Annotated in this window: 97 protein-coding genes and 3 pseudogenes (1 of these 100 cut by a window edge); 71 read left to right on the top strand and 29 right to left on the bottom strand. The window is 70.1% G+C overall.

Annotated elements, in window-relative coordinates:
• Window positions 1–686: the 5' portion of a class I SAM-dependent methyltransferase gene (locus F3T56_RS15195; protein ID WP_172638957.1), read on the bottom strand. 175 nt of this gene lie to the left of the window's left edge; the window shows 686 of its 861 coding nt (coding positions 1–686); it begins with the start codon at window positions 684–686; its stop codon lies beyond the left edge, outside the window.
• Window positions 687–887: 201 nt separating this feature from the next.
• Here F3T56_RS15195 and proS point away from each other — a divergent pair, with 201 nt between their 5' ends.
• The 18 genes from proS to F3T56_RS15105 all read left to right on the top strand — a co-directional run bounded on the left by proS (window position 888) and on the right by F3T56_RS15105 (window position 15767).
• Complete coding sequence (gene proS / locus F3T56_RS15190; RefSeq protein WP_149825720.1) at window positions 888–2303, top strand: proline--tRNA ligase; 1416 nt, start codon at window positions 888–890, stop codon at window positions 2301–2303.
• A 260-nt stretch (window positions 2304–2563) separates the two neighbouring features.
• A complete protein-coding gene (locus F3T56_RS15185; RefSeq protein ID WP_149825719.1) occupies window positions 2564–3160 on the top strand; it encodes a hypothetical protein in 597 nt (198 codons plus the stop codon).
• A gap of 399 nt (window positions 3161–3559) precedes the next feature.
• On the top strand, window positions 3560–3979 hold the full coding sequence (gene rpsP / locus F3T56_RS15180; RefSeq protein ID WP_149825718.1) for a 30S ribosomal protein S16: 420 nt from the start codon (window positions 3560–3562) through the stop codon (window positions 3977–3979).
• A 2-nt stretch (window positions 3980–3981) separates the two neighbouring features.
• The gene (locus tag F3T56_RS15175) at window positions 3982–4221 is read left to right on the top strand and encodes an RNA-binding protein (protein WP_033526925.1); all 240 of its coding nucleotides are present in this window, start codon (window positions 3982–3984) and stop codon (window positions 4219–4221) included.
• Window positions 4222–4306: 85 nt separating this feature from the next.
• Entirely contained in the window at window positions 4307–4849 is a 543-nt protein-coding gene (gene rimM, locus F3T56_RS15170; protein WP_149825717.1) for a ribosome maturation factor RimM, read from the top strand.
• Between the two features lie 3 nt (window positions 4850–4852).
• Window positions 4853–5686 (top strand): tRNA (guanosine(37)-N1)-methyltransferase TrmD, encoded by an 834-nt coding sequence (trmD, locus tag F3T56_RS15165; RefSeq protein WP_149825716.1) that lies wholly within the window; start codon window positions 4853–4855, stop codon window positions 5684–5686.
• A gap of 134 nt (window positions 5687–5820) precedes the next feature.
• Window positions 5821–6171: a 50S ribosomal protein L19 gene (gene rplS, locus F3T56_RS15160; protein ID WP_013000407.1), complete on the top strand. Its 351-nt coding sequence runs from the start codon at window positions 5821–5823 to the stop codon at window positions 6169–6171.
• Window positions 6172–6217: 46 nt separating this feature from the next.
• The gene (gene lepB, locus F3T56_RS15155) at window positions 6218–6964 is read left to right on the top strand and encodes a signal peptidase I (protein ID WP_149825715.1); all 747 of its coding nucleotides are present in this window, start codon (window positions 6218–6220) and stop codon (window positions 6962–6964) included.
• Window positions 6957–8084: a signal peptidase I gene (gene lepB / locus F3T56_RS15150; RefSeq protein ID WP_149825714.1), complete on the top strand. Its 1128-nt coding sequence runs from the start codon at window positions 6957–6959 to the stop codon at window positions 8082–8084. Before lepB (F3T56_RS15155) ends, lepB (F3T56_RS15150) begins: the two co-directional genes overlap by 8 nt.
• Window positions 8041–8952: a signal peptidase I gene (gene lepB / locus F3T56_RS15145; RefSeq protein ID WP_149825713.1), complete on the top strand. Its 912-nt coding sequence runs from the start codon at window positions 8041–8043 to the stop codon at window positions 8950–8952. Before lepB (F3T56_RS15150) ends, lepB (F3T56_RS15145) begins: the two co-directional genes overlap by 44 nt.
• 81 nt (window positions 8953–9033) lie before the next feature.
• The gene (gene lepB / locus F3T56_RS15140; protein ID WP_149825712.1) at window positions 9034–9774 is read left to right on the top strand and encodes a signal peptidase I; all 741 of its coding nucleotides are present in this window, start codon (window positions 9034–9036) and stop codon (window positions 9772–9774) included.
• A complete protein-coding gene (locus F3T56_RS15135; RefSeq protein ID WP_149825711.1) occupies window positions 9764–10297 on the top strand; it encodes an NUDIX hydrolase in 534 nt (177 codons plus the stop codon). The genes lepB (F3T56_RS15140) and F3T56_RS15135 overlap by 11 nt, the downstream gene beginning before the upstream one ends.
• Before the next feature lie 56 nt (window positions 10298–10353).
• On the top strand, window positions 10354–10662 hold the full coding sequence (locus F3T56_RS15130; protein ID WP_005311352.1) for a DUF2469 domain-containing protein: 309 nt from the start codon (window positions 10354–10356) through the stop codon (window positions 10660–10662).
• A gap of 118 nt (window positions 10663–10780) precedes the next feature.
• A complete protein-coding gene (locus F3T56_RS15125) occupies window positions 10781–11146 on the top strand; it encodes a YraN family protein (RefSeq protein ID WP_149825710.1) in 366 nt (121 codons plus the stop codon).
• A complete protein-coding gene (locus F3T56_RS15120) occupies window positions 11146–12768 on the top strand; it encodes a YifB family Mg chelatase-like AAA ATPase (protein WP_149825709.1) in 1623 nt (540 codons plus the stop codon). Before F3T56_RS15125 ends, F3T56_RS15120 begins: the two co-directional genes overlap by 1 nt.
• A 34-nt stretch (window positions 12769–12802) precedes the next feature.
• Window positions 12803–13963: a DNA-processing protein DprA gene (gene dprA / locus F3T56_RS15115; protein WP_149825708.1), complete on the top strand. Its 1161-nt coding sequence runs from the start codon at window positions 12803–12805 to the stop codon at window positions 13961–13963.
• A gap of 272 nt (window positions 13964–14235) precedes the next feature.
• Complete coding sequence (gene whiG, locus F3T56_RS15110; RefSeq protein WP_149825707.1) at window positions 14236–15072, top strand: RNA polymerase sigma factor WhiG; 837 nt, start codon at window positions 14236–14238, stop codon at window positions 15070–15072.
• Window positions 15073–15209: 137 nt separating this feature from the next.
• On the top strand, window positions 15210–15767 hold the full coding sequence (locus F3T56_RS15105) for a TetR/AcrR family transcriptional regulator (RefSeq protein WP_149825734.1): 558 nt from the start codon (window positions 15210–15212) through the stop codon (window positions 15765–15767).
• A 157-nt stretch (window positions 15768–15924) separates the two neighbouring features.
• Here F3T56_RS15105 and F3T56_RS15100 read toward each other — a convergent pair whose 3' ends face one another.
• Complete coding sequence (locus F3T56_RS15100; RefSeq protein ID WP_149825706.1) at window positions 15925–16500, bottom strand: M23 family metallopeptidase; 576 nt, start codon at window positions 16498–16500, stop codon at window positions 15925–15927.
• Between the two features lie 273 nt (window positions 16501–16773).
• On the opposite strand from F3T56_RS15100, the gene rpsB reads away from it, so the two are divergent.
• From rpsB to F3T56_RS15045, 12 genes and pseudogenes are all read left to right on the top strand, one after another.
• On the top strand, window positions 16774–17682 hold the full coding sequence (rpsB, locus tag F3T56_RS15095) for a 30S ribosomal protein S2 (protein ID WP_149825705.1): 909 nt from the start codon (window positions 16774–16776) through the stop codon (window positions 17680–17682).
• 159 nt (window positions 17683–17841) lie between these two features.
• Window positions 17842–18678 carry a translation elongation factor Ts gene (gene tsf, locus F3T56_RS15090; protein ID WP_149825704.1) on the top strand — a complete coding sequence of 279 codons (837 nt, stop codon included), beginning with the start codon at window positions 17842–17844 and terminating at the stop codon, window positions 18676–18678.
• A 196-nt stretch (window positions 18679–18874) separates the two neighbouring features.
• Complete coding sequence (gene pyrH / locus F3T56_RS15085; protein ID WP_149825703.1) at window positions 18875–19633, top strand: UMP kinase; 759 nt, start codon at window positions 18875–18877, stop codon at window positions 19631–19633.
• Window positions 19634–19790: 157 nt separating this feature from the next.
• Complete coding sequence (gene frr / locus F3T56_RS15080; RefSeq protein ID WP_149825702.1) at window positions 19791–20348, top strand: ribosome recycling factor; 558 nt, start codon at window positions 19791–19793, stop codon at window positions 20346–20348.
• Window positions 20348–21475, top strand: coding sequence for a phosphatidate cytidylyltransferase (locus F3T56_RS15075; protein WP_149825701.1), 1128 nt, complete (start codon window positions 20348–20350; stop codon window positions 21473–21475). The genes frr and F3T56_RS15075 overlap by 1 nt, the downstream gene beginning before the upstream one ends.
• 141 nt (window positions 21476–21616) lie before the next feature.
• Window positions 21617–22066, top strand: a complete 450-nt coding sequence (locus F3T56_RS15070) for an SRPBCC family protein (protein WP_149825700.1) — start codon at window positions 21617–21619, stop codon at window positions 22064–22066.
• Window positions 22067–22101: 35 nt separating this feature from the next.
• Window positions 22102–22278, top strand: coding sequence for a hypothetical protein (locus F3T56_RS46165; protein ID WP_172638956.1), 177 nt, complete (start codon window positions 22102–22104; stop codon window positions 22276–22278).
• Between the two features lie 51 nt (window positions 22279–22329).
• Window positions 22330–23436: a dual-specificity RNA methyltransferase RlmN gene (gene rlmN, locus F3T56_RS15065; protein WP_149825699.1), complete on the top strand. Its 1107-nt coding sequence runs from the start codon at window positions 22330–22332 to the stop codon at window positions 23434–23436.
• Window positions 23437–23697: 261 nt separating this feature from the next.
• Entirely contained in the window at window positions 23698–24780 is a 1083-nt protein-coding gene (locus tag F3T56_RS15060) for a thiamine ABC transporter substrate-binding protein (RefSeq protein WP_149825698.1), read from the top strand.
• Between the two features lie 17 nt (window positions 24781–24797).
• A complete protein-coding gene (locus F3T56_RS15055) occupies window positions 24798–26438 on the top strand; it encodes an ABC transporter permease (protein ID WP_172638955.1) in 1641 nt (546 codons plus the stop codon).
• On the top strand, window positions 26439–27485 hold the full coding sequence (locus F3T56_RS15050; RefSeq protein WP_172638954.1) for an ABC transporter ATP-binding protein: 1047 nt from the start codon (window positions 26439–26441) through the stop codon (window positions 27483–27485).
• A gap of 23 nt (window positions 27486–27508) precedes the next feature.
• Window positions 27509–28016: pseudogene (locus F3T56_RS15045) on the top strand (maleylpyruvate isomerase N-terminal domain-containing protein); the annotation flags it as partial.
• Window positions 28017–28145: 129 nt separating this feature from the next.
• Here the strand turns inward: F3T56_RS15045 and F3T56_RS15040 are convergent.
• The 7 genes from F3T56_RS15040 to F3T56_RS15010 all read right to left on the bottom strand — a co-directional run bounded on the left by F3T56_RS15040 (window position 28146) and on the right by F3T56_RS15010 (window position 34878).
• On the bottom strand, window positions 28146–28835 hold the full coding sequence (locus tag F3T56_RS15040) for an LAETG motif-containing sortase-dependent surface protein (RefSeq protein ID WP_172638953.1): 690 nt from the start codon (window positions 28833–28835) through the stop codon (window positions 28146–28148).
• A gap of 149 nt (window positions 28836–28984) precedes the next feature.
• Window positions 28985–30109 (bottom strand): LOG family protein, encoded by a 1125-nt coding sequence (locus F3T56_RS15035; RefSeq protein ID WP_149825697.1) that lies wholly within the window; start codon window positions 30107–30109, stop codon window positions 28985–28987.
• 35 nt (window positions 30110–30144) lie between these two features.
• A complete protein-coding gene (locus tag F3T56_RS15030) occupies window positions 30145–30570 on the bottom strand; it encodes a VOC family protein (RefSeq protein WP_149825696.1) in 426 nt (141 codons plus the stop codon).
• 137 nt (window positions 30571–30707) lie between these two features.
• Window positions 30708–31985, bottom strand: coding sequence for a hypothetical protein (locus F3T56_RS15025; RefSeq protein WP_149825695.1), 1278 nt, complete (start codon window positions 31983–31985; stop codon window positions 30708–30710).
• A complete protein-coding gene (locus tag F3T56_RS15020) occupies window positions 31967–32728 on the bottom strand; it encodes an ABC transporter ATP-binding protein (protein ID WP_149825694.1) in 762 nt (253 codons plus the stop codon). Before F3T56_RS15020 ends, F3T56_RS15025 begins: the two co-directional genes overlap by 19 nt.
• A gap of 250 nt (window positions 32729–32978) precedes the next feature.
• A complete protein-coding gene (locus tag F3T56_RS15015; RefSeq protein ID WP_149825693.1) occupies window positions 32979–34343 on the bottom strand; it encodes an aspartate aminotransferase family protein in 1365 nt (454 codons plus the stop codon).
• Between the two features lie 19 nt (window positions 34344–34362).
• The gene (locus tag F3T56_RS15010; protein WP_172638952.1) at window positions 34363–34878 is read right to left on the bottom strand and encodes an Lrp/AsnC family transcriptional regulator; all 516 of its coding nucleotides are present in this window, start codon (window positions 34876–34878) and stop codon (window positions 34363–34365) included.
• 173 nt (window positions 34879–35051) lie between these two features.
• Between F3T56_RS15010 and F3T56_RS15005 the strand changes: the two genes are divergently transcribed.
• Both F3T56_RS15005 and ppk2 read left to right on the top strand, forming a co-directional pair.
• Window positions 35052–36491, top strand: a complete 1440-nt coding sequence (locus tag F3T56_RS15005; protein ID WP_149825691.1) for a gamma-aminobutyraldehyde dehydrogenase — start codon at window positions 35052–35054, stop codon at window positions 36489–36491.
• An 84-nt stretch (window positions 36492–36575) separates the two neighbouring features.
• Window positions 36576–37399, top strand: a pseudogene (gene ppk2, locus F3T56_RS15000) (polyphosphate kinase 2).
• Between the two features lie 17 nt (window positions 37400–37416).
• Here ppk2 and F3T56_RS14995 read toward each other — a convergent pair.
• The 5 genes from F3T56_RS14995 to F3T56_RS14975 form a co-directional block, all read right to left on the bottom strand.
• On the bottom strand, window positions 37417–38337 hold the full coding sequence (locus F3T56_RS14995) for a universal stress protein (RefSeq protein WP_149825690.1): 921 nt from the start codon (window positions 38335–38337) through the stop codon (window positions 37417–37419).
• 5 nt (window positions 38338–38342) lie between these two features.
• The gene (adhP, locus tag F3T56_RS14990; RefSeq protein ID WP_149825689.1) at window positions 38343–39365 is read right to left on the bottom strand and encodes an alcohol dehydrogenase AdhP; all 1023 of its coding nucleotides are present in this window, start codon (window positions 39363–39365) and stop codon (window positions 38343–38345) included.
• A 46-nt stretch (window positions 39366–39411) separates the two neighbouring features.
• On the bottom strand, window positions 39412–40314 hold the full coding sequence (locus F3T56_RS14985; RefSeq protein WP_246203625.1) for a universal stress protein: 903 nt from the start codon (window positions 40312–40314) through the stop codon (window positions 39412–39414).
• A gap of 137 nt (window positions 40315–40451) precedes the next feature.
• Window positions 40452–41087 (bottom strand): DoxX family membrane protein, encoded by a 636-nt coding sequence (locus tag F3T56_RS14980; protein WP_149825688.1) that lies wholly within the window; start codon window positions 41085–41087, stop codon window positions 40452–40454.
• Between the two features lie 241 nt (window positions 41088–41328).
• Window positions 41329–41988: a YceI family protein gene (locus F3T56_RS14975; protein WP_149825687.1), complete on the bottom strand. Its 660-nt coding sequence runs from the start codon at window positions 41986–41988 to the stop codon at window positions 41329–41331.
• A 226-nt stretch (window positions 41989–42214) separates the two neighbouring features.
• Here F3T56_RS14975 and F3T56_RS14970 point away from each other — a divergent pair, with 226 nt between their 5' ends.
• The gene (locus F3T56_RS14970; protein ID WP_149825686.1) at window positions 42215–42748 is read left to right on the top strand and encodes a hypothetical protein; all 534 of its coding nucleotides are present in this window, start codon (window positions 42215–42217) and stop codon (window positions 42746–42748) included.
• A gap of 236 nt (window positions 42749–42984) precedes the next feature.
• Window positions 42985–44676, top strand: a complete 1692-nt coding sequence (locus tag F3T56_RS14965; protein WP_149825685.1) for an RNA polymerase sigma factor — start codon at window positions 42985–42987, stop codon at window positions 44674–44676.
• Between the two features lie 87 nt (window positions 44677–44763).
• On the opposite strand, the gene F3T56_RS14960 is transcribed toward F3T56_RS14965, so the two are convergent.
• Window positions 44764–45456 carry a glycerophosphodiester phosphodiesterase gene (locus tag F3T56_RS14960; RefSeq protein ID WP_149825684.1) on the bottom strand — a complete coding sequence of 231 codons (693 nt, stop codon included), beginning with the start codon at window positions 45454–45456 and terminating at the stop codon, window positions 44764–44766.
• 41 nt (window positions 45457–45497) lie between these two features.
• Window positions 45498–46666: pseudogene (locus F3T56_RS14955) on the bottom strand (adenosine deaminase).
• Window positions 46667–46789: 123 nt separating this feature from the next.
• On the opposite strand from F3T56_RS14955, the gene F3T56_RS49275 reads away from it, so the two are divergent.
• Window positions 46790–47752, top strand: a complete 963-nt coding sequence (locus F3T56_RS49275; protein WP_281291839.1) for a DUF4190 domain-containing protein — start codon at window positions 46790–46792, stop codon at window positions 47750–47752.
• On the opposite strand, the gene F3T56_RS14945 is transcribed toward F3T56_RS49275, so the two are convergent.
• On the bottom strand, window positions 47749–48315 hold the full coding sequence (locus F3T56_RS14945) for a riboflavin biosynthesis intermediates N-glycosidase (RefSeq protein ID WP_172638951.1): 567 nt from the start codon (window positions 48313–48315) through the stop codon (window positions 47749–47751). The two genes, F3T56_RS49275 and F3T56_RS14945, sit on opposite strands and share 4 nt — an antisense overlap.
• A 167-nt stretch (window positions 48316–48482) precedes the next feature.
• Here F3T56_RS14945 and F3T56_RS14940 point away from each other — a divergent pair, with 167 nt between their 5' ends.
• The 7 genes from F3T56_RS14940 (at window position 48483) to F3T56_RS46160 (ending at window position 56373) form a co-directional block, all read left to right on the top strand.
• Window positions 48483–49997, top strand: a complete 1515-nt coding sequence (locus tag F3T56_RS14940; protein ID WP_149825681.1) for a gamma-aminobutyraldehyde dehydrogenase — start codon at window positions 48483–48485, stop codon at window positions 49995–49997.
• A 100-nt stretch (window positions 49998–50097) separates the two neighbouring features.
• Window positions 50098–51342, top strand: coding sequence for a polyamine ABC transporter substrate-binding protein (locus F3T56_RS14935; protein WP_149825680.1), 1245 nt, complete (start codon window positions 50098–50100; stop codon window positions 51340–51342).
• Window positions 51343–51350: 8 nt separating this feature from the next.
• Complete coding sequence (locus F3T56_RS14930) at window positions 51351–52502, top strand: ABC transporter ATP-binding protein (RefSeq protein WP_149825679.1); 1152 nt, start codon at window positions 51351–51353, stop codon at window positions 52500–52502.
• A complete protein-coding gene (locus tag F3T56_RS14925; RefSeq protein ID WP_149825678.1) occupies window positions 52502–53437 on the top strand; it encodes an ABC transporter permease in 936 nt (311 codons plus the stop codon). The genes F3T56_RS14930 and F3T56_RS14925 overlap by 1 nt, the downstream gene beginning before the upstream one ends.
• Window positions 53438–54238, top strand: coding sequence for an ABC transporter permease (locus F3T56_RS14920; protein WP_149825677.1), 801 nt, complete (start codon window positions 53438–53440; stop codon window positions 54236–54238). It abuts the gene before it with no gap.
• Window positions 54239–54297: 59 nt separating this feature from the next.
• Window positions 54298–55716, top strand: a complete 1419-nt coding sequence (locus F3T56_RS14915; protein ID WP_149825676.1) for an NAD(P)/FAD-dependent oxidoreductase — start codon at window positions 54298–54300, stop codon at window positions 55714–55716.
• 513 nt (window positions 55717–56229) lie between these two features.
• A complete protein-coding gene (locus F3T56_RS46160) occupies window positions 56230–56373 on the top strand; it encodes a hypothetical protein (protein WP_172638950.1) in 144 nt (47 codons plus the stop codon).
• Between the two features lie 23 nt (window positions 56374–56396).
• Here F3T56_RS46160 and F3T56_RS14905 read toward each other — a convergent pair whose 3' ends face one another.
• Both F3T56_RS14905 and gabT read right to left on the bottom strand, forming a co-directional pair.
• Window positions 56397–57068 (bottom strand): phosphatase PAP2 family protein, encoded by a 672-nt coding sequence (locus F3T56_RS14905; protein ID WP_149825674.1) that lies wholly within the window; start codon window positions 57066–57068, stop codon window positions 56397–56399.
• Window positions 57069–57479: 411 nt separating this feature from the next.
• The gene (gene gabT, locus F3T56_RS14900; protein WP_149825673.1) at window positions 57480–58814 is read right to left on the bottom strand and encodes a 4-aminobutyrate--2-oxoglutarate transaminase; all 1335 of its coding nucleotides are present in this window, start codon (window positions 58812–58814) and stop codon (window positions 57480–57482) included.
• A 302-nt stretch (window positions 58815–59116) separates the two neighbouring features.
• Between gabT and F3T56_RS14895 the strand changes: the two genes are divergently transcribed.
• The 3 genes from F3T56_RS14895 to F3T56_RS14885 all read left to right on the top strand — a co-directional run bounded on the left by F3T56_RS14895 (window position 59117) and on the right by F3T56_RS14885 (window position 65019).
• Window positions 59117–61246 (top strand): ATP-binding protein, encoded by a 2130-nt coding sequence (locus tag F3T56_RS14895; protein ID WP_149825672.1) that lies wholly within the window; start codon window positions 59117–59119, stop codon window positions 61244–61246.
• 167 nt (window positions 61247–61413) lie between these two features.
• A complete protein-coding gene (locus F3T56_RS14890) occupies window positions 61414–63120 on the top strand; it encodes a PucR family transcriptional regulator (protein WP_149825671.1) in 1707 nt (568 codons plus the stop codon).
• 447 nt (window positions 63121–63567) lie between these two features.
• Window positions 63568–65019: an aldehyde dehydrogenase family protein gene (locus tag F3T56_RS14885; RefSeq protein ID WP_149825670.1), complete on the top strand. Its 1452-nt coding sequence runs from the start codon at window positions 63568–63570 to the stop codon at window positions 65017–65019.
• A gap of 137 nt (window positions 65020–65156) precedes the next feature.
• Here F3T56_RS14885 and F3T56_RS14880 read toward each other — a convergent pair whose 3' ends face one another.
• Entirely contained in the window at window positions 65157–68027 is a 2871-nt protein-coding gene (locus F3T56_RS14880) for a glycoside hydrolase family 3 C-terminal domain-containing protein (RefSeq protein ID WP_149825669.1), read from the bottom strand.
• A gap of 377 nt (window positions 68028–68404) precedes the next feature.
• Between F3T56_RS14880 and F3T56_RS14870 the strand changes: the two genes are divergently transcribed.
• The 7 genes from F3T56_RS14870 (at window position 68405) to F3T56_RS14840 (ending at window position 79617) form a co-directional block, all read left to right on the top strand.
• Window positions 68405–70084 carry an extracellular solute-binding protein gene (locus F3T56_RS14870; protein WP_149825668.1) on the top strand — a complete coding sequence of 560 codons (1680 nt, stop codon included), beginning with the start codon at window positions 68405–68407 and terminating at the stop codon, window positions 70082–70084.
• A 26-nt stretch (window positions 70085–70110) separates the two neighbouring features.
• Window positions 70111–71175 carry an ABC transporter permease gene (locus F3T56_RS14865; RefSeq protein ID WP_149825667.1) on the top strand — a complete coding sequence of 355 codons (1065 nt, stop codon included), beginning with the start codon at window positions 70111–70113 and terminating at the stop codon, window positions 71173–71175.
• Window positions 71172–72134: a carbohydrate ABC transporter permease gene (locus tag F3T56_RS14860; protein WP_149825666.1), complete on the top strand. Its 963-nt coding sequence runs from the start codon at window positions 71172–71174 to the stop codon at window positions 72132–72134. The genes F3T56_RS14865 and F3T56_RS14860 overlap by 4 nt, the downstream gene beginning before the upstream one ends.
• Before the next feature lie 253 nt (window positions 72135–72387).
• Window positions 72388–74655, top strand: a complete 2268-nt coding sequence (locus F3T56_RS14855) for a sialidase family protein (protein WP_149825665.1) — start codon at window positions 72388–72390, stop codon at window positions 74653–74655.
• Window positions 74655–76646: a beta-galactosidase gene (locus tag F3T56_RS14850; protein ID WP_149825664.1), complete on the top strand. Its 1992-nt coding sequence runs from the start codon at window positions 74655–74657 to the stop codon at window positions 76644–76646. Before F3T56_RS14855 ends, F3T56_RS14850 begins: the two co-directional genes overlap by 1 nt.
• Window positions 76643–78850, top strand: a complete 2208-nt coding sequence (locus F3T56_RS14845; protein WP_149825663.1) for a glycosyl hydrolase family 95 catalytic domain-containing protein — start codon at window positions 76643–76645, stop codon at window positions 78848–78850. The genes F3T56_RS14850 and F3T56_RS14845 overlap by 4 nt, the downstream gene beginning before the upstream one ends.
• A gap of 38 nt (window positions 78851–78888) precedes the next feature.
• On the top strand, window positions 78889–79617 hold the full coding sequence (locus F3T56_RS14840) for a glycoside hydrolase family 12 protein (RefSeq protein ID WP_149825662.1): 729 nt from the start codon (window positions 78889–78891) through the stop codon (window positions 79615–79617).
• A gap of 57 nt (window positions 79618–79674) precedes the next feature.
• Here F3T56_RS14840 and F3T56_RS14835 read toward each other — a convergent pair whose 3' ends face one another.
• Window positions 79675–81813, bottom strand: a complete 2139-nt coding sequence (locus F3T56_RS14835; protein WP_425473573.1) for an alpha-galactosidase — start codon at window positions 81811–81813, stop codon at window positions 79675–79677.
• Window positions 81814–81949: 136 nt separating this feature from the next.
• On the opposite strand from F3T56_RS14835, the gene F3T56_RS14830 reads away from it, so the two are divergent.
• The 5 genes from F3T56_RS14830 (at window position 81950) to F3T56_RS14810 (ending at window position 88702) form a co-directional block, all read left to right on the top strand.
• Window positions 81950–82987 carry a LacI family DNA-binding transcriptional regulator gene (locus tag F3T56_RS14830; protein ID WP_172638948.1) on the top strand — a complete coding sequence of 346 codons (1038 nt, stop codon included), beginning with the start codon at window positions 81950–81952 and terminating at the stop codon, window positions 82985–82987.
• A 66-nt stretch (window positions 82988–83053) separates the two neighbouring features.
• Window positions 83054–84379 (top strand): ABC transporter substrate-binding protein, encoded by a 1326-nt coding sequence (locus F3T56_RS14825; protein WP_149825660.1) that lies wholly within the window; start codon window positions 83054–83056, stop codon window positions 84377–84379.
• 2 nt (window positions 84380–84381) lie between these two features.
• Window positions 84382–85314, top strand: coding sequence for a carbohydrate ABC transporter permease (locus F3T56_RS14820; RefSeq protein ID WP_149825659.1), 933 nt, complete (start codon window positions 84382–84384; stop codon window positions 85312–85314).
• Between the two features lie 8 nt (window positions 85315–85322).
• A complete protein-coding gene (locus F3T56_RS14815; protein WP_172638958.1) occupies window positions 85323–86138 on the top strand; it encodes a carbohydrate ABC transporter permease in 816 nt (271 codons plus the stop codon).
• A 98-nt stretch (window positions 86139–86236) separates the two neighbouring features.
• The gene (locus F3T56_RS14810; protein ID WP_149825657.1) at window positions 86237–88702 is read left to right on the top strand and encodes a CBM35 domain-containing protein; all 2466 of its coding nucleotides are present in this window, start codon (window positions 86237–86239) and stop codon (window positions 88700–88702) included.
• A 64-nt stretch (window positions 88703–88766) separates the two neighbouring features.
• On the opposite strand, the gene F3T56_RS14805 is transcribed toward F3T56_RS14810, so the two are convergent.
• From F3T56_RS14805 to F3T56_RS14790, 4 genes are all read right to left on the bottom strand, one after another.
• Complete coding sequence (locus F3T56_RS14805; protein ID WP_149825656.1) at window positions 88767–89963, bottom strand: sulfotransferase family protein; 1197 nt, start codon at window positions 89961–89963, stop codon at window positions 88767–88769.
• Between the two features lie 143 nt (window positions 89964–90106).
• On the bottom strand, window positions 90107–91291 hold the full coding sequence (locus tag F3T56_RS14800) for an AI-2E family transporter (protein WP_246203624.1): 1185 nt from the start codon (window positions 91289–91291) through the stop codon (window positions 90107–90109).
• A 263-nt stretch (window positions 91292–91554) separates the two neighbouring features.
• Window positions 91555–93606, bottom strand: coding sequence for a glycoside hydrolase family 31 protein (locus tag F3T56_RS14795; protein ID WP_149825655.1), 2052 nt, complete (start codon window positions 93604–93606; stop codon window positions 91555–91557).
• A gap of 143 nt (window positions 93607–93749) precedes the next feature.
• Complete coding sequence (locus F3T56_RS14790) at window positions 93750–94763, bottom strand: LacI family DNA-binding transcriptional regulator (protein ID WP_149825654.1); 1014 nt, start codon at window positions 94761–94763, stop codon at window positions 93750–93752.
• Window positions 94764–95121: 358 nt separating this feature from the next.
• On the opposite strand from F3T56_RS14790, the gene F3T56_RS14780 reads away from it, so the two are divergent.
• Window positions 95122–95931 carry a GH12 family glycosyl hydrolase domain-containing protein gene (locus tag F3T56_RS14780; protein WP_149825652.1) on the top strand — a complete coding sequence of 270 codons (810 nt, stop codon included), beginning with the start codon at window positions 95122–95124 and terminating at the stop codon, window positions 95929–95931.
• A gap of 161 nt (window positions 95932–96092) precedes the next feature.
• A complete protein-coding gene (locus tag F3T56_RS14775; RefSeq protein WP_149825651.1) occupies window positions 96093–98033 on the top strand; it encodes an acyl-CoA dehydrogenase family protein in 1941 nt (646 codons plus the stop codon).
• An 81-nt stretch (window positions 98034–98114) separates the two neighbouring features.
• Here the strand turns inward: F3T56_RS14775 and F3T56_RS14770 are convergent, their stop codons facing one another.
• Window positions 98115–98576 (bottom strand): lamin tail domain-containing protein, encoded by a 462-nt coding sequence (locus tag F3T56_RS14770; RefSeq protein ID WP_149825650.1) that lies wholly within the window; start codon window positions 98574–98576, stop codon window positions 98115–98117.
• 233 nt (window positions 98577–98809) lie between these two features.
• Between F3T56_RS14770 and dxr the strand changes: the two genes are divergently transcribed.
• The 8 genes from dxr to F3T56_RS14725 all read left to right on the top strand — a co-directional run bounded on the left by dxr (window position 98810) and on the right by F3T56_RS14725 (window position 107865).
• Window positions 98810–100087 carry a 1-deoxy-D-xylulose-5-phosphate reductoisomerase gene (gene dxr, locus F3T56_RS14765; RefSeq protein ID WP_149825649.1) on the top strand — a complete coding sequence of 426 codons (1278 nt, stop codon included), beginning with the start codon at window positions 98810–98812 and terminating at the stop codon, window positions 100085–100087.
• Window positions 100084–101388 (top strand): M50 family metallopeptidase, encoded by a 1305-nt coding sequence (locus tag F3T56_RS14760; RefSeq protein WP_149825648.1) that lies wholly within the window; start codon window positions 100084–100086, stop codon window positions 101386–101388. Before dxr ends, F3T56_RS14760 begins: the two co-directional genes overlap by 4 nt.
• Before the next feature lie 224 nt (window positions 101389–101612).
• Window positions 101613–102770, top strand: a complete 1158-nt coding sequence (gene ispG / locus F3T56_RS14755) for a flavodoxin-dependent (E)-4-hydroxy-3-methylbut-2-enyl-diphosphate synthase (RefSeq protein WP_149825647.1) — start codon at window positions 101613–101615, stop codon at window positions 102768–102770.
• A 298-nt stretch (window positions 102771–103068) separates the two neighbouring features.
• Window positions 103069–103923 (top strand): GNAT family N-acetyltransferase, encoded by an 855-nt coding sequence (locus tag F3T56_RS14745; RefSeq protein WP_149825645.1) that lies wholly within the window; start codon window positions 103069–103071, stop codon window positions 103921–103923.
• 108 nt (window positions 103924–104031) lie between these two features.
• Window positions 104032–104604, top strand: coding sequence for a GNAT family N-acetyltransferase (locus F3T56_RS14740; RefSeq protein WP_149825644.1), 573 nt, complete (start codon window positions 104032–104034; stop codon window positions 104602–104604).
• Between the two features lie 72 nt (window positions 104605–104676).
• Complete coding sequence (locus tag F3T56_RS14735) at window positions 104677–106383, top strand: proline--tRNA ligase (RefSeq protein ID WP_149825643.1); 1707 nt, start codon at window positions 104677–104679, stop codon at window positions 106381–106383.
• Window positions 106384–106522: 139 nt separating this feature from the next.
• A complete protein-coding gene (locus F3T56_RS46155) occupies window positions 106523–106852 on the top strand; it encodes a hypothetical protein (protein WP_172638947.1) in 330 nt (109 codons plus the stop codon).
• Window positions 106852–107865: an FAD:protein FMN transferase gene (locus F3T56_RS14725; RefSeq protein ID WP_149825642.1), complete on the top strand. Its 1014-nt coding sequence runs from the start codon at window positions 106852–106854 to the stop codon at window positions 107863–107865. Before F3T56_RS46155 ends, F3T56_RS14725 begins: the two co-directional genes overlap by 1 nt.
• 60 nt (window positions 107866–107925) lie before the next feature.
• Here F3T56_RS14725 and F3T56_RS14720 read toward each other — a convergent pair whose 3' ends face one another.
• The 3 genes from F3T56_RS14720 to F3T56_RS14710 are packed head-to-tail and all read right to left on the bottom strand — an operon-like array spanning window position 107926 to window position 109862.
• The gene (locus F3T56_RS14720) at window positions 107926–108864 is read right to left on the bottom strand and encodes an aminoglycoside phosphotransferase family protein (protein ID WP_149825641.1); all 939 of its coding nucleotides are present in this window, start codon (window positions 108862–108864) and stop codon (window positions 107926–107928) included.
• Between the two features lie 27 nt (window positions 108865–108891).
• On the bottom strand, window positions 108892–109347 hold the full coding sequence (locus F3T56_RS14715) for a ferritin-like domain-containing protein (RefSeq protein WP_149825640.1): 456 nt from the start codon (window positions 109345–109347) through the stop codon (window positions 108892–108894).
• A complete protein-coding gene (locus F3T56_RS14710) occupies window positions 109344–109862 on the bottom strand; it encodes a hypothetical protein (protein ID WP_246203623.1) in 519 nt (172 codons plus the stop codon). Before F3T56_RS14710 ends, F3T56_RS14715 begins: the two co-directional genes overlap by 4 nt.
• 211 nt (window positions 109863–110073) lie before the next feature.
• Between F3T56_RS14710 and rimP the strand changes: the two genes are divergently transcribed.
• The 4 genes from rimP to infB all read left to right on the top strand — a co-directional run bounded on the left by rimP (window position 110074) and on the right by infB (window position 115225).
• Window positions 110074–110586, top strand: a complete 513-nt coding sequence (rimP, locus tag F3T56_RS14705; protein WP_149825639.1) for a ribosome maturation factor RimP — start codon at window positions 110074–110076, stop codon at window positions 110584–110586.
• 2 nt (window positions 110587–110588) lie between these two features.
• A complete protein-coding gene (nusA, locus tag F3T56_RS14700; protein ID WP_149825638.1) occupies window positions 110589–111575 on the top strand; it encodes a transcription termination factor NusA in 987 nt (328 codons plus the stop codon).
• Window positions 111576–111700: 125 nt separating this feature from the next.
• Window positions 111701–111979 (top strand): YlxR family protein, encoded by a 279-nt coding sequence (locus F3T56_RS14695; protein WP_149825637.1) that lies wholly within the window; start codon window positions 111701–111703, stop codon window positions 111977–111979.
• Window positions 111980–112126: 147 nt separating this feature from the next.
• Window positions 112127–115225 (top strand): translation initiation factor IF-2, encoded by a 3099-nt coding sequence (gene infB, locus F3T56_RS14690; RefSeq protein WP_149825636.1) that lies wholly within the window; start codon window positions 112127–112129, stop codon window positions 115223–115225.
• Window positions 115226–115343: the final 118 nt, after the last annotated feature.

Raw genomic sequence — 115343 nt, 5'->3', positions numbered from 1 at the left:
ACGTCGGCGTATCCGAAGGGGCAGGCCACGCGTCCGGAGCCGTCCGGCCGCAGACCGGCCCGCTGGGCGACCTCTTCGAGGTCGTCCCGCAGGGCGGGGCGCCAACTCCCCGTACTGCGCAGGGGATCGGTGAGTTTCGCCGCCACGCGGAGCACGGCGGACGTGGCGCAGCGTTCCGGTGGACCCCAGCCGGCGAGGACCACGGGGGTGCCGCGTTCCGCGAGCGGGGTCGCGGTGGCGAGCAGGTCGCCCAGGCCTTCGGAGTCCCCGGCCAGGCAGCCGATCGGCTCGAAGGCGGTCACCAGGTTGTACCGCGGGTCGCCGGGGGCGGCGGCCGCGTCCTCTGGGGTGCCGTCGACGACCCGGGCGTCGGCCCGCGCGCGTGTACCCCATCCTTCCGGCAGCAGACGCTCCCGAGCGAGCGTCATCCGTTCGGGTGAGGACGTGTCCACTCCGGTGACCGAGGCGCCCCGCGACGCCGCCATCAGCAGCGCCAGCCCCGATCCGCAGCCGAGGCCGAGCAGCCGTGTACCGGCGCCCACGTCGAGCCGCCGGTAGACCGCCTCGTAGAGCGGAACCAGCATCCGTTCCTGAATCTCGGCCCAGTCACGCGCGCGTGTGCACTGGTCCACGCGAGGTGTCGCTCCCGCGCGAGGCAGTCGCTGCCGCACGAGCGTAGGTGTCATATGAAAGCGCCCCAATCCGCCGAGAGTTGCCGCTGTGCCCGTTGTCTGGGCCCCCGTGGCAGTGCGCTCGCACTCCCCCCGTATGTCAGGTAACTCCGCGCCCGGCGCGCCGTCCAGAGGTCTCGGACACCGGCTTGTGAGCTGTCTGTGCGCAGGCAAAAGAATTCACATTCCCGCAACGTGGCCCCGTAGCATCGCGCCATGGCAAAAGCACCCGTTCTCACGCCCCGGGCGGACGACTTCCCGCGCTGGTACCAGGACCTGATCACCAAGGCCGAACTGGCCGACAACGGGCCGGTGCGCGGCACCATGGTCATCCGACCGTACGGGTACGGGATCTGGGAGCGGATGCAGCAGGAGATGGACGCCCGGATCAAGGAGACGGGCACGCAGAACGCGTACTTCCCCCTCCTGATCCCGCAGTCGTACCTGACCAGGGAGGCCGAGCACGTCGAGGGCTTCGCGCCCGAGCTGGCGGTCGTGACGCACGGCGGCGGCAAGGACCTCGAAGAGCCCGCGGTGGTCCGGCCCACCTCCGAGATGATCATCAACGACTACTTCTCGAAGTGGATCCAGAGCTACCGCGACCTGCCGCTGCTGATCAACCAGTGGGCGAACGTGGTCCGTTGGGAGCTGCGGCCCCGTCTCTTCCTCCGCACGAGCGAGTTCCTGTGGCAGGAGGGCCACACGGCGCACGCGACGTACGAGGAGGCGCGCGACTTCGCCGCGCACATCCATCGGAAGGTCTACGAGGACTTCATGGTGAACGTCCTCGCGATGGACGTCGTCCCCGGCCGCAAGACGGTCAAGGAGCGCTTCGCGGGCGCCATCAACACCCTCACCCTCGAAGGCATGATGGGCGACGGCAAGGCCCTCCAGATGGCCACCAGCCATGAACTGGGCCAGAACTTCGCCAAGGCCTTCCACACCCAGTACCTGTCCAAGGAAGGCAGGCAGGAGCTCGTCTGGCAGACCTCCTGGGGCTCCACGACGCGCATGATCGGCGCGCTGGTGATGATGCACGGCGACGACAACGGTCTGCGCGTCCCGCCCCGGCTGGCGCACGTCCAGGCCGTCGTCCTCGCGATCAAGGGTGACGACGCGGTTCTGGCCAAGGTCCGCGAGCTCGGCGACCGGCTCAAGGCCGCGGGCGTACGCGTCCGGGTGGACGACCGCACGGACATCCCGTTCGGCCGCCGAGCCGTCGACTGGGAACTCAAGGGCGTCCCCGTACGCATCGAGGTCGGCCCCCGTGACCTGGAGAACGGCACCGCGATGCTCGCCCGCCGTATCCCCGGCGGCAAGGAGCCGGTGGACCTGGACTCCCTCGTCGAGTTGCTGCCGACGATCCTCGAAGAGGACCAGGCGCTGCTCCTGACGCAGTCGCGCGAGCGCCGCGAGTCCCGTACGACGGAGGTGTCGACGATCGACGAGGCGATCGAGGCCGCCACGGCCGACGGCTGGGCGCGAATCCCCTGGTCCACCCTCGGCGAGGATGGCGAGACCAAGCTCGGGGAGCACGCGGTGACCGTACGGTGTCTGGTCGCCGAGGACGGGTCGGTGCCCGACTCCTATGACGCACCCGGTAACGTCGCTGTCGTGGCGCGCGCTTACTAGAGCGATCCGTTCCGTCGGGAGAGCGACCGAAACGCCCCTTGCGCATCTGACGACCACAGGTGCCCCGACGCGCGGACCCCGTCTACGCGTCGGGGCGTACGTGTTACTACGTACCGCCTTGGGAGGAGCTGTGAGGCTTCTCCGCAGATCAGCGCACCCGCCCTCGTCAGGACGCACTAGCGGCAACTGACGGGTACGTGCAAATTATTTGGGATGGCCCGGAATCGGAACACAGGGGCACTCCGGCTCGTTGTCATTACGTGAGCACGACACAGACACCACCTGTTCTCGCCGCAGAACTGGCGCAGGCGTGGGCCGACATTCAGCGGTACCACCCCGAGCTGCCGGATCTTGCCGCTCCCGAGTCCCTGATCGGGGAGTCGTCGTCCGCCTGCGGGCACGAACTCTCCTTCGAGCGACTGCTCCATGAAGCAGTCCACGGCATCGCCGCCGCTCGCGGAGTCCGCGACACCTCCCGGGCCGGCCGCTACCACAACCGCAGATTCCTCGCGATCGCCGAGGAACTGGGCCTCGACCACCCCGAGGAACCGCACCCCAGCAGCGGCTTCTCGCTGGTCACGCTCAACCCCGAGGCGAAGCGTCGCTACCGCCCGACCATCGACAGACTGCAGCGCGCGCTCAAGGCCCACACGGCCGCGACCTCCGCGGACACGGCCCGCAGTTTCCGGGGCCCGGCCGCCCGCCACGGCTCCTCCGGCGGCGGCGTCCGCGTCAAGGCCGTCTGCGACTGCGGCCGCAACGTCCGGGTCGTGCCGTCCGTACTCGCCCAGGCCCCCATCGTCTGCGGCGGCTGCGGAAAGCCGTTCCGGATCCCGGAGGTCGTGGGCGCGGCCTGACCCTGGGCCGAGCTGAGAAGACGGCTGCTCGTGGCAGCCGTACGTCAGCGAGCCGTATGGGTACGCAGTGCAGGGTGGGTTCGGCGGCACCCGGCGCCGGGCTTGGCCGGGCCGCGGGTTTCGCTTATCGGCGCTGACAGGGTGCCGCTGCGCCCACCCGTGCCGCCCCAGCGGCACGACTGCCCGCAGTTGGGGCGGGCGGGCGTTTCGGCGTGCCCGCGTGCACCCTCGCGGCAAGCGTGACCCGCAGGGTGTGGCAGAATGGCTAGCTGTACTCGACAGCCGCACAGGACCCCTCTCTCCTCCGGCTGACGCGTCCATCGGGCACTCGGGTACCGCAACCCCACGCGGCTTTTCTCGCCGTGCCCAACCACGTCAAATCCAGGAGAACCCACTCCCGTGGCAGTCAAGATCAAGCTGAAGCGTCTGGGCAAGATCCGTTCGCCTCACTACCGCATCGTCGTCGCCGACTCCCGTACCCGTCGTGACGGCCGTGCGATCGAGGAGATCGGCAAGTACCACCCGACGTACAACCCGTCGGTCATCGAGGTCGACGCGGACCGTGTCGCGTACTGGCTGGGTGTCGGCGCGCAGCCGACCGAGCCCGTGCTCGCCATCCTGAAGAAGACCGGCGACTGGCAGAAGTTCAAGGGCGAGGCCGCCCCGGCGCCGCTCCTTGTCGCCGAGCCGAAGTCCACGCGTCCGTCCTTCGAGGCTCTCGGCGGCGACGACGAGGGCAAGGGTGAGGCGATCACCCAGAAGAAGAAGGCCGAGAAGAAGGACGAGGCTGCCGCTGAGTCCGAGTCGACCGAGGCCTGAGCATGCTCGAGGAGGCTCTCGAGCACCTCGTCAAGGGCATCGTCGACTACCCCGACGACGTACAGGTCGCCTCGCGCAACCTGCGTCGCGGGCGCGTCCTCGAGGTCCGGGTCCACCCCGACGACCTCGGTAAGGTGATCGGCCGCAACGGCCGTACCGCCCGCGCCCTGCGCACCGTCGTGGGCGCCATCGGTGGCCGCGGTGTCCGTGTCGACCTCGTCGACGTGGACCACGTCCGCTGACGCCAATCGCAGCACCGGCTCGGGCCGGGGAGGGCCTCTGGGCCGTCCCCGGCCCGTAGTCGTTACGACAGGAGAACTTCGAAAAGTGCAGCTCGTAGTCGCACGGATCGGCCGCGCCCACGGCATCAAGGGCGAGGTCAGCGTCGAGGTCCGCACCGACGAGCCCGAACTGCGGCTCGGGCCCGGCGCAGTGCTCATCACGGATCCCGCCTCGGCAGGCCCGCTCACCATCGAAACCGGCAGGGTGCACAGCGGTCGGCTGCTGCTGCGCTTCGAAGGGGTCAAGGACCGCAACGCCGCCGAAGCCCTCCGCAACACCCTCCTGATCGCCGAGATCGACCCGGACGAACTGCCCGAGGAGGAGGACGAGTACTACGACCACCAGCTGATCGACCTGGACGTCGTCACCGCTGATGGCGTGGAAGTCGGCCGTATCACCGAGATCTCGCACCTGCCCTCCCAGGACCTCTTCATCGTCGAGCGGCCCGACGGGAGCGAGGTGATGATCCCGTTCGTCCAGGAGATCGTCACCGAGATCGACCTGGAGGAGCAGAGGGCAGTCATCGCTCCGCCGCCGGGCCTGATCGACGACCGTGTGGAGATCGCCTCCAACAGGGAAGAGCTGTAAGAGATGCGCCTCGACGTCGTCACGATCTTCCCCGAGTACCTCGAACCCCTGAACGTCTCCCTCGTCGGCAAGGCACGCGCGCGTGGACAGCTGAATGTGCACGTGCATGATCTGCGCTCCTGGACGTACGACCGGCACCACACGGTCGACGACACGCCGTACGGCGGTGGCCCGGGCATGGTCATGAAGACCGAGCCCTGGGGCGACGCCCTGGACTCCGTCCTCGCCGACGGCTATGAGACGGACGCCCGCCGGCCCACCCTGATCGTCCCCACGCCCAGCGGCCGTCCGTTCACGCAGGAACTCGCCGTCGAACTCTCCGAGCGGCCCTGGCTGGTCTTCACACCGGCGCGCTACGAGGGCATCGACCGCCGGGTGATCGACGAGTACGCCGCCCGGATGCCCGTCTACGAGGTGTCCATCGGCGACTACGTGCTCGCGGGCGGAGAGGCGGCCGTCCTCGTCGTCACGGAAGCCGTGGCGCGGCTGCTGCCCGGTGTCCTCGGCAACGCCGAGTCCCACCGCGACGACTCCTTCGCATCCGGCGCCATGGCCAACCTCCTGGAGGGCCCCGTCTACACGAAGCCGCCCGAGTGGCGTGGCCGTGACATCCCGGAGGTGCTGCTCAGCGGCCACCACGGCAAGATCGCGCGCTGGCGCCGGGACGAGGCCCTGAAGCGTACGACCGCCAACCGGCCCGACCTCATTGAGCGTTGCGACCCCAAGGCCTTCGACAAGAAGGACCGCGAGATGCTCTCCATCCTGGGCTGGGCCCCGGAACCGGAAGGGGAGCCGTACGGCCGATTTTGGCGACGACTGGACGGCGTGGAAGAATAGACCGCTGTTGTGCGTCGTCCGGCGTGCGCCCCTGCCACAGGGGGACACGACGCCCGCCCCGACCCGGACAGCATCCTCTCGAAACACCTAGCTCCCGCCTATGACCTGTGGCATGGGCGAAGAAAGCAGACGAAATGTCTCACCTGCTCGACTCCGTCGACTCCGCGTCGCTGCGCAGCGACATCCCGGCCTTCCGCCCGGGTGACACCGTCAACGTCCACGTCCGCGTCATCGAGGGCAACCGCTCCCGTGTGCAGCAGTTCAAGGGCGTTGTGATCCGCCGCCAGGGCGCCGGTGTCCGCGAGACCTTCACGGTCCGCAAGGTCTCGTTCTCCGTCGGCGTCGAGCGCACCTTCCCGGTGCACACCCCGATCGTCGAGAAGATCGAGCTCGTCACCCGCGGCGACGTCCGTCGCGCCAAGCTGTACTACCTGCGCGAGCTGCGCGGCAAGGCGGCGAAGATCAAGGAGAAGCGCGACAACTGAGCGCGCGCTCAGGTGTTCTAGCGGGGCCGGATACGATCTGGCCCCGATGGACACCGAAGCACAGCAGCACATGGAGCGCGACCGCTCCTCCCGCCCTTCTGAGGCCGAGCAGGCATCATCCTCGGCTCGCTCCGAGGAGATCTCGGACACAGAGCGGCCGGAGGGACGGTCGCGTTTCGTGTTGCTGGGCAGAACCGCCGACCGGGTCCCCGGTGGTCATTACACCCTGACCGTGTTGATCTGCCTGCTTTTTCTGGCGCTCTTCAGCAACTTCGTGATGCAGCCGTTCCAGATTCCCAGCAGTTCCATGGAGAACTCATTGAGGATCGGGGACCGAGTTCTCGTAAATAAGTTGGCGTACCGTTTCGGTTCTGAGCCGCAGCGGGGTGACGTCGTCGTGTTCGACGGCACCGGCTACTTCGGGAACGCCGACTACATCAAGCGCGTTGTCGGTGTGGGGGGAGACCGGGTGGTCTGCTGCGACCAGGAGGGGAGGCTTGAGGTGAACGGCCGGTCGGTCGACGAGTCGTCGTTTCTGTACCCGGAGGACAGCCCGTCGAACGTGCCTTTCGACGTGGTCGTGCCCCAAGGGCGCCTGTTCGTCCTCGGCGACCACCGCAGCGACTCCAGCGACTCCCGCGACCACTTGGGATCCCCCGGTGGCGGCATGGTCCCCCTCGACTCCGTGATCGGCCGGGCCGACTGGATCGCCTGGCCCGCCGACCACTGGACCCGGCTGGACCGCCCCGACGCCTACGCGCGCGTGCCCGCCGTCGGCGGTGCGCATGGGTAACCGTGGCAAACCCCGCGGGGCGCCCAGCTCTCCCGCTGACACTCTGCTGCCCACCGGCACCCGACGGGCCGGTGGCGCGGCCCGGCCGAGCCGGGTGGAGCGGCGCAAGCTCGCCCGCAAGATCAAGCGGCGGCGCCGCCGTTCGGCGGTCAAGGAGATCCCGCTCCTGGTCGGTGTCGCCGTCCTCATCGCGCTCGTCCTGAAGACCTTCCTCGTCCAGGCGTTCGTGATCCCGTCGGGTTCCATGGAGCAGACGATCCAGATCGGTGACCGCGTCCTGGTCGACAAGCTCACCCCCTGGTTCGGCTCCAAGCCGACCCGTGGGGACGTCGTCGTCTTCAAGGACCCCGGCGGCTGGCTGGAGGACGAACAGACGACGACCACGGCGGAAGACCCCATCGTCATCAAGCAGATCAAGGAAGGTCTGCAGTTCATCGGTCTGCTCCCGTCGGACGACGAGAAGGACCTGATCAAGCGGGTCGTCGCGGTCGGCGGCGACACCGTCAAGTGCTGTGACGCCCAGGGCCTCGTCACCGTCAACGGCATGCCGCTGAACGAGTCGGCCTACCTCCACCCCGGCAACAAGCCGTCCATCCAGCCGTTCGAGGTGACCGTGCCCCAGGGCCGCCTCTGGGTCATGGGTGACCACCGGGAGAACTCCGCGGACTCGCGCGCCCACCAGAACGACACGTCGAGCACGGCCCAGTACGGGGGCACGGTCTCCGAGGAGTCCGTCGTCGGCAGGGCCGTGGTGATCGCCTGGCCGGTCGGCCACTGGGGGCAGCTGGAGGAACCGGACACGTTCGCCGCCGTGCCGAGCGGCACGACCACGGCCCTCGGCGCTTCGCATAGGGTGGCCTCCGCGGATCGAAACGGATTGATCCCCCTCCCGACCCCTGCGGAACTCCCGCTCGTTATGGGAGTGGTGGGCCTGCACCGGTTGTGGCGTGGGCGGCGGTACGGCGTGAGGAGTGGATGTGGGGGATTTGGCGGTCGGCGCACGATCCGGACACGGTGGTTCAGAAGAACGGCCGGAGCGGCCCGACGAGGCGGGTTCCCCGGCCACAGAGGACGCCGTGAACGCTGCGAACTCAGAGGGATCCGTATCCGCCGGGAGTGACTCCCCGGCCGGAGCGGGCAGCGAGGGCGGTCGGCACGACCCCGAGGCCTCGGCCGACGACGGCGACCAGGAACACAGGCCCAAGAAGAAGCAGCGTTCCTTCTGGAAGGAACTGCCGATCCTGATCGGTATCGCGCTGGTGCTCGCGCTGCTGATCAAGACGTTCCTGGTGCAGGCGTTCTCCATCCCGTCGGACTCGATGCAGAACACGCTGCAGCAGGGCGACCGGGTCCTGGTCGACAAGCTCACCCCGTGGTTCGGCTCCGAGCCGGAGCGCGGCGAGGTCGTCGTCTTCAATGACCCGGCCGGCTGGCTGGACGGTGAGCCCACCCTGGAGCCCAACCCCGTGCAGCGCGTCCTCGGCTGGATCGGTCTGATGCCGTCCGCGGACGAGAAGGACCTCATCAAGCGCGTCGTCGGCGTCGCCGGCGACACCGTGGAGTGCAAGGGCACGGGCCCGCTCGAGGTCAACGGCAAGGCGCTCAACGAGGAGTCGTACGTGTACCCGGGCAACACTCCGTGCACGGTCGACGACACCGGCGGCCAGTTCAAGGTGACGGTACCCGAGGGCAAAATCTGGGTCATGGGTGACCACCGGCAGAACTCGCTGGACTCCCGCTACCACCAGAACGACAAGAACGACGGCATGGTCCCCGTGGGCAAGGTCGTGGGCCGCGCCATCGTGGTGGCCTGGCCGCCCACCCGCTGGTCCACGCTGCCGGTTCCCGACACCTTCGACCAGAACCTGAGCGCCGCCGCCCCCGGCGCGCTCGGCCTCGCGGGCGCGGTTCCGCTGGTGCTGTGGCGCCGGCGCCGCCTTCTCGTCGCGGAGGGCCCGAGGGTTTCTGGCACGGGTACCGCCGGGTAGGGTGCCGTCCCAGATCGCCGATCTTCCGGCGGCCCGCACCGGGCCCGGACGGTCGAATCTCCGACCTGGGGGAGCATTGGGATGAGCGGGACGACACGTCGTACCGACGAGGGCCACGGACGGCTCGGCAGCACGCTGTCGGGCATCGCCGTGGCCCTCGGCTGTGTGCTCTTCCTGGGCGGCTTCCTGTGGGGCGCGATCGTCTACCAGCCCTACACCGTGCCGACCGACTCCATGGCCCCCACCATCACCTCCGGGGACCGCATCCTCGCCGAGCGGATCGACGGCGGTGACATCAAGCGCGGTGACGTCGTGGTCTTCCGGGAGGAGACCTGGGGCAACGCGCCCATGGTCAAGCGGGTCGTCGCGGTCGGCGGCGACACGATCGCCTGCTGCACCGACGGCAAGCTCACCGTCAATGACGAGAAGATCGACGAGGCCTATCTGCCGGAGGGCGAGGACGCCGAGCTGAGCGGCATCCCGGAGATCACCGTCCCCAAGGGTCGGCTGTTCCTTCTCGGCGATGAGCGCAGCGGCTCCCTGGACTCCACCGCCCACCTCGCGGAGGCCGGTCAGGGCACGGTGCCACGCGGCAATGTGGACGCCCGCGTGGACGCCGTCGTCTGGCCCATGGACGGCATGCTGGCCCGCCCCACGGGCTTCGAGAAGCTCGGCGCGCTCTCCTCTCCCGGCCCGCTGCGGCTGATCACCGTCGCGCTCGTCGTGGGCATGGTGCTCGTCCTGGGCGGCGCCGCCTACGGACCCGTCGCCAAGCGGCTCGGCGGCCGCCCCAAGCAGTCGGAGCCGGCCCGTGTCGCCTGAGCCCGAGCCGCCGTACGAGGACACCTATGAGGGCGGTCTGCGCAAGGTGGCCCGGGTGGTCCTGCTGGATCCGCAGGACCGCATCCTGCTGTTGCACGGGCACGAACCGGACGATCCGGCGGACGACTGGTGGTTCACCCCCGGCGGTGGTGTGGAGGGCACGGAGACCCGTGAGGAGGCCGCGCTGCGCGAGGTCGCCGAGGAGACCGGAATCACGGACGTCGAGCTGGGCCTGGTCCTCTGGCGGCGGACGTGTTCCTTCCCCTTCGCCGGCCGGCGCTGGGACCAGGACGAGTGGTACTACCTGGCCCGTACCGCCGATACGCACCAGCCGGTGCCGGGCGCGGCCCGCCTGACGGACCTGGAACGACGCAGCGTCGCCGGAGCACGCTGGTGGACGTGCGGGGAACTGGCCCGGACGCATGAGACGGTGTACCCGACCAGACTCGCCGAACTGCTGCGCACACTGCTCGACGAAGGTCCCCCGGCCAAGCCCGTGGTCCTTGACACCGAAATTGTCTAAAGGCTTGCGGGGCTGGCGCACAATGGGGGGATCGCACGGCTGAAGGGGAACATGCCATGAGCGCCGAGGACCTCGAGAAGTACGAGACCGAGATGGAGCTGAAGCTCTACCGGGAGTACCGCGATGTCGTCGGTCTGTTCAAATACGTGATCGAGACCGAGCGGCGCTTCTACCTGACCAACGACTACGAGATGCAGGTGCACTCGGTACAGGGCGAGGTGTTCTTCGAGGTGTCCATGGCGGACGCCTGGGTGTGGGACATGTATCGGCCGGCCCGGTTCGTGAAGCAGGTACGGGTACTCACGTTCAAGGACGTGAACATCGAGGAGCTGAACAAGAGCGATCTGGAGCTGCCGGGCAGCTGAGGCTGTGGTGGATGTCATCCGTGTGGGTGGCGAAGTTATCCACAATTGCCCCTCTGTCCACCAAGATCCAATAGCGGGCTGAGTTGCCCTCAGTGTTGGCGCCGGAGGTGGTGCCGACATGAGCAACGCAAGAGGTGCACTCGGCAAGTACGGCGAGGAGCTGGCCGCACGGCGGCTGGCCGACGCCGGGATGACGGTCCTGGAGCGCAACTGGCGCTGCGGCAGGACCGGTGAGATCGACATCGTGGCCCGGGACGGGGACGCGCTGGTCGTCTGCGAGGTCAAGACCCGCAGGGCCGGCCCGTTCGAACACCCGATGGCGGCTGTGACGACCACAAAGGTCGAACGCCTGCGCGGTCTCGCCGAACGCTGGCTCCAGGAACACGGAGGGGCCCCGCCGGGCGGCGTCCGCATCGACGTGGTCGGAGTCCTCCTGCCCACCCGCGGCGCGCCCGTCGTCGAGCACGTACGGGGGGTGGCCTGATGGGATTCGCCCGTACGTGCTCCGTGGCCCTCGTCGGCGTGGAAGGCGTCGTCGTCGAGGTCCAGGCCGACCTGGAACCAGGCGTCGCGGCGTTCACACTGGTGGGGCTGCCGGACAAGAGCCTGACGGAGAGCAGGGACCGGGTCAGGGCGGCGGTGGTCAATTCCGGTGCCGAGTGGCCACAGAAGAAGCTGACGGTGGGACTGAGCCCCGCCTCGGTGCCCAAGGCGGGCAGCGGGTTCGATCTCGCGGTCGCCTGCGCGGTCCTGGGCGCCTCCGAGCGCATCGACCCACGGGTGCTCTCGGACATCGTGATGATCGGCGAGTTGGGACTCGACGGGCGGGTACGGCCGGTCCGCGGCATCCTGCCCGCGGTGCTGGCCGCCGCCGAGGCGGGGTACGAGCAGGTCGTGGTGCCTGAATGCGCGGCCGCGGAGGCCTCGCTGGTGCCGGGCATCTCGGTGCTGGGCGTGCGCACCCTGCGGCAGCTGATCGCTGTCCTCGCGGACGAACCTGTGCCGGACGAGGAACTCGACGAGGGGCGTCCGGACCCGCTGATGGCCGGACTGCGACTGCCGGGCACGGGAGCGGCCACCGGCATGCACACCGCGGGAGCCGCACAGCAGGACCAGGGGCACGATCTCGCCGATGTCGTCGGCCAGCTCGCGGCCCGGACCGCGGTGGAGGTCGCCGCGGCCGGGGGCCACCACCTCTTCCTGGAGGGGCCGCCGGGTGCGGGCAAGACGATGCTGGCCGAGCGGCTGCCGGCCATCCTGCCGAGGCTGAGCAGGGAGGAGTCGCTGGAGGTCACGGCCGTCCACTCGATCGCCGGCCTGCTCCCGGCGGGGAAACCGCTGGTCGACGTGGCGCCCTACTGCGCCCCTCACCACTCGGCCACCATGCAGGCCCTCGTCGGTGGCGGTCAGGGCGTCGCACGGCCGGGCGCGGTGTCGCTCGCCCATCGAGGGGTGCTCTGCCTCGACGAGACTCCCGAGTTCGGCAGCCATGCGCTCGACGCGCTCCGACAGCCGCTGGAAGCGGGGCATGTCGTGATCGCGCGCAGCGCGGGGGTCGTCCGGTTCCCGGCGAAGTTCCTGATGGTCCTGGCGGCCAACCCGTGCCCATGCGGCCGGTTCTCGCGGACGGACGACCTGTGCGAGTGCCCGCCCGCCTCGATCCGCCGCTATCAGGCGAGGCTCTCCGGGCCGTTGCTGGACCGGGTCGACCTCCGGGTCGAGGTCGACCGTGTCACGCGCTCAGAACTCTCCCAGCGTGATGCGCGGGGAGAGTCCACCGTGACGGTGGCCGACCGCGTGCGAGCCGCCAGGGAGCGGGCGGCGGTACGGCTGGCGGGCATGCCGTGGCGGACGAACAGCGAGGTGCCGGGGCGCGAGCTGCGCAGCCGGTGGCACGCGGCGCCGGGCGCGATGGACGAAGCCGAGCGGAGTCTGGAGCGGGGCGTACTGACCGCACGCGGCCTGGATCGGGTGCTGAGGGTCGCGTGGACCATCGCCGATCTCGTCGGTCACGACCGCCCGGACGCGACCGATGTCAACCTGGCCCTGCAGCTTCGCACTGGTGTTCCGCGGGGCGTGCCGATGGCGATCGGGGCGCTGGTATGAAGTGGGCGTTCAGTCTCCCCGTGGTGGGTGAACGATGACCGGTGAGGGTGTGTCGGACGCCGAGCGGCTCGATCGGGTCTTCCTCGCCCGTGTGCTCGAACCCGGGGACGAACTCGGCGGTCGGTGGCTGCGGGAACTCGGCGTCCAGGAGCTGGTGCGGCGCTGCTCGGGGCACGGGCCACCGCTGCCGGGGGCATCGGAGAAGCGGTGGGCGGGGCTGTGTGCCCGCGCCGGGCGGGCCGACCCGGAGAAGGATCTGGCCCAGGCTCAGGCATCCGGTGCGCGATTCCTCGTTCCCGGGGACGCCGAGTGGCCCGGGCAGCTTGATGATCTGGGGGACGGGCGGCCTGTGGGGCTGTGGGTTCGGGGGAAGGCCAATGTGCGGATGTGGGCCTTGCGGTCCGTGGCCGTCGTGGGGGCGCGGGCCTGCACGGAGTACGGGGCCCATATGGCGGCCACGCTGGCGGCGGGGCTCGCCGAGCGGGGGTGGGTGGTCGTGTCCGGCGGTGCGTACGGCGTGGACGGGGCCGCGCACCGAGGGGTGCTCGGGGTCGGCGGCGCGACCGTGGCCGTCCTGGCCTGCGGGGTGGACCAGTCCTATCCGCGGGGGCACGCCCAGCTGATCGGCAGGATCGCGGAACAGGGGCTCGTGGTGGGGGAGTTGCCGCCGGGGGACCATCCGACGCCGAGCCGGTTCATCCTGCGGAATCGGGTCATCGCCGCGTTGACCAGGGGCACCGTGGTCGTCGAGGCGGCCTACCGCAGCGGTGCGCTGGTCACGGCGCGGGCCGCGCAGCGGTTGGGGCGGTTCACCATGGGGGTGCCCGGGCCCGCGACCTCGGCCCTCTCGGCAGGGGTGCACGAACTTCTGCGGGGCGACGCGGAGCTCGTGTCCGACGCCGCCGAAGTCGTCGAGCTGGTGGGTGACATGGGAGAGCTGGCGCCCGACCGGCACGGGCCTGTGCTCCCGCGTGACCTGCTGGAACCCGCCGCACGGCAGGTGCTCGCCGCGCTACCGGGGCGGGGCACCGCGGCGGTCGACGAGATCGCCCGGGGTGCGGGGACGACCGAGGACGACGCGGTCGGGAGACTGTACGAACTCCGATCACTTGGTTACGTCGAACGACATGGCGACAGCTGGAAGTTGACACGCCAGGCGATGATCTCCGTTTCGTCGGATCGGAGGCGAAGTTGACTGAGCGTGTTCGGCCGTCCGGGGGAATGCCTACGGCCTTGCGGTTTCCAGCAGTTCGTGTGCCGGGCCGATCACACAGTGCGACCGTCGTGACACCGTCGGGCGGCCAGCGGAACGTATCTGCCCACGGGCGATCCCTCGCTCTTCGCGCACTGCGACTCCCCAGTCACGCTACGCTCACGAGGATTCCGACACAGGACAGGCAACTCGACATCAGATCGACAGCTCACTCAGGCACTCCCAGTTCACGGCAGAACGGCACAAGGCGACGAATGCCCCAGCACACCTCCGGGTCTGACCGGGCGGCGGTACCCTCCGCCGCTCGCGGCACCGTGCGCCCGCCCGCCCCCTCGACACTCGACGAGCTGTGGCGGACCTACAAGACGACGGGCGACGAACGGCTGCGCGAGCAGTTGATCCTCCACTACTCACCCCTGGTGAAGTACGTCGCGGGCCGGGTGAGCGTCGGCCTGCCGGCCAATGTCGAGCAGGCGGACTTCGTCTCCTCCGGGGTCTTCGGGCTCATCGACGCGATCGAGAAGTTCGACATCGACCGGGAGATCAAGTTCGAGACGTACGCGATCACCCGGATCCGGGGCGCGATGATCGACGAACTGCGCGCGCTGGACTGGATCCCCCGCTCGGTGCGGCAGAAGGCCCGCAACGTGGAGCGGGCGTACGCGACCCTGGAGTCCCGGCTCAGACGCACTCCCAGCGAGGGCGAGGTCGCCGCCGAGATGGGCATCCAGGTCGACGAACTCCACGCTGTCTTCAGCCAGTTGTCGCTGGCCAATGTGGTGGCGCTGGAGGAGTTGCTGCACGTCGGGGGAGAGGGCGGCGACCGGCTCAGTCTGATGGACACGCTGGAGGACACCGCCGCCGACAACCCGGTCGAGGTGGCCGAGGACCGCGAGCTGCGGCGGTTCCTGGCGCGGGCCATCAACACGCTGCCCGAGCGGGAAAAGACCGTCGTCACGCTGTACTACTACGAGGGGCTGACGCTCGCCGAGATCGGGAACGTGCTGGGGGTGACCGAGAGCCGGGTGAGTCAGATCCACACCAAGTCGGTGCTGCAGTTGCGGGCGAAGCTGGCGAGTTTCGGCCGCTGATCCGGTCTGACCTGGCCGAATGTGGGCCGCCCGGTGGCGCTGGGCGGTGCTTGGTGGGTCCGGTCGGGGGAAGCGTCTCCCGTGAGCGGCGGTCCGTCCGTACAGTGGTTGACGTGCCAAGGATTCGAGCGGCCTCCGTGGCCGAGCACCGGTCGATGCAGCGAGCCGCCCTGCTGGACGCGGCTCGGTCTTTGTTGTCCGAGGGTGGGACGGAGGCGTTGACGTTCCCGGCGCTCGCTGAGTGCACGGGGCTGGCGCGGTCGTCCGTGTACGAGTACTTCCGGTCGCGGGCCGCCGTGGTCGAGGAGCTGTGCGAGGTCGACTTCCCGGTGTGGGCGGCCGAGGTCGAGGCGGCGATGGCGGCGGTCGATCGGGCCGAGGACAAGGTCGAGGCGTACGTCCGTAAGCAGCTGGAGCTGGTCGGGGACCGGCGGCATCGGGCTGTGGTCGCGATCTCGGCGAGTGAGTTGGATGCCGGGGCTCGGGAGAAGATCCGAGCCGCGCATGGTGGGCTCGTCGCGATGATCGTGGAGGCGCTCGGGGGGCTGGGGCATGCGGAGCCTCGGTTGGCGGCGATGTTGTTGCAGGGCGTTGTGGACGCGGCGGTGCGGCGGATCGAGTTGGGGGCCGCCGAGGATCCCTCCGCGATCACCGATGCGGCGGTTTCGATGGCCCTCCGAGGTGTGCGGGGCTGAGCCCCCTTGCTTTGAGGCGCCCGGCGTCTTGGGCTGAGCTCGGGGTGGGTTTCGCTCACCGGCGCCTGCCGGGTGCCGCTGCGCCCACCCTCCCCCACTCTCGGCTTCGCTCGAGCGGGAGGTACCCCCATCGCCCCAGCGGCACGACTGCCCGCAGCTATGACAGCGGCAGTAGACGTGATGGGCCCCGTCTCAGGAGCCACGGGGGCAGTAGTGACAGCGGGTTCAGATAGGCGTCCGCTCTGCGTAGGCCCCAGTGGAGGCAGGCCGTCGGGCAGTGGGAGGGGGAGGCTTCCAGGGTGCCCAGGACATCGCCCGCAGCTACCTCGTCGCCCTTCTTCACGGACGCCCGTACCGGTTCGTAGGTCGTGCGCAGGGGCGGGGCGCCCGTGTTGGTCAGTTCGATCGCGATGACTCCTCGACCTGCCACGCGGCCGGCGAAGGACACGCGGCCGGGGGCGACCGCTCGCACCGGGGAGCCGGCGGGGGCGGACAGGTCGATGCCTCGGTGGCCTCTGGCGTAGGGGGTGGGTGGCGGGTCCCAGGAGTGGACCACTGGGGGGCGGAGGCCCACGGGCCAAGCGCGCCCGAGGGCGGGTACCGGCTCCTCGGCGTTCCGAAGACCCGATCCCGTACCCGCTCCTGCCGCCGGAGTGATCAGGAGCAGCGTCACAAGGCACAGCAGCAGCGCCGACCACATCCACACCAGTCGTTTCGTTCGCTCGTCAGACATGCGGGAAGCGTCCCGCGGATGGCCTGATCGTGGCCGGGATCTGTGGAGTACTCGCCGGTTGTGGATATCGGCGTCACCCGGGGCCTCGTGGGTCCCGTACACTTCTGGTGGCGATCCGGGTCACCGGGTCGACTTCGCACGCCCCGGTACGAGGCCCTTCCGTGGTCCGTATCAGCGCCCCTCGGTCCTTTGTGGCAACGGCGCATCGCGGGCGTCAGGCGCGGGAGCCGTCCGGTTCTCGCGGCACAACCGAGAAATTCAAGGAGAACGGCCATGGCCGTCGTCACGATGCGGGAGCTGCTGGAAAGCGGCGTCCACTTCGGTCACCAGACCCGTCGCTGGAACCCGAAGATGAAGCGCTTCATCTTCACCGAGCGCAACGGCATCTACATCATCGACCTGCTCCAGTCGCTGTCGTACATCGACCGCGCCTACGAGTTCGTCAAGGAGACCGTCGCCCACGGCGGCACGGTCATGTTCGTCGGCACGAAGAAGCAGGCGCAGGAGGCCATCGCCGAGCAGGCCACCCGTGTCGGCATGCCCTACGTCAACCAGCGCTGGCTGGGCGGCATGCTCACCAACTTCTCGACCGTCTACAAGCGTCTGCAGCGCCTCAAGGAGCTTGAGCAGATCGACTTCGAGGACGTCGCCTCGTCGGGTCTGACCAAGAAGGAGCTCCTGGTCCTCTCGCGTGAGAAGGCCAAGCTGGAGAAGACCCTCGGCGGCATCCGCGAGATGCAGAAGGTGCCCAGCGCCGTCTGGATCGTGGACACCAAGAAGGAGCACATCGCGGTCGGCGAGGCCCGGAAGCTCAACATCCCGGTCGTCGCCATCCTCGACACCAACTGCGACCCCGACGAGGTCGACTACAAGATCCCGGGCAACGACGACGCGATCCGCTCCGTCACCCTGCTCACCCGTGTGATCGCCGACGCCGTCGCCGAGGGCCTTATCGCCCGCTCCGGCGTCGCCACCGGCGACAAGGGCGAGAAGGCCGCGGGCGAGCCGCTGGCCGAGTGGGAGCGCGACCTGCTCGAGGGCGAGAAGAAGGCCGAGGAGGCCCCGGCCGCCGCTGAGGCTCCGGCTGCCGCCGAGGCTCCGGCTGAGGCCCCCGCTGAGGCCGCTGCCGAGGCCGAGGCCCCTGCCGCCGAGGCTCCGGCCGCGGACGCCGAGCAGGCCTGACCTTCACGGTCGTACGGCTGTCGACATGACGGCGGGTGGCGCCGACCGCGCCACCCGCCGTTCACCCACAGCCCGTAGATCTTCGGCGGGCGCCCGCCCTACGCGCGGCGGCGGACGCCGACTTCGAGACTTCGAACTCCGAGAAGAGATTCACAGATCATGGCGAACTACACCGCCGCCGACGTCAAGAAGCTCCGCGAGCTCACCGGCGCCGGCATGATGGACTGCAAGAAGGCGCTGGACGAGGCCGAGGGCAACGTCGACAAGGCCGTCGAGGCCCTGCGCATCAAGGGCCAGAAGGGCGTCGCCAAGCGCGAGGGCCGCTCCGCCGAGAACGGCGCCGTGGTCTCCCTCATCGCCGACGACAACACCTCCGGTGTCCTGGTCGAGCTGAAGTGCGAGACGGACTTCGTCGCCAAGGGCGAGAAGTTCCAGGCCGCCGCCGCCGCGATCGCCGAGCACGTCGCCAAGACCTCCCCGGCCGACCTCGACGCCCTGCTCGCCTCCGAGATCGAGGCCGGCAAGACCGTCCAGGCGTACGTCGACGAGGCCAACGCCAACCTCGGCGAGAAGATCGTCCTGGACCGCTTCGCGCAGTTCGCCGACGGCTTCGTCTTCGCCTACATGCACCGCACCATGCCCGACCTGCCCCCGCAGATCGGTGTCCTGGTCGAGCTGGACAAGGCCGACGCCGAGCTCGCCAAGGGTGTCGCGCAGCACATCGCCGCCTTCGCGCCGAAGTACCTCTCCAAGGAGGACGTGCCGGCCGAGGTCGTCGAGTCCGAGCGCCGCGTCGCCGAGGAGACCACCCGCGCCGAGGGCAAGCCCGAGGCCGCCCTGCCGAAGATCGTCGAGGGTCGCCTCAACGGCTTCTTCAAGGACGCCACGCTGCTCGGCCAGCCGTACGCGCTGGACAACAAGAAGTCGGTCCAGAAGGTCCTGGACGAGGCCGGTGTCACCCTGAAGCGCTTCACGCGCATCAAGGTCGGCATCTGAGTCCGTTGCACGACCGGCACCCGGCCCCGATAGGGTCGAGTGCAGTCGTTCGCGTATGCCGCCACGTGCGCGCGTGACGCGTGACGGACGACAGCAGATCTGACGAGGAGGCCATTGCCGAGCATGGGTTGCGAACACCACCCCACCGGCAATGGCCTTCTTCGTATGTGCGACACGTAAATGAGGCGAGATCTCCATGACCACCAAGCCCGAGAAGAGCGACGACGGCAAAGTACGCGGCCGGTATCTGCTGAAGCTGTCCGGAGAGGCGTTCTCCGGGGGCGGTGGCCTCGGCGTCGACCCTGACGTGGTGCACGCCATCGCCCGGGAGATCGCGGCCGTCGTACGCGACGGAGCAGAGATCGCGGTCGTCATCGGCGGCGGCAACTTCTTCCGCGGCGCCGAACTCCAGCAGCGCGGCATGGACCGGGCCCGTTCGGACTACATGGGCATGCTCGGCACGGTCATGAACTGCCTCGCCCTCCAGGACTTCCTGGAGAAGGAGGGCATCGACAGCCGGGTCCAGACCGCCATCACCATGGGCCAGGTCGCCGAGCCGTACATCCCGCTGCGCGCCGTGCGCCACCTCCAGAAGGGCCGCGTGGTTATTTTCGGCGCCGGTATGGGCATGCCGTACTTCTCCACCGACACCACCGCCGCCCAGCGCGCTCTGGAGATCGACGCCGAGGCGCTGCTGATGGGCAAGAACGGCGTGGACGGGGTCTACGACTCCGACCCCAAGACCAACCCGGACGCGGTCAAGTTCGACTCCCTCGGCTACGGCGAGGTCATCACCCGCGAACTCAAGGTCGCCGACGCCACCGCCGTCACCCTCTGCCGCGACAACAAGCTTCCGATCCTCGTGTTCGAGCTTCTCAAGGAGGGCAATATCGCGCGGGCCGTCAAGGGTGAGAAGATCGGCACTCTCGTGGGTGATCAGGGAAGCGGGGCCTGACCGGGTCCTTCCCCCTGCCCGGGGGACGGAGCCTGACCGGGGGATGGACAATGTCCTGCCGGTCGGGAACCGTGCAGGAATAAGACGCGACGCAGCCGGCCGCCGACGTGACCAATGAACAGCAGCCGGGCCTACTCAAGACACGCAGGAGCAAGTGGTGATCGAAGAGACCCTCCTCGAGGCCGAGGAGAAGATGGAGAAGGCCGTCGTGGTCGCCAAGGATGACTTCGCCGCGATCCGCACCGGCCGTGCGCACCCGGCGATGTTCAACAAGATCGTGGCCGACTACTACGGTGCGCTGACACCGATCAACCAGCTGGCCTCGTTCTCGGTGCCGGAGCCCCGCATGGCCGTTGTGACCCCGTTCGACAAGACCGCCCTGCGCAATATCGAGCAGGCGATCCGCGACTCCGACCTGGGCGTCAACCCGAGCAACGACGGCAACATCATCCGGGTGGTGTTCCCCGAGCTCACCGAGGAGCGCCGCCGCGACTACATCAAGGTCGCCAAGACCAAGGGCGAGGACGCCAAGGTCTCGATCCGTTCCGTGCGCCGCAAGGCCAAGGACGCCATCGACAAGCTCGTCAAGGACGGCGAGGTCGGCGAGGACGAGGGCCGCCGTGCGGAGAAGGAGCTCGACGACACCACCGCGAAGTACGTCGCCCAGGTGGACGAGCTGCTCAAGCACAAGGAAGCGGAGCTCCTCGAGGTCTGATGAACGACTCATCCTGGGGCGCGCCGCCACAAGCCGGGTACTGGGCGCCGACCGACCGGGGACCTGTCCAGGGGCATGCCCCGGCAGGTCCGGCATACGATGCGCCTGAGGCTCGGCATCCGATGCAGACTCAGCCCATGCCCATCGTGCCCGACGTACCCGCGCATGGCGGGAACCAGGACGACGACCGGGGGGCCGCTCGGCCGGCCGGCCCCCTGTTCCGCGACGAGACGCCGTCGGCGCATCCCTACGGGGAGATGCCGCAGAAGCCGGAGCCCATGCACGACGCCCCTCAGCCCGCCCCGCAGAAGAAGAGCGCGGGCCGTGATCTGAGCGCCGCCATAGGGGTGGGCGTCGGGCTCGGCGCGGTCATCGTCGCGTCGCTGTTCATCGTCAAGGCCGTCTTCGTCGGCGTCATAGCGGTCGCCGTGGTGGTCGGGCTCTGGGAGCTCACCTCACGGCTGCAGGAGCGCAAGGGCATCAGCGCGCCTCTTGTGCCGCTCGCGGTCGGCGGGGCCGCGATGGTCGTCGCCGGGTATGTGCGCGGGCCGGAGGGCGCCTGGGTGGCCATGGCGCTCACCGCGCTCGCCGTCCTCGTCTGGCGCATGACGGAACCGCCGGAAAACTATCTCAAGGACGTCACCGCGGGGGTCTTCGCGGCCTTCTACGTGCCGTTCCTGGCGACGTTCGTCGCGCTGATGCTCACCGCCGACGACGGACCGCAGCGGGTCCTCGTGTTCCTGGTGCTGACGGTCGTCAGCGACACGGGCGCGTACGCAGTCGGCTGGCGCTTCGGCACGCACAAGCTCGCCCCGCGCATCAGCCCCGGCAAGACCCGCGAGGGCCTGCTCGGCGCGATCGCCTTCGCCATGGTCGCGGGCGCGCTGCTCATGCAGTTCGTCATCGACGACGGCACCTGGTGGCAGGGCCTGCTCCTCGGCCTCGCCGTCGCCGCCAGCGCCACACTCGGTGACCTCGGCGAGTCCATGATCAAGCGGGACCTCGGCATCAAGGACATGGGCACCTTGCTGCCGGGCCACGGCGGCATCATGGACCGGCTGGACTCGTTGCTGCCCACGGCGCCGGTGGTGTGGTTGTTGCTGGTGCTGTTCGTGGGCTCGGGCTGACGGGCTCGTACCACGCGATGTGAGTGAGCCCCCGTCCTTTTCCGGGCGGGGGCTTCTTGCCGTGGACCCGCAAGTGGTCCGGTGGGACGATTCTCGTGGAGGCCCTTACAGGGGGGATCGCCCTGAAAGGGGGCGGGCTTCATGTCCGACATCCGTAAATCGATCGACATCGACTGCCGCCCGGAGGAGGCCTGGGCGTACATCACCGAGTTCTCCCACCTCCCCGAATGGCAGGAGAGCGCGGTCTCGACGGAGCAGCTCGACGCCGAGCCGGTCGGTGTCGGCTCCCGGCTGCGCATCACCCGGCACATCGGCCGCCGGGACATCCCGATGACCATGCAGCTCACCGAGTACGAGCCGCCCCGGGTCTGGGGCCTGCAGGGCATCGACGGGCCCGTCCGCGCCCATGTGCACGGTGAGATCACCCCGCTCGACGACGGCCGTCGCTCCCGCGTGACCATGGAGGTCGGCTTCGAGGGCAGGGGTATCGGCAAGGCCCTCGTCCCCCTCGTCGTCCGCCCCCAGATCCGCAAGGAACTGCCGCGCAACGAGCAGCACCTCAAGGACAGGCTGGAGCACCCCGTCGCGTAGACCGCCTGTTCGGTGAGTCGATAAAGTCCGCGCTCATGGGGCGAGCGCGGGTGGGCGACGACGGCAGATACCACGGCGATCTGCCCTGCCGCTGGTGCGAGGTGCTCATCGACCAGGCGGGACGGCGCAAGCCGCGGCTGTACTGCCGTATGTCCCATCGCTGGAAGAACTACGGTGCGTGGATCGTGGGTGTGGTGGGCGGAATCTTCTGACCTCCTGGCCGGCCCGGGTCACACCAGTGGATCTGCGACACTGGTACGGCCATGCCTAAGCCCGGAGAACTCACGTTCGTCGCCCCCCGCGGAGCCAAGAAGCCGCCGCGGCATCTTGCCGATCTCTCGCCTGCGGAGCGTAAGGAAGCTGTCGCCGCGATCGGTGAGAAGCCGTTTCGTGCCAAGCAGCTCTCGCAGCACTACTTCGCGCGGTACGCGCACGCCCCGGAGCAGTGGACCGACATTCCCGCGGGTGCGCGCACGAAGCTCCAGGAGGCGCTGCTTCCGGAGCTGATGACGGTCGTACGGCATCTGTCGACCGACCAGGAGACCACCCGCAAGACGCTGTGGCGGCTGTTCGACGGGACGCTCGTCGAGTCGGTGCTGATGCGGTACCCGGACCGGGTCACCATGTGCATCAGCTCGCAGGCGGGGTGCGGGATGAACTGCCCGTTCTGTGCGACCGGGCAGGCTGGGCTCGACCGGAATCTGTCCACCGCCGAGATCGTCCACCAGATCGTCGATGGGATGCGGGCACTCCGGGACGGGGAGATTCCCGGTGGGCCCGCGCGGCTTTCCAACATCGTCTTCATGGGGATGGGAGAGCCGCTCGCCAATTACAACCGGGTGGTCGGGGCGATTCGGCGGCTCACCGATCCCGAGCCGGACGGGCTCGGACTCTCGCAGCGTGGGATCACGGTGTCGACGGTCGGGCTCGTGCCGGCCATCCACCGGTTCGCCGACGAGGGGTTCAAGTGCCGGCTCGCGATCTCGCTGCACGCGCCGGACGACGAGCTGCGCGACACCCTCGTACCGGTGAACACGCGGTGGAAGGTGCGCGAGGTGCTGGACGCCGGGTGGGAGTACGCGGCCAAGTCCGGGCGCCGGCTGTCCATCGAGTACGCGCTGATCCGGGACATCAACGACCAGGCGTGGCGCGGTGACCGGCTCGGGCGGCTGCTCAAGGGCAAGCCCGTGCACGTCAATCTCATTCCGCTGAACCCGACCCCCGGCTCGAAGTGGACCGCCTCGCGGCCCGAGGACGAGAAGGCGTTCGTGGAGGCCATCGCCGCCCACGGGGTGCCGGTGACCGTCCGGGACACCCGGGGGCAGGAGATCGACGGGGCGTGCGGCCAGCTTGCGGCCACGGAGAGGTAACCGGGGAGCGGCCGAGAGGTAGTAGGGATTCGGCCACGGGGTACTCTGACCTCGGTACACATCTTCATATTCCGACAGGGGAGCGCCACAGCGCTGAGAGTGCGGCAACCGGGCCGCAGACCCTCTGAACCTCGCCCAGGTCATTCTGGGTAGGAAGTTCGGTCATCACTCAAGCTGTTGCGCCCTGCCCGGGAAACCTCCGCGGAATCGGAGTCCCGGGCAGGGCCGCGTCTCTTCCTGGTCACCCCCAGGAGGAATTCAGTGAGCATCAGGACGTTCGTCGCCGCGGCCGTCGGCCTCGGTCTCGTCACGTTGTCCGCATGCGGTTCGTCGTCCGACGACACCGGGTCGGGCGGTGGCGGATCCAAGACGGTCACGGTCGTCAGCCATGGCTCCTTCGCCTACTCCAAGGACGTCATGAAGGCCTTCGAGAAGGAGTCCGGCTACAAGGTCAAGGTCCTCGAGGGCGGCGACGCGGGCCAGGCCGTCAACCAGGCGATCCTGACCAAGGACAACCCGCAGGGCGACGTCTTCTTCGGCGTCGACAACGCGCTGCTGTCCCGGGCGCTCGACAACGGCCTCTTCCAGCCGTACGAGGCGAAGGGGCTCGACAAGGTCGGCGCCGAATACCAGCTCGACAAGGACGAGCACCGGGTCACGCCCATCGACTCCGGCGACATCTGCGTCAACTACGACAAGGCCTACTTCACCAAGAACAAGATCGAGCCCCCGCAGACCTTCGACGATCTGATCAAGCCCGAGTACAAGGACCTGCTCGTCACCGAGAACGCCTCCACCTCCTCCCCGGGGCTCGGATTCGTCCTCGGTACCGCCGCGAAGTACGGCGACGACGGGTGGGAGAGCTACTGGGAGAAGCTCAAGGCCAACGGGGTGAAGGTCGTCGACGGCTGGGAGCAGGCCTACTACCAGGAGTTCTCCGGGTCCACCGACGGCAAGAAGGCCGGTGGCGACCGGCCGCTCGTCGTCTCGTACGCCTCCTCGCCGCCGGCCGAGGTCATCTACGCCGAGCCGCGCCCGAAGGCCGCGCCCACCGGGGTCGCGACCGGCACCTGCTTCCGGCAGATCGAGTTCGCGGGGCTGCTGAGCAACGCGAAGAACGCCGAGGGCGGCAAGGCATTCATCGACTTCCTGATCTCGAAGGAGTTCCAGGAGGACATGCCGCTCAACATGTTCGTGTACCCGGTGGTCGAGGGGGCGTCCGTGCCCGCCGAGTTCACCGAGTACGGGCCGGCGGCGAAGGATCCCGAGACGATGGCGCCGGAGAAGATCGCCGAGAACCGTGACCAGTGGGTCAAGTCGTGGAACTCGCTCGTACTGAAGTAGCCAAGAGGCCATCTCGCATGGCTTCCACGGGGAGCGCGGCGCGGCTCGGGCTCATGGTCCTGCCCGTCGCGTTCTTCGGGGTGTTCTTCGCCTATCCCGTCGCCGCGATCGTCGAGCGGGGGCTGCACGTCGACGGCGCCTGGCAGTTCGGGCGGATCGGGGAGGTGCTGGGGGATGCCGGGATCCGGCATGTGCTGTGGTTCACCACCTGGCAGGCGCTCGTCTCGACCGCGCTCACGCTGCTGATCGCGCTCCCCGGCGCGTATGTCTTCGCGCGCTTCGATTTCAGGGGCAAGGAGATCCTGCGGGCGGTCGTCACCGTGCCGTTCGTGCTGCCGACCGTGGTCGTCGGTACGGCGTTCCTGGCGCTGGTCGGGCGGGGCGGACTGTTCGACGAGCTGTGGGGCGTACGGCTGGACACGACGGTGTGGGCGATTCTGCTCGCGCATGTCTTCTTCAACTACGCGGTCGTCGTACGGACCGTCGGCGGGCTGTGGGCGCAGCTCGACCCCCGGCAGGAGGAGGCCGCGCGGATGCTCGGGGCGTCCCGATGGCGGGCCTGGCGGACGGTGACGCTGCCCGCGCTCGCGCCCGCCGTGGCCGCCGCCGCGCTGATGGTCTTCCTCTTCACCTTCACCTCGTTCGGTGTGGTGCAGATCCTCGGTGGGCCGACCTTCTCGACGCTCGAAGTGGAGATCTACCGGCAGACCTCGGAGATCTTCGATCTGGCGACGGCGGCCGTGCTGACGCTCGTGCAGTTCGTCGCGGTCGGGCTGATCCTCGCCGTGCACGCCTGGACCGTACGGCGGCGGGAGACCGCGCTGCGGCTGGTGGACGCGTCGCTCACGGCGCGCCGGCCGTGCGGGACGGGGCAGTGGGCGCTGCTGGCCGGGGTTCTTCTTACTGTCGTCGTGCTGATCCTGCTGCCGCTGGGCGTGCTGGTGGAACGGTCGTTTGATGCGTCCGGATCCGTGTTCGGCTACTACGAGGCGCTGACCAGCGACGACAGCGGGATCTTCTTGGTCGCGCCGATCGAGGCGGTCGGCAACTCCCTCACCTACGCCCTCGCGGCGACCGCCATCGCCCTCCTGATCGGTGGTCTCGCCGCGGCGGCCCTGACCCGGCGGGCCGGCCGTCTCGTCCGGGGATTCGACGCGCTGCTCATGCTGCCGCTCGGCGTCTCCGCGGTGACCGTCGGCTTCGGGTTCCTGATCGCGCTGGACGAGCCGCCGCTGGACCTGCGCGGTTCCTGGCTCCTGGTGCCGCTGGCCCAGGCCCTGGTCGGCGTCCCCTTCGTCGTACGGACCATGCTGCCCGTGCTGCGGGCGGTGGACGAGAGGCTGCGGGAGGCGGCGGCCGTGCTGGGGGCGTCGCCGTGGCGGGTGTGGCGCGAGGTCGATCTGCCGATGGTGCGGCGGGCGCTGCTGATCGCGGCCGGGTTCGCCTTCGCGGTGTCGCTCGGGGAGTTCGGGGCGACCGTGTTCATCGCACGGGCCGACAACCCCACGCTGCCGGTGGCCGTGGCGCGGTTGCTCGGGCGGCCGGGGGAGATCAACTACGGCCAGGCGATGGCCCTTTCGACGATTCTCATGGTGGTGTGCGCGGTGGCCCTGCTGGTGCTGGAGCGCCTGCGCACCGATCGCACGGGGGAGTTCTAGATGGTGTCGAGTGTGCTGCTGCGGATCGAGGACGCGACCGTACGATTCCGTGGGCGGCCCGCGCTCGACGCGGTCGATCTGGAGGTCGCCGAGAACGAGATCGTCTGTGTGCTGGGGCCGAGCGGCAGCGGCAAGTCCACGCTGCTGCGGGCGGTCGCCGGGCTCCAACTCCTCGACACCGGGCGGGTGTTGCTCGACGGACGGGACAACACCGCGGTGCCCGCGCACAAGCGGGACGTCGGCCTGATGTTCCAGGACCACCAGCTGTTCCCGCAGCGGGACGTGGGCGGCAACGTCGCCTTCGGGCTGCGGATGCACGGCGCCTCGAAGGCCGAACAGGCCGTGCGGGTGGGGGAGTTGCTGGAGCTGGTCGGGCTGCCGGGGGCGGCGCGCCGGGCCGTCGCGGCGCTCTCCGGCGGCGAGCAGCAGCGGGTCGCGCTGGCCCGGGCCCTCGCCCCGCGCCCCCGGCTGCTCATGCTCGACGAGCCCCTCGGTCAGCTGGACCGCTCGCTGCGGGAACGGCTCGTCGTCGAACTCCGGGAGCTGTTCGGCGAGTTGAGGACGACCGTCCTCGCGGTCACGCACGACCAGGGCGAGGCGTTCGCGCTGGCCGACCGGGTCGTGGTGATGCGCGACGGGCGGATCGCCCAGTCCGGTACGCCACTTGAGGTGTGGCAGCGGCCGGCGGACGAGTTCGTGGCGCGCTTCCTCGGCTTCGACAACGTGGTCGACGCGACCGTGACCGGACAGGCCGCCGACACCCCGTGGGGCAAGGTGCCGGTGCCCGAGGGCGCGCCACAGGGGCCGGGCGCGCTGCTGGTGCGGCCCGCGGGTGTACGGCTGGTCGACGCGGCCGCCGGGCTGCGGTGCACCGTGGCCGCACGCACCTTCCGGGGCACCCATGTCGCCGTACACCTCCAGCCCGAGGGCGCGCCGCGCCTGGAGGCGGCGTGCGCGCTGCGGGAGGCGCCCGCGCCAGGGGACGAGGTCGGGGTGGCCCTCGACGCGGCGGAAATCGTCGTGCTGGGGGGCGGTCCCGCCGCATAAGGTGCGGAATCATGGCCACGCAAATGCAAGAACCCCAGGCTCGGCACGACCGCTACTGCGACGAGATCGAGCTTCAGATACGGCAGTTGAGGGACATCGTGACCTCCGGCGCCGATCTGACCGCCACCGTCCCGACCTGCCCCGACTGGTCACTGGAACACCTCGTACGGCACACCGGCGGCGCCCTGCGCTGGGTCGAACTGAACGTACGGACCCGGGCGAAGGAGGAGGTGCCCGAGGAGGAAGTCCCGCTGTACGAGGGCCCCGAGGCGAAGGGGGACCCGGCCGCGCTGGACGCCTGGCTCGCGGGAGACCGGTGAAATGCTCGTCGCCACGCTGCGCGAGGCGGGGCCGAAGGCGCCGGTGTGGTCGTGGGGCTGGGAGCACACCGCGGGGTTCTGGGCCCGCCGGATGACCCATGAGCTGGTCGTACATCGGGCGGACGCGACGCTCGCCGCCAGGCTGCCGTACGAGGTGGCGCCGGACATCGCAGCGGACGCGATCGACGAGTGGCTGGAGATCGTCGAGTTCGTGCTGGCTGGAGCGGGCGACGTTCGGGTGAGCCGCCGATAGGTGCGTGTGGCCCGCACCTTGGTGCTGGACGAGCAGGTGCCCGTACCCCTCCGCGAGAGGCACGGGCACACGGCCGTACGACGTGGATCAGCGGGTGGAGGCCCCGCGGCGCCGCATGCTGTAGTACACGGCACCCGCGCCGAGCGCGACCAGGGCCGCTGCGAGCCCGGCGATCGGGCCGGTGTGGGAGGTGGCGCCGGTCTCGGCGAGGTTGGAGTCACTCTCGGGGGAGGAGATGTTGTTGTCGTTCCTGCCGGCCGGGGTGGTGCCCTGCGAGGCGGACGGGGAGGGGGACTTCTTGGCCTTCGAAGGCTCCTTGGAGGGCTCGTCCTCCGCGGGCTCCTCCGGGCTTTCCTCGGATGCCGGCGGGGTGTCCGCCTTCTCGCAGGCCTCGGCGGGAGCGGTCAGGATCGGCAGGTCCTCGTCGACGTACCCCTTCGCCTTGATGTGGACGCGGTACTCGGCGTTCGGCTCCCAGTCCTCGTCGAAGGTGATGGTGACACCCTCGGCGGTGGATTTCTTGATCGTCTGGCTGCCGACCATGCGCAGGTCCGCCCCGTTGTTCTCCAGGTAGACGGTGACCTCGGCCTTGATGCCCAGCGGGTCCACGTCGGTCACGCGGATGACCCCCTTGTCGTCGTCGCACTCAGCCACGGCGGAGAAGTCAGTGATGCTGCAGGCCACGGCGCTGCCCGCGACGCCGAGCACAAGTGCGGCGGAGGCGAGAACAACACCGAGGGAGCGCGAAGTTCGCGCGATGCTGGGAGATATGGACACGTTTGCCCTTCACGGGGAGCACAGGGGAGTGGGGGTGACGGAGGTGCCGCCTGAAAGCGGCTTCCCCATGTGCCTCACAGGTTTATAAGCGCGCCATAAGTACTGTCAATCCGAAGAGATGTGCGAGCAGTTGGCTTTTCGCGCAACCCTCACCCCCCGAGCCGCTCCAGGGCCTCCGGAGCCTCTTCGATCCGGTCCACCAGGGCGATCCGGGCCTCCATCGCACGGCCCCGGGCCAGGGACTGGAGGAGGGGCCAGGTCGGGAGCTTTTCCGTCCAGTGGGCGCGGTTCACCAGGACCATGGGCGTGGGTTCGCCGCGGGATTCGTAGTAGTTGGGCGTCGCGTTGTCGAAGATCTCCTGGACGGTGCCGGCGGCGCCGGGCAGGAAGACGATGCCCGTGTTGGAGCGGGCGAGGAGGCCGTCCTCGCGGGTGGCGTTGGCGAAGTACTTGGCGATGTGGGAGGCGAACGGGTTCGGCGGCTCGTGGCCGTAGAACCAGGTGGGGATGCCGACGGAGGTGCCGCCCTTCGGCCAGCGCGTGCGGACCTCGAAGGCCGCGCTCGCCCAGTCGGTGATCGACGGCGTGAACGTCGGTGCCTTGGCAAGGAGTTGGAGAGTGTCGGTGAGCATCTCGTCGTCGTACGGTGCCGCGTACGCCCCCAGGTTGGCCGCCTCCATCGCGCCCGGGCCGCCGCCGGTGGCGACCGTGAGACCCGAGCGGGCCAGGGCGCGGCCGAGGCGGGCGGCGCCCTCGTACGCCTCGGTGCCACGGGCCATCGCGTGGCCACCCATCACGCCCACCACCCGTGCGCCGGTGAGGAGTTCGTCGAGCGCGTCCGAGACCGAGTCGTCATGGACGGCGCGCAGCATCGAGGAGAAGACGTCGCGGTCGGCCTTGGTGCGCTGGAACCAGGCGTACGACAGGGCGTCCGGTGTCGCCTCGTAACCGCCCTCCGCCAGGGACGCGAAGAGCTCGTCGGGCGAGTACACGAGGCCGCGGTACGGGTCGAAGGGCAGGCCGGGGACGGGCGGGAAGACCAGGGCGCCGTCCGCGCGGACCTTCGCCGCGGCGTGCTCCCGCATGGAGCAGCCGAGGAAGACGGCGCCCGCCGTATCCGTGGCGAGCAACTCCCTTGTACGGTCCGTCAGATCGACGGCCTGGACGCGGAATCCGGAGAGCGTGCCGCGCGCCGAGACGGTCGCGTCGAACTCCTCCAGCGTCTCGATCTCCTGGTCACCGTGGTGGGCCGCATGGGCGGGCATTATCTGCACCCGCCCATGCTAGGCACAGCATGTGCGGCCGGTGTTCAGCCCTCGATCGCCGCCGGGTTCATCCATACGACCTCCCAGGTGTGGCCGTCGAGGTCGTCGAAGGCGCGGCCGTACATGAAGTCCGGCATGTCCTGGACCTTGTCCGAGGCGGTGCCGCCGGCGGCGACCGCCTTCTCGACCAGCTCGTCCACCTTCTCGCGGCTCTCCGCGCTCAGCGCGATCATCACCTCGCTGGTGCGCGTGGCGTCCGCGATCTCCTTCTTGGTGAAGGTCGCGTAGAACGGCTTGGTGAGCAGCATCGCGAAGATGGTGTCGCTGATCACGACCGAGGCGGCGTTCTCATCGCTGAACTGGGGGTTGATCGCGTACCCGAGCTCCGTGAAGAACTTCTTCGAGGCGTCGAGGTCGTTCACAGGCAGGTTCACGAAGATCATCTGCTGGTACGGCTGGCTCTGGCTCATGGCGAGGTCTCTCCCGTAGATATTCGGTCCGTCATCGGTGTCGGTCCGTTCGAGGGATAGACCGGGGGCCGTCGCGGAACTCATCGCCCCGCGCCGAATTTTTTCTACGAGTTTTCCGGCGGCCTCCGGACGGGCGGTCACGCGGCCATCGGCAGCGCCGCCAGCTCCGCGACGGTCCAGGTCAGCGGGCCGAAGACGGCGAGCAGGGCGCCCGCGCGGAGCAGGGCCGCCCGGCGGGGCAGGGTGCTGGGCGCCCCCAGTCGCAGCAGCACGGCCGTGGTGTCGGCGTGCGCCCTGCGGGCCTCGACGGCGGCTGTCGCGAGGGTGAGGACGGTGCAGCCGGCCACGACGAGCGCGCCCAGCAGGGTGAGCGGGCCGACCGTGGGACGTGCGCCGGAGGACAGCGACACCATGGCGTACGCCCCCGAGGCCACCGCGCACACCACCCCGAGCGGCCGCCCGATCCGCCGGGCCTCCGCCTGGAGGATCCGCCCGGCGAGCAGCCGCAGCGCGCCCGGCTCCACGGCCTCGAGCAGCCGCCCGCACAGATGGGTGAGCCCGGGTCCGGCGAGGATCAGCCCCAGCGCGGTGAGCAGCCAGCCGGCGAGGACTCCGGCGGGGCTGTCGGCGAAGCCACCGGGGAGGGTGAGGCCGGAGCCGGGGTCGGACTGACCGGCGTACGCCTCGACGGCGAGACCGACGGCGAGGACGGCGATGCCCCAGGGGAGGCCGCCGGGGGCGGGGCGCGGGGCCGGCGCCACGGCGGGGACCTGCGGTTCCTCGGCGGGCGGCTCTTCCCCCTCGTACCTCGTCGCACCGGCCGGTGACGCGGCCCGCCTGCGGATGTCGAAGGTGTCGTACGCCGTGAAGCGCGTCCGGAGTCCGGCGGGCCGGGGGGACCGGGTGTCCTTCGGGCGCAGGACCAGGGCCGTCGTCACGGAGGCGACGACCGGCACCAGGGAGAGGAGGGTGAGGGCGGCCGGCAGGGGCAGCGGCTGTCCGGCGGCGAGGACGTCGGCGGCGGCGCCGTCGAACGGCATGCCGGTCAGGTCGCCGCGCAGATGGAGGAAGAACAGCAGGGCGAGCAGGGAGCCGAGGGTGGTGGACAGGGCCGTCGTCACCGCCGAGACGGCCATCAGCCGGCCGGGGCCGAGGCCGATGGCGGAGAGGCCGGGGCGCGGGCGGGTGCCGGGGTCGGTGCGGGCGACCGTCACCGCGAAGTACACGGTGGCGGCGGCGGGCGCGGCGCACCAGACCAGGCGGAGCGCCGAGCCGGCGGGGGCGTGCGGGTGGGACAGGGCGTGCCCGAGGGCGCACAGCAGCAGAAAGCCCGTGCCGCCGGAGGCCGCGGTGACCAGCAGACGGCGGACCTGGACGACCGGGTGGGCCCGGCGGGCTAGACGGAGAGCGAGCACGCGGCCCGGCCTCCTCCCTCGGCGGCGGCCCGGCCTTCCCCGTCGGCGGCGGAGGGCAGGCGGACGGTCTTCACGCAGCGCCCGTCGAGCAGGGACACCGTGCGGTCGGCGAGGGAGGCGATCTCGGTGTCGTGGGTGGCGAGGACGACCGTGATGTCGTGCGAGCGGGCCGCCGTGGTGAGGGTGCGCAGCACATGGGCGTGTTCCGTGCGGTGCAACGCGGCGGTCGGCTCGTCCGCGAAGAGCACGGTGGGGGTGGCGACCAGCGCGCGGGCGACGACCACGCGCTGGCGCTCGGACTGCAGGAGGGTGTGCGGGCGCTTGCGGGCCGAGGAGCCGATGTCGAGGCGCTCCAGCCACTCCAGGGCGGCGGTCCTGGCGGCCCGGCGGCCGGTGCCGCGCAGCATCAGCGGCAGGGCCGTGTTCTCCCAGACGTTCAGCTCGGGGACGAGGACCGGCTCTGGGTCGATCCAGCCGAAGCGGTCGCGGCGCAGTCGCTCCCGGGTGACGGGGCCCATGGTGTGCACCGGGGTGCTGTTGAACCACACCTCGCCCTGCCGTGGCACCAACTGCCCCGACAGACAGCGCAGGAGCGTGGTTTTGCCGCTGCCGCGCGGGCCGGTGACGGCGAGGATCTCGCCGTCCCGGACGCCCAGCGACACGCCTTGCAGCGCGGGCGAGCCGTCGTGCGCGTAGGTCAGACCACGTGCCCAGAGCACGTCGTTGTCCGGCGGGGCCACCATGGGCGTACACCTCGGTTCGGATCAGGAATTGCCGGGGGGGAGTCCCCCGTCCGGGGGAACGAAGGCAGGGCCGATCGGTTACAGGGCACGCTAGGCAGGCAGGGTGGCGGGGGTCGGACAGCACACGGCCCGGAACGCACCCATCTCACTCGTACGGGTGCATCCCGGGCCGTTTCAAACACCGAGCACGTCAGAGGGGCGCCATGAGAGGGGGCGCCATCAGAGGAGCGCCATCAAACGCCGAGCGCCTTCAGAGGAGCGTCCACGCCTCCGTCAGGGTCGCGCGGAGGATCTGCTCGATCTCGTCGAAGGTCGACTGGTCGGAGATCAGCGGCGGGGCGAGCTGGACGACCGGGTCGCCGCGGTCGTCGGCGCGGCAGTAGAGGCCGTTCTCGAACAGCTTCTTCGACAGGAAGCCGTAGAGGATCCGCTCGGTCTCGTCGGCGTCGAAGCTCTCCTTCGTGGCCTTGTCCTTGACCAGCTCGATTCCGTAGAAGTAGCCGTTGCCGCGGACGTCGCCGACGATCGGCAGGTCGTACAGCTTCTCCAGGGTCGCGCGGAACGCGGCCTCGTTGTCGAGGACGTGCTGGTTGAGGCCCTCGCGCTCGAACAAGTCAAGATTGGCTAGGCCGACGGCCGCGGAGACCGGGTGGCCGCCGAAGGTGTAGCCGTGCAGGAAGGTGTTGTCGCCCTTGTAGAAGGGCTCGGCTATGCGGTCGGAGATGACGCACGCGCCTATCGGGGAGTAGCCCGAGGTCATGCCCTTGGCGCAGGTGATCATGTCCGGGACATAGCCGAACTTGTCGCAGGCGAACATCGTGCCGAGCCGGCCGAAGGCGCAGATGACCTCGTCCGACACCAGCAGCACGTCGTACTGGTCGCAGATCTCGCGCACCCGCCGGAAGTAGCCGGGCGGGGGCGGGAAGCAGCCGCCGGCGTTCTGCACCGGCTCCAGGAAGACCGCGGCGACCGTGTCCGGGCCCTCGAAGAGGATCTGCTGTTCGATCTGGTCGGCGGCCCAGCGGCCGAAGGCCTCCGGGTCGTCGCCGAAGAGCGGCGCCCGGTAGATGTTGGTGTTCGGCACCTTGTGCGCGCCCGGGACGAGCGGCTCGAAGGGGGCCTTCAGAGCGGGCAGGCCGGTGATGGACAGGGCGCCCTGCGGGGTGCCGTGGTAGGCGACCGCCCGTGAGATGACCTTGTACTTGGTCGGCTTGCCCTTGAGTTTGAAGTACTGCTTGGCGAGCTTCCACGCGGTCTCGACCGCCTCGCCGCCGCCGGTGGTGAAGAAGACCTTGTTCAGGTCGCCGGGCGCGTAGGAGGCGATACGTTCCGCCAGTTCGACGGCCTTCGGGTGGGCGTAGGACCACACCGGGAAGAAGGCCAGCTCCTGTGCCTGCTTGGACGCGGTCTCCGCGAGCTCGGTGCGGCCGTGGCCCGCCTGGACCACGAACAGCCCCGCGAGACCGTCGAGATACCGCTTGCCCTTGTCGTCGTAGATGTACGTGCCCTCGCCCCGGACGATCGTGGGGACCGGGGAGTTCTCGTACGAGGACATGCGGGTGAAGTGCATCCACAGGTGGTCGTACGCGGTCTGGCTGAGGTCCTTGGGGCTCACGGTTATCGCGTCCTCATGGTTATCGGGTTCCCCACATGTAGGTCTGCTTCTTCAGCTTCAGATAGACGAAGCTCTCGGTGGACCGCACGCCGGGCAGGGTCCGGATGCGTTTGTTGATCACTTCCAGGAGGTGGTCGTCGTCCTCGCAGACGACCTCCACCATCAGGTCGAAGGAGCCCGCGGTGATCACGATGTACTCGACCTCCTGCATGGCCGTCAGCGCGTCCGCCACGGGATCGAGGTCGCCGTCGACGTTGATGCCGAGCATCGCCTGACGCCGGAAGCCCACGGTGAGCGGGTCGGTGACGGCGACGATCTGCATCACGCCCTGGTCGAGCAGCTTCTGGACGCGCTGGCGCACGGCCGCCTCGGAGAGGCCGACGGCCTTGCCGATCGCGGCGTACGGCCGGCGGCCGTCCTCCTGGAGCTGTTCGACGATGGCGAGGGAGACGGCGTCCAGCTGAGGGCCGCCGTTCCTGGACTCCTTCGAGTCCCTCTGCTCTGCGCTTCTACTGGCCACGACCTCACTGTGCACGACGTCTCGACAGTTCCGCAAGGCCAGATCGATGAAATTCGTTGTTTGCGGGCTCGTAGCTTGCGGATTTCGCAGTGGTGGGGGTGTCGGGGGTGTTGAAAACGTGGGGCTGCGGACTAGGGTGGTGTCTCAAGGAATGGACACCCAGGACACCCACATCTGGAGGGTCGGCAGTGAGCACCGAGCTGCGTCGTCTGCGCAACTACATCGATGGCGAATTCCGTGACGCCGTCGACGGACGGACCACCGAGGTGGTCAACCCCGCGACGGGCGAGGCCTACGCGACCGCGCCCCTGTCCGGCCAGGCCGACGTCGACGCGGCGATGGCCGCCGCCGAGGCCGCGTTCCCCGCCTGGCGGGACACGACCCCGGCCGAGCGGCAGAAGGCCCTGCTGAAGATCGCCGACGCGTTCGAGGAGCGGGCCGAGGAACTCATCGCGGCCGAGGTGGAGAACACGGGCAAGCCGATCGGGCTCACCCGCTCCGAGGAGATCCCGCCGATGGTCGACCAGATCCGCTTCTTCGCGGGCGCCGCGCGGATGCTGGAGGGGCGGAGCGCCGGCGAGTACATGGAGGGGATGACCTCGATCGTCCGCCGTGAGCCGGTCGGCGTCTGCGCGCAGGTGGCGCCGTGGAACTACCCGATGATGATGGCGGTCTGGAAGTTCGCGCCGGCCATCGCGGCGGGCAACACGGTCGTACTGAAGCCGTCGGACACGACCCCCGCGTCGACCGTTCTGATCGCGGAGATCATCGGCTCGATCCTGCCGAAGGGTGTCTTCAACGTCATCACGGGCGACCGGGACACCGGGCGTCTGATGGTCGAGCACTCGGTCCCGGCCATGGCGTCCATCACCGGTTCCGTGCGGGCCGGTATGTCGGTCGCCGAGTCCGCGTCCAAGGACCTCAAGCGGGTCCACCTGGAGCTGGGCGGCAAGGCGCCGGTCGTCGTCTTCGAGGACACCGACATCCCCAAGGCCGTCGAGGACATCTCGGTGGCGGGCTTCTTCAACGCCGGGCAGGACTGTACGGCCGCGACGCGCGTCCTCGTCCACGAGTCCATCCACGACGAGTTCGTGGCGGCGCTCGCCAAGGCCGCCGCCGAGACGAAGACCGGGCAGCCGGACGACGAGGACGTGCTGTACGGGCCGCTCAACAACCCCAACCAGCTCAAGCAGGTCAGCGGCTTCATCGAGCGGCTGCCCGCGCACGCCAAGGTCGAGACCGGGGGACACCAGGTCGGTGAGAAGGGGTACTTCTATGCGCCGACCGTCGTGTCCGGGCTGAAGCAGGACGACGAGATCATCCAGAAGGAGGTCTTCGGGCCGGTCATCACGGTCCAGTCGTTCGCCGACGAGGCCCAGGCCGTGGGCTGGGCGAACGGCGTCGACTACGCCCTCGCGTCGTCGGTGTGGACAAAGGACCACGCCCGGGCGATGCGGATGTCCAAGGCGCTGGACTTCGGATGCGTGTGGATCAACACCCACATCCCGCTGGTCGCGGAGATGCCGCACGGCGGCTTCAAGAAGTCCGGCTACGGCAAGGACCTTTCGGGGTACGGCTTCGACGACTACACGCGGATCAAGCATGTGATGACGTCGCTGGACGGGTAGCACCCGCTCCGCGGGGAACCGTAAACGGGCACGGCTCCGCGCCCCTTCGGGGCGCGGGGTGGTGCGTTGGGTCGTGGAGGCGGCGTGGCCGGCAAGACGGTGGCGAAGGTGCCGCGGGCGGTGTATGAGAGGGAACTGCTGCGGCTGCAGACGGAGTTGGTGAAGCTGCAGGAGTGGGTGCGGGCGGAGGGGGCCCGGCTCGTGGTGGTGTTCGAGGGGCGGGACGCGGCGGGCAAGGGCGGCACGATCAAGCGGGTCGCGGAGCATCTCAACCCCCGTGTCGCCCGGATCGCCGCGCTGCCCGAGCCGACCGAGCGCGAGCGCACCCAGCGGTGCTTCCGGCGGTACGTGGAGCATCTGCCGGTCGCCGGGGAGATCATGCTGTTCGACCGGTCCTGGGCTGCGTGTCATTAGCCGCTGCGCGGCGGGTCGGGGTCGAGCAAGTGATGGGCTTCTGTACGAAGGAGGAGCACCAGCTCTTCCTGCGCCAGTGCCCGATCTTCGAGCGGATGCTGGTGGAGGACGGGATCCTGCTGCGCTAGTACTGGTTCTCGGTGAGCGACACCGAACAGCAGGAGCGATTCCGCAAGCGGCTGGAGTACCCGCTGCGGCGCTGGAAGCTGTCGCCGATGGACCTGGAGTCCCTCACCCGCTGGGAGGCGTACTCCCGGGCCAAGGACGAGATGGTGGTGCACACCGACATCACCGAGGCCCCGTGGTACGTCGTGGAGAGCGACGACAAACGGCGGGCCAGGCTGAACATGATCGCCCACCTGCTGGACTCCGTGCCGTACCACGAGGTCCCGCCGCCGGTCCTGGAGCTGCCCACGCGCCCGCCGTCGACCGGCTACCAGCGCCCGCCGCGTGATCTGCAGACCTACGTCCCCGACCACGCGGCGCGCCTCTGAGCGGCCGGTCGCCGGCGTCACCCGCTCTCGGGGACGATCGCGACCGGGCAGGCGGAGTGGTGCAGTACGCCGTGCGTCACCCGGCCGAGCTGGAGCCCGAAGTGCCGCTGCCGGCGCCTGGCTCCCACGACGAGGAGGTCGGCGTGGCGCGAGGCGTCGGCCAGCACGGTCCGGGCGTGGCCCTCGGCCGTACGGCGATGGAGTACGACATCGGTGGGGGCCTCCCGCAGCGCCGTCTCCAGGGCCTCCGCTGCGCGCTGCTCGTGCACCCTGGCGGGCTCTCCCACCAGCAAAGGATGGTCGGTGGTCTCGTGTGCGGGGCACCGCCAGGCGCGTACCGCTTCGACCTCCGCCCCGCGCCGCCGCGCCTCCTCGAAGGCGAAGCGCACCGCCGCCGCACTTGTCGGCTTCTCCTCGGCACCGTCAGTGGTCCTGGCCCCGCCTCCGACGCCGACGACGATGCGGCCGTGGGTGGCGGGCAGTGCCTGGTTGTCGTGGCTGCCGCGCACGACGATCACCGGGCAGTGCGCGTGCGCGGCCACGGTGAGGCTCACCGAGCCGAGCAGCACCTCGGTGAGGGCGCTGCGGCCCCGGGTGCCCGTGACCAGCAGGGAAGCGAGCCGGCTCTCCCTCAGCAGCGTGTACTCGGGCTCCTCGGGCAGCACATCGGTGGAGATCTTCACCTCGGCCCGGCGCAGCTGGGCGCGCCGGGCGGCGGTCTCCACGATGTCCTCGGCCCGCACCCGCTCGGACGGCTTGCCCAGGTCCTCGGCCAGGTGGACGCCTTCGTACCGTTCCCACAGCGAGGCGTACACCAGGCGCAGCGGCACCCCGCGCAGGGTGGCCTCGTCGGCCGCCCAGTCGACGGCCCGCAGGCTGGGCTCGGACCCGTCGACGCCGACGACGATCGGCAGCTCCGTCTCCCCCTCCGTGGCCATCGCGCTCACCTCCCCCAACCGAGGTCGAAGACGATCCGGGCCTTGACCTGACCGCGCGACACCTCGTCGACGCACTCGTTGACGGAGGCGAGGGGCCGGGTCTCGCAGATGACCTTGGTCCGGCCGGCCGCGTGCAGCCGGAAGACCTCGGCGAGGTCCTGTCGGGTACCCACGATCGAGCCGATCACGCTCGTGCCGTTCAGCACGGTGTCGAAGATCGGGACCTGGACGGTGCCGTGCGCGGGCAGGGCGACCATGACGAGCTTGCCGCCACGCCGCAGCCCGGAGTCGACGGCGGAGAAGGCGGCCTCGTTCACCGCCAGGGCGATCGCCGCGTGGGCGCCGCCGTGCCGCTTCAGCACCTCGCCCACGTCCTCCTTGCGGGCGTCGATGACGATGTCCGCGCCGAGTTCCGCGGCGAGGTCGAGCTTCTCGTCGGTGACGTCGATCGCCGCGACCGTGGCTCCGGCGATCTTCGCGTACTGCACCGCCAGGTGACCGAGTCCGCCGACCCCGGAGATCGCGACGAGCTGTGCGGGCCGTACGTCGGCGACCTTGAGCGCCTTGTACGTGGTCACGCCGGCGCAGGTCAGTGGGGAGGCGTCGACGGCGGTGACGCCGTCGGGGACCGGCTGGGCGAAGTCGGCCCAGGCGAGCATCTCCTCGGCGTAGCCGCCGTCGCAGCCGTAGCCGGTGTTGATCTGCCGCTCGCACAGCGTCTCCCAGCCGGACAGGCAGTGCTCGCACCGCCCGCAGGCCTTGCCCAGCCAGGGCACTGCGACCCGCTGCCCGACGGACAGGTGGGTGACGCCGTCTCCGAGCTTCTCGACGAGGCCGACGCCCTCGTGGCCGGGCACGAAGGGCGGGTTCGGCTTGACGGGCCAGTCGCCGTGGGCGGCGTGGATGTCGGTGTGGCAGAGCCCGGAGGTCTCGACGCGGATACGGACCTGGCCGGGGCCGGGCTCGGGGTCGGGGCGCTCCTCGATGACCAGGGGCTCGCCGAACGCTCGTACGACCGCTGCCTTCATGGGGTCAACTCCTCAGGGGTTTCCGTCAGTTGTGCGTCAGTGGTTCTCAGTGGTGCGGGACGACGGCGACGGGGGCGGTGGAGTGGTGCAGGACGGCGTGGGTGACGGGCCCGATGCGGGCGCCGAAGGGGCTGCGGCGGATGCGTCGGCCCACGACGATCAGGGAGGACTCGCGGGAGGCGTCGACGAGGTGGTTGCCGGGGGTGCCGTAGTGGCACTCCTCGGTGACCTCCACGTCCGGGTACTTCGTGCGCCACGGGCGTATGAACTCGGTCAGGGCGGTGGCCTCGCGCAGGGCCAGGGAGCCGTGGAGTTCCAGGTCCACGGCCAGGCCGTAGGCGTAGTACGGGGGCGGGTTCCAGCCGTGGACGACCCGCAGGGACGTGCCCCGGCGGGCGGTGGCCTCGAACGCGAACCCGATCAGCCCCGCATCGGGGCTCTCGATGTCGAGGCCGAGGACGACGGGCCGGAACGGTGTCGCGGCGGTCGGGATGCCGGCGGGGTCCATCTCGTGCTCGTCGGACGCCAGTTCGCCGACCCGGACCAGCACGACCGGCCGCTCGGCGTGCGCGACGACGGAGAGCCCGACCGAGCCGACCATGAACCCGCCGATCCCGCTCAGCCCGCGCGAGCCGAGGACCAGCAGCTCGGCGTCCTTCGCCGTGCTCACCAGCAGCTCGGCGGGCCGCCCCGACAATGCATGGTGGTCACGTCGAGGCCGGGGTGACGCAGCCGCAGGCCTTCGGCGGCCTCGCGGGGAATCCTCTCGGTCCAGTGCTGATGGGTCTCGGCGCCGAGGAGCGGCGCCTGTGCGATGGGCTCCGGTACGGGCTCCCAGACGTGGACCAGCTTCAGCGGCACGCCGAGCAGCCGCGCCTCGCGGGCCCCATTCGGCCGCCGCGCGGCTCTCGCGCGAGCCGTCGAGACCGACGGTGACGGTACGGGTCATGATCTCCACCTCTTGAATCTCCCGATGCGGGGACCCGAATCGGGGCCCGATTCGAGCTTTGTCCTCGGGTGAGGCCCAGGGCAGGGGCCGTATGTCCCTGCCGTGGGCCGACCGGCCCTCGCCGGCCCCTCCTGCGGTCAGCGCAGCCAGCGGCCGCGACGAACCAGCGGGAGCTTGGCCCAGACCCTGCCGAGGCCGAGGGTGTCCCCGGCGGAGACGGCGGCCAGGGCGATCAGGACGACGGCGTAGACGAGGTGGTACTCGGCGAAGGGGTTCGTCGACATGCTCGGGGAGCCGCCCGAGAGGTGCTGCGCGGGCGGCCACTCCGCGACCCACATCAGCGCCATCATCAAGGTGCCCGCGACGGCCGCGAACCGCAGCGCCACACCGGCGATCAGCGCGACACCTATCCAGAGCAGACCGAACATGAACAGCCAGTCGGCCCAGGCGTCCCCCGCCCAGGAGTGGAACGTGGACTCCATCGGCCCGGCGGCCACGCCGCTCAGGAAGCCCTTGGTGGGCGAACCGCCGTCGATCCACCCCTTGCCGGACCGGGTGGCGTAGCCGAGGCCGAAGGTCTTGTCGAGGAAGGCCCACAGGAAGACGAACCCGGTGAGCAGGCGCAGGGACGCGAAGACGTAGGCCCGCGCGGAGTGGGTGTCGGCGGCTGCCGACACGGCGGACTGGGACTCGGACACGGGTGCGTCCCGGTTCCTGCGGAAGGACGGCAGGCGCAGGCCCGGGCTCCGGTGAGGGTGGTCGTGCACGGCCATGGCGGTGATCCCTTCGGGGAGGGTGGAGGCGATCCGTTCGGTCTCTGACGCCCCTCACTCTCGTCTCGCGCGACGGTGCCCGCCGGATGCCGAAGGTCGGTGACCGTGGGGCTGAACGGCCCTGTCCGCAGGGGCCGTTGGGGTCCCGGAGCCGTGCGATGACTGTCAGGGCAACGTTCGAAGGCCCACACAACAGGGCGTGTGGGCCTTCTCGGGAATTCCGGTTACGGGAGGCGTTCTGTCAGTTTCCGGGGAGAGTCCGGATGGCGGCTATGTCGAATTGCAGGCGGATTTTTTCGCTCACCATGGCGCCGCCCTCGGCCAGTCTCTGGTTGTAGGTGAGGCCCCATTCGGAACGATTGATGGTGGTCGTGCCGTCGAATCCGACTCGTTCGTATCCGAAGGGGTCGGTGACGTGTCCTATATAGGTGAGTTCCAGGTCGACGGGGCGGGTGATGTTCTTGATCGTGAGATCGCCGGTCATGCGGTAGACGTCACTGCCCACGAGGCGGACCGCCGTACTGGCGAAGCGCATTCGGGGATGGGCCGCGGCGTCCAGGAAGTCGCGGCCGACCAAATGGGCGTCGCGCTGTTCCACGCCGGTGTCGACGGACGCGGTGGACAGGACGATCTCGGCCTGTGAGCGGGACGGATCGCGGCCGTCGAAGTAGAGCCGGCTCTGATACTCCGTGAAAGCGCCGCGCACGGTCGTCACCAATGCGTGGCGTACGGAGAAACCGATGCGACTGTGCGCCCGGTCGATCATCCATTCTCCGGTCAGCGCCGCGAGGGCGGGATCCGGCGGGCCGGCCTGACCGAAAGCCCGTGAGCCGTGGGGGAGTTGTGTAGCTGTGGGGGATGCCGAGCGGCGCAGGGACGCAGCACGGTTGAACAGGTTCATGATTCACGTAATTACGGCACGACAGAAAATGCCGCAAGTCTTCTACGGGATCAATGCGGGGTCGGATTCGTCCTTGAAAGGCTGATAAAGCGTCATCAGGTAGTGGGTGGTTGGTGGGTGGTTGGTGGGTGGTTGCATTATCCACACACGGTCGCCACGAATTGTTTCCCCGGCCACCCGAGGGGGTTGTTTTGAACGCGTTCAAGTCGGGGCGTACGCTTCAGGCATGAGCGACAGAGCCGCCCTGGTGAAGGGCATCCGTGCGTGGCTGGTCTTCTTCGTCGTCTGTCTGGTGCTGAGCGGCGCCACGGCGTTCACGTTGGTCCATGAGCTGCGGTGGACCGAGGAGTTGATGCGTTCGCTGTCCGTCGGGGAGTACCTGCCGGGGCTCATGGAGTGGATCGAGCGGGTGCGGGCGGGGTTGGGCGAGGCCGACGCCGAGTACCCGTTCCTGCTGTACGGCACGGACTGGCTGGCCTTCGCGCACCTCGTCATCGCGGTCGCCTTCTACGGCCCGTACCGCGACCCGGTCCGCAACATCTGGGTCGTCGAGGTCGGGATGATCGCCTGTGCCGGGATCATCCCGCTGGCTCTGATCTGCGGCCCGATCCGGGGGATCCCCCTCTGGTGGTCGTTGATCGACATGTCGTTCGGGGTGTTCGGCGTGATCCCGCTGTACGTCGTGTGGAAGCGGATCAAACGGCTGGAGGCGATGACACCACCGGTCGCGCCCCCGGCCACCGTGGCCGCCGCGGGCTGAGCGCGGCCGGTTTCGTACGTACGAGACGAAGGCGGGGCGGAAAAAGTGTTATCCCCCTCGCCCCGCCCCGTCTCCACAGGCGACCCCTGTTCCCCCACGTACAGGAGTGAGCCGTATGAACGGTGTGAGTGGTGTGATCTCCGCCTCGCGGGTTTCCTGCATCACGGGAATGGCTGAGAAGGTACGGAAAACAGCCGAGTGATCAGGTGAGCCCAGCGGGAGCGGGAGGAACGTACGTGGACGGGCGGCAGTGGCGCTCCACCATCGCGGCCGCGCAGGCAGGCGACCGGCGCGCCCTCGACGAGCTGGTCGAGGGCTGGCTGCCGCTCGTCTACAACATCGTGGGCCGTGCCCTCAACGGCCACGCGGACGTCGACGACGTCGTGCAGGAGACCATGCTGCGCGCGGTCGACAACCTCGAAACGCTGCGGGATCCGGACAGTTTCCGGTCATGGCTGGTCGCCATCGCGATGCGGCAGATACGCGACCGGGCGCGACGGCGCACGGCCGACCCGCTCGGCGAGGACGACGACGCGTACGGCACCGGCGCTGCCGACTTCGCCGAACTGACTGTCCTGCGGCTGCAGTTGGAGGGCCAGCGGCGTGAGGTCGCGGAAGCGGTCCGGTGGCTCGACGACGAGGACCGGCAGCTGCTGTCCCTGTGGTGGCTGGAGGTCGCCGGCGAACTCACCCGGCGGGAACTCGCGGCCGCGGTCGGCATCAACCGGCAGCACGCCGCCGTCCGGGTGCAGCGGATGAAGGCCCGGCTGGAGACCGCCCGGGGCATCGTCCGCGCCCTCGACTCCTCCTGCTCCGACCTGGGCGCCGTGACCGCCCGCTGGAACGGGCAGCCCGACTCGGTGTGGCGCAAGCGCATCGCCCGGCACATCCGCGGCTGCTCCCGCTGCGACGGCCACGGCCGGCGCGGCCAGGTCGTCGTACCCGCCGAACGGCTCCTCGTCGGCCTCGCCCTCGTCCCCATTCCCGTCGGCTTCACGCTGTCCCTGGCGTTCGGCGGCAAGACGGCGGTCGCGGCGACGGCGGCCGCGTCGGCCACGGCCTCGGTGGGCTGGTCCGCCAAGCTGTTGGGCGCGCTCACCCAGCCCGCCGTGGCGGTGACGGCGGGCGCGACGTTCGTCGCCGGGGGCGCGTACGTGGTGACGACCCCGGACGCGCGGCCGCCACAGGCGGCGCCCACGGCGCTGAGCACGGCTCGCCCGCCCGCGTCCGAGCCGTCCCGCTCTCCGTCTCCCTCCGCCTCGCCCTCGCCGTCCGCCTCCCCGTCGCCGACGAGGAAGACCGGCCTGTACGGCAGTGTCGTGGACGCCGTGGACCGGGCCCCGGACCCGAACACCGCGCCCGGCACCCTCCCCCGCCGGACCGAGACCGGCGTCACGAGCAGCGGTGGCGCGCGCGCCGTGATGAACCATCGTGGTGACAGCGTGACCCTGACCGGCAAGGGCTATGTCCTCGTCCGCTGGCAGCTCTCGCCGCAGTACCGGCCGGGCGCCCTGGTCATGCCCGCCTGGACCGGCTTGAAGGGCGAGCTCTTCCACGTGGCCTCCGGCGGCGGCCGCCGTATGGACGACACGACGTCCGCCGACGGCAAGTCCTCCGGCATGGGAGGCCCCGACACCGGCTACATCGTCCTGCCGGACGGCACCCAGCAGATGTGGCAGAACGAGTACTTCTACCTCGACGGCACCGTCACCCTCACCCAGAACGAACGCGGCGCCGACTACGGCGTCACCGTCGCCCCCTCCACCTGGGACGCGATCACCGAGGACGTCAACACCGGCCCCGACCAGGGCGCCCTCCGCTACGGCCTCGTCCGCGACAACGGCAAGGACACGACACCCGTACCGCAGTACGTCACGCGGAAGACCCCCAAGGACGCGGCGACGGTGGCGCAGCGGTCGGAGGTGTAGCGGCGCACGCGCCCAAGAGGTCGGTCGCTGCGGTGTTCTGGCGTGTGCGGGTGGGTTTGTGGCTGGTCGCGCCGTTCCCCGCGCCCCTTACGGGGCGCTGCCGCCCCGCAGGGCGCACAACGCGTCGATGCGGTTTGTGGTGATGGAGTCGACGCCGAGGGCCAGTAGTCGTCGCATGGAGCGGCGGGTGTCGGGGGTCCAGGCGGAGAGGAGGTAGCCGTCGCGGTGGACGCGGTCGGCGAGGGGTCGGCTCACCAGGCTGAAGCGGTAGTTGAGCCAGTGTGGGCGTATGGCGTCGAGGAGGGCCGGGCGCGGGGGTGCGAGGGTTTTCCAGGTGAGGGCGATCTCGGCGGTGGGGTCGGCCGCGCGCACCGCGAGCATGGTGTCGGGGCCGGCGCTGTAGTACACCCGCTCCTCGGCTCCGCACTCCCGTACGACGCCCACGATCCGCCGCACCGCCCGGGGGTCGGCCGCGCCGGGCAGGTCGACCATGACCCGGCTGTCCCCGGTGGTGAGCAGCGCGTCGGCCAGCGTCGGCACCCCGTCGGCCGTGAGCCCCCGCAGCTCGGCGGCGGAGAGCGCCGTCAGCGGCCGGTCCAGCTCCCACAACCGGTTCAGCGTCGAGTCGTGCAGCAGGACGGGCACGCCGTCACGGGTCGACCGTACGTCGAACTCGACGGCGTCCGCGCCCAGTTCGAGCGCGGTCCGCAGGGAGACGAGGGTGTTCTCGCGGTGGCGGTACGGGGCGCCGCGATGGGCCACGGCGGTCACGGTGCGCATGGGGTCCATTGTGGGTCAGGGGGCAGGAGAGTCTCAGGGAGTCAGGGGGTGAGCCAGGTCGAAGTGTAGGAGTCGATCTCGTCGGACAGGCGGGCCTTGCCGGGCTCGTCGAGGAAGGACGCCGCCACCGCGTTCTTCGCGAGCGCGGCGAGCCCCTGCTCGTCGAGGTCGAGGAGCCGCGCGGCGATGGCGTACTCGTTGTTGAGGTCCGTGCCGAACATCGGCGGGTCGTCGGAGTTGATGGTGACCAGGACGCCCGCCCGCACGAACTCCTTGATCGGGTGCTCGTCGAGGGTGCGGACCGCGCGCGTGGCGATGTTGGACGTCGGGCAGACCTCCAGGGCGATGCGGTGCTCGGCGAGGTGGGCGAGGAGCTTCGGGTCCTGCGCGGAGCTCGTGCCGTGGCCGATGCGCTCGGCGCGCAGCTCGGTGAGCGCGTCCCAGACCGTCTCCGGCCCGGTGGTCTCGCCCGCGTGCGGCACCGACCGGAGCCCGGCCGCGATCGCCCGGTCGAAGTACGGCTTGAACTGCGGCCGCGGTACGCCGGTCTCGGGCCCACCGAGCCCGAACGACACCAGCCCCTCCGGCCGCAGCCGGTCGTCGGTCGCGAGCCGTACCGTCTCCTCGGCCGACACGAGCCCGGCCTCTCCCGGGATGTCGAAGCACCACCGCAGTACGGTCCCGAACTCGGACTCCGCCGCCTTGCGGGCGTCCTCGATCGCCTCCATGAAGGCCCGCTCGTCGATACCGCGACGGGTGGAGGAGTACGGGGTGACGGTCAGTTCGGCGTACCGCACCTGCTGCCGGGCCAGGTCCCGCGCCACCTCGAACGTCAGCAGCCGGACGTCCTCCGGGGTGCGGATCAGGTCGACGACGGACAGATATACCTGGATGAAGTGGGCGAAGTCCGTGAACGTGAAGTAGTCCGCGAGCGCCTCGGGGTCCGTCGGCACCTTGGAGTCGGGGTGACGGGCGGCCAGTTCCGCGACGATACGGGGGGAGGCGGAGCCGACATGGTGCACGTGCAGTTCGGCCTTGGGCAGGCCGGCGATGAAGGCGTGCGGGTCGCGGGTGCCGGATGCGCTCGGTACGGGGGGTACGGCGGATGCGCCGGGCGCGTTGCGGTTGTCGGTCAAGGTTCCTCCCCGGGGACGGCGTCCGCCCCGGACCGTGGTCGTCGTCGGGGGACGCGGGTGATCGGCTGATCGATGACTCGGGGATCATCGTAGGCGGCGGTCCCGCCGGCGGAACCCGGGCCTTAGCATGACCGAACGTACGGCGTAGCAGGTACGGCGGACACAACGGAACAGAACGGCACAGAGGGGACCCGCGCATGCCGTCCGACGAGGCACAGACTCCGGCGACGCCGGCCGACACCCCCCAGCCGGACCTCTGGGCGCCCTCGCGGGACATCACCTCGGCCGCGACGTCGGAGGAAGCGGCGGCCGCCCCGGAGCCCGAGGACGCGACCCGAAGAGTCCAGCTGGACAAGCCCCGCGTTGACGCGTCGACGGCTCCCCAGGTGCCCGCGACGCCCCAGCCATGGACCGGCCCCAACGCCCTCGCCGCCCCGGGCGGGCCGCAGCCCACTTCGACCTCCGTACCCACCGCACCTCCCGCTCCCAACCCCTTCGCCCCGCCCGGCGGCCCGCACCCCTCCGCCGCTCAGGCGCCGACCCCGAGCAACCCCTTCGCCCCACCCGCAGCGAGCGCCCCCTATGCCGCACCGGTGCCCGGCGCACCCTTCGCCCCACCCGGCGTCGGCGCCCCCGGCGGACCCGTGCCACCTCCGCCCATCAGCCCTGACGGGCCTGGCCACATCCCGTACGGCTATCTCCAGTACCCGGGCGCCCACACGCACGGTGGTGTCGGCTACAGCGCACCCGGTTACGGCGGTGCCCCCGGCTATGGCGGCCTCGGCTACGCCTGGCCCGGGATGGCACCCCCGCCGAGCAACGGCATGGGGATCGCGGCGATGGTTCTCGGGATCTGCGCCGCCGCCCTGTTCTGTCTGTGGCCGCTGGCGATCCTGCTCGGGATCATGGCCGTGATCTTCGGGTGCGTCGGCCGGGCCAAGGCGCGCCGGGGCGAGGCGACGAACCCGGGGCACGCCCTGGCGGGGATCATCTGCGGCGCGGCCGGCGTCCTGCTGGGCATCGGCTTCATCGTCCTCATCATCGTGGCGCCGGACAGCACCAGCGACGACTCGGACACCGACCCCCTCTACGACGACGGCTACTCCACGTCCTTGTCCCTGGTGCTGCAGCCCCGCGACATGGCCGAACTCGCCGACTAGACCTCGCCGCCAGAGAGCAACCGCTCCCGGGCCGCCATCAGCGCGAAGCCCAGGAGGTTCGGGCCCCGCCACCGCGCGGGGTCCATGGCCCGCTCGTCGTCCGCCGCGAGGCCGATCCCCCACACACGGTCCAGGGGGCTGGCCTCCACGAGTACGCGGTTCCCCGTGCCCAGCAGGAACGCCCGCAGGTCCGCGTGGGCGGCGAACTTGTGGACGCTGCCCTCGACGACGATCCCGAAGCGCTCCCGCTCCCATATGGACTCGTCGAAGCCACGCACGAGCCGCCCGACCTTCTTGGCCTGCGCGGGGCCCGACGCCGCGAGGGCCTTCCTCTCCGCCTCCGCGTCCTCGAACAGCCGGGCCTTGGACGCCATCATCCAGTGCTCGGCCGTCGCGTACTCCACCCCGTCCACCGTGAACGGCGACGGCCACCACTGACTCAGGCAGCTCGCGCCCACCTGCCCGTCGGGCCGCGGCCGGTGCCCCCAGAAGTGCAGGTACTTGACCCTCGCCCCCGCCTGGACCTCCCTGATCAGGGCGTCCCAAGAATCGATCTTCGCCATGTCCGAGAGTCTGGCAGCCACCGCTGACAATCCGTCCCCGAATTTCCACCCCGGCTGGACACCTGGTCGACAGATTCCGTCGCGTAACCAAAAGGCAACAACGGAATCCCTTGTTGATGGCCTGTTCCTCTGTCAGGATCGGCACTCAAATCGACCTGGAGCTACGTATGCAGGAACGCTTCGCGGACGGCGCGCAGTACATCGCCGGGCGCCTCACGAAGGGCACGTCCGGCCGGACCCACACCGTGGTCGATCCGGCCACCGGCGACGAGGTGTACACGTATGAGCTGGCCGGTACGGACGACGTGGACGCGGCCGTCGCCGCCGCCCGCGAGGCCCTCCCGGGCTGGGCCGCCACCACGCCCGGCGAGCGTTCCGACGCGCTGCACCGCCTCGCCGCGGTCCTCGCCGACGGGGCGGAGGAGTTCGCACGGGCCGAGTCGCTGCAGTGCGGGAAGCCGCTCAAGCTGACACGCGAGTTCGACGTTCCCGGCACCATCGACAACACCGCCTTCTTCGCGGGCGCCGCCCGGCACCTCCAGGGCCAGTCGGCCGGCGAATACTCCGGCGACCACACCTCGTACGTACGCCGTGAGCCGATCGGGGTCGTCGGTTCCATCGCACCCTGGAACTATCCGCTCCAGATGACCGCCTGGAAGATCCTCCCGGCGATCGCCGCAGGCAACACGATCGTCCTGAAGCCCGCCGAACTGACCCCGCTCACCTCGCTGCTCTTCGCGCGGGCCGCCACGGACGCGGGCATCCCGGACGGCGTGATCAACATCGTCACCGGTACGGGCAAGGAGGCCGGAGAACATCTCGTCGGGCACCCCGACGCGGCCATGACCTCCTTCACCGGCTCCACCGCCGTCGGCAAGCGGGTCGCCGAGATCGCCACCGCGGGCGTCAAGCGGATCCATCTGGAGCTGGGCGGCAAGGCGCCCTTCGTCGTCTTCGACGACGCGGACCTGGAGGCCGCCGTCCACGGCGCGGTCGCGGGCTCCCTCATCAATACCGGGCAGGACTGCACGGCGGCCACGCGCGCGTACGTACAACGTCCTCTCTACGAGGAGTTCGTCGCCAGGACGGCCGCCCTCATGGAGACCGTCCAGCTGGGCGACCCCTTCGCCCAGGGCACCGACCTGGGCCCGCTGATCTCACACGCCCAGCGCGACCGGGTCGCCGCCTTCGTCGAGCGGGCACGCGCGTACGCGCGCGTGGTCACCGGTGGTGAGGCGCCCCAGGGGGAACTGGCCAACGGCGCGTACTACCGGCCGACGCTCATCGCGGACGCGCCCCAGGACAGCGAGATCGTCCAGTCCGAGATCTTCGGGCCGGTCCTCGTGGTGCTGCCCTTCGACAGCGACGACGACGGCATCCGGCTGGCCAACGACACGCCGTACGGGCTCGCGGCCTCCGCCTGGACCCGGGACGTCTACCGGGCCAACCGTGCGACACGGGAGATCAAGGCGGGGTGCGTGTGGGTGAACGACCACATCCCGATCATCAGCGAGATGCCGCACGGCGGATACAAGCCGTCCGGCTTCGGCAAGGACATGTCCGCGTACTCGTTCGAGGAGTACACCCAGATCAAGCACGTCATGTTCGACAATACGGCGGTCGCCAGAAAGGACTGGCACCGCACGATCTTCGGGGACCGCCGACCAGACGGTGACCGCTAGTCACACGGGGACCGCCAGTCAGACGGAGCCCGGCCGCCCGACCCTCGGCCGGTCTCCCCCACCCTCCCGAAAGGGCACCTCCCGAAAGGGCACCACGCGCATGGAGCAGTACGAGCCCCACCGCCTGTCCCCGGCCCAGGTGGCCGCCATGCGGCGCAGCCTCAGGAACGGCAGGGCCGCCCTCAGCCGCCGTTCGCTGCTGCGCGCCGGAACCGGTGGCGCCCTCGCCGTCGGCGGGCTCGGGGCGCTGAGCGCCTGCGGCATCCCTGCGGCGAAGAACACCGCGGGCGTGTCGTCCGAGGACCACTCGGCCGAGGAGAAGGAGATCGCCTTCTCCAACTGGACCGAGTACATGGACGTCGACGACAGCGGAAAGCACCACCCCAGCCTGGAGGCGTTCACGAAGCGCACCGGCATCAAGGTCACGTACACCGAGGACATCAACGACAACGTCGAGTTCTTCGGCAAGATCAAGCCGCAGCTCGCCGCCGGTCAGGACACCGGACGCGATCTGATCTGCGTCACCGACTGGCTCGCGGCCCGCCTCATCCGCTTCGGGTGGGTCCAGAAACTGGACCCCTCCAACCTGCCGCACGCCTTCATGAACCTCTCCCAGCAGTTCCGCAGCCCCGACTGGGACCCCGGGCGCTCCTACTCGTACCCCTGGCAGGGCATATCGACCGTCATCGCCTACAACAAGAAGGCGCTCGACGGCGAGGAGGTGAAGTCGGTCTCCGACATGCTCGACAACCCGAAGCTGAAGGGCCGCATCGGCTTTCTCTCCGAGATGCGCGACAGCATCGGGATGACGTTGCTGGACATGGGCAAGGACCCGGCGAAGTTCACCGACGACGACTACGACGCCGCGATCGCCCGCCTCCAGAAGGCCGTCGACAAGGGCCAGATCCGTCGCTTCACCGGCAACGACTACACGTCGGACCTCAGCAAGGGCGACTTCGCGGCCTGTATCGCCTGGGCCGGTGACGTCGTCCAGCTCAAGGCCGACAGCCCCGACATCGACTTCGTCATCCCCGGCAGCGGCTACATGACGTCCACGGACAACCTGCTGGTCCCAGGCAAGGCCCGGCACAAGACCAACGCCGAACGGCTCATCGACTACTACTACGAGCCGCAGCCGGCCGCCGAACTCGCCGCGTACATCAACTACGTGTGCCCCGTGGACGGCGTGAAGGCGGAGCTGGCCAAGATCGACGAGAGCGCGGCGGACAACCCGCTGATCATTCCCGACGCGGCCATGGCGGCCAAGTCCCGCGCCTTCCGCTCCCTCAGCCAGAAGGAAGAGACGGCGTACGAAGAGAAGTTCGCGAAGCTGACGGGGGCGTGACGAGGACCATGAAGACCACACAGAACAGCAGCGGTGACGTCCGCCTCTCCGGCATAGGCAAGACCTATGGGTCCTTCACCGCCGTGCATCCGCTCGATCTGACCGTGCCGGAAGGTTCCTTCTTCGCGCTGCTCGGTGCCTCCGGATGCGGCAAGACGACCACCCTGCGCATGATCGCCGGGTTGGAGGAACCTTCCTGCGGGACCGTCTCGCTCGGCGATCACGACGTGACGCATCTGCCGCCCTACAAGCGGCCGGTGAACACGGTCTTCCAGTCGTACGCGCTCTTCCCGCACCTCGACATCTTCGAGAACGTCGCCTTCGGGCTGCGCCGGCGCGGCATCAAGAGCGTGAAGAAGCAGGTCGAGGAGATGCTGGAGCTGGTTCAGCTCGGCGAGCAGGCGCGCAAGAAGCCGCACCAGCTCTCCGGCGGTCAGCAGCAGCGCGTCGCCGTCGCCCGCGCGCTGATCAACCACCCCAAGGTGCTCCTCCTCGACGAACCCCTCGGCGCCCTCGACCTCAAGCTGCGCCGCCAGATGCAGCTGGAGCTGAAGCGCATCCAGACCGAGGTCGGCAGCACGTTCATCCATGTCACGCACGACCAGGAAGAGGCCATGACCATGGCCGACACGGTCGCCGTGATGAACGCCGGCCGCGTCGAGCAACTCGGCTCGCCCGCCGGCCTGTACGAGGACCCGCGGACGACGTTCGTCGCCAACTTCCTCGGCACCTCCAACCTCATCGAGGCCGAGTTCGACTCCAGGAGCGGCGACGACATCGTGCTCAAGGCGGGCGACGGCAAGCTGGTCCTTCCCGAGGCGCGGTGCAGCGCGCCCACCGCGACCGGCGGCAAGGTCCTCGTCGGCGTACGGCCCGAGAAGATCACCCTCACCCACGCCGACGACGCCGGGGAGATCCCGGTCGGCCGCAACCGCCTCACCGGGAAGATCGCCGCCACCAGCTTCATCGGCGTCTCCACGCAGTACGTGATCGACAGCTCGGTCTGCCCCGAGTTCGAGGTGTATGTCCAGAACATCGAACGCGACGCCCGGCTCGTCCCCGGCGCCGACGTCGTCCTGCACTGGAGCCCTGCCCACACGTTCGGCCTGGACGCCGCGCAGGACATCGACGCCGGTGTCGAAGAGGGGGCGGCCGCCTGATGTCGACACTCACCGAAGCCGAGGCGCCACCGCCTCTCGCGCCCGCCCCGACCACCGCGAAGCCGCCTCGCAAGAGAGGCCGCTGGACGCCGTATCTGCTGCTCGCGCCCGGTCTGATGTGGCTGCTGGTGTTCTTCGCGATGCCGATGGTCTACCAGGCCTCCACGTCCGTGCAGACGGGCTCCCTGGAGGAGGGCTACAAGGTCACCTGGCACTTCGCGACGTACTGGGACGCGCTGAGCGAGTACTACCCGCAGTTCCTGCGCTCGGTGCTCTACGCGGGCTCGGCGACGATCCTGTGTCTGCTGCTGGGCTATCCGCTGGCGTATCTGATCGCGTTCCGTGCGGGACGGTGGCGCAATCTGATCCTGATCCTGGTGATCGCGCCGTTCTTCACCAGCTTCCTGATCCGTACGCTCGCCTGGAAGACGATCCTGTCGGACGGCGGCCCGGTCGTCGGCGCCCTCAACTCGCTGCATGTCCTGGACGTCACCAGCTGGCTCGGCCTGACGGCCGGGGACCGGGTGCTGGCCACGCCGCTCGCGGTGGTCTGCGGCCTCACGTACAACTTCCTGCCGTTCATGATCCTGCCGCTGTACACCTCGCTCGAACGCATCGACGGGCGGCTGCACGAGGCGGCCGGCGACCTTTACGCGAGGCCGTTCACCACGTTCCGCAAGGTCACCTTCCCGCTGTCCATGCCCGGTGTCGTCTCCGGGACGCTGCTGACCTTCATTCCGGCGAGCGGTGACTACGTGAACGCCGAACTGCTCGGCTCCACCAACACCCAGATGATCGGCAACGTCATCCAGAGCCAATTCCTGCGGATCCTGGACTATCCGACGGCGGCGGCCCTTTCGTTCATCCTCATGGCCGCGATTCTCCTCATGGTCACGGTCTACATCCGCAAGTCCGGGACGGAGGATCTGGTTTAAATGACCTTCGTCAACTGGCTCAAGCGCCATCTCGTCGTCATCGCGGGACTTCTGACGCTCGGCTATCTGCTCCTGCCGAATGTCGTCGTCACCGTCTTCTCCTTCAACCAACCGAAGGGCCGCTTCAACTACGAGTGGCAGACGTTCTCCACGGACGCCTGGACCGATCCGTGCGGTGTGGCCGACCTGTGCGGCTCGCTCGCGCTCAGCCTCCAGCTGGCCGCCTGGGCGACGCTGGGTGCGACTGTGCTCGGCACGCTGATCGCCTTCGCGCTGGTGCGGTACCGCTTCCGCGCGCGGGGCGCGGTGAACTCGCTGATCTTCCTGCCGATGGCGATGCCCGAGGTCGTGATGGCCGCCTCGCTGCTCACCCTTTTCCTCAACCTGGGTACACAGTTGGGTTTCTGGACGATCCTGATCGCCCACATCATGTTCTGCCTCAGCTTCGTCGTGGTCGCCGTCAAGGCGCGCGTGATGTCGATGGACCCGAGGCTGGAGGAGGCCGCGCGGGATCTGTACGCCGGGCCCGTGCAGACCTTCGTCAGGGTCACGCTCCCGATCGCCGCCCCCGGAATCGCGGCGGGCGCGCTGCTCGCCTTCGCGCTCTCCTTCGACGATTTCATCATCACCAATTTCAACGCGGGCGCGACCGTCACCTTCCCCATGTTCGTCTGGGGTTCGGCACAGCGCGGCACGCCCGTTCAGATCAATGCCATCGGTACGGCCATGTTCCTCGTCGCCGTACTGGTCGTGGTGGCCGGAATGGTCATCGGAAACCGAAGAAAGCGGCAGAAGGCTTAACGCCTGCCATGCGGATATCTCTGGGATATCTCTGGAAATCTCTGTAGGGAGTTGAAATCATGGCCCCAAGCGCCATGAGTAATTGGACAAAGTCACTCTCCGACGCACAGCCGGTCCCGTACTGGCTCCAAGACCCCGGCAAGCCCCACCCCGAGCCCGCGCTCACCGGCGCCGAGACCTGCGACCTGCTGGTCGTCGGCGGTGGCTACAGCGGGCTGTGGACCGCGCTGATCGCCAAGGAGCGCGACCCGCGACGGGATGTCGTCCTGCTGGAAGGCCGCGAGGTGGGCTGGGCCGCCTCCGGCCGCAACGGCGGCTTCTGCGCCGCCTCGATCACCCACGGCCTGGCCAACGGCCTCGCCCGCTGGCCCGACGAGATCCACAAGCTGGAGGAACTCGGCGCCCGCAACCTCGACGAGATCGAGGCGGCCGTCGCCCGGCACGACCTCGACTGCGACTTCGAACGCACCGGCGAGATCGACGTGGCGACCGAGACGTACCAGGCGTGGGAACTGCGCGACCGGTACGAGGAGATGGAACGCGGGGGCCTCGCCGACGGCATCGAGTTCCTGGACGCCGACGCGGTCCGCGAACAGGTCGCCTCACCGACGTTCGAGGCCGGCCTCCACGACCGCCGCGGCGTGGCCATGCTGCACCCCGCCCGGCTCGCCTGGGGCCTGAAGCGTGCCTGCGTGCGGCTCGGCGTCCGCGTTTACGAGCACACCCCCGCGCTGACCTTGAAGGCGTACGGTCCGGGCATGGCCGTCCGTACCCCGTACGGCCAGGTCCGCGCCCGGCAGGTCGCGCTCGGCACGAACATCTTCCCGAGCCTGGTCAAGCGCGTGCGCGCGTACACGGTCCCGGTCTACGACTACGCGCTCATGACCGAGCCGTTGACCACCGAGCAGCTGGCATCCATCGGCTGGAAGAACCGCCAGGGGCTCGCCGACACCGCCAACCAGTTCCACTACTTCCGGCTCAGCGCCGACAACCGGATCCTGTGGGGCGGCTACGACTCGATCTACCCGTACGGCGGTCGCGTGCGCACCGAGTACGACGACCGGCCCGAGACGTACGCCAAGCTCGCCGGGCACTTCTTCACCTGCTTCCCGCAGCTGGAGGGCGTCCGTTTCACCCACGCCTGGGGCGGCGCGATCGACACCTGCTCGCGCTTCTCGGCGTTCTTCGGCACCGCCCACCACGGCAAGGTCGCGTACGCGGCCGGCTTCACGGGGCTCGGCGTGGGCGCGACGCGGTTCGGCGCGGACGTCATGCTCGACCTGCTCGCGGGGGAGCGCACGGAACGCACCGAGCTGGCGATGGTCCGCAAGAAGCCGCTGCCGTTCCCGCCCGAGCCGTTCGCCTGGACCGGCATCGCCCTCACCAAGTGGTCCCTGGCCCGCGCCGACTCCCACGCCGGCCGACGCAACCTGTGGCTGAAGGCCATGGACCGCCTGGGGCTGGGCTTCGACAGCTGAGACCCGCAAGCCGGAGAGGGCGTGAAGGCGCACGCGTGATCAGCAGGCGTGCGCCATTCGCGGACAGGCGCACGCCCTGCTCGATCACCGATACCCGAGACGGCGGTCGAGTGGCTGGCATCCGTAGCACCGGATCCCGAGGCCTGCCGCTGGGAGCGGGAACGCAACCGTTCCCGTGGACTGAGCAAGAGTGAGTCCGCTCAGCCGCACGCCCCGAACGGTCTTGGGCGCACTGGTCCCCTACGTACTCGACCCCGGGGCGGCGACACGGATCCTGTCCGTGATCCGATCCCGGGAGGTCGGTTCCCTGACGACCTGGCCAGATGAGTACGGCCAGAGGCGACGGGGAGGCCCCGAACCATCACTCCGGTGGAGCGGGGGCCCCGCGCGCTGGCGCCGTAACCAGGCGTCCCAGATCGCACGATCACCCTAGCCCGAACGGCCCAGGGCGCTGCAAGCCAGGAAGCCGACCATCACACGATCGAGCTAAACCACCCTCATTCATGCTGGATCGTGGTGCTGTGCCCGGGTCGGCAGAGCGGCGGCGTCCGCTGGCTGATCCTGCCGGACGGAGTCGGCACCCTCACCGACCCGGCGCTGCTCGAACTGGCGATACACGAGGCGGCGGCGGGGCTGGCCGGGGACGAGGACCGTTAGGGCGTGTGGCCGCAGGTCTGACGTCAGCCGGAACCGCGACGCGAACCGAACCACCACAGCGAGGCGAGCAGCGTCGCGCACACGCACCAGCTCGCCACCACGTCGAGCGGCCAGTGGTAGCCCTGGCGCACCAGGCCGAAGCCGACGCCGATGTTCACCACGATCGCGATGACGACGACCGCGCGGCGCACGAGGACGCCGCGCAGCCAGGGCAGTAGCAACAGCACGGCACCGCCGTACGCGAGGGAGGCGGTCGCCGTGTGGCCGGAGGGGTAGAAACCCGTGCCCGGGCCCATGATCGGCGGGCCCGACCGGGCGATGAGCTCCTTCAGTGGGATGACCCAGAGCGGTATGACGGCCATGAGGAGGGCCGCGGCGGCGGACGGCCGCCACCAGTGGTCCCTACCGGTGGTGCGCGTACGCCAGGCTACGTAGCCGAGTACGAGGGCCAGGACCGGGACGGCGACCGTGATGTTGCCGAGGTCGGCGAGGAACTGGGTGGGGGCGCCCCGGTGGACCAGGGAGTCGCTGAGGCGTTCGTCCGCGCGGGCGAGTGGGCCGGCCGCGACGACCTGCCAGGTGATCAGCGCGAAGAGGGCGGCCGGAAGGCCGAAGAGAAGCGCGAGGAGGAAGGTCGGCCATCCCCGAACAGGGGGGGTGGTTCGGGGATGGCCGTCCGGATCGGTGTGCCGCACGCCCCGGGGGGTTTGGGGCGCGCGACCATCCGATCGGTGAGGAGATCCGGAGCCGGAAGCTCCGGGTGTGTGCGCGAGGGCACGACCAGGGCGAAGCTGGGGAGGCCCCGACCCGGTGTCGCCCACAGTCCCCTGTGGGCGGGGTGTATCTCTCATCTGGGGAAGAACCTACGGCAGGGGATGCGGTGACGACAGGCGAAAACGCGATCCGACATGCACCTTGCACACCTTCTTCACTCCCTCTGACCCTCATTCACAGGGACCGGAATCCGGGTGCGGATTCCGGTTCCGGGAAGCGTGGGACGTCGGGGACGGATGGGAGATTCCGTATGCGCCCCGTGCGGATGAGGGCTCAGTGACGGGATCGGGGCGGCATCGGATACGGACTCACATACAGACTCGTATGCGGACTCAGATACGGGTGAACGCCTGCTCGATGATGTCGAGGCCCTCGTTCAGCAGGTCCTCGCCGATGACGAGCGGCGGCAGGAAGCGCAGCACGTTGCCGTAGGTGCCACAGGTCAGGACCAGCAGCCCCTCTTGGTGGCAGGCCTTGGCCAGCGCAGCGGTCGCCTCCGGATTCGGCTCCTTCGTCGTACGGTCCTTGACCAGCTCGATCGCGATCATCGCGCCGCGCCCGCGGACGTCGCCGATGACGTCGAACTTCTCGGCCATGGCGGTGAGGCGGGGCTTCATGACGCCCTCGATCTGCTTCGCCCTGGCGTTGAGGTCGAGCTCCTTCATCGTCTCGATCGAGCCGAGGGCGCCCGCGCAGGCGACCGGGTTGCCGCCGTAGGTGCCGCCCAGGCCACCCACGTGCGCCGCGTCCATGATCTCCGCGCGCCCGGTGACGGCGGCGAGCGGCAGACCGCCCGCGATGCCCTTCGCCGTTGTGATCAGGTCCGGGACGATGCCCTCGTCCTCGCACGCGAACCACTGCCCCGTACGGCAGAAGCCCGACTGGATCTCGTCCGCGACGAAGACGATGCCGTTGTCGGAGGCGAACTTGCTGATGGCCGGGAGGAAGCCCTTGGCCGGCTCGATGAAACCGCCCTCGCCGAGCACCGGCTCGATGATGATCGCGGCCACGTTGTCAGGGCCGACCTGCTTGGTGATCTGGTCGATGGCCTGCGCGGCGGCCTCCGGGCCCGCGTTCTCGGGGCCGGTCGGCCAGCGGTAGCCGTACGCCACCGGCACGCGGTAGACCTCGGGCGCGAACGGGCCGAAGCCGTGCTTGTACGGCATGTTCTTGGCGGTCAGCGCCATCGTGAGGTTGGTGCGGCCGTGGTAGCCGTGGTCGAACACGACCACGGCCTGCCGCTTGGTGTAGGACCGGGCGATCTTCACGGCGTTCTCGACGGCCTCGGCGCCGCTGTTGAACAGCGCGGACTTCTTGGCGTGGTCACCCGGGGTCAGCTCGGCGAGGGCCTCCGCGACCGCCACGTACCCCTCGTACGGCGTGACCATGAAACAGGTGTGCGTGAAGTCCTGGAGCTGGGCGGAGGCCCGGCGGACGACGGCCTCGGCGGAGGCGCCGACGCTCGTCACGGCGATGCCCGAGCCGAAGTCGATCAGCCGGTTGCCGTCGACGTCCTCGACGATCCCGCCGCCCGCGCGCGCGGTGAACACCGGCAGCACGGAGCCCACCCCCGCCGCGACCGCGGCGGTACGTCGGGCCTGCAACTCCTGCGACTTCGGTCCGGGGATGGCGGTGACGACGCGGCGCTCCTGAGGAAGTGCGGTCATGCGAGGCTCCTGGGGTTCTGCGGAGGGGTGTGCTACGGATGGGGGCTTTGCGGACGCTTGCCTTCTTTTCTCGCAGGCTAGGACCGGACAGGAGCGGTGGGCATGCTCCATGTGGGCGTTGTTGACGGCGCCGCTTGTCCTTGGTGGACATGGCGCGTTGTCGGTGGTGAAGCGGGGGCGGACGGGTCACGGACCGGCCGCTTCATGGCCCGCCCGGCCGGGTAAACGGTGAACTCCCCTTGCGGGAGCGTTAGATTGGCTCGCTGATGGTGGACGGAACGGCTGGTCAGGGGGCAAGCGGGATGAACAGCGACGGGACGCGGGACGCGCGGGGTACGCATGCGAATCCTGTGCCGCGTCCGGCGGGGTCGCCGGAGATGCCCACAGCGCCCCCTCTGCCTCCCATGCCCACGGGCACACCGGGGGCGCCGCCCAGGCCGGACGGGAACGCCTTCCTGTCCTGGCTGCGGGCGCCACGCCCGGAGGCGGCGCCCGGTGTGTGGCGGTTCAAGCACACACCTCGGCCCGATGAGGAACCCGAGACCGTCCCCGGCCGGCAGCTGCTCGGCGGCGCCCTGATCGCCTTCCTCGTCGGCTGGCTGATCTGGTCCCTGCTCTGGAACGGCTACCTCGGCGGCTGGTGGCTGGTGCCGCTGTACGCGATGGTCCCCGACTCCTGGGCGCCGCCCGGCTCGTACTCCTCTGTGGTCTTCAGCTATGTCTGGTACACGATCATCGCCCTGGTGATCATGGTCGGTGTCGGGCGCCTCGGCCGCTGGGGCGAGGTCTGGCGCCGCTACGGGGCCCCGCGCTTCCGGCAGCCCCAGGAACGGCAGGTCGTACCGCCGCCCCAGGAGGACCCGGCGGCCTGGCCGCAGCTGAGGGAGGCCGGCGCCGCCGAAGCCGCCGACCGGCTGGTCGCCGAGGCGCGGGCCGGGCTCATGCGGGACGTCGACCACGCCCGGATCATGCGTGCCTGGCAGGGCGTACGCAGTGGGCGGCACAGCCTCGCGACCTTCACCGGTGCCGTGGTGAAGGACGGCGCGGCCGCCTGTCTGCACCCCTCCGGGGAGCGGGACCTGCCGGGCCGCCTCGCCCAGCACGACATGGTCACCGGGCAGGTCCGGCTGGGCGCCACGGCCGACGACCCGCGCAACCCGTACGCCTACCGGGGCACGGGCCTCGCCCTGGGCCCCGAGCTGCTCGCCACCTCCCTGCTGGCCGTCGGGCCCGCCGGCTCCGGGAAGACCGGGGGAGTGGTGTGGCCCATCGCCGAGTCGCTGTGTCTGCACGCGCTGGCGGGACGGGCGGCGGTGGTGGTCGTGGGCGCGGCGGGCGCCGGACTCGGACCGGCCGACGCCTACGACGTCGTCGTACGCATCGGAAACCCGGAATCGGTCTACGACCTCGACCTCTACGGCGGGACCACGGACCCCGACGAGGCCGCCGCCGTCCTCGCCGAGGCACTGGTCGGTGACCTCACCGACCCGCACCCCGGCGGCGACAGCCGGCGCTCGACCACCGTCCTCGCCCAGCTCCTCGGACCCTTCCGGGCCGTGCACGGCCGCTTCCCTTCCGTACCGCAGCTGCGCCAGCTGCTGGACGGCGCGCCCGGCCCGCTGGGCGAGCTGCGCAAGGGGCTCCAGGACGCCGGGCAGGACTCGCTGTTGCGGGAACTGGACGCGAGGGAGCGGCAGTTGGGGCATCCCGGGGACGTCGGTTCCGTGCTGGCCGACCGGGTCGCGCTCCTCGACCGGCCCGCCTTCGCCGGGTTCTTCGACACCTCCGGACAGTCCCGGCCGTTCTCCCTCCGGGCGCTCGACCACCCCGTACGGGTCCGGATCGACCTGCCCGAACGCGGCCACGCCGACGCCTCGCGCATCCTGGCCCGGCTGGTGCTGGCGCAGTTCACCGCGAGCGTGGCGGTACGGGAGGACCGGTCGCTGTTCGCCTGCCTGGTACTGGACGACGCGACGGGCGTCGTGACCCCGGAAGCCGTACGCGGCATCCAGCGGCTGCGATCCGCCAACGCCGGGACCGTGCTCACCCTTCGCACCCTCGACGACGTGCCCCGCCCGTTGCGTGGGCCGCTGCTCGGCGCCACCGGGTGCCGGATGGCGCTGTCCGGGCTCACCCCGTGGGACGGGCAGGACTTCGCCGAGGTCTGGGGCAAGGAGTGGACCGAGGCGCGGGACGTCACGGACCGGCAGATCATCGCCGACTCCCCGGCCGGCAAGGCCTGGCACGCGCTGCGCCGGGTGATCACCGGCCACGCGCCGACGGCCCGGGCCGTGACCGTACGGCAGGTCGAGCGGGAGCGCTGGTCGGCGTCCGAACTGGCGCACGGGGTGCCACCGGGCCACGCGGTGCTCTCCCTGACGGACGTACGGGGCGAGCACGCGCCGCCGCTGCTGGTGGACCTGAGGAGCTGAACAGGGCAATCCGGGAGCGAGTGCCCCCGGTGACCCGTACGGTGAGGCAGAATCGACACAGGTCGTTCATACGCTGCGGCCAAGAACGTCCCGACACAGGATGCCCTGGCAACGAGACGTCCTGGCACTGAGACGTCCTCACGCTGATCCGAGATCTGAAGGTCCCCATGCCCCCGACGCTCGCCTCGCTCGTCCACCACTCCGCGCTCAAGCTGACCGTGCGGGCGGGCGCCGACCGCCTGGACGTACCGGTCCGCTGGGCGCACGCGAGCGAGCTCGCCGATCCCGTGCCGTACATGGAGGGCGGCGAGCTGCTGCTGATCACCGCGCTGAAGCTCGACGCGGAGGAACCGGAGGCCATGCGGCGCTATGTACGGCGGCTGGTGGGGGCCGGGGTCGTCGGGCTCGGGTTCGCGGTCGGCGTGCACTACGAGGAGATCCCCCAGGCGCTCGTCGACGCGGCGGAGGGGGAGGGGCTGCCCCTGCTCGAAGTGCCCCGGCGCACGCCCTTCCTCGCCATCAGCAAAGCGGTGTCGGCCGCCATCTCCGCCGACCAGTACCGGGCCGTTACAGCCGGGTTCGCCGCCCAGCGGGAACTCACCAGGAAGGCGCTCAACGACGGCCCCGAGGGGCTCGTCGCCGCGCTCGCCGCGCAGGTCGACGGGTGGGCCGCCCTGTACGACGCCTCCGGCGCCGTCGTCGCGGTGGCGCCCGAGTGGGCGGAGCGGCGCGCCGGGCGGCTGACCGCCGATGTCGAGCGGCTGCGGGACCGGCCCGCGCCGGCCAGCGCGGTCGTCGGCGGCGAGGACCGCGTCGAACTGCACTCCCTCGGCACCGGGCGCCGGGCGCGCGCCGCGCTCGCCGTCGGGACCGCCGCGGCCCCCGGCACCGCCGAGCGGTACGCCGTCCACTCCGCGATCGCGCTGCTGACGCTGACGACGGAGCGGTCGCGGCCGCTGCACGCCGCCGAGCAGCGGCTCGGGGCGGCGGTGCTGCGGATGCTGCTGGCAGGGGAGTCCGACCATGCGCGGGCCGTTGCCGGGGATCTGTACGGCGAGCTGCTGGACGCGCCGTTCCGGCTGATCCTCGCGGAGTCGGGCTCGGCGTCGGCGGCGCGGGCGCGGGTGGAGGGGGCGGTGGCCGGGGGCTTGGTCGCCCCCGCTGAGGGTGGGAGGGCGGCCCCCGCCGCCGCGCTTGCCGGCCTCGATCCGCACGCCGATCCGCTCGGGCAGCTCGCCGAGGTCGTCGAGGCCGCCGCCGCGCGGGCCGGGGAGGCGGTGCTGGTCGTGCCGGACGGGTCGCGGCTCGTCGTGCTCGCGGTGGATGGGGGTGCTGCGGTCGCTGCGTGTGGGGAGTTCGCGGTGGCGGTCGAGGCGTCGCGGGCGGCGGCGGTGCGGGATTCGGCCGCCGGCGGTGGCTCCGCTCCGGCTCCTGTCGAGGAGGAGGAACTCGTCGTCGGGCTGTCCGCGCCCGCCGGGCCCATTGCGGCCGGGGCCGCGTACAAGCAGGCCGAGCAGGCGTTGTCCGTGGCCCGGCGGCGGGGGCGGTGCCTCGTCGAGCACGAGGAGCTTGCCGCCGGGTCTGTGCTGCCGCTGCTTGCCGATGACGCGGTGCGGGCTTTCGCGGACGGCATGCTGCGGGCGCTGCGCGAGCATGACGCGACGGGGCGGGGGGATCTTGTCGCCTCGCTGCGGGCGTGGTTGTCGCGGCATGGGCAGTGGGATGCGGCTGCGGCGGATCTCGGGGTTCACCGGCATACGTTGCGGTATCGGATGCGGCGGGTGGAGGAGATTCTGGGGCGGTCGCTGGATGATCCTGATGTGCGGATGGAGCTGTGGCTGGCGTTGAAGGCGACCGCCGCGGCCGGGGAGTAGGGCGTTTTTCGCCCCCGCCGCCCCTGCCCATTCCCATCCCCAGGGGCTGCGCCCCTTCGACCCCCGCGGAAGAGCTCGGTTCAGTCGGTGCGTTGGCGGGTGCGGGTAGGTGGGGGCTTGTCGCGCCCACGCGGCGGAGCCGCAAATCGACACAGCCCCGCGCCCCTGAAGGGGCGCGGGGAACTGCGCGAGTAACCCAACTCAACGGTCACGTACAAACGAACCGCAGCCACTCCCTCATCCCCCAGCGGGGGTCTGGGGGCGGCAGCCCTCAGGGATGGGACGGGCAGGGGCGGCGGGGGCGAAAATCTCCGGGCCACCAGTCCAAAGCGGCGCAACCCCCGGCGGGACTCGTACAGCCCGGACAAGCGACCCCCCGTCGTCCCGGCCCTACCGTGTAGGCGAAGCCAATGCGATGACCAACCCACCGAAGGGCCGGGATCGACTATGACCGCCACGCACGCCTTCTGGCTCGCCGGCCGCCAGGCCACCGGTGAGACCACGTTCGACGTCACCTCGCCCTGGGACGGCCGCCTCGTCGGCGAGGTGAGCGTGCCGACGGACGCGCAGGTCGAGGAGGCCGTCGCCGCCGCGTACGCCGTACGGGACGAGTTCGCGGCGACCCCGGCCCACGTACGGGCCGCCGCGCTGGACCACGTCAGCATGCGGCTCGTCGAGCGGACCGAGGAGATCGCGCGGCTGATCTCCGCCGAGAACGGCAAGCCGATCAAGTGGGCACGAGGGGAAGTCGGGCGCGCCGTGTCCGTGTTCCGGTTCGCGGCCGAGGAGGCCCGGCGGTTCAACGGCGGCGAGGCGCAACGGCTCGACACCGACCTCGGAGGGCAGGGGCGGCTCGCCTTCACACGCCGCTTCCCCAAGGGCGTCGTCCTCGGCATCGCCCCGTTCAACTTCCCGCTCAACCTCTGCGCCCACAAGATCGCCCCGGCGCTCGCGGCCGGCGTGCCGATCATCCTGAAGCCCGCCCCGGCCACCCCGCTCGCCGGGCTGATCATCGGTGAGCTGCTCGCCGAGACCGGGACCACGCTCCCCGCCGGGTCCTGGAGCATCCTGCCGGTCGCGAACGACCGTATGCCTGCCCTCGTCCAGGACCCCCGCCTGCCCGTCATCTCCTTCACCGGGTCCGAGAAGGTCGGCTACGCGATCATGGACTCGGTGCCGCGCAAGCACTGCACGCTGGAGCTCGGCGGCAACGGCGCGGCCGTCGTCCTCGCCGACTATGCCTCCGACGAGGACCTCGACTGGGCCGCGAACCGAATCGCCACCTTCTCCAACTACCAGGGCGGCCAGTCCTGCATCTCCGTGCAGCGGGTGATCGCGGACGCGTCCGTGTACGAGCGGCTGCTGCCCCGCATCGTGGCCGCCGTCGAGGCACAGGTCACCGGTGACCCCTCCGACGACGCCACCGACGTCGGGCCGCTGGTCAGCGAGGACGCCGCCAAGCGGGTCGAGGCGTGGGTGCAGGAAGCCGTGGAGGCGGGCGCACAGCTGCTCACCGGGGGCAAGCGCGACGGCGCCTCGTACGCGCCGACCGTCCTCACCGACGTACCGGCCGACACCATCCTCTCCTGCGAGGAGGTCTTCGGACCCGTCCTCACCGTGCGGAAGGTGGACGGAGAGGCCGAGGCCTTCGCCGCCGTCAACGACTCCAAGTACGGCCTCCAGGCCGGGGTGTTCACGCGCGACCTGCAGACCGCCTTCCGCGCCCACCGAGCGCTGGAGGTCGGCGGCGTGGTCATCGGCGACGTGCCCTCCTACCGCGCCGACCAGATGCCGTACGGCGGCGCCAAGCAGTCCGGTGTCGGGCGCGAGGGCGTGAAGTTCGCGATGGACGACTACACGTACGAGCGGGTCATGGTGCTGACGGGGCTCGCCCTCTGACACCAAAGCAGCCCGACCCCTAGCTTGTGACAATCATTTTCATGTAATCTGGGGTCGGATCCCGGGATGAAGGGGCCCGGCACCGATGCCTTCCGGTGCCGGGCCCCTTCTGTGTGTGTCGGCCTGCTTCCGGACCCTCAACCGGAGAAGCCGACGCGCGCGAGCCGCAGTGGGCCGCGCAGCTTGAGGTGGACGTCGTGCACGCCGGCGGCCTCGATGCCGGCGCGGAGGGTGGTGTACGTGTACGGGTCGTACGCGTCGCCGGTGGGTCCGTCGAGCGTCAGGGTGGCGAGGACCGGGCCGCCGATGAGGGAGAACTCGACGCTTCCCGCGCCCGCTACCTCCACCGTCACCTCGGTGACGGCCGGGCCGAAGTCGCAGGCGCGGAAGATCAGTTCACCCGACTCACCGCCCGTCGGCGTCACCGCGTCGCCCGACGCCTTCGCGCGGTCGACGATCTCCGTACCGCGCTGTTCGTCGAAGTCCGCCGCGTCGAGGCCGCGTTCGAGGACCGGGCGGGGGGCGACCGGGTCGCCCTCGACGTCGACGGTCGTACGGAGGCGGATGTCCTCGCTCGACGCGCCGATCAGCAGCTCGTACGCGCCCGGCTCCAGATGCCACCTGCCGTGCGCCACGTCCCAGAACTCCAGGGCGGACTGCGGGAGCCGGAAGGTCAGCTCCGTCGAGGCGCCGGGGGCGAGGGTGACGCGGCGGTGGCCGAGCAGCTCGCGGCGCGGGCGCGGGACCGAGGGCTCCACGGCCCGGACGTAGAGCTGGGCGACCTCGTCGGCGCTCACCCCGCTCGCGTTGGTGACGGTGAACGAGACCGTCAGCTCATCCTCGCCCGCGTGGACGGCGAGGTTTTCGTACGCGAACTCCGCGTACGACAGGCCGTGGCCGAACGGGAACAGCGGGGTGCCCTCGAAGTACAGATACGTCTGGCGGGCGTCGATCACGTCATAGTCGAGGAGATCGGGGAGGTCCGCGTCGGAGGCGTACCAGGTCTGCGGGAGGCGGCCGGCGGGCGAGACGTCGCCGGCGAGGACGCGGGCCAGGGCGGTGCCCGCGGCCTGGCCGCCGTGCGCGGTCCACAGCACGGATGGCAGGTCGGCGTGGTCGACCGTGTAGGGGTAGGCCGAGACCAGGACCAGGGCCGTGTTCGGGTTGGCGGCGCGGGCCGCGCGCAGCAGCCGCTCCTGGTGGGCCGGGAGGGCCAGGCCGGGGCGGTCCTCGGTCTCGCGGCCGTTGATGTGCGGGTCGTTGCCCGCGACCACGACGACCACGTCGGCCGCGGCGGCGGCCCTGGTCACGGCCTCCTCGCCGGGCTGGGTCACGATGAGCTCGAAGACTTCCGGATTCGCGTCGTTCTCGTCGGCAACCTTTACGCCGCCGGCGGCGACAGTGACGTACCGGCCTGTCCCTGTGTGCTTGAGGAGGTGACCGTTCGCATGGGATTCGGAGGGCTCCAGGCGGAAGGTCTCCTGGACCACCCAGCCGCCCGGCTGGTCGGCGGCCGCGCGGACATGGCCGTCCTCGGCGACCGAGAGGTACCGGCCGTCCGGCGCTCGGAAGGTGAGCACGCCCTCGCCCCAGTCGATCAGCGCGAGGTCGGTGCCGGCCGGGCCGGTGGTGAGCGGCGGCAGGTCCGTGCGGCCGGCGAGCAGCGCGGGGTCGAGGGCGCCCTGCGCGCCGCGCACCTCGTCGGTGGCGTCGGCGGCCTCTGGCACGGACAGATACGCGCCGGTCGACAACGCCTTGAGGCGTACGCGGTCCACGCCCTCCGCGAATGTCACGCGCTCGGCGCCGAACCGGTCGTACAGGCCCTCCAGCGGTGTGGACCGGTGGATGAGGGTGCCGCTGTACCAGTCGAGCTTGCACTCGTCGGCGAGGAGGCCGACGACCGCGATCCGGGCGTCCCCGGCCAGCGGCAGCAGGCCGCCCTCGTTCTTCAGCAGGACGACCGCCTGCTCGGCGGCCTCCTGGGCGAGGGCGCGGTGGGCCGGGGTGTCGAAGTCCTTGGTGCCGGCGTACGGGTCCTGTTCCGGGTCGAACTCGCCGAGGCGGAAGCGGACCGAGAGCTGACGGCGGACCGCCTCGTCGATGTCGTCCATGCTCAGCAGGCCCTGCGCGAGGGCACCCTGGATTCGTCCGACGATCTTCGAGCTGTCCGTGCCGTGGTCGGTGAAGCTGTCGACGCCGGCGCGGATCGCGGCGGAGGTCGCCTCCTCGTGGGTGTCGAAGTAGTGCTCGGAGTCGACCAGGTTCGAGGGCGCGCCCGCGTCCGAGCAGACCAGCAGGTGCTCGTCGGTCCAGGCGCGAAGGTGCTCGGACAGATAGGGCGAGACGTGGTTGGGACGCCCGTTGACCAGGTTGTACGCGGGCATCACACCGGCCACCGCGCCCGCCTCGACCGTCTCGCGGAAGGCGCGCAGGTCGTACTCGTGCAGGACGCGGGGGCGGACCGAGGAGGACGTGACGTCGCGGCCGGTCTCGTTGTTGTGCGCCAGCCAGTGCTTGAGGACGGGGGCCGTGCGCCAGTACGCGGGGTGGTCGCCGCGCAGGCCACGGGTGTACGCGGTCGCGATCGCCGAGGTCAGCTTGGGGTCCTCGGAGTAGCCCTCCTCGTTGCGGCCCCACAGGGGGTGGCGCAGCAGGTTCACCGTGGGGGACCAGACGTTGAGGCCGACGCGGTCGTCGCGGGCGCGCATGGCGCGGGTCTCGGTGGACACCACCTCGCCGACGCGGCGTACGAGATCCTCGTTCCAGGTCGCTCCGAGCCCCACGGCCTGCGGGAACACCGTCGCGGGGCCCATCCAGGCCACGCCGTGCAGGGCCTCCTGCCCGGTGCGGAAGGCGGCGATCCCCAGGCGGTCGACGGCGGGTGCGAACTGGTGCAGGAAGGCGACCTTCTCGTCGGGGGTGAGCCGCTGGAGCAGATCGTCGATGCGCTTCGCGAGCGGCAGCTGCGGATCGCGGAAAGGCGGCGTGGGCGGCGTCTGTGCGGTCACGTGGGGATCCCTTTGCGGTGGAGCGGCGAGGCGCTTTCGAAGCGCTTCGATGCTCATTCGACCGAGGGGTGGGTGTCAAGAGACCAAGGCGCAACAGATCCGTTTCCCCACCGTCATAAAGACGGTGATATCCCGGATCGGAAGCAGTGGTTCCGATCCTTCATACCTCCGAGGAATCTCGGAATCGACCCTTGTGCACCCTCGGTCGTTCACTTAACCTCGCAGCAACATCGAAGCGCTTCGACAACGGAGGGAACGCTTCGCGTGCTCACATCCCTCCGATGTTCACCCGCTTCAGCACAGCCAGTTCCACTCACGACACCGCAGCCGACGGCCACCGCCGGGTGTCCTGGTGTGCGCCACGAAGGGTTGACGCAATGACGCCGAACTCCGCCGCCTCCGCCGCGCCCAGCCGGAGAAGCTTCCTCGCCTCCACGGCGGTCGCCGCCGCCGTAGTGGCGGGGGGTGTGCCCCTGCTGTCCGCCTGCGGCGGCTCACAGGAGGGCCGCAAGGACGGCACGACCTCGGGGAAGGACGCCGCGAAGATCCTTCCGACGTTCGTCGCGTCGAACGTCGTCGCGCCCGACATCCCGGCGAAGAACGGCTCGGCGGCCGGTTTCAGCACGGCGATCGCCACGGCCGACCTCAAGACCTCGGTCCCGGAGAAGCTCGGCAGCGGCGGCAAGCTCAAGATCATGGCGCCGTTCTGGGGCACCCCGCCGAAGGGCGACAACCCGTACTACAAGGCCATGAACGAGGCCATCGGCGTCGAGGTGACCTGGCAGAACCAGGACGGCAACACCTATGACGAGAAGCTGGGCGCGGTCCTCGCCTCCAGCGAGATTCCGGACGCGGTGGTCGTACCGGGCTGGAACCTGATGGGCAAGATACCCAGCGCCATCAACGCCAAGTTCGCCGACCTCGGCCCGTACCTCTCCGGCGACAAGGTCAAGGACTACCCGAACCTCGCCGCGGTCCCCACCGACGCCTGGCAGCGCGCCATCTTCGGCGGCCAGCTCCGCGCGATCCCGATGCCCGGCTCGTACGTCCCGAACATCGTGCCGTTCTACCGCAAGGACATCTTCGAGGCGAAGGGTTACGAACTCCCGGGCACGCCCGAGGAGTTCTTGTCGTGGGCGAAGGAGGCGACCAGCGCCAAGGCCAAGGTGTGGGCCTGCGACGACATGAAGTGGACGGCCTTCAACATCTTCAGCGTCCTCAACGGCGGCGAGAAGGCGCTGTGGTGGAACCTGGTCGACGGCAAGATGATCAACCGCATCGAGACCGAGGAGTACCTCGAAGCGCTGGAGTGGACGCGGAAGCTGTACGCGGCCGACGTGGTCCACCCGGACGCCAAGGCGGTCCAGGGCGACGCGGCCAACCGGTTCGGCTCCGGGCAGAGCCTCGTCTTCAACGGTGACATCGGCTACTGGTACGGCAAGACCTCCGAACAGCGCACCCAGAAGAGCGATTTCGAGATGGGCGCCTTCGACATCTTCGGCGCCGACGGCGGTGACCCCACCCTGTGGGCGACCCAGCCCTCCAACATCTTCACCTTCGTCAGCAAGAAGGCGACGAAGCAGCAGATCAAGGACTTCCTCGCGATCGCCAACTACTGCGCCGCGCCGTACGGCACCAAGGAGCGCATGCTCACGCAGTACGGCGTCGAGGGCACCGACTTCGAGCGGAAGGACGGGCTGCCCATCAAGACCACCCAGGGCGTGAACGAGGTGAACGGCGCCTTCGACTACACCGGTGACCCGGCCGCGTTCGTCGCCTACCCCGACCTGCCCGAGATCACCAAGCTGATGGTCGAGTGGCAGCAGCGCATGGGTGCCTTCACCAAGAAGTCCTCCTTCTACGGTCTCACCATCACCGAGCCGACCCGCTGGACCAACCTCGCCAACGACTTCGAGCAGCTCGAGGACGACGTCGTACGCGGCCGCAAGAAGATCAGCGACGTCCAGCAGGCAGTGTCCGACTGGAAGAGCCAGGGCGGCGACGACCTGCGCGACTGGTACAAGAAGCTGCTCGACGACACCGGCTCGGCGAGCTGAACCGGGACCGAGGCAAGGAGAACGCCGTGTCCCACAGCACGGTGCCTCGGAGCAGGGCCGAGGCGGACAAGCCGGGGGAGAACGCGGAGGGCGCCGGCGGCGACGCCGGCGCCCGGAAGAAGAGCCGACCGGAGCGGCGCAAGGCGGGGTTCGCCCCCACGGGCAAGGTGAGCCTGCGGCAGCGCTTCCGGCGCGACCGCACGCTGATCCTGATGACCCTGCCCGCGTTCCTGCTGATCCTGCTCTTCAACTACATACCGATCCTGGGCAACGTGGTCGCCTTCCAGGACTACGACCCCTACCTCAGTGACAACGGCTTCGTCGCCATGCTGGAGAGCCCCTGGATCGGGCTGGAGCAGTTCGAGAGGGTCCTCGCCGACTCGGCCTTCTGGCACGCGGTGCAGAACACGTTCGTCCTGTTCTTCCTCCAACTCGTGCTGTACTTCCCGGTCCCGATCCTGCTCGCGCTGCTCATCAACAGCGTGCTCAGGCCCCGGGTCCGGGCGATCGCCCAGGCGATCATGTACCTGCCGCACTTCTTCTCCTGGGTCCTCGTCGTCACCGTCTTCCAGCAGATCTTCGGCGGCGCCGGCATCATCGCCCAGACCCTGGCCGACCACGGCCACCAGGGCTTCGACCTGATGACCGATCCCGAGCTCTTCAGGTACCTGGTCACGGTCGAGACCATCTGGAAGGACGCCGGCTGGGGCATCATCGTCTTCCTCGCCGCGCTCTCCTCGGTCTCCAACGACCTGTACGAGGCCGCCGCCATGGACGGTGCCGGGCGCTGGCGCCGCATGTGGCACGTCACCCTGCCCGCCCTGCGCCCGGTGATCGCCCTCCTCCTCGTCCTCCGCGTCGGCGACGCCCTCACCGTCGGCTTCGAGCAACTCCTGCTGCAACGCGACGCGGTGGGACTCGACGCCGCCGAGGTCCTCGACACCTACGTGTGGTGGAACGGCATCCGCAACCAGGACTTCAGCTACGCCGCGGCCGCCGGTCTCATCAAGGGCGTGGTCGGCCTGGGACTCGTGCTGACCGCCAACAAGGTCGCCCATCTCATGGGTGAGCAGGGGGTGTACAAGAAATGACCACCGTCCTCGACAAGCCCGAGCCGTCCTCGGCGGCCGCGGACTCCCCGCGCGAGCCGAGCGGTTGGGGGGCACCGCCCCGGCCGGTGTGGGAGGAGGAGCCGTCCAAGGCCGGCCTCGCGGGCAAGGGCCTGGTCCTCTCGCTGGCCTGCTTCGCGATCCTCTTCCCGCTGTGGATCGTCATCGTCACCAGCCTCTCGTCGAAGAAGACCATCGACGCGGAGGGCGGCCTGGTGGTGATCCCCAAGGACATCACCTTCATCGCCTACCAGGAACTCCTCGGCGGCGGCCAGGTCCAGAAGGCCGCGCTGGTCAGCATCGGCGTCACCCTCGTCGGCACCCTGTTCAGCATGACCGTCTCGGTGCTGTGCGCCTACGGCCTCTCCCGCACCGGTTCGCTCGGCCACCGCTGGATCCTGATGACGCTGCTCGCGACCCTGTTCTTCGGCGCGGGTCTGATCCCGACGTATCTGTTGGTCCAGGCCCTCGGCCTCACCGACACCTACGCCGCGCTGATCCTGCCCAGCGCCGTGAGCGTCTTCAACATCCTGGTCCTGCGCTCGTTCTTCATGGGCATCTCACCGGAACTCATCGACAGCGCCCGCATCGACGGCGCCGGCGACTGGCGGATCCTGTGGAAGATCGTGATGCCGCTCTCCCGGGCGGTCCTCGCGGTCATCGCCTTGTTCTACGCGGTCGGTTACTGGAGCGCATGGTTCAACGCGTCCATCTATCTGACCGACCAGGACATGATGCCGCTGCAGAACGTCATGATCCAGCTCGTCCAGAAACAGGAACGCCCCGTCGGCCTCTCCGCCCAGATCAACACCGGCCAACTCTCCCCGCTCGCCATCCAGATGGCGGTCATGGTGATGGCGCTGCTCCCGGTCGCCGTCCTCTCGCCCTTCGTCCAGAAGCACTTCAAGAAGGGCATGCTCACCGGCGCGGTCAAGGGCTGACCGGGGCGCCTAATCGCTCGGGGGTTCGGGTGGCTGGGCGGCTGCGGGTTCGTTGTGGTTGCTCGCGCCCACGCGGCGGAGCCGCATATCGATACAGCCCCGCGCCCCTTAAAAGCCCCGGGCGCGACCCATGCCGCCAAGGGGCGCGGGGAACTGCGCGACCAGCCCCCACCACCCGCAGCCGCCAACGAACCGTACCGACCGAGCTCTCAGGCGACCCATCCCGCACCCCCACAGAACAACGAGGTATGTCATGCGCACGCCCCAGCCGAGCCGCCGCTCCATACTCGCCGGCACCGCAACCGCCGCCGCACTCACCACGCTGCCCGCCCTGGCAACCCCGGCCCACGCAGCCGGGGCCGACACCAACGCCGAGTCAGCCGGAAGCTACCGGTGGCGCAACGCAGTAATGGGCGGCACCGGCTTCATCACCGGCGTCCTCTTCCACCCAACGGTCCGTGGCCTCGCCTACGCCCGCACGGACATCGGCGGCGCCTACCGCTGGGACGACCGCAAGGCCCGCTGGACCCCCCTGACCGACCACCTCGGCTGGGACGACTGGAACCTCCTCGGCACGGAGGCCATCGCCATCGACCCGGCCCACCCGAACCGCCTCTACCTGGCCCTCGGCACGTACGCCCAGTCCTGGGCCGGCAACGGCGCGATCCTCCGCTCCGACGACCGCGGCGCCACCTGGGCCCGTACCGACCTCACCGTGAAGCTCGGCGCCAACGAGGACGGCCGGGGCATGGGCGAGCGTCTCCTGGTCGACCCCCGCGACAGCGACACCCTGTGGCTGGGCACCAGACACGACGGCCTGCTCAAGTCGACGGACCGGGGCGCCACCTGGGCGGCGGCGACCGGCTTCCCGGCCGCCCACAGCGCCACTGGCCAGGGCGTCACCCTCCTCGTCGCCGCGGGCCGCACCCTCTACGCCGGCTGGGGCGACGGCGACGGCACCTCGGCGACCAGGAACCTCTACCGCACCACCGACGGCACCACCTGGGAGGCCGTCCCCGGCCAGCCCACCGGCGCTGCCGCCAAGGTCCCGATCCGCGCCGCGTACGACAAGCACACCCGCGAGCTGTACGTGACGTACGCCAACGCGCCCGGCCCCAACGGCCAGTCCGACGGCAGTGTGCACAAGCTCCGCACCACCACCGGCACCTGGACCGAGGTGACCCCGGTGAAGCCGGGCGGCACCACGGATGGGGGCACCTCCCGCTCGAGCGAAGCCGAGAGTGGGGGAGGTTCCACCGACAGCTTCGGCTACGGCGGGGTAGCCGTCGACGCCTGCCGCCCCGGCACCGTCGTCGTGTCCACCAACAACCGCTGGGCCGACATCGACACCGTGTACCGCTCGACGGACGGTGGCCGTACCTGGACGTCCCTCAAGGACTCCGCTGTGTTCGACGTATCCGAGACTCCTTACCTCAAGTGGGGCAATGACAAGCCGAAGTTCGGCTGGTGGATCCAGGCGCTCGCGCTCGACCCGTACGACTCGAAGCACATCGTGTACGGCACCGGGGCCACCCTCTACGGCACCCGTGACCTGAAGAACTGGGCGCCGCAGATCCGGGGCCTGGAGGAGACGGCCGTGCGCCAGCTGATCTCGCCCCCGGCCGGGGAGGCGCACCTGATCAGCGGACTCGGGGACATCGGCACGATGTACCACGAGCGGCTCACGGCGTCTCCGTCGCGCGGCATGGCGACCAACCCCGTGTTCGGGTCGGCGACGGGACTCGCGCAGGCCTCGGCGAAGCCGTCGTACGTGGTCCGCACCGGCTGGGGCGACCACGGCAACGGCGCCTACTCCAACGACGGCGGGCAGACCTGGGCGCCCTTCGAGGCCCAGCCCGACATCGCCAAGAGCGCACCGGGGCCGATCGCCACCAACGCCGACGGCAGCGCGCTGCTGTGGTCCTTCGTGCACTGGGACGGCACGAAGTACGCGGCGCATCGCTCCACCGACAACGGCGCGACCTGGTCCGAGGTCTCCTCCTTCCCGAAGGGCGCCACGCCGGTCGCCGACCCGGCCGACTCGACGCTCTTCTACGCATTCGACACCGACACAGGAACGCTATACGCCAGCACTGACAGTGGCCGTTCCTTCACCGCCCGTGCGACCGGACTGCCCAAGGGGGACAGCCAGTTCAAGCTGGTCGCGGCGCCCGACCGCGCCGGTGACCTGTGGCTTTCAACGAAATGGAACGGGCTGTACCGCTCCACCGACGGCGGGGCCGCCTTCTCGAAGATCGACAGCTGCTGGGCCTCGTACACCCTCGGCTTCGGCAAGGCCGCCGACGGCGCCGACTACCCGGCGATCTACCAGGTCGGCTCGACGGAGGCCATCACCGCCGTCTACCGCTCCGACGACGGCGCGAAGACCTGGACCCGCGTCAACGACGACGCCCACCAGTGGGGCTGGACCGGCGAGGTCATCATCGGCGACCCGCGTGTCTACGGCCGCGTGTACCTGGCCACGAACGGGCGCGGCATCCAGTACGGGGAGCCGGTCTGATGCCAGGCCCCACGCAGCCGATGCCGAGCCTGAACGACGCCACCCGCGGCCGCATCCTCTTCGGCGGCGACTACAACCCCGAGCAGTGGCCCGAGGAGGTCTGGCAGGACGACGTACGCCTCATGAAGGCGGCCGACGTCAACTCCGTCACGCTCGGCGTCTTCTCCTGGGCGAAACTCGAACCCCGCCCGGGGGAGCGGGACTTCGGCTGGCTGGACCGGCTCATGGACCTGATGCACGAGAACGGCATCGGCGTCGTCCTCGCCACCCCCACCTCGTCCCCACCGCCGTGGATGGGCCGCCTCCACCCGGAGACGCTCCCCCGCGACGAGAACGGCCAGATCGAGTGGTGGGGTTCCCGCCAGCACTTCGCGCACTCCAGCGCCACCTACCGCCGCTACGCCGCCGCCATCACCGAGGACCTCGCCGCCCGCTACGGCTGCCACCCGGCGCTCACGATGTGGCACATCAACAACGAGTACTGCACCTACGACTGGGGCGACGAGGCGGCGACCGCCTTCCGCGGCTGGCTCCGGCGGAGGTACGACACGCTCGACGCCCTCAACGAGGCCTGGGGGACGGCCTTCTGGAGCCAGGGCTACGGCGACTGGAACGAGATCCTGCCGCCCCGCCGCGCCCACTACATGAAGAACCCGAGCCACGTGCTGGACTTCAAGCGCTTCACGTCCGACGCGCTCCTGGAGTGCTACGTCCTCGAACGCGACATCGTCCGCCGGCACACCCCGCACATCCCGGTGACCACCAACTTCATGCCGATGTGGGTGGGCCAGGACGCCTGGCGGTGGGCCGAGGAGGAGGACGTCGTCTCGGTCGACCTCTACCCGGATCCGCGCGACCCGCTGGGCGCCCAGAGCGGGGCGCTGGTGCAGGACTTGACGCGCTCCCAGGCGGGCGGCGGCCCGTGGATGCTCATGGAGCAGGCCGCCGGCTCCGTCAACTGGCGCGGCGTCAACCATCCCAAGCCCCGCGGCCTCAACCGCCTCTGGTCCCTCCAGGCCGTCGCCCGGGGGGCGGACGCCGTCTGCTACTTCCAGTGGCGGCAGTCCCGGCAGGGCGCGGAGAAGTTCCACTCGGGCATGGTCAGCCACGCGGGGGAGGAGGGGCGTACGTACCAGGAGGTCAAGCAGCTCGGCGCCGAACTCGCGGCCATCGGCGATGAAGTGACGGGACATCACATCGACGCGGATGTGGCGGTGCTGTTCGACTGGCACTCCTGGTGGGCCGGTTCGCAGGACGGACGGCTGTCCTCCGAGGTCGACCACCCCCAGGTCGTACGGTCCTGGCACAGCGCCCTCTGGGAGGCGCACCTCACCACCGCGTTCGCCCACCCCGAGCACGATCTGTCGGCGTACAGGCTCGTCGTCGTACCGCAGTTGTACCTGCTCACGGACGCGGCCATCGAGAACCTGCTCGCGTACGTACGCTCCGGCGGCACCCTCGTCTGCGGCTTCCTGACCGGGATCGCCGACGAGGACGACCGCGTACGGACCGGCGGCATGGACGTACGGCTGCGCGAGCTGTTCGGGATCCGGACGCTGCACGAGTGGTGGCCGCTGGACCCGGGGGAGACCGTCGAGTGCGACGGCTTCCGGGGGACCCTGTGGTCCGAGGAGATCGAAGCGGCGGGGGACGCGGACGAGGTCGTCCCGTACAAGGTCGGTGAACTCGACGGCCTTCCGGCGGTGTTGCGGAAGGGGCGTGCCTGGTACGTCTCCACGCTGCCCGAACCAGCCGAGCTGCGCCGGCTGTTGGCGCGGGTGGCGGCCGACACGGGGGTGCGGCCGGTGCTCGACGGGCTGCCCGACGGGGTCGAGGCGGTGCGGCGGGGCGAGGTGCTCTTCGTGCTCAACCACGGCAGGGACGAGGTCACGGTCGACGTACCGGGCACGCACCGGGATCTGCTCACGGGCGCCCAGGTCACCGGTTCGCTGTCGCTCGGCCGGTACGGCGTGGCGGTGCTCAGGCCATGACCACCACCGCGTACACACCGCACGGCACTTGGGAGCCGGCCCCCGCCGCCCGCTGGGAGGACGCCTTCCTGAGCGGCAACGGACGGCACGGCGCCATGGTGTTCGGCGACCCGAACGACGACCGTGTCATCGTCACCCACCACACCCTCGTACGACCCAATGGCGGCGAACACGCCAAGCCGCCACGTCTCGCCGATCGACTTGCCTCGCTACAGGACAGGCTGCTCGCCGGGGAGGTCACCGCCGCCGAGGGTTTCACGGACGGGCGCGAGTTGCAGTGGGTGCAGCACTTCCATCCGGCTTTTCAGGTGCGGTTGCGGCGGCCGGCGGGGGAGTGGCGTGGGTACCGCCGTTCGGTGGACTTCAGGACGGGCGTCGTCGAGGTGGTGCACGAGGGCGGGCGCAGCCGGGTGTTCGTCTCGCGTGCGGACGACGTGATCGTCCAGCACGTCATGGGCCCGGACCTGGACATCACCCTTGACCACCGGCTCCCGGGGGCACCGGACGGGCTCGCCGTCGGCCACGGCTCGGTCCTTACCGCGGAGGGCGCCCTGCTCACCCTCCGCGCCCGCTACCCGGACAGCGACCGGGCCTACACCGGAGTCACCATCGTCGCGGTCAGGGGTGGCCGTACAGAGCTCGCCCCGCCGGGCATCCGGGTCACCGGGGCGGAGTCCGCGCTCCTGTTGACCCGTGTCGTACGGCACACCGGTGAACTGGACGCGGTGGCCTTCTCCCACGCCCTGCGCGCCCTGCTGCCGGGCGGTCCGGACGCGTACATCCGGCTGCTGGACAGCCACACCGCGCTCCACCGCACCGCCTACGAGCGGGTCGCCCTGGACCTCGGCGCCGACCCCGCCGAGCGGGTTCTCCCCGGCTCCGAGCTCATCCGCCGCCCCGACAGCCCCGCCCTCCTCGAACGCCTCTTCGCCGCCGGCCGCTACCACCTGCTCTCCTCCGCCGGCATGCTCCCGCCCCGCCTCGTCGGTCTGTGGACCGGCGACTGGAACACGGCCTGGGCGGGGGCGTTCACCAACGACGCCAACCTCAACCTCCAGACCGCCTCCGCTGCGGCCGCCGCTCTCCCCGAAGTCACCGAGGCGCATGCCGCGCTGATCCACGGTCAGCTCGCCGACTGGCGGGAGAACGCCCGGGCGATCTTCGGCGCGCGGGGTGTGGTCGCCCCGCCCCACTCCGACGGCGAGACCGGTCTGACGTATCACTTCAGCCGCGAGTACCCGCTGCATCTGTGGACGGCGGGCGCCGACTGGCTGCTGAAGCCGCTCGTCGACCACGACGAGACCAGCGGCACGCGCGATCCGCGCACGGCTGCCGTCCTCGCCGAAATCGCCCTGTTCTACGAGGACTTCCTCACCCGCACCGACGCCGAGGGGCAGCTGGTCGTCGTCCCCTCCTACTCGCCGGAGAACCGGCCGGCGAACGCGAGCTGGGGCGCGATCAACGCGGCCATGGACCTCTCCGCGGCCCGCCATGCCCTGCTCACAGCGGCCGAGTACCACCCCGACCAACCCGAGGGGGCGAACCGCTGGCGTGCGCTCGCCGACCGCCTCCCGCCCCACCGCGTCAACGCCGACGGCGCCCTCGCCGAATGGGCCTGGCCCGGTCTCGACGATACGTACGACCACCGTCACCTCAGTCAACTCTACGGCGTCTGGCCGCTCGACGAGATCAACCCGTACGACACCCCGGACCTCGCCGCCGCGGCCCATCGCGCGCTCGAACTGCGCGGCTCCGAGAACGACTCGGCCCATGGCCATCTGCACCACGCCCTCGTCGCGGCCCGGCTGCGCGACGGCGAGCGGGTCGCGCACGCCCTCGGCGAGGTCCTCCAGGGGGACTTCTTCCACGCCTCGCTGATGAGCGCGCACTACCCGAACCGCGACGTCTACAACGCGGACGCCGCGCACACCCTGCCCGCCGTACTGCTGGAGATGCTCGTGCAGTCGACGCCGGACCGCCTGGTGCTGCTGCCCGCGCTCCCGGCGATGTGCCCGGCGGGCCGCCTCCGAGGCGTACGTGCACGCTTCGGCGCCGAGCTCGACCTCACCTGGACCCCACAACAAGCGACCGCGGTGATCCGCCCCACCCGGACCCGCCGCATCGAACTCCGGACTTCCGCCGGCGCCGAACCGCTCGACCTGGTCGCCGGCGAAGACCGCGTCCTCACCCTGGGGCCGCGGTAGCTCCCCCCGCAATTCCCCCCACCCATGGAAGGGACACCATGGCAACACGTACGCTCAGCAGGATGACCAAGGCCCTGCTGGCCCCGGCGCTTGCGCTCGGCGCCACCATCGGCCTCGCCGCCGCCCCCGCCTCGGCCGCCGTCTGGAACTCCTGCGACCAGTGGGGCAACACCAGCCTCAACGGCTACACGCTCTACAACAACATCTGGGGCGGCGGCGCCGGCAGCCAGTGCATCTGGGCCAACTCCGGTACGAACTGGGGTGTCTGGGCCAACCACCCCAACACCGGCGGCATCAAGTCGTACCCCAACTCCAAGAAGGTGATCAACAAGACGATCACCTCGCTGGGCTCGCTCAACAGCAGCTACAACGTCACCGTCCCGTCCTCGGGCTCGTACAACTCCTCGTACGACATCTGGGACACGGACTACGACTACGAGACCATGCTCTGGGTCAACTACAACGGCGACGTCGGCGCCCTCGGCACCTTCCAGCAGAGCGTGAGCCTCGGCGGCCACAGCTGGAACGTGTACAAGGGCCGCGCCTACCGCTCCGACGGCACCTACTGGGACGTCTTCTCGTTCCTGCGTACCTCCGACTCCACCTCCGGCACGGTCCAGATCCTCCCCATCCTCAAGTGGATCAAGGACACCAAGGGCTGGATGGGCAACGAGACCATCGGCGACGTCCAGTTCGGCTTCGAGGTCACCTCGTCCTCCGGCGGCCTGGACTTCGTCACCAACAACCTGACCGTCAGCAGCAGCTGACCACACCCCGAGTCGGCGCCGTTCCCCCATGCGGCGCCGGCTCGGGCACACGTACGCCTACGTCCTTGATGTCAGACGGATCAGCAGTACGCCGGGTGTGCGCGGCAGCGACACCCGCAGTTCGCCACTCTCCCGGTCCCAGACCACCGACCCGGTACCCGGGCCGGACGGGTGCAGGATCTCCGTACGGACGTCCTGGCCCGCCAAGTGCCGTACGGGCAGCCGGAGTTCGTCACACCCGTCCCTCCGCCACACAGACAGATACGACGGTCCGTCCGGCACCCGCAGCCCCAGCACGGGCCACTCCTCGGTCCAGCCGGGCAGGCCGAGCGGCCAGAACGGCAGGGCGCGGGCCAGGTCCTCGCGGATCGACTTGTACGTGTCTACGGCAGCCCGTACGAGCCGCAGTTGGTGCTCGGACATGCGGTTGAGGTGGCCCGACAGGTGGATGCGGCCGAGGAGGGCGCCGCCCAGGGTGAAGGTGATCAGGTCGTCGTCGTGGTCGGGCTGCGGGTAGGCCCAGACGGCGCCCTGTTCGGGGGGTGCCGCCGTGGGTGCGGCGGCGGCGATGGGCGGGTAGCGGAGGGGGTCCTGTTGGTCGCTGGTGGACTGGAGCTGGGCGACGGCCAGGGTGGCGCCGTCCATGCGCATGCCGCCGGAGGCGCAGTTCTCGATGACCAGGTGCGGGTAGCGGTCCAGAACGTCGGACAGCCACCCCAGGTAGGCGTGGGCGTGGCCGAGGAGGCCGGCGCCGGGTGCGCGGTCGCCGGGGGCGCAGGTGCCCGGGTCGACGACGATGTTGTAGTCGAGCTTCAGGTAGCCGACGCCCCAGTCGCCGACGATCCGGTCGACCGTCTTGTCGAGGTGGGCCCGGGCCGCCGGATGGCGGAGGTCCAGGTGGTGGCGGCCCTGTTCGGTGAGACGTACTCCGTCGCGCTGGAAGAAGGCCTCCGGCGGGAGTTCGGCCGCGATCGGACTGCGTACACCCACCACCTCCGGCTCCAGCCACAGACCGGGCACCATACCGCGCTCCCGGATCCGGTCCAGGACGGCCGTGATACCGCCGTCGGGGAAGCGGCGCGGCGACGGCAGCCACTCGCCGACGCTGTCCCACCAGCCGCCGTTCTCCGAGTCGTCGTACCACCCGGAATCGATGCAGAAGTACTCCGCGCCCGCGCTCGCCGCCGCGTCGATCAGCGGTAGCAGCTTCCCCGTGGTCGGGTCGCCCATCAGGGTGTTCATGTAGTCGTTGAAGACCACGGGCAACGTCTCGTGGTCCGGGTGGGGGCGGCGGACGGCACGGCGGTACGCCGTCAGGGCGCCCATCGCGTCGTCGAGCCCGGAGCCGAGGGCCAGCGCCGCCGGTACGGTCGTGAACTCCTCGCCCGGCGCCAGCCGCACCCGCCACTGGTGCTCGGCGTCGGTGGGGCCGTTGAGCGCCAGGTAGGTGCCGTGCGCGCGTTCGCCGAGGTCCCAGCGCCAGCCGGCCGGTGACTCGATCTGCCACAGCCAGGCCCGGTCGCCGCCCCGCTCCGTCAGCGCGCCCATCGGCAGATGACCGTCGCTGGGCCAACTGCCGCGCCCGGCAAGGGTGAGCGCCGCCCGGCTGTCGTGCTGGTGGACGTCGACGCTGATGTCGGCGACCGTGTCCCGCAGCGGCTCGGCGTACCAACGGCACTCCGCGAGCCAGTCGTTGCGGGCCCGGTGCACGTCCAGTGCCTCCGGAGCAGGCAGCCCGCCGAGCAGGAGGCTGCTGACGGACTGGACGACCAAGGGTTCCGTGCCGTCGTTGCGGAGGCGGACCCGGGAGCGGAGCACGGGCACGCCGGTGGGGGAGGTCAGCTCCACGAAGGCCGTCAACCCGGTCGCCGGGTCGTGGAGTTCGACGGTAAGTGATTCCCACCCGTCCTCCCCGCGGCTGCTCCGATACCCCCGATACGCGAGCCGCCCCCCGAACGCCGTACCGGTGAACCGAGGCCCGGACCACCCACTTCCATGCCCCACCGCCGTCAACTCGACGAGAGGCAGGGCGACGTCCGGGTCGGAGCCGGGATCCGAGGGACGGCCCAGCCGGGCAAGCCGAAGGGTCCCGTCGGAGGCGGCGACGAACTCGGCCTCCATGGCCGTATGGCCCCAACTGAACGTCGTCCGGGGCTGGTTGGAGTACGAGCCCGTCGCGTCCGCCGTGTCGGTCAACGCGTTCCCCCTCCTGAGTCAGAGTGAGTCAGATGAGTCGGCCGACTCCCGAGACAGACGAGTCAGGTGAGTCAGCCGAGTGAATCCGTCATTACATTCTCTTGACGCCCCCAGTGTGACCGGTCACAATCCTGGCATGAATGTGACCGGTCACACAAGGCGCCCGGCGAGCATCCGGGACGTCGCGACCGCCGCCGGGGTCTCGTACCAGACCGTCTCCCGGGTGATCAACGGCCACCCGAGCGTCAAGCAGACGACCCGGGAGCGGGTGCTCGCGGCCATCGACGAGCTGGGCTTCCGCCGCAACGCCACCGCGCTCGCGCTGGCCAGCGGCCGCAGCCGGGCGGTGACGGTGCTGACCGCCAACACCACCCACTACGGCTACGCCTCGATCCTCCAGGGAGTCGAGGAGGCGGCACGCGCGGCCTCCTACGCGGTCGGGATCGGCGTACTGGAATCGGCGGACGAGGCCGCGGTCGCCGCCGAGGTGCAGCGGGCCGCGGACGCGGGTGGCGGACTGATCGTGATCGCCTACGATCCGGCCGGCGTGGGGGCCCTGGCCGCCGTCCCTGCCGAACTACCGGTCGTCGGTGTCGTCGAGACCCCGGCGAGCCCTCCCGGTGGCGACCGCCCCTGGGTGTGGACCGACGACCGCGAGGCCGCCTACGAGGTGACCCGCCACCTCCTCTCCCTCGGCCACGAGACCGTGCACTACGTCGCCATCCCGTCCAGCACCCGGCGCACCAGCGCCCGCACCACCGGCTGGCGGCAGGCACTGAAGGAGGCGGGCGCGCCCGAACCCCGTCCCGTGCAGGGCAGTTGGGGCCCGGCCGGCGGTCACGCAGCGAGCGTCGGGCTCGCCGCGGACCCGTCCGTCACCGCGATCCTCTGCGGCAACGACGACCTCGCGCTCGGTGTGCTGCGCGCCCTGCACGAGGCCGGCCGGTCCGTCCCCGGCGAGGTCAGCGTGGCCGGGTTCGACGACGCCCCGCACTCCGCCTATCTGACCCCGGCCCTGACGACCGTACGCCTGGACTTCACCGGCCTCGGGCGCTCCGCGTTCGCCCTGCTCCACGGGCTGATGGAGGAGTCCGCGCAGATCGCCCCGCACCCGGTGTCCGTACCGGAACTCGTGGTGCGGGAGAGCTCGGGGCCACCGCCCTCCCGTGCCTGAGCCGGTACACGCACCGCTGTTCTTCAGTCCCGCTTCCTGAACACCCGTTCTCGAAAGGCACGCGCAATGAACAGAAGAGCTCTCCCCTCCCTGGCCCTCCTCTGCGCCATAGGCCTGGCCGCCACCGCGTGCAGCGATCCGACTGCCGGGGACTCCGGGGCGTCGGACACGAAGAACACGGCTGTCGACCCCACCGCCCGCCTCGACGGCGTGAAGCTGACGATGTGGACCGCGCAGAACACGGTCAACGCGCCGAAGCAGGTCATCGACGCCTTCGAGAAGGCGACCGGCGCCCAGGTGGAGACCCAGGCGGTCCCGGACCTCTACGAGCAGAACGTGCCGACCAAACTGGCCTCCGGCGACCGCCCCGACCTGATGTTCTGGCAGCCGTCCATCTCCACGCTCCCCTTCATCCAGCCGCAGCAGAACCTCCTCACGCTCGACGGGGAGGAGTGGGAGTCCAAGCTCGGCGACACCGAGAAGTCGCTCGGCATCATCGACGGCAAGCGGTACGCGGCGATCGTCACCAGCCCCGCCATGCTCGGCGTCTACTACAACAAGGACGTGTTCAAGGCGGCCGGGCTGAGCGAGAAGGACTTCCCGAAGTCGTACGACGAGCTGCTGGCCCTCGGTCACAAGGTCGTCGACAACTCCGACGCGGCCGCCTTCTACGAGGCCGGCGGCGACAAGTGGCCGTTGCAGTGGCAGATGCAGGTCCAGCTCACCGACCTGGACAAGCAGTGGTGGGCCGACCTGAACGAGAACAAGGAGAAGTGGACCGACCCGGTCGTCGTCGGCGCGATCAAGAAGTACAAGGAGAAGCTGCTCGACGCCGGGCTCGCCCAGAAGAACTACAAGACGGGCACCTTCACCGGGCAGGCCGACGCGCTGTGGAAGGGCGAGGCCGGCATGGTCCTCAACGTCACCTCCTTCCAGACCCAGTTGCAGGCCAAGTACTCCACCGAGGAGATCGACGAGAAGATCGGCTGGTTCCCGATCGCCAACTCCGCCGCCACCGGCATGTACTCGCCCGACCAGACCAACGGAGTCGTCGCCTTCAAGACCGGTGACGAGAAGCGGCAGAACGCGGCCCGGCAGTTCCTCGCCTTCTGGCTCGGCCCCGACTACGCGGACTACATCAAGACGATGAAGATCCCGTCCGTACAGCCGTCCGTGCCCACCCCGGACGGGCTGCCGCAGACGTCGACGGCCCAGGTCGCCACTCTGCCCACGGCCATCGGGGTCTTCCAGGCCAAGGCGATCGTCGCCCCCGACACGCACCTCTATCTCGCCGACATGCTCTACGACAAGAAGAACCCGCAGCAGGTCGCCCAGGCCATCCAGGACCAGTTCGCGCAGGTGGCCAAGGCCCAGGGCGCGCCCGGTTTCTAGCCATGGCGGACACTGTCGTACGTAGCGCACGCAAGCAGGCACCCGCACCAGGCGCAGGCGCACGGAAGGGCGTGGGGCGGCTGCCGCGCGCCGCTGTGCATCACCCCTGGTGGTTCGCGCTCCCCGCGATCGTCGTCTTCGCGGGCTTCTTCCTGGTGCCCAACCTACTCAACTTTTACTACCCGTTCACCAACTGGTCCTCGTACCACTCGGACATCGCCTTCACCGGCCTCGACAACTTCATGACCATCGCCGACGACGGCACCCTCGTCCGCGCGATCCGCACGACCCTGCTGTACGCGTTCCTCGCGGCCCTCTTCCAGAACGGGTTCGGCCTCGTGCTCGCCCTGTTGCTGGAGGACGACACCCGCTTCAACCGGTTCTTCCGTGCCGTCTTCTTCCTCCCGGTGCTGATCTCGGCCCTCGCCACGGGATACGTGTTCCAGGCCCTCCTCGACCAGGACGGCGCGGTCAACTCGGTCCTCGGCACGGACATCCCCTGGCTGGGCTCGACGACCTGGACGATCGTCCTCGTCACTCTCATCCACGGCTGGAAGTGGATGGGCCTGTCGATGCTGATCTATCTGGCGGGGCTGAAGGGCATCCCCGGAGACATGCTGGAGGCCGCTCGGATGGACGGCGCCGGGCCCTGGCGGACCTTCTGCTCCGTCCGCTGGCCGATGCTCGCGCCCGCCGTCACCTTCAACGTCACCACGGCGCTCATCGGCTCGATGAACACCTTCGACATCGTGCAGGCCACCACCGGCGGCGGGCCCGCGGCCTCCACCGAGGTCTTCAACATCTACATGTTCCGGATCTTCGGCCAGGGCCTGTACGCCCAGGCCTCCGCGATGAGCCTCGTCCTCTTCCTGGTGGTGGTCGCCGTCGCGATCCCGCTGGTCGTCGGCCTGCGACGAAGGGAGCAGCTCCTGTGAGCGCCGTGATGTGGCGGTACGGCCGTCCCGGCCTCGTCCTCCTCCTCGCCGGCCTCGCCGTAGGCGTCCCCCTGTGGCTGGTCCTCGTCACCTCCGCCAAGCCGCAGGCGGAGGCCATCAAGCCGAACTTGGACCTGCCGGGGCAGTGGCAGCCGGGGAGCAACTACGCGGACGCCGTCGCCCAGGGCGAGATGCTGCAGGGCTTGCTCAACTCCCTGCTCGTCGTGGTCCCTTCGGTGGTCCTCGTCCTCATCCTCGGCGCGGGCGCCGCCTGGGTCTTCGCCCGCCGCAAGTCGAAGCTGGTCTCGGCGGCGTACGCGCTCTGCATCAGCGGACTGCTGCTGCCGCCCGCCGTCATCACCATCGTGATGGAGCTGCGGCAACTGGGCCTCGCGAACACCCGCCCCGGAATGATCGCCGTCTACACCGGCATGTACCTCTCCACCTCCATCTTCTTCATGACCGGGTTCATCCGGGCCATCCCCATGGAGCTGGAGGAGGCCGCCCGGATCGACGGGGCGAAGCCCTTCCGGATCTTCGCCCGGATCGTCCTTCCGCTCCTCCGGCCGGTCATCGCCACCGCGACGATCATGGTGATGCTCTACGCCTGGAGCGACATCTTCTACGCCTTCTTCGTCCTCGGCGGCGGCGAGCGGGCCACCCTCCCGCTGAACCTCTACAAGGTCGCCAGCGCCCAGCTCTACCTCAACAACTGGCATCTCGTCTTCGCGTACGTCGTGGTGATGAGCCTGCCGATGGTCGCCGTGTTCCTCGTCGGCCAGCGAAAGATCGTGTCCGGAATCACCAGTGGAGCCGTCAAATGACCGCAGTGACTGGAGGGTCCAGCAGCGTGATCACCCCCACCCGCACAAGATCCCGTATCAGAACCGCCCTTGCCGCCACCGCACTTGGAGCAGCCGCCATGGCAGGCACCCTCCCCACCGCTGGGCCGGCGGCCGCCGCCGACCCTCAGCGCCTGACCGTCGACCTCTCCGCCTCCGAGGGCCCGGTGATGCTCGGCGCCAACGGCGCGCTGTACGGCCTCAGCGACGACGGGGTGCCCAGCGACGCCGCCCTGGAACCCCTGAAGATCACCAGCATCTCGCAGAAGCCGGAGGGCGGCGCCCAGCACCCCAACGGCGACGCGCTCACCGTCTCCAAGTCGTTCTTCCGCAACGGCGGCGGCGAGATCAACGTGATGATGCAGGACATCTACGCCAAGTGGCCGTATGAGGACCTCGGCATCGACGACTACCTCCCCAAGGTCGACAAGATCGCCAAGGAGATCGCGGCCGACCCGAACAGCGACCGCTTCGTCTACATCCCGTTCAACGAGCCCGACCAGATCTGGTACAAGCTCGGCGTCGCCGACCAGGCCCAGTACGAGGCCAACCGCGACCGGTTCTTCCGGGACTGGAAGACGGTGTACGAGCGCATCCGCGCCATCGACCCCGACGCGAGGATCGCCGGCCCCAACGAAGCCGCCTACCACACCCGCCTGTTGAAGGACTTCCTCGCCTTCGCCAAGCGCGAGAACGTCCTGCCCCAGATCATGACCTGGCACGAGCTGGGCTCCGGCTCGCTGCGGGACTTCCAGGCGCACTACGACAACTACCGTGAGCTGGAACGCGAGGCGGGCATAGCCCCGCTGAAGATCAACATCGACGAGTACGCCAACCGCCGCGACCTCTCCGTCCCCGGCCAACTCGTCCAGTGGGTCTCGATGTTCGAGAGGAACAAGGTGTACGCCAACCAGGCGTACTGGGACGCCGCCGGCAACATGGACGGCAACGTCGTCCGCTCCAACATCCCCAACGGCGGCTGGTGGTTCTTCCGCTGGTACGCGGGCCTGACCGGGAACACCGTCAAGGTCACGCCGCCGCAGGCCAACACCATCGACACCCTCCAGGGCCTCGCCTCCCTCGACACCTCCCGCCGCCAGGCCCAGGTCCTGCTCGGCGGCTCGGCCGGTGACACGGACGTCGTGGTTCAGAAGGTCTCCCGGTCCCTCTTCGGCCGTACGGTCACCGCGACCGTCGCCGAGGCCGCCTGGTCCGGCTACGAGGGCCAGCACGCCACGCCCCGCGTCCTCACCCGTACGAAGGTGAAGGTCGCCGACGACGGCACGGTGACCGTCCCGCTGCGCGGCATGCACAAGATGTCCGCCTACCGGATCGTCCTCACCCCCGGCGGCTCCGGCACCCCGTCCGCCGTCTCCACTCCCTGGACCGGCTCCTACGAGGCCGAGGAAGCCGCCATCACCGACGGCAAGGTCTACACCCAGGGCACCGTCAGCAACGCCAACGGCTACGCCGCCTCCGGCACCAAGGACGTCGGCTCCCTCAACCAGGCCACCAGCAAGGTCGACTTCACGGTGTCGGTCCCGAAGGACGGCACGTACGACCTGGCGATCCTGTACGGCAACCAGTCCGGAACCCCGGCCACGCAGAAGCTGTCGATCGACGGCGGCGACCCGGTCACGGTGACCTACCCGTCCACCGAGAACTGGACCTACCGCGCGAAGAAGGACGTCCGGGTGGAGCTGCCGGCCGGCACCCACACCCTGACCCTCGCCAAGGGCGCCGCCGAGGTCACCCTCGACCGGATCGACCTCACCGCCCGCACCGCCGAGCCCTCCGCCTCGTACGAGGCCACGCTCGCCGACATCAGCGGCAAGCCGTCGTACGACTACTCCTCGTCGTCCGGCGTCGGCACCGGCGCCCTCGTCCTGCGCTCCGGCGACAAGGCGGTCTTCGACGTCTACGCCCCCCGCGACGGCTACTACCGGGTGGTGCCCCGCGCGTCGACGCCGGTGAAGCTCGCCCTGCACGGGCAGACGGTGGCGGCGGTACCCGGCCGGCCGCTGAAGCTGTACCTCGTCGCGGGCAACAACCGCGTCACGGTGACGGCCAAGCACACCGCCCTCCGCTCCCTCGACGTCACCGGCGACGGCTCGACCGCCGGCACGCTCTCCTACGAGGGCGCCTCGGCCACCCTCGCGGGCGGGGCCAAGCTCGTCGACTCGGCGTACGCCACAGCCGGTTCGTACATCGGCTGGCTCGGCAACAGCGCCGACAGCACCGCCGAGTTCACGGTGGACGCGCCCACGTCCGGCCGCTACATGCTGGTCGTCCACTACGCGCACAACGACCGCCGCGACAACGGACATGCGTACAACACGGACATCATGTCCCGTACGGCGGACATCACGGTCGGGGACGGCGAGCCCCGCAAGGTCACCTTCAAGAACACCTGGAGCTGGGACGACTACTGGACGGTGGGCGTTCCCGTCGACCTGAAGAAGGGCGCCAACAAGGTGACGTTCGGCAACGCGACCGCCTGGGCGCCGAACATCGACCGGATCGAGCTGGGCCGGGTCATCGGCTAGGACGCATGGCCAGTCAATAGGACACGGCCCTCGGTCACCTGCCTGTGGCCGAGGGCCGCTGCCGTCAGGCCCGGTCCACCTCCTCCCGCAGCGCGTTGTAGTCGGCGAACACCGACTCGACGTCGGCGCGGGTCAGGCCGTAGCGGGCGAGGTCGTAGCGGTGGGGGCGGCTGCCCTTGGGCCGGGCGGTGATCCCCGGGAGCCGGGCGGCGTCCGCGTCGGTCCAGTGGGCGCCGATGGCGTCGTAGAGCTTCGGGGCGCCCGTGGCCGGGTCGGTGCCGAGCCATGAATAGGGGGCGTCCACGAGCGCCTCGCGGGGAATAGCGGCCCGGGCGGCCATGCCGCGCCGCACGAGGTGATGCAGCAACTCCAGCCACTGGGCGCCGAGTTCGTGCAGGTCGAGCGGGGAGAGGGTGCCGATCATGCCCTGCTCGACCAGGCTGCAGAACGACGCCACGACGGTCGCCGGGTCCCGGTGGGTCCACACGATCGTGGCGTCGGGGAAGACGGTGCGCAGCGCGGTCAGATGCTCGGTGTGCATGGGGGACTTCAGCACCCAGCGGCGACGGGGCCGGCCGTACTGGAGGACCTGGTAGACCTGCTTGAGGTGGCGGTAGTCGGCGACGAAGTCCCGCTCGTAGTGCCAGGCCTGGTATTCCGGTATGCGGGCCTGGGACAGCGGCACCAGGACGTGCGGAAGGACGAAGGTGCACTCCTCGGGGCCCTCGGCGGTCATCGGGTGGATGTCGCGGAAGCGCGGGGCGAGCAGATTGATGCCGTCGACCCAGCGGCGCGTGGACGCGATCGCCTTCCGCCGCCGCTGCTCGGACGCGTAGAGGTCGGGGGCGACCAGCTCCCACAGCAGGGGACAGCGGTGGTCGTCCGAAATGGACAGCACGTTGTGGGTGAGTGTGGTGGCGGTGCGCGGCAGCCCCACCACGAACACCGGCCTCTCGATGGGCTCCTGCTCGATCTCGGGGTGCTCGGCGATCAGCCGTTGGACCCGGGCCCGGTTGGTGAGATGTCTGCGGACATGGGACTGCGCGGACTGCCAGCCGACCGGAGTCAGATGCTCGTCGCCCGCCCAGCCCCGCATCAGGAACCGGAAGCCGTCGGTGAACTCCTCGTCCCCCTCCGCCTGTCCGGCCTTGGCGAGGATCCGGTCGAAGGCCCGGTCGGGGTCGCGCCGGGAGCCCGAGACGGGCCGGAGCAGCAGGTTCGCCAGCTTGAGCGAGAACGGGACGGAGAACGAGGACGACACGGGCGGGGCTCCTTTCGACGGTGGAACGGCCGACGGGGGAGCGATGACCGACGCGAACCCCCGTGCCGTACAAAGGAGTTGATCACACGGCCGGTATGGCTGCCCAGGCAGCCCTCCGGCTCCGCCCGGTCACGGGCCCACGGTCACGGGGCCGCCGCAGGGCTCGCGGCCGCCGGCTCGTCGGTACGAGCGCCTCCGTCGGTGGCATGGGCGCCTCCGTCGCCGTATCGCGCCCGGAGTTCCGACAGCACGCCGGAGGCCGCCGCGACGAGCGGCACCGCGAGGAGCATGCCGAGGATGCCGGCGATGGAGGCGCCCGCGGTGAGCGCCAGCAGGATCGCCGCCGGGTGCATCTGCACGGTCCGGCTGTGGATCATCGGCTGGAACACGTTCCCTTCGAGGAACTGCACCACGGCGATCACCCCCAGTACCCACAGCGCCGTCACCGCGCCACGGTCCGCGAACGCCACCAGAATGGCGACCGAGCCCGACAGGAACGCGCCCAGATACGGGATGTACGCGCCGATGAACACCAGGGCCGCGAGCCCCAGGGCGCCCGGCACCTTGAGGACCAGCAGGCCGATCGCGATGCAGACCGCGTCGATGAACGCGATGATCGTCGTCCCGCGCATATAGCCCTCGATCGCCAGGAAGGCGCGCCGGGACATCACCTCCAGCGTCTCACCGCGGCGGGGCGCGAACGAGTGCAGGGCGGTGACCGCCCGGTCCGAGTCGCGCAGGAAGAAGAACATCAGCGTCAGCGCCAGGATCGCCATCGCGATGATCTCGCTGACGACCCCGACTCCGCTGAGCACCCCGGAGGCCGCCGTGCCCCCGAACTTGGACAGCAACTCCTTCGCGTTCTTCGCCAGGTCGTCCAGCGACGTCCCCGCCACCCCGAACTCCTCGCTGAGCGACTTCGCCGCGTCCCGCAGCGAGGAGATGATCTGGTCACCGGTGTCGATCAGCGCGGCCACCACGATGTACATGGCCCCACCCATCACCACCACCACGGCCGCACAAGTCAGCCCGGCGGCAAGGGACTTGTTGAACTTCATCGCCACCAGCCGCCGATAGAACGGCCCCAGCAACGCGGTCCCCAACAACGCGATCAGCACCGGCGTGACCGCCGTCTGAAACGTGATGCACAGCCACACCCCCACCGACACCACCCCGGTGACGAGCAGCGTCAGCGCACTCCACACGGCGATATGCCGAGCGGGCCCCGGCAGAAAACCCCGGGGGACACCCGCCTCCGGCGGGGCGACCGGCGCCGGTACACCGACGTACGCACCGGTCGTGCGTATCGTCGTACGCGTCCGGTGCACACGTATGTTCCGACCTCGACGTGCCGGCCGTCCCTCGCGAACTCCACGAGGGTCTCCCGTACGGCTGTTCATCCTCAGCGCTCTCCGCTCGCTCACGGGATGCCGAACACCCCCGAAGATCAATGCGATGCGGCCATAGCGTAGACGTCTTAGCTGCGAGCGGTCGTGCCGCTGGGGCGATGGGGGAGGGTGGGCGCAGCGGCACCTCGTAGCGCCGAGTTGCGCAGCCCACCCCGCCCCGTCCCAGCCGCCGGATGCGTGCGCTATTCGGCGATCGGCAACGACACCCCGTCCCGCAGGAACACCGGGATCCGATCCAACGGCGCGTCCACAGTCACCGACGTACCCCCCTCATACGTCTCCCCGGTCCACGCATCGGTCCACCGCGCCCCCGCCGGCAGATACGTCGTCCACGCCGTCACCTCCGCCTCCAGCACCGGCGCGACCAGCACATCCCGCCCGAACAGATACGCGTCGTCGACCGACCAGGCCCGCTCGTCCCCGGGGAACTCCAGGAACAGCGGCCGCATGACCGGCAGCCCCTCCTCGTGGGCCTCCCGCATGACCTCAAGGACGTACGGCTTCAGCCGCTCCCGCAGGCGCAGGTACTGCTCCAGCACCGCCCCGGCCTCTTCGCCGTACGACCAGACCTCGTTGGGACCGCCGGTCATCTTCGGTCCCAGGGGCATGCCGGGATCGCGGAAGCCGTGCAGTCGCATCAGCGGGGAGAACGCGCCGAACTGGAACCAGCGGACCATCACCTCGCGGTACGCCGGGTCGTCCGGGTTTCCGCCGTGGAAGCCGCCGATGTCGGTGTTCCACCAGGGGATGCCGGACAGGGCGGTGTTGAGGCCGGCCGCGATCTGGCGGCGCAGGGTCGGGAAGTCGGTGGCGATGTCACCGGACCACAGGGCGGCCCCGTAGCGCTGACTGCCCGCCCACGCCGAGCGGTTGAGGGAGACGATCTCGTCCTCGCCGGACGCCTTCAGCCCCTCGTAGAAGGTGCGCGCGTTCTCGGTCGGGTAGATGTTGCCGACTTCCAGCCCGGGGCCCGCCCAGTAGCGCAGGTTCTCCTGGAAGCCCGGCTTGATCTCCGGCTCGCAGGCGTCCAGCCAGAACGCCTTGATGCCGTACGGCTCCAGATAGTTCTCCTTCACCCTCGACCACACGAAGTCCCGGGCCTCGGGGTTCGTGGCGTCGTAGAAGGCCACCTGGACGGTCGACGCGACCTCCTTGTCGGGCCAGTCGGCGTGCGCCATCGGGCCGTACTGGGTGCCGATGAAGTAGCCGCGCTGTTCCATGAGGTGGTGGTTCTCGCTCAGCGGCGACACCGACGGCCACACGGACACCACCAGCTTGATGCCCAGCTCGTCCAGTTCCCGGACCATCGCTGCCGGGTCGGGCCACTCGGCCGGGTCGAACTTCCACTCGCCCAGGTGCGTCCAGTGGAAGAAGTCACAGACGATGACGTCGATGGGCAGGTTCCGGCGCTTGTACTCCCGTGCCACGGCGAGGAGTTCGTCCTGGGTGCGGTAGCGCAGCTTGCACTGCCAGAACCCGGCCGCCCACTCCGGCAGCATCGGCGTACGGCCGGTCGCGGCGCTGTAACGGCGCTGCGCGTCGGCCGGGTCGCCGGCCGTGATCCAGTAGTCGATCTGCCGGGCCGAGTCCGCCACCCAGCGCGTGCCGTTGCCCGCCAGCTCGACGCGGCCGATCGCCGGGTTGTTCCACAGCAGGGTGTAGCCGCGGCTGGAGGTGAGCACCGGGATGCCGACCTCGGCGTTGCGCTGGACGAGGTCCAGGACCAGGCCCTTCTGGTCCAGCCGCCCGTGCTGGTGCTGGCCCAGGCCGTACAGCTTCTCGTCGTCGTACGCGGCGAACCGCTGCTCCAGCCGGTGGTAGCCGTTGCCGACCGCGGTGTACAGGCGCGAGCCCGGCCACCAGAAGTGGGCGCGCGCCTCGGACAGCAGCTCAACTCCGTCCGCCGTGCGCGTGTACCGGATCAGGCCCTCGGCGTCGACCTCGACGGTGAGCGCGCCGACGGTCAGCCGGCCGTACCCGTCCTCGATCTTGACACTGCTCTCGGTGGACTCCGCCTCGTCCAGCAGGGCACCCGGCAGTCCGTCGAGGACCGGACCGCCCAGCCGGGCGCGGACCCGGACCGCGTCCGGCCCCCAGGGCTCGATCCGCAGGGTCTCCTGACGTCCGCTCCACTCCAGCGCGCCGTCCCGCTCACGGAACGTGCCGACGGTGGGGGAGGACTGGGCGAGGCTGACCGCGCCCGACGGGGTCTGGTTCTCGGCAGGCTGATTCACGAGGGGGCTCCTGGAAGGGAGGAGTGGCGGCCCGCCCGGCTCGGCTCCGGTGGGCCGGGCGGTGAGGAAGGAGGAAGGAGGTGGATTGCACAGTCGGGGGAGGATCCCCGACTGCCGTACGAAATAGGGGAGTTGAGGCGGGATCAGTCAGCCGTGGACTGCGGCCCCGTGCTCGTGCGGACCGTCAACTCGGGGGCGAGCAGCACCACTTCCTCGGTGTCCCGCCCCTCCAGCTTGGCGACCAGCTGCTCCACGGCCCGCCGACCCATCTCCTGGGCCGGAATGGCGACGGAGGTCAGCCGTACCGAGGCCTGCACGGCGACCTGCTCGGGACAGATGGCGATCACCGAGACGTCCTCGGGCACCGCCCGGCCCTGCTGGCGCAGCAGCGAGAGCAGCGGCTCGACCGCGGACTCGTTCTGCACGACGAACCCCGTGGTGCCCGGCCGCTCGTCGAAGACCCGGGCCAGGGTCGCGGCCATCGCGTCGTAGCCGCCCTCACAGGGGCGGTGCAGTACGCGCAGGCCCAGCTCCCGTGCCCGGGACCTGAGTCCGTCGAGGGTGCGCTCGGCGAAACCCGTGTGCCGTTCGTAGACCGCGGGCGCCTCGCCGATGACCGCGATGTCGCGGTGACCGAGCATCGCCAGATGCTCCACACACAGCGCGCCCGTCGCCCTGAAGTCGAGGTCCACGCAGGTCAGGCCGCTGGTGTCGGCCGGAAGGCCGATGAGCACCGACGGCTGGTCGGTACCGCGAAGCAACGGCAGCCGCTCGTCGGCGAGCTCGACGTCCATCAGGATCATCGCGTCGGCGAGCCCGCTGCCGGTGACGCGGCGCACCGCGTCGGGGCCCTCCTCGCCGGTGAGCAGCAGTACGTCGTAGCCGTGGGTGCGGGCCGTGGTCGCCACGGCTATGGCGATCTCCATCATCACGGGGACGTACATGTCGGTCCGCAGAGGGACCATCAGCGCGATGATGTTCGACCTGCTGCTCGCCAGGGCCCGGGCCCCCGCGTTCGGGTGGTAGCCGAGCTCCTGGATGCTCCGCTCGACCCGCTGCCGGGTGCCCGCGGAGATGGACCGCTTGCCGCTGAGGACATAGCTCACCGTGCTCGCCGAGACTCCGGCGTGCTGGGCGACCTCGGCGAGGGTGACCATCCAGCTCTCCAAGCGTGTTTAAGCGCTTCGACAGCGCGTTTACTCTGAACCAGGGTGAGTGAGGGTGGCACGACAGTAGCTTGACGGTGGGTGGGTGTCCATAGGTTGTCGAAGCGCTTCGACTCCGTCGGGTGGGCGGGGGCGCCTACTGGGGTGGGGGTGCGGTTCTTGGGCGTCTGCGGGTCGTCTGTGGCTGGTCGCGCCCACGCGGCGGAGCCGCAAATCGATACAGCCCCGCGCCCCTTGGGGGTGGCGTGGGCCTGCGGCCCCGCCACTCCCAAGTAAAAGCCCGGCGGCAACCTTCTGTCTCCCCGGTGGCGACCAGCTCGCGTACGTGTCACCCCCGGAAGGAACCCCCATGCAACACCGTCGTCCCCGTCTCACCCGTACGGTGAAGATCGGCGCCGCTGTCGTCACCGCTCTTGCCGTCGGGGCCACCGTGACCGTGGCGACGGCCGGTGAGGAGGCCAAGAAGTGCGCGGCCTTCGACACGGTCACGCTCGGCAAGTACTACGTGAACAACAACCTCTGGAACGAGGGGAAGTTCACCGGCACCCAGTGCGTCTGGGACAACTCCCAGTCGGGCTCGACGATCTCCTGGGGCACGAACTACAGCCTGGCCAACAGCGCCACGGGCAAGGACTACGACGTGAAGACGTACGCCTCCTCCGTCCTCGGCTGGCACTGGGGCTGGAAGGTCGACAAGGCGTCCACCCAGCTCCCCATCCGCGTGGGCGACCGCAAGCCGGTGAGGACCAGCTGGGAGTTCACCGTCAGCTCCGACCCGGGCACCATGAACGTCGCCTACGACCTGTGGCTGCACGACAAGAACACCGCGGACTGGCAGGACCAGCCCACCGACGAGATCATGATCTGGCTCAACCGCCAGGGCGGCGCGGGCCCGCTCGGCACCAAGTACGGCAGCGTCAGCCTCGGCGGTGCCATGTGGGACATCTACACCGGCGACATCGGCTGGAAGGTCTTCTCCTTCGTCCGCCGCAGCAACACCAGCAAGGCCACCCTCAACCTCGACGACTTCACACAGGCCCTGGTCCGCCGCAACCTGCTGAGCGACGACAAGTACGTCTCCGGTATCGAGGCCGGCACCGAGGTCTTCAAGGGCACCGGCCGCCTGGACACGAAGTCGTACTCGGTGAACATCGGCTGAGGCTTCGACCCGAGAGGCCGACGCTTCGACCCGAAAGGCCGAGGCTTCGCCGAACGACGCGAGGGGTGGCGGGCTCACCCCGGATCGGGTACCAACGATCGAGTAGCACCCATCAGTAACCGATGTGGTCCATGATCCCGATTCGCGGCGAGGTGAGCCTCATGTCCGCCCCACCCCTCAAGAAGCCAACTGTCACCGAGCGTGAGGCCCGCCAGGTGGCGGAGGCCGCCCGGGAGCAGGAATGGCGCAAGCCCAGCTTCGCCAAGGAACTGTTCCTGGGCCGGTTCCGCCTCGACCTCATCCACCCCCACCCGCTCCCCACCGACGAGGCCGTCCGGCGCGGCGAGCAGTTCCTGACCAAGCTCCGCGAGTTCTGCGAGACCAAGGTCGACGGCGCCCTGATCGAGCGCGAGGCCCGCATCCCCGACGAGGTGATCAACGGCCTCAAGGAACTCGGCGCCCTCGGCATGAAGATCGACCCCAAGTACGGCGGCCTCGGCCTCACCCAGGTGTACTACAACAAGGCGCTGGCCCTGGCGGGCTCGGCCAGCCCCGCGATCGGCGTGCTGCTGTCGGCCCACCAGTCGATCGGCGTACCGCAGCCGCTGAAATTGTTCGGCACCCCCGAACAGAAGGAGAAGTTCCTGCCGCGCTGCGCCCGCACCGACATCAGCGCCTTCCTCCTCACCGAGCCCGACGTCGGCTCCGACCCGGCCCGGCTGGCCACGTCGGCCGTACCCGACGGCGACGACTACGTCCTCGACGGCGTGAAGCTCTGGACCACCAACGGCGTGGTCGCCGACCTCCTGGTCGTCATGGCGCGCGTGCCGAAATCCGAGGGCCACAAGGGCGGCATCACCGCCTTCGTCGTGGAGACGGACTCGCCCGGCATCACCGTCGAGAACCGCAACGCCTTCATGGGCCTGCGCGGCATCGAGAACGGCGTCACCCGCTTCCACCAGGTCCGGGTGCCCGCCGCCAACCGCATCGGCCCCGAGGGCGCCGGTCTGAAGATCGCCCTCACCACCCTCAACACCGGCCGCCTCTCCCTGCCCGCCTCCTGCGTGGCCGCCGGCAAGTGGTGCCTCAAGATCGCCCGCGAGTGGTCGGCCGCCCGCGAACAGTGGGGCAAGCCGGTCGCCCACCACGAGGCGGTCGGGCAGAAGATCTCCTTCATCGCGGCGACGACCTTCGCCCTGGAGGCGGTCCTGGACCTCTCCTCCCAGATGGCCGACGAGGACCGCAACGACATCCGTATCGAGGGCGCCCTCGCCAAGCTCTTCGCATCGGAGATGGGCTGGCGCATCGCCGACGAACTGGTCCAGATCCGCGGCGGCCGCGGCTTCGAGACGGCCGACTCCCTGCGGGCGCGCGGCGAACGGGCCGTCCCCGCCGAGCAGGTCCTGCGCGACCTGCGCATCAACCGCATCTTCGAGGGCTCCACGGAGATCATGCACCTGCTGATCGCCCGCGAGGCCGTCGACGCCCACCTCTCCGTGGCCGGAGACCTCATCGACCCGGAGAAATCCCTCTCCGACAAGGCGAAGGCGGGCGCGGGCGCGGGCGTCTTCTACGCCAAGTGGCTGCCGAAGCTGGTCACGGGCACCGGTCAACTCCCGCGCGCATACGGCGACTTCAACCCCTCCGGCCACCCGGACCTCTCCACCCACCTGCGCTACGTCGAACGCAGCGCCCGCAAGCTCGCCCGCTCCACGTTCTACGCCATGTCCCGCTGGCAGGGCCGTATGGAGACCAAGCAGGGCTTCCTCGGCCGCATCGTCGACATCGGCGCCGAACTCTTCGCGATGAGCGCGGCCGTCGTACGCGCCGAACTCCTCCGCACCACCACCGACCACGGCCGCGAGGCCTACCAACTGGCCGACACCTTCTGCCGCCAGTCCCGCATCCGGGTGGAGGAACTCTTCGCCCGCCTGTGGACCAACACCGACACCGTGGACCGCAAGGTGGTGAAGGGCGTCCTGGCCGGCGCCTACGAGTGGCTGGAACGGGGAGTGGTCGACCCGTCCGGCGAGGGCCCCTGGATCGCGGACGCCACCCCGGGCCCGAGCGAGAAGGAGAACGTCCACCGCCCCATCCGCTGACTTCCCGACTCCCCGCGCCCCGGTCATTCAGGGGCGCGGGGCTGTATCAATGTGCGGCTCCGCCGCGTGGGGACCGACCGGCTAGCAGTACTTGTAGCCCTTGCCGATCGAGGACCACGAACAGTCGTCGGCCTTGACCCCTCCGGCCCTGTACAGCGTCGCCGTGTCCCCGGTGTTGTTCCACACGTACCAGGACCGCCCCCAGTACTTGTCGTACGCGGTGTTGGTCCCCTTGCCGGTGTGCACCTTCTTGGACTTGCCCGCGTTCACCTTCACATCGCCGAAGGTGTACGTGTAGCCGGTCTTGTCCTTGAGCTTCCAGCCCTTCAGCGAGACCGCCGTGGACTTGGAGTTCTTGATGATGACCCACTCGGCGTTCAGGCTCGCGTTCGAGCCGCGGTCCGACCCGGGGCTGTCGTAGTACACCTCGTAGATGTAGACGCGCCCGGCCGCCTCGGCCGGAGAGCTGAGCAGCGTGCCGGTCAGAGCCACCGCTCCGGCGAGCGCGGGCAGGGCGGCGCGGGCGCGTATGCGCACAGACATGGAAATCCCCCCAGGATCCTCGTTCACGATCGCCGTCAACCACCGGTTCCGGCGATCGGTTGATCCGACTATCGGATCAGTTCAGGGGGGAAGTCATACCACCTCCGCCTTCACTTGTGCTTCACAAACGGAGAAATCCACTCGTCAACCACGCACGGCCACACACGGCACGAAGTGGGTCAACAAGGGGACGCGCGGTCCGGCCGGACACCGGATGCGGCCACAATGGGGGGATGACCGACAGTCCAGCCCCGCTCGCCGATCCGCATCTCGTCTTCGACCCGGTCGACGGCGTACGGGATGCAGTGATCCTCGGATCGACCGGCTCGATCGGCACCCAGGCCATCGACCTCGTCCTGCGCAACCCGGACCGCTTCCGCGTCACCGGGCTCTCCGCCGCCGGAGGGAGGGTGGAGCTGCTGGCCGAGCAGGCGCACCGCCTGCGGGTACGGACCGTCGCCGTGGCCCGGGAGGACGTCGTACCGGCGCTGAAGGAGGCCCTGGCCACCGCCTACGGGGCGGGGGAAGCCCTTCCCGAGATCCTGGCCGGCCCGGACGCGGCCACCCACCTCGCCGCCTCCGACTGCCACACCGTCCTCAACGGCATCACCGGCTCCATCGGCCTCGCCCCCACCCTCGCCGCCCTGGAGGCGGGCCGCACCCTCGCGCTCGCCAACAAGGAGTCGCTCATCGTCGGCGGCCCGCTGGTGAAGGCGGTGGCCAAGCCGGGCCAGATCATCCCGGTCGACTCCGAGCACGCGGCCCTCTTCCAGGCCCTCGCCTCGGGCACCCGGGCCGATGTGCGCAAGCTCGTCGTGACCGCCTCCGGGGGCCCGTTCCGTGGCCGTACGAAGGCGGAGCTGGCGGACGTGACGCCCGCCGACGCGCTCGCGCACCCCACCTGGGCCATGGGCCCGGTCATCACGGTCAACTCCGCGACCCTCGTCAACAAGGGCCTGGAAGTCATCGAGGCACACCTCCTCTACGACATTCCCTTCGACCGCATTGAGGTCGTCGTGCACCCGCAGTCGTATGTCCACTCGATGGTTGAGTTCACGGACGGATCGACGATGGCCCAGGCGACGCCCCCCGACATGCGCGGGCCCATCGCCATCGGCCTCGGCTGGCCGCAGCGCGTCCCCGACGCCGCGCCCGCCTTCGACTGGACCAAGGCGTCCAACTGGGAGTTCTTCCCGCTCGACGACGAGGCGTTCCCGTCGGTCGCTCTCGCCCGGCATGTGGGGGAGCTCGCGGGCACCGCCCCGGCGGTGTTCAACGCGGCCAACGAGGAATGCGTGGACGCCTTCCTGAAGGGCGCCCTGCCCTTCAACTCGATCATGGAGACCGTGACCCGTGTGGTCGAGGGGCACGGCACCCCCGGAACGGGAACTTCCCTGACCGTGGCGGACGTCCTCGAAGCGGAGACATGGGCCCGCGCCCGGGCCCGGGAACTGACCACCACCCCGACCGGCAAACCCACCGAGCGGACGACCGCGGAGGCCCGTGCATGACGACCCTGATGTTCATCCTCGGCATAGTCGTCTTCGTGATCGGCCTGGGGTTCTCGATCGCCTGGCACGAGCTGGGCCACCTGTCGACGGCCAAGATGTTCGGCATCCGCGTACCCCAGTACATGGTGGGCTTCGGCCCGACGATCTGGTCGCGCAAGAAGGGCGAGACCGAGTACGGCATCAAGGCGATCCCGCTCGGCGGCTTCATCCGCATGATCGGCATGATCCCGCCCGGCCCCGACGGCCGGATCGAGGCCCGCTCGACGTCCCCGTTCCGCGGCATGATCGAGGACGCCCGCGCGGCCTCGTTCGAGGAGCTCCAGCCCGGTGACGAGAGCCGCCTGTTCTACACGCGCAAGCCCTGGAAGCGCGTCATCGTGATGTTCGCGGGCCCGTTCATGAACCTGGTCCTCGCCGTCGTGATCTTCGTCGGCGTGATGATGACCTTCGGCGCCCAGACCACGACGACCACGGTCAGCAAGGTCTCGGACTGCGTCATCGAGGCCAGCGAGAACCGCTCCAAGTGCCAGTCGGGCGACGAGGAGGCCCCCGCCAAGGCCGCGGGCCTCCAGCCCGGCGACAAGATCGTCGCGTTCAACGGCACCCCCGTCGAGGACTGGTCCACCCTCCAGACCGACATCCGCGACAACCCCGGCAAGCAGGTCACCGTCACCGTCGAGCGCGAGGGCAAGACGCTCGACCTCACCGCCACCCTCGTCAAGAACCTGGTCAGCAAGACCGACGGCGAAGGCGGCTACGTCGAAGGCAAGTACGTCTCCGCCGGCTGGTTCGGCTTCACCCCCGCCACCGACGTCCTCCCGCTCTCCTTCGGCGAGTCCGTGAACCGCATGGGCGACATGATGGAGAACGGCGTCGAGTCCCTGATCTCCCTGCCCGCCAAGGTCCCCGCCCTGTGGGACGCCACCTTCGGCGACGGCGAGCGCGAGGCCGACTCGCCCATGGGCGTGATCGGCGCGGCCCGCGTCGGCGGCGAGATCTTCACCCTGGACATCCCCGCCACCCAGCAGCTCGCGACCTTCCTCATCCTGCTCGCCGGCTTCAACCTCTCCCTCTTCCTGTTCAACATGCTCCCGCTCCTCCCGCTCGACGGCGGGCACATCGCGGGCGCCCTGTGGGAGTCGGTGCGCAGGAACACGGCCAAGGTGCTGCGCCGCCCCGACCCCGGCCCGTTCGACGTGGCGAAGCTGATGCCGGTCGCGTACGTGGTGGCCGGGATCTTCATCTGCTTCACGCTTCTCGTGATGATCGCGGACGTGGTGAACCCGGTGAGCATCTCGTAGTCACACGGAGTTCACGGCGGCCGGGCACCCTGGGTGCCCGGCCGCTTCGCTGTCCGCCGGACCGCCTCCCTCACGGGTGGGTTCACGGCCCGATGGGGGTCCCCCCGCCGAGCGCATTCGAGGTGGGGGAGTGCTCTGGCCTACGCCCGTGCCGTAATCTCGAAGCTTGGAGCCCGCCCGTACCGGGACCCGATCCTGATCGACAACTTGGGGTTGCACAGCAGATGACTGCGATTTCTCTCGGCATGCCGTCCGTTCCGACCAAGCTCGCCGAGCGCCGGAAGAGCCGGCAGATCCAGGTCGGGTCCGTGGCGGTCGGCGGAGACGCCCCGGTGTCGGTCCAGTCCATGACGACCACGCGTACGTCGGACATCGGCGCCACGCTCCAGCAGATCGCCGAGCTGACGGCCTCCGGCTGCCAGATCGTCCGCGTCGCCTGCCCCACCCAGGACGACGCCGACGCGCTCCCGGTGATCGCCCGTAAGTCGCAGATCCCGGTCATCGCCGACATCCACTTCCAGCCGAAGTACGTCTTCGCCGCCATCGAGGCGGGCTGCGCGGCCGTCCGCGTCAACCCCGGCAACATCAAGCAGTTCGACGACAAGGTCAAGGAGATCGCCAAGGCGGCGAGCGACCACGGCACCCCGATCCGCATCGGCGTCAACGCCGGCTCCCTCGACCGCCGCCTCCTCCAGAAGTACGGCAAGGCCACCCCCGAGGCCCTCGTCGAGTCGGCCCTCTGGGAAGCGTCCCTCTTCGAGGAGCACGGCTTCCGGGACATCAAGATCTCGGTCAAGCACAACGACCCGGTCGTCATGGTCAACGCCTACCGCCAGCTCGCGGCCCAGTGCGACTACCCCCTCCACCTCGGCGTCACCGAGGCGGGCCCGGCCTTCCAGGGCACGATCAAGTCGGCGGTGGCCTTCGGGGCATTGCTGAGCGAGGGCATCGGCGACACGATCCGCGTCTCCCTGTCGGCCCCGCCGGTGGAGGAGATCAAGGTCGGCACTCAGATCCTGGAGTCCCTGAACCTCCGCCAGCGCGGCCTCGAAATCGTCTCCTGCCCCTCCTGCGGCCGCGCCCAGGTCGACGTCTACAAGCTCGCCGAAGAAGTCACCGCCGGCCTCACCGGCATGGAGGTCCCCCTCCGAGTCGCCGTCATGGGCTGCGTGGTGAACGGCCCCGGCGAGGCCCGCGAAGCCGACCTCGGCGTGGCCTCCGGCAACGGCAAGGGCCAGATCTTCGTCAAGGGCGAGGTCATCAAGACGGTCCCCGAATCCAAGATCGTAGAGACCTTGATCGAGGAGGCCATGAAGATCGCCGAACAGATGGAAGCCGAGGGCGTGACGTCGGGCGAACCGACGGTAGCGGTAGCAGGCTGAGGGCTTGCGCTCTGGAAGGGGCCGCAGGCCCCCTTCCAAGGGCGCGGAGAGCTGCGCGACAAGCCACAAGGCACCCGCACTCGCATGACAACCGCACCTGCCGAGCCAGTGGGCGGGGGTCGAAGGGGCGCAGCTCCTGGATGGGGGTCCCCCCGCTCGAGCGGAGCCGAGAGTGGGGAGGGACGGGTAGGGGCGGCGGGGGCGAAAACCCAGCCCTGCACAACGACCTCGGCACCCCACACAATCGCCAGGTACAGTGCGGGAATCAGCGCATTCCACCAGGGTGAGGCCCCCGCACGTGTTGACCCAGACGACCACCAGGGTCCTCGAACCGAGTGACCTGGACGCCGCGCTCGCCGTCCTCGACCGTGAGCCCGTCGCGAACGCCTTCGTGACATCCCGCGTCCAGGTCGCCGGCCTCGACCCCTGGCGGCTCGGCGGCGAAATGTGGGGCTGGTACGAGCACGGCGCCCTCACCTCCCTCTGCTACGCCGGCGCCAACCTCGTCCCCATCTGCGCCACCCCCCGCGCCGTCCGCGCCTTCGCCGACCGCGCCCGCCGGGCCGGCCGCCGCTGCTCCTCCATCGTCGGCCCCGCCGAATCCACCGCCCAGCTCTGGCGGTTGCTCGAACCCAGCTGGGGCCCGGCCCGCGAGGTCCGCACCCACCAGCCGCTGATGGTCACCGACCGGCTCCCCGACCCCGCCGACGTCACCCCGGACCCGTACGTCCGTCGCATCCGCAAGGACGAGATGGAGACGATCATGCCGGCGTGCGTGGCGATGTTCACCGAGGAGGTAGGCGTCTCTCCCCTGGCCGGCGACGGCGGCCTCCTCTACCAGGCCCGAGTGGCCGAACTGGTCGGCTCCGGCCGCTCCTTCGCCCGCCTCGACGCCGACGGCCGAGTCCTCTTCAAGGCCGAGATCGGCGCGGCCACCCCCCTGGCCTGCCAGATCCAGGGCGTCTGGGTCGCCCCCGAGCACCGAGGCCAGGGCCTGGCGGCCCCCGGCATGGCAGCGGTCCTGCGCTACGCGCTGGCCGACGTGGCCCCGGTGGCGAGCCTGTACGTGAACGACTTCAACACGGCGGCGAGGCGCACGTACCGACGGGTGGGCTTCCAGGAAGTCGGCGCTTTCATGAGCGTCCTGTTCTGAGCCCACGCCCCGCAGCCGATCAACCACTGCCGATCAACCACTGCCGATCAACCGCAGCCGATCAACCGCAGCCGATCAACTCCCTGTGGCCCCCTGTAATCTCCCCCCATGCGTCTACCTGGTCACGGACACGGCCATCGCCCCCGCCCCGACGACATCGTGATCGGCCCCCTGGACCTCTCGGCCCACGTGGACGAGGCCCTCGCCGTCCAAGCCATCGCCTTCGGACTGGGCCCCGACGAGGTAGCCGTACGCCGCCAGATCGTCCTCCGCCACATGACGTACCCGGGGGCGAGGGCACTGGGCGCCACCACCGCCGGACGGCTCATCGGCTTCGTCTACGGCATGCCCAATGACCGCACCCACTGGTGGTCCACCGTCGTGGAGCCCTACCTGCGCGCCCTCGGCCACGAGGCCTGGCTGGACGACTCCTTCGTGATCACCGAACTGCACGTCCACCCGGCCTACCAGAACAAGGGCATCGGCCGCGCGCTGATCACCGCCATCACCGACACCGCGACGCAGCCCCGCTCGATCCTCTCCGCGATCGACGTCGACAGCCCGGCCCGCGGCCTGTACCGCTCCCTCGGCTACGAGGACCTGGCCCGCCAGGTCGTCTTCCCCAGCGCCCCCAAGCCGTACGCCGTGATGGGCGCCCCCCTCCCACTGCGCCGCCGCTGACCGATTTCCACGGTCCCGCACCGCCCGGCTAACCTCCTGCCATCAGTCAACGGCAGCAGGAGTACGAGAATCATGGCGAACCCACCGGTCCAGCGCATGTCCCAGTTGATGGCGAAGACGCTGCGCGACGACCCGGCCGACGCCGAGGTCCTCAGCCACAAGCTGCTCGTCCGCGCCGGTTACGTGCGCCGCACGGCGGCCGGCGTCTGGACCTGGCTGCCGCTCGGCAAGAAGGTCCTCGCCAACGTCGAGCGCATCGTCCGTGAGGAGATGGACGCGATCGGCGCCCAAGAGGTCCTGCTCCCCGCCCTGCTGCCGAAGGAGCCGTACGAGGCGACCGGCCGCTGGGACGAGTACGGCCCGGAGCTGTTCCGCCTGAAGGACCGCAAGGGCGGTGACTACCTCCTCGGCCCCACCCACGAGGAGATCTTCACGCTGATCGTGAAGGACCAGGCGTCCTCCTACAAGGACCTGCCGGTCATCCTCTACCAGATCCAGACCAAGTTCCGTGACGAGGCCCGCCCCCGCGCCGGCATCCTGCGCGGCCGTGAGTTCCTGATGAAGGACTCGTACTCCTTCGACACCGAGGACGAGGGCCTCGCCCAGTCGTACGCCCTGCACCGCCAGGCCTACCAGAAGGTGTTCGAGCGCCTCGGCCTCGACTACCGCATCTGCGCCGCGACGGCCGGCGCGATGGGCGGCTCGAAGTCCGAGGAGTTCCTGGCCCCGGCCGCCGCCGGCGAGGACACCTTCGCGGACTGCCCTGCGTGCGACTTCGCGGCCAACACCGAGGCGATCACGTACGAGTTGAAGCCGGTGGACGCAGGCGACGTGCCCGCGCTCGAAGAGATCCCGACCCCGGACACCCCGACCATCGAGACCCTCGCCGCCCACCTCGGCGTCCCGGCCTCCGCCACCCTGAAGAACCTCCTCGTCAAGGTCGACGGCGAGATCGTCGCCGTCGGCGTCCCCGGCGACCGCGAGGTCGACATGGGCAAGGCCGAGGCGCACTTCGCCCCGGCGGTCGTCGAGATGGTCACCGAGGCGGACTTCGCGGGCCGCCCCGACCTGGTCCGCGGCTATGTCGGCCCGCAGGGTCTGGGCGAGAAGGTCACGTACATCGCCGACCCGCGCGTGGCCCCCGGCACCTCCTGGATCACCGGCGCCAACAAGGACGCCACGCACGCCAAGAACGTCGTCGCGGGCCGTGACTTCGAGGTCGGCGCGTACGTCGACGTCGTGGTCGTCCAGGAGGGCGACCCCTGCCCGAACTGCGGCACCGGCCTCAAGCTCGACCGTGCCATCGAGATCGGCCACATCTTCCAGCTCGGCCGCAAGTACGCCGACGCCCTCAAGCTCGACGTCCTCGGCCAGAACGGCAAGCCCGTCCGCGTCACCATGGGCTCGTACGGCATCGGCGTCTCCCGCGCGGTGGCCGCCCTCGCCGAGCAGTCCGCCGACGACAAGGGCCTGTGCTGGCCCGAGGAGGTCGCCCCGGCCGATGTGCATGTCGTCGCCGCCGGCAAGGCCCTCCAGACCGAACTGGCCCTCGACGTCTCCGAGAAGCTGCGGGCGGCCGGTCTGCGGGTCCTGGTCGACGACCGGGCCGGTGTCTCCCCGGGCGTGAAGTTCACCGACTCCGAGCTCATCGGCGTACCGAAGATCCTGGTCGCGGGCCGCCGCTCCGCCGAGGGCGTCCTGGAACTGAAGGACCGCCGCACCGGCGAGCGCGAGGAGCTGACGGTCGACGAGGCGATCGCCCGCCTGGCCTCCGCCTGACCGCTGCCTGAGCCGCACGAGGCGCCTAAAGGGAACCCTCAGAAAGTTCTCCCCGGGCCTATAGGTGCCTCACAGGTTTCTCTCAGACCGTTCCCCGACCGTAGGACGTGACAGAACGTCACTACGGAGGGGAACGGTCATGGCGACCAGAGAACGGGGTGCCGTAGCGGGCATCCGCAGAGGCGCCCGGCGTACGGCGGCCGCGGCCGCGGCGGTGACGCTCGCGGCGGCGGCCGGGATGTTCGCGCTGATCGGCACGGTGCAGGCGGACGCGGCCACGACGGCGAGCGGCGGCAGCAGCACTGGCTCGTCGAGCTCTTCTTGGGGCAGCTCCACCGACACGTCCTCGTCGTCGCACAGCTCAGTGGACTCCTCTTCCGACTCCTCCTCGGACCTTCGGCCCTCCTCCGACGGCATGACCTCGTCCACGGACGACTCGGCGGCGGACTCGATCTCGGGGGCGTCGTGATGACCGTGTCCACGACCGACCGCCCCACGGCCGCCACGGACTGGCGGGCCCTCGGTACGAGCGTCCGCCTGGTCACGACCGACCCGGCCCTGCTGGACTCCTGCAACCTGCTCCTCGCCCGCCACCTGGCCGAGGTCGACGCCGCGTGCAGCCGCTTCCGGAAGGACTCGGAGCTGTCGGCGCTGAACGCCGCCGAAGGCCGACCGGTCAAGGTCAGCCCGCTGCTGGCCGAGGCCCTGGCGGTGGCGCTGCGTGCCGCCCGGGTGACGGACGGCGCCGTGGACCCCACGGCCGGCTCGGCGATGGCGGCCCTCGGCTGCGCCCGCGACTTCACCCTGGTCCAGGAGGACGACCGCCCGGTGCGGCTCGCGGTGAGGCGCGTGCCGGGCTGGAGCCTGGTCGAGCTGGACCGCGCCACGAACACCGTGACCCTCCCGCCCGGCGTCAGCCTGGACCTGGGCGCCACGGCCAAGGCCTGGGCGGCCGACAAGGCGGCACACATGCTGGCCCGCGCCGCCGACTGCGGCATCCTGGTCAGCCTCGGCGGCGACACGGCCGTCGCGGGCGAACCCCCGGCCGGCGGCTGGCGCATCCGCGTCCAGGACGAGACAGGCCCGGTGGACGACCTCCCGACCCACGGCTCATCCGCCACGGTCGCCATCCACAGCGGCGGCCTCACCACCTCCGGCACCACCGCCCCCACCCCCTGGCGCACCGTCTCGGTGGCCGCCGCCACCTGCGCCGACGCGGGCGCCGCCGGCACGGCATCCCTGCTGAAGGGCGAGGCCGCCCCTCGCTGGCTGTCGCGACTGGGCCTCCCGGCAAGGCTGGTCACACACGACGGAACGGTGGTCACGACCCCGGGCTGGCCCAACTCAGCTCGTCCGGCGTTTGAGGACGAGCCCGAAGGGCGACAGCGGGGGTCTGGGGGCGCAGCCCCCAGGGTCGGGACGGGAAGGGGCGGCGGGGGCGAAATCCTCAGACCCGCACCGGAAGCCGGAGGCACCCGATGACCGCGCTAAGAGGGCACCAGCGCAGCTAGGGGGTGTTGTGAAAGTCCCGCACAACACCCCCTAGAGCCACCCCGCGAACTCCAACAACAACTCCGCATCCCGCGGCCGCCCAACCCTCCGCGCCCGCACCCCCGACTCCACGGCCCGGAACAGCGTCCACCCCCGCAACCGCTCCTGATCCACATCCAACGACTCGGCAAGCTTCCTCACCCGCCGCCGTGTGGTCGCGGCCCCCGACGGCGAGGCGATCAGGTCCTCCACCCGATCCCGCACCAGCCGAGCCAGATCGAACGCGCACTCACCGACCACCGGATCAGGCCCCACGGCCAACCACGGAAACCGCTCCCCGGCGAGCACCTTGCTCTGCCGGAACGTCCCGTGCAGCAACCGCTCCTCGGGAGCCGCGGCAAGCAGTTCCTCCCGCGCGGCAAGGGCGGCGTCGACCAGAGCCCGCACCTCGCCGTCCCCGGCGGCGCCGACCCGCATCGCCGCGGCCTGCCGCCCCGTCCGCTGCGCCACGGTCTCGAACACATGCGCCGAGGGCGGTTCGACCCACAGTCGCCGCAAGGTCGTGGCGGCCTCCAGCAGTGCCTTCGCCTCCGGCAACGACCGCACCGACAGATCGGGGTGCAGCCGCTCCAACAGCAGCACGCCCTGACTGTCACCGGGATTCAGCAACTGCACCGCACCCCGCCCGCCCCAGTGGGCGAGCGCCGCCCGCTCGCTCTCCGGCCGCGCCCGCTCCGGCGCCAGCTTCAGCACGGCGGGGGTGTCGTCGATCTGCCGTACCAGGAGTACCAGACTGCTGCGCCCGCCGGGCGCCTGCACCCGCTCCACGGTCAACTCGCGTAGATCCACGGCTTGCTGGACCAGCTCGGGCAGCCTCTCCAACCACTCGCCGACGCCGTCGTCGCCGACCAGCCGGGTCTCGGCGAGCGCGCGCACAAGCCGCTGCGGCGGTTCGAAAGCCTCGGACGCCTCGAAAGCCTTGCGAGTCATGCGCGAGTCGTTCCTTCCCAGCAGCGATCAGGTGTGCGGTGCCGCCGAGGCCGCGGCACCGGCCGCCCGCTCGGCGAGACCAGGGAAGGCTACGCTTCCTCCTCGCCACCTAACCGCCCGCACCGCCGCTTCCCGCAGCGCCTCGGCGGCCGCCGCACGCCGATCGTCCTCGGATGCCCGTACGAGGTCGGAGTACACCCCGGCCACCCGTTCCTCCAACTCGGCGGCGAGGCGTACGGCGGAGTCGGCGTCCGTCACCGGGAAGGGCAGCGCGTACGCGGCGGCCGAGGCATCGGGCCGACCGCCCAGATCCCGTACGGTCCGCGTCAGTTCGTCGCGGCGGGCCCGGTGCGCGTCGTACGCCTCCCGCGCCTCGCTCTGCCGGGCCTCGCCGATCTTCCCGCCGACGACCCCGTACCCGTACACGGCGGCATGCTCGGCCCCGAGCGCCGCCTGCACCGCCTTCAGCTCCCCGCTGCTCACTTCGCACCCTCCGTCAACAAGTACGCGTGCCCGGCCCCCGCCGCCGCCACGGACGCCATCAACCGCGCCACCTCACCCGGCACCTCCAGCAGCGCCTTGGCCCGCCTGTCGGCAAGCTTCCGCTCGGCAGCGGCCAGTTCGGTGAGGGCGGCCTTCGGGTCGGTCGGCGCGGGGGAGGGGGAGGCCGAGCCGGACGGAGAAGCGCTCGCTGTAGCCGTACGCTTCCCACCCCCGAATGCCTGGACATGCCGTACGACCTCCGCCCGCAGCGGCGTCAGCAGCGCGGCCAGATCCGGATGCGCCGCGATCACGGCGTCGTACCGCTCCACGAGCCCCCCACTGTCCTTCGCCGCCCGGGCCCGCGCCTTCTCCACCACCGACGGACCGCCCCCGGCGGCATCCGACCCCTCACCCCCCGCCGAACACCCCACCAGCAGGCCCACACCCGCGGCCCCGACCAGCAGACTCCTCCTGCGCGGCCCCGAAGGGGTACGCGACGGCACGGTGAACGACACGACAGACGTCCTAGGGGGTTCGTACGAACAAAGAAGCGGTGTGATCACGGTACCCGTGAAACTCCCCGAGCCCCGATAGGGGCGCGGCGTTCCGTCCCGCACCCCGATCCACAGGAACCCACTTGGACGGCAACACCCCAGCGGAGCGGCTACCCTTTGACCTGACACGCGCCCTACCCACAACAGCACACGCGGCCGAGGAGTCACCCGGATGAGCACCACCCAGAGCGAGAGGCTGCGAGAACTGCTGGAACCGCTCGTACGCTCCCAGGGCCTGGATCTCGAAGAGATCGCAGTGGACTCGGTCGGACGCAAGCGGGTGCTGCGCGTGGTCGTCGACTCCGACGAGGGCACCGATCTGGACGCGGTCGCCGATGTCAGCCGTGCGCTCTCGGCCAAGCTGGACGAGACGGACGCGATGGGCCAGGCGGAGTACACCCTGGAAGTCGGCACCCCGGGCGCCGAGCGCGCCCTCACCGAGCACCGCCACTACCGCCGTGCCGTGGACCGCCTGGTGAAGTTCCAGTTCCACGATGGCGGCGGCGAGTTGGTCGCCCGCATCCTGACCGTGGACGACGACGGCCTCGACCTCGAGGTGCCCGGAGTGAAGGGCCGCAAGGCCACCACCCGCAGGCTCGCCTTCGACGAGATCGACAAGGCCCGCGTCCAGGTCGAGTTCAACCGCAAGGACAAGAAGGACATGAAGGAAGAGGAGGAGGCGTAGCCGTGGACATCGACATGAGTGCCCTCAGGGGCTTGGTACGGGAGAAGGAGATCTCCTTCGACCTGCTCGTCGAGGCGATCGAGGCGGCCCTCCTCATCGCCTACCACCGCACCGAGGGAAGCCGCCGCCACGCGCGCGTGGAGCTCAACCGGGAGACCGGCCATGTGACCGTGTGGGCGAAGGAGGACCCCGAGGACCTGGAGGAGGGGCAGGAGGCGCGCGAGTTCGACGACACCCCGTCCGGCTTCGGCCGCATCGCCGCCACCACCGCCAAGCAGGTGATCCTGCAGAGACTGCGGGACGCGGAGGACGACGCCACGCTCGGCGAGTACGCCGGGCGCGAGGGCGACATCGTCACCGGTGTGGTCCAGCAGGGCCGCGACCCGAAGAACGTGCTCGTCGACATCGGCAAGCTGGAGGCCATCCTGCCCGTGCAGGAGCAGGTCCCCGGCGAGTCGTACCAGCACGGCATGCGGCTGCGGTCGTACGTAGTCCGGGTGGCGAAGGGCGTGCGCGGTCCGTCCGTCACCCTGTCGCGCACGCATCCCAACCTGGTGAAGAAGCTCTTCGCGCTGGAGGTGCCGGAGATCGCCGACGGATCCGTCGAGATCGCCGCCATCGCGCGTGAGGCGGGTCACCGTACGAAGATCGCCGTCCGCTCCACCCGCTCCGGGTTGAACGCCAAGGGCGCCTGCATCGGTCCGATGGGCGGACGTGTGCGCAATGTCATGGGCGAGCTGAACGGCGAGAAGATCGACATCGTCGACTGGTCGGACGACCCGGCCGAGATGGTGGCGAACGCGCTGTCGCCGGCCCGGGTCTCCAAGGTCGACGTGGTGGACCTCGCGGCCCGCTCCGCGCGTGTGACGGTGCCCGACTACCAGCTGTCGCTGGCGATCGGCAAGGAGGGCCAGAACGCCCGTCTCGCCGCCCGTCTGACCGGCTGGCGGATCGACATCCGCCCGGACACCGAGCAGCCGTCCGAGTAGGCCCCGAACAGTGACCGGCGGTTGTTCGGGAATAGATCCCAGCCGCAGGTCGCTGAGATCACGACAACAACCGTTCGATTCTTGCCCCAAAGGGGTGAGGTCGGTGCGGGGAGGTAGACTTAGCAGTGTCTGGCCGGACGCGTGCCCGTGTATGCCCTGAGCGCACCTGTGTGGGGTGCAGGCAGCGAGCGGTCAAGACCGAGCTGCTGCGCATCGTGGCGATCGAGGGTGAATGCGTCCCCGATCATCGCGGTACGCTGCCCGGCCGGGGTGCGTACGTTCACCCCGCCCCGGTCTGTCTCGACCTGGCGGTTCGCCGCCGGGCGTTCCCGCGGGCGCTGCGTGCCCCGGGACCGCTCGACACCGCGGCGTTGCGCCTCACCGTCGAGCAGGCAACACAGTAAGACGCGTCGCACGGAACCTCCGTGCGGCCCTGGTACCCCGCGAGTTGGAAGTAGGTCGAGATTGCGATGAGCACTCGATGAGCACGCGATGAGTACGCCCATGAAGTAGCGACGGTCCGGACGCAACCCGGACCTAAAAGGAGCGAAGTGGCTAAGGTCCGGGTATACGAACTCGCCAAGGAGTTCGGGGTTGAGAGCAAGGTCGTCATGGCCAAGCTCCAAGAGCTCGGTGAATTCGTCCGTTCGGCGTCCTCGACGATCGAGGCGCCCGTAGTACGCAAACTGACTGACGCCCTCCAGCAGGGCAACGGTGGCGGCAAGCCCGCCCCCCGCAAGGCTGCCCCGGCCCGTCCGGCGGCACCCTCTCCCGCGCAGGCCGCACGTCCGGCCGCCCCGCGCCCGGGTCCGGCCGCGCCGAAGCCGCCGGCCGCCGAGCGGCCCGCGGCCCCGACGCCGGGTCCGCGTCCGACGCCCGGTCCCAAGCCGCCGACGCCGAAGCCCGCTCCGGCCTCCCCGGCTCCGAGCGTGCCCGAGTTCCAGGCGCCCCCGTCGGCTCCGGCCGCCCCGTCCCCGCGACCGGGCGCCCGTCCCGGCCCCGGTGCGCCGCGTCCCGGTGGCCAGCGTCCGTCCGGTCCCGGTCAGGACCGCGACCGGGCGCCCCGTCCCGGCGGTCAGCGTCCGGGTGGTGGTGCCGGTGCGCCCAAGCCCGGCGGTGCCCGTCCCGCGGGTCCGCGTCCGGGTAACAACCCCTTCACCTCCGGTGGCTCCACCGGCATGGGTCGCCCGCAGGCGCCCCGTCCGGGTGGCGCTCCCCGACCTGGTGGCCCGGGTGGTCAGGGTGCTCCCGGCGGCGCTCCGCGTCCGCAGGGCGCCGGTCAGGGCGGTGCCCGTCCCCAGGGCGCGGCGGGCGGTCCCCGTCCGCAGGCTCCGGGCGGCCCGCGTCCGACCCCGGGCGGCATGCCCCGCCCGCAGGGCGGCGGTCCCCGTCCCGGCGGCGGCCCCGGCGGCCCGCGTCCGAACCCCGGCATGATGCCGCAGCGTCCCGCTGCCGGCCCGCGTCCCGGCGGCGGTGGCCCCGGTGGCCGCGGTCCCGGTGGCGGCGGTCGTCCCGGTGGCGGTGGCGGCGGCGGTCGTCCCGGTGGCGGCGGCGGTTTCGCCGGTCGTCCGGGTGGCGGCGGCGGTTTCGCCGGTCGTCCCGCTGGTCCCGGTGGCGGTGGCGGTGGCGGTTTCGCCGGTCGTCCCGGTGGTCCCGCGGGCGCGGGTGGCGGTGGCCGTCCCGGCTTCGGTGGCCGTCCCGGTGGTCCGGGTGCGCGTGGTGGCACACAGGGCGCCTTCGGTCGTCCCGGTGGTCCCGCGCGTCGTGGCCGCAAGTCGAAGAGGCAGAGGCGCCAGGAGTACGAGGCCATGCAGGCCCCGTCGGTCGGCGGCGTGATGCTGCCTCGCGGCAACGGCGAGTCCATTCGCCTGTCGCGCGGTGCCTCTCTCACCGACTTCGCGGAGAAGATCAACGCCAACCCGGCGTCGCTCGTCGCGGTCATGATGAACCTGGGCGAGATGGTCACGGCCACGCAGTCCGTCTCCGACGAGACGCTGCAGCTCCTCGCCGACGAGATGAACTACACGGTTCAGATCGTCAGCCCCGAGGAGGAGGACCGCGAGCTTCTCGAGTCCTTCGACATCGAGTTCGGCGAGGACGAGGGCGACGAGGAGGACCTGGTGGTCCGTCCGCCGGTCGTCACCGTCATGGGTCACGTCGACCACGGTAAGACCCGACTGCTCGACGCCATCCGCAAGACGAACGTCATCGCGGGCGAGGCCGGCGGCATCACCCAGCACATCGGTGCCTACCAGGTCTCGACCCAGGTCAACGAAGAGGACCGCGCGATCACCTTCATCGACACCCCGGGTCACGAGGCGTTCACCGCCATGCGTGCCCGTGGTGCCCGGTCGACGGACATCGCGATCCTGGTCGTCGCGGCCAACGACGGCGTCATGCCGCAGACGGTCGAGGCGCTCAACCACGCCAAGGCGGCCGACGTCCCGATCGTCGTCGCGGTCAACAAGATCGACGTCGAAGGCGCGGACCCGACCAAGGTGCGCGGTCAGCTGACCGAGTACGGCCTGGTGGCCGAGGAGTACGGCGGCGACACGATGTTCGTCGACATCTCCGCCAAGCAGGGTCTGCACATCGACTCCCTGCTGGAGGCCGTGGTCCTCACCGCCGACGCCTCGCTCGACCTGCGGGCCAACCCGAACCAGGACGCGCAGGGCATCTCGATCGAGTCCCGTCTCGACCGCGGCCGCGGTGCCGTGGCGACGGTCCTCGTCCAGCGAGGCACGCTGCGGGTCGGCGACACGATGGTCGTGGGCGACGCCTACGGTCGAGTGCGCGCCATGCTCGACGACAACGGCAACAACGTCGCCGAGGCCGGCCCGTCGACGCCGGTACAGGTCCTGGGCCTCACCAACGTCCCGGGTGCGGGCGACAACTTCCTCGTGGTCGAGGAGGACCGTACGGCCCGCCAGATCGCGGAGAAGCGCGCCGCTCGCGAGCGCAACGCGGCCTTCGCGAAGCGCACGCGCCGCGTGTCGCTGGAGGACCTGGACAAGGTGCTGAAGGCCGGCGAGGTCCAGCAGCTGAACCTGATCATCAAGGGCGACGCGTCCGGATCGGTCGAGGCGCTGGAATCCTCCCTGCTCCAGTTGGACGTCGGCGAAGAGGTCGACATCCGCGTCCTGCACCGCGGCGTCGGTGCGGTCACGGAGTCGGACATCGACCTCGCGATGGGCTCCGACGCGATCGTCATCGGCTTCAACGTCCGGGCAGCCGGCCGTGCGCAGCAGATGGCGGAGCGCGAAGGCGTGGACGTCCGCTACTACTCGGTCATCTACCAGGCGATCGAGGAGATCGAGGCGGCCCTCAAGGGCATGCTCAAGCCGGAGTACGAAGAGGTCGAGCTCGGTACGGCGGAGATCCGCGAGGTCTTCAAGTCGTCCAAGCTGGGCAACATCGCGGGTGTTCTCATCCGCTCCGGCGAGGTCAAGCGGAACACCAAGGCCCGCCTCATCCGCGACGGCAAGGTCGTCGCGGAGAACCTCAACATCGAGGGCCTGCGTCGCTTCAAGGACGACGTCACCGAGATCCGCGAGGGCTTCGAGGGTGGTATCAACCTCGGAAACTTCAACGACATCAAGGTCGACGACGTCATCGCGACGTACGAGATGCGCGAGAAGCCGCGGGCGTAAGCCGGTGGTCCGTGCCGGCCGGGGGTGACTGGTTCACCCCCGGCCGGTGTGGCCGTATCTGGGGGCTGCCGCCCCCGGACCCCCGCCTTTTCAGACGGGGTGCCTGGTCCGGCCGCCA

Source organism: Streptomyces tailanensis, from assembly GCF_008386495.1.
Classification (GTDB): Bacteria; Actinomycetota; Actinomycetes; order Streptomycetales; family Streptomycetaceae; genus Streptomyces; species Streptomyces tailanensis.
This window is presented reverse-complemented; position numbering and strand designations above follow the sequence as displayed.

What these genes read in the sequence shown, in the direction of transcription:
- proS (WP_149825720.1), top strand. Translation starts at nt 888, where the DNA reads ATGGCAAAAGCACCCGTTCTCACGCCCCGGGCGGACGACTTCCCGCGC.
- F3T56_RS15175 (WP_033526925.1), top strand. Translation starts at nt 3,982, where the DNA reads ATGCTCGAGGAGGCTCTCGAGCACCTCGTCAAGGGCATCGTCGACTAC.
- trmD (WP_149825716.1), top strand. Translation starts at nt 4,853, where the DNA reads ATGCGCCTCGACGTCGTCACGATCTTCCCCGAGTACCTCGAACCCCTG.
- rplS (WP_013000407.1), top strand. Translation starts at nt 5,821, where the DNA reads ATGTCTCACCTGCTCGACTCCGTCGACTCCGCGTCGCTGCGCAGCGAC.
- lepB (WP_149825715.1), top strand. Translation starts at nt 6,218, where the DNA reads ATGGACACCGAAGCACAGCAGCACATGGAGCGCGACCGCTCCTCCCGC.
- lepB (WP_149825714.1), top strand. Translation starts at nt 6,957, where the DNA reads ATGGGTAACCGTGGCAAACCCCGCGGGGCGCCCAGCTCTCCCGCTGAC.
- lepB (WP_149825712.1), top strand. Translation starts at nt 9,034, where the DNA reads ATGAGCGGGACGACACGTCGTACCGACGAGGGCCACGGACGGCTCGGC.
- F3T56_RS15130 (WP_005311352.1), top strand. Translation starts at nt 10,354, where the DNA reads ATGAGCGCCGAGGACCTCGAGAAGTACGAGACCGAGATGGAGCTGAAG.
- F3T56_RS15125 (WP_149825710.1), top strand. Translation starts at nt 10,781, where the DNA reads ATGAGCAACGCAAGAGGTGCACTCGGCAAGTACGGCGAGGAGCTGGCC.
- F3T56_RS15120 (WP_149825709.1), top strand. Translation starts at nt 11,146, where the DNA reads ATGGGATTCGCCCGTACGTGCTCCGTGGCCCTCGTCGGCGTGGAAGGC.
- dprA (WP_149825708.1), top strand. Translation starts at nt 12,803, where the DNA reads ATGACCGGTGAGGGTGTGTCGGACGCCGAGCGGCTCGATCGGGTCTTC.
- whiG (WP_149825707.1), top strand. Translation starts at nt 14,236, where the DNA reads ATGCCCCAGCACACCTCCGGGTCTGACCGGGCGGCGGTACCCTCCGCC.
- F3T56_RS15100 (WP_149825706.1), bottom strand. Translation starts at nt 16,500, where the DNA reads ATGTCTGACGAGCGAACGAAACGACTGGTGTGGATGTGGTCGGCGCTG.
- rpsB (WP_149825705.1), top strand. Translation starts at nt 16,774, where the DNA reads ATGGCCGTCGTCACGATGCGGGAGCTGCTGGAAAGCGGCGTCCACTTC.
- tsf (WP_149825704.1), top strand. Translation starts at nt 17,842, where the DNA reads ATGGCGAACTACACCGCCGCCGACGTCAAGAAGCTCCGCGAGCTCACC.
- pyrH (WP_149825703.1), top strand. Translation starts at nt 18,875, where the DNA reads ATGACCACCAAGCCCGAGAAGAGCGACGACGGCAAAGTACGCGGCCGG.
- F3T56_RS15075 (WP_149825701.1), top strand. Translation starts at nt 20,348, where the DNA reads ATGAACGACTCATCCTGGGGCGCGCCGCCACAAGCCGGGTACTGGGCG.
- F3T56_RS15070 (WP_149825700.1), top strand. Translation starts at nt 21,617, where the DNA reads ATGTCCGACATCCGTAAATCGATCGACATCGACTGCCGCCCGGAGGAG.
- F3T56_RS46165 (WP_172638956.1), top strand. Translation starts at nt 22,102, where the DNA reads ATGGGGCGAGCGCGGGTGGGCGACGACGGCAGATACCACGGCGATCTG.
- rlmN (WP_149825699.1), top strand. Translation starts at nt 22,330, where the DNA reads ATGCCTAAGCCCGGAGAACTCACGTTCGTCGCCCCCCGCGGAGCCAAG.
- F3T56_RS15055 (WP_172638955.1), top strand. Translation starts at nt 24,798, where the DNA reads ATGGCTTCCACGGGGAGCGCGGCGCGGCTCGGGCTCATGGTCCTGCCC.
- F3T56_RS15050 (WP_172638954.1), top strand. Translation starts at nt 26,439, where the DNA reads ATGGTGTCGAGTGTGCTGCTGCGGATCGAGGACGCGACCGTACGATTC.
- F3T56_RS15030 (WP_149825696.1), bottom strand. Translation starts at nt 30,570, where the DNA reads ATGAGCCAGAGCCAGCCGTACCAGCAGATGATCTTCGTGAACCTGCCT.
- F3T56_RS15020 (WP_149825694.1), bottom strand. Translation starts at nt 32,728, where the DNA reads ATGGTGGCCCCGCCGGACAACGACGTGCTCTGGGCACGTGGTCTGACC.
- F3T56_RS14995 (WP_149825690.1), bottom strand. Translation starts at nt 38,337, where the DNA reads ATGGCCACGGAGGGGGAGACGGAGCTGCCGATCGTCGTCGGCGTCGAC.
- adhP (WP_149825689.1), bottom strand. Translation starts at nt 39,365, where the DNA reads ATGAAGGCAGCGGTCGTACGAGCGTTCGGCGAGCCCCTGGTCATCGAG.
- F3T56_RS14985 (WP_246203625.1), bottom strand. Translation starts at nt 40,314, where the DNA reads ATGACCCGTACCGTCACCGTCGGTCTCGACGGCTCGCGCGAGAGCCGC.
- F3T56_RS14980 (WP_149825688.1), bottom strand. Translation starts at nt 41,087, where the DNA reads ATGGCCGTGCACGACCACCCTCACCGGAGCCCGGGCCTGCGCCTGCCG.
- F3T56_RS14975 (WP_149825687.1), bottom strand. Translation starts at nt 41,988, where the DNA reads ATGAACCTGTTCAACCGTGCTGCGTCCCTGCGCCGCTCGGCATCCCCC.
- F3T56_RS14970 (WP_149825686.1), top strand. Translation starts at nt 42,215, where the DNA reads ATGAGCGACAGAGCCGCCCTGGTGAAGGGCATCCGTGCGTGGCTGGTC.
- F3T56_RS14960 (WP_149825684.1), bottom strand. Translation starts at nt 45,456, where the DNA reads ATGCGCACCGTGACCGCCGTGGCCCATCGCGGCGCCCCGTACCGCCAC.
- F3T56_RS49275 (WP_281291839.1), top strand. Translation starts at nt 46,790, where the DNA reads ATGCCGTCCGACGAGGCACAGACTCCGGCGACGCCGGCCGACACCCCC.
- F3T56_RS14945 (WP_172638951.1), bottom strand. Translation starts at nt 48,315, where the DNA reads ATGGCGAAGATCGATTCTTGGGACGCCCTGATCAGGGAGGTCCAGGCG.
- F3T56_RS14940 (WP_149825681.1), top strand. Translation starts at nt 48,483, where the DNA reads ATGCAGGAACGCTTCGCGGACGGCGCGCAGTACATCGCCGGGCGCCTC.
- F3T56_RS14935 (WP_149825680.1), top strand. Translation starts at nt 50,098, where the DNA reads ATGGAGCAGTACGAGCCCCACCGCCTGTCCCCGGCCCAGGTGGCCGCC.
- F3T56_RS14930 (WP_149825679.1), top strand. Translation starts at nt 51,351, where the DNA reads ATGAAGACCACACAGAACAGCAGCGGTGACGTCCGCCTCTCCGGCATA.
- F3T56_RS14925 (WP_149825678.1), top strand. Translation starts at nt 52,502, where the DNA reads ATGTCGACACTCACCGAAGCCGAGGCGCCACCGCCTCTCGCGCCCGCC.
- F3T56_RS14920 (WP_149825677.1), top strand. Translation starts at nt 53,438, where the DNA reads ATGACCTTCGTCAACTGGCTCAAGCGCCATCTCGTCGTCATCGCGGGA.
- F3T56_RS14915 (WP_149825676.1), top strand. Translation starts at nt 54,298, where the DNA reads ATGGCCCCAAGCGCCATGAGTAATTGGACAAAGTCACTCTCCGACGCA.
- gabT (WP_149825673.1), bottom strand. Translation starts at nt 58,814, where the DNA reads ATGACCGCACTTCCTCAGGAGCGCCGCGTCGTCACCGCCATCCCCGGA.
- F3T56_RS14895 (WP_149825672.1), top strand. Translation starts at nt 59,117, where the DNA reads ATGAACAGCGACGGGACGCGGGACGCGCGGGGTACGCATGCGAATCCT.
- F3T56_RS14890 (WP_149825671.1), top strand. Translation starts at nt 61,414, where the DNA reads ATGCCCCCGACGCTCGCCTCGCTCGTCCACCACTCCGCGCTCAAGCTG.
- F3T56_RS14885 (WP_149825670.1), top strand. Translation starts at nt 63,568, where the DNA reads ATGACCGCCACGCACGCCTTCTGGCTCGCCGGCCGCCAGGCCACCGGT.
- F3T56_RS14870 (WP_149825668.1), top strand. Translation starts at nt 68,405, where the DNA reads ATGACGCCGAACTCCGCCGCCTCCGCCGCGCCCAGCCGGAGAAGCTTC.
- F3T56_RS14860 (WP_149825666.1), top strand. Translation starts at nt 71,172, where the DNA reads ATGACCACCGTCCTCGACAAGCCCGAGCCGTCCTCGGCGGCCGCGGAC.
- F3T56_RS14855 (WP_149825665.1), top strand. Translation starts at nt 72,388, where the DNA reads ATGCGCACGCCCCAGCCGAGCCGCCGCTCCATACTCGCCGGCACCGCA.
- F3T56_RS14850 (WP_149825664.1), top strand. Translation starts at nt 74,655, where the DNA reads ATGCCAGGCCCCACGCAGCCGATGCCGAGCCTGAACGACGCCACCCGC.
- F3T56_RS14845 (WP_149825663.1), top strand. Translation starts at nt 76,643, where the DNA reads ATGACCACCACCGCGTACACACCGCACGGCACTTGGGAGCCGGCCCCC.
- F3T56_RS14840 (WP_149825662.1), top strand. Translation starts at nt 78,889, where the DNA reads ATGGCAACACGTACGCTCAGCAGGATGACCAAGGCCCTGCTGGCCCCG.
- F3T56_RS14830 (WP_172638948.1), top strand. Translation starts at nt 81,950, where the DNA reads ATGAATGTGACCGGTCACACAAGGCGCCCGGCGAGCATCCGGGACGTC.
- F3T56_RS14825 (WP_149825660.1), top strand. Translation starts at nt 83,054, where the DNA reads ATGAACAGAAGAGCTCTCCCCTCCCTGGCCCTCCTCTGCGCCATAGGC.
- F3T56_RS14820 (WP_149825659.1), top strand. Translation starts at nt 84,382, where the DNA reads ATGGCGGACACTGTCGTACGTAGCGCACGCAAGCAGGCACCCGCACCA.
- F3T56_RS14815 (WP_172638958.1), top strand. Translation starts at nt 85,323, where the DNA reads ATGTGGCGGTACGGCCGTCCCGGCCTCGTCCTCCTCCTCGCCGGCCTC.
- F3T56_RS14810 (WP_149825657.1), top strand. Translation starts at nt 86,237, where the DNA reads ATGGCAGGCACCCTCCCCACCGCTGGGCCGGCGGCCGCCGCCGACCCT.
- F3T56_RS14790 (WP_149825654.1), bottom strand. Translation starts at nt 94,763, where the DNA reads ATGGTCACCCTCGCCGAGGTCGCCCAGCACGCCGGAGTCTCGGCGAGC.
- F3T56_RS14780 (WP_149825652.1), top strand. Translation starts at nt 95,122, where the DNA reads ATGCAACACCGTCGTCCCCGTCTCACCCGTACGGTGAAGATCGGCGCC.
- F3T56_RS14775 (WP_149825651.1), top strand. Translation starts at nt 96,093, where the DNA reads ATGTCCGCCCCACCCCTCAAGAAGCCAACTGTCACCGAGCGTGAGGCC.
- F3T56_RS14770 (WP_149825650.1), bottom strand. Translation starts at nt 98,576, where the DNA reads ATGTCTGTGCGCATACGCGCCCGCGCCGCCCTGCCCGCGCTCGCCGGA.
- dxr (WP_149825649.1), top strand. Translation starts at nt 98,810, where the DNA reads ATGACCGACAGTCCAGCCCCGCTCGCCGATCCGCATCTCGTCTTCGAC.
- F3T56_RS14760 (WP_149825648.1), top strand. Translation starts at nt 100,084, where the DNA reads ATGACGACCCTGATGTTCATCCTCGGCATAGTCGTCTTCGTGATCGGC.
- ispG (WP_149825647.1), top strand. Translation starts at nt 101,613, where the DNA reads ATGACTGCGATTTCTCTCGGCATGCCGTCCGTTCCGACCAAGCTCGCC.
- F3T56_RS14740 (WP_149825644.1), top strand. Translation starts at nt 104,032, where the DNA reads ATGCGTCTACCTGGTCACGGACACGGCCATCGCCCCCGCCCCGACGAC.
- F3T56_RS14735 (WP_149825643.1), top strand. Translation starts at nt 104,677, where the DNA reads ATGGCGAACCCACCGGTCCAGCGCATGTCCCAGTTGATGGCGAAGACG.
- F3T56_RS46155 (WP_172638947.1), top strand. Translation starts at nt 106,523, where the DNA reads ATGGCGACCAGAGAACGGGGTGCCGTAGCGGGCATCCGCAGAGGCGCC.
- F3T56_RS14725 (WP_149825642.1), top strand. Translation starts at nt 106,852, where the DNA reads ATGACCGTGTCCACGACCGACCGCCCCACGGCCGCCACGGACTGGCGG.
- F3T56_RS14720 (WP_149825641.1), bottom strand. Translation starts at nt 108,864, where the DNA reads ATGACTCGCAAGGCTTTCGAGGCGTCCGAGGCTTTCGAACCGCCGCAG.
- rimP (WP_149825639.1), top strand. Translation starts at nt 110,074, where the DNA reads ATGAGCACCACCCAGAGCGAGAGGCTGCGAGAACTGCTGGAACCGCTC.